The organism is Helicobacter cetorum, assembly GCF_900198405.1.
Taxonomy (GTDB): Bacteria; Campylobacterota; Campylobacteria; order Campylobacterales; family Helicobacteraceae; genus Helicobacter; species Helicobacter cetorum_C.
In genome coordinates this window covers 1-115,343 of record NZ_FZMR01000019.1, presented here as the reverse complement: position 1 = coordinate 115,343, position 115,343 = coordinate 1, and the positions used below count along the sequence as shown (strand labels likewise).

Here is a 115,343-nt window from a genome sequence, read left to right as displayed (position 1 = left end):
TTGATTAATTTTTGAAAATGGCGACCCTTGAAAGATTTGAACTTCCGTTTCCACCGTGAAAGGGTGGTATCCTTGGCCACTAGATGAAAGGGTCATTAAAATACAAAAACAATGCGATAACTAAAAAAGAGAAAATAATAAGATAATTTTGAGAGAAATATTTGAGTGGCGGAGCGGACGGGACTCGAACCCGCGACCCCCTGCGTGACAGGCAGATATTCTAACCAGCTGAACTACCGCTCCATGCTTTAAATAAACTTCAATCTCATCACACTACTATGGCTTCACTTTTGAAGTTAAAATGGTGGTCGCTATAAGACTCGAACTTATGACATCTACCTTGTAAGGGTAGCGCTCTACCAACTGAGCTAAGCGACCATCTTTTAGATGAGATAGCACTAATTAAAAAAATAAAGATTTAAAAAAGAGTGGTGACTCCTAGGGGATTTGAACCCCTGTAACCACCGTGAAAGGGTGGTATCCTAACCACTAGATGAAGGAGCCACTATGCTCAATTTAAAAATGGTGACCCGTGTTGGATTCGAACCAACGGCCCATTCCTTAAAAGGGAATTGCTCTACCGGCTGAGCTAACGGGTCTTAAAAATAAAACAATAAAACGCCCTTTGAATGAAAAGACTTTGAAATAATACAATTTTTTTGAGTGCTTGTCAAGAACTTTTGAAATAATTAAAAATTTTTAGAAAAATAAGCCCAAAAAGAATGTGAAATTTTGGCTTAACTTCCTAAAAATTTTATCATTTTTACCAAATATTTTCTTAATATGCAACTAATTTTGATATAAGTTTTCACCAATTACAGAAAAAATCTGTCATTAAAGTTTTATCATAAAGGGTAAAAAATGGTTTTTGAAAAGGTTACTGAGCTTATAGGAAACACTCCGCTCATAAAAATTAGCCATGATGTTGGCACGATTTTAGGCAAGTGCGAGTTTTTAAACCCCTCACATTCTATTAAAGATAGAGCCTCTATAGCGATGATTAAAAATGCTTTAGAAACTAACAAAATCAATCAAAACACTTTGATTATTGAGCCTACAAGTGGGAATACCGGCATTGCATTGAGCATGATTTGTGCGAGTTTGCGCTTGCAAGCTATCTTTACTATGCCAAGTTCTATGAGTATAGAAAGACAAAAATTACTCAAAGCTTATGGGGCTAAGATTGTTTTAACAGAGCCTAGTTTAGGCATGCAAGGGGCGGTGCAAAAGGCATTAGAATTAGCCAAAGATAATCCTAATTCTTTTATTCCTAGTCAGTTTGAAAATGTGGCTAACCCTAATATGCACTATAAAACAACCGCTCTTGAAATTTGGAATAGCACGCAAGGTAAAATTGATGCCTTTATTGCAGGCTTTGGCACAGGGGGGACGATTTCTGGGGTAGGGAAATTTTTAAAAGAAAAAAACCCGCAAATTAAAATCATTGCTATTGAGCCAAAAGATTCGCCCTTAGTGAGTCAAAAAAGAGCCGGTAGCCATAAAATCCAAGGTATAGGGGCGAATTTTGTGCCTAAAAATTTAGATTTGAGCGTTATTGATGAAATCATAACCATTTCTAATGAAGACGCCATTAATTCAACCTTGCATTTAGCTAGAAATGATGGCTTGTTAGTAGGTATTTCAAGTGGGGCGAATGTGTTTGTAGCTAAACAACTCATTAAATCTCATCAAGTTGTTGTAACCATGCTCAATGATACGGGTGAACGCTATTTAAGCACCGGTATTTTTGATTGATATATTGATAAGGTGAAACTTTGATTTGGTCTTTGATAAAAGAAGATATTAAACAGCCCGCTCTTAAAGACCCAGCATTTAATAGCCAATGGGAGCTATTATTTTGCTATCCGGGTTTAGTGGCTTTGATTTTACACAGAATCGCGCATGCCTTGTGGGTTAAAAACTTTAAGCTTATGGCTAGAATGATTAGTGGAATGAATTTATTTATCACTAAAGTAGATATTCATCCGGGTGCTTCAATAGGTCGTAGGCTATTTATAGACCATGCTATAGGCATTGTCATAGGCGAAACCACCATTATTGGCGATGATTGCTTGATTTATCAAGGGGTAACTTTAGGAGGGCTAAGTTTAGCTAAAAAGAAGCGCCACCCTACTTTAAAAAATCATGTCATTATAGGAGCTGGTGCAAAAGTCTTAGGCAATATTACTATTGGCGAGGGGGCTAAGATTGGAGCAAATGCTGTCGTGCTAAAAGACATAGAGCCAAATTCTGTAGCTGTAGGGATAGTGAAGTAATTTAAAATGAAACAATGATTGAAAAATTCGTTTTCCAAAACTGCGAAAAATGCTCCTTGTAGCCATCATAGTTAAAAGCGGTATTCTTTACTAAGGGGATTTCAAACCCCCATTGCAAAGATAAATACCCAATAAAATCTACAACAAACCCACATCTAAAAGGAGCTTGAAAAAAGCTCTTTTTACTCTTAGTGATAATCGCCATTTTAGTAACATCACTCACTATCAATAATTCATCTTTAAGGGCAAAGCCAGCATAAGACCTTAAGTGATAAGTCTTTTTCTTTATAAGAGTGGCAAAAAAATCTAGCCCTCCGCCATAGCTTTGAGCGAGTATAAGCTGAGGGTGTGCGACTGAAAGAGAGTGTGAATAAGTGTAGGTGCTAAATAGCCTATATCCAAACTTAGAATGCTTTTTAAAATAATGCTCTAAACCAGAAGTGGCTCTAAAGCCTATACTATTAGTAGAGAAATTTTCTTGCATGGGTGTATTAACAGAATAACGCATACGCCCATAAGTGTATCCAAAGGTAAAATAAAAGCTCATGTTCTTTTTTAGGATTTTTTCTAAAACTTGCTGGTCTTTTTTAGCTAAATCGCTTTGATTTTTGTTTGACTTAGAGTGGTTTTGCAAAGGTTTTGATTTTTGTAAATTTTGTTTGTTTTGCTTAGAAGGCTCTTTTTGTGCTTTAGGATTATTCTTAAAACTATTGATGAATTTAGACCAAGTAATTTCACCGCTTATAGCATGCAAAGAGCTAAAAAGAAACAAAAAAACAAATAAACTCTTCATAATCTCTCTTTTTAGCTTTAATTTTGACCTACATTATAGAATAAGGGCGTTTATATTTCTTATGCTAATTTGTTGGTAATAACAATCATTAAAGAGAGACAAAGAATTTTAAAAAAATAGATAAAAAATAAAGGATTTAACATCAAAGATGAGTTTTAAGCAATTTGAAAAGATTTTAAGGCGTTAAATACTAGAATAATGGATTTTGTTTTGATGTTTTAAAAAAAGGAATATGATATGTGTTATAGTAATCAAGTTGTTTTACAACAAAAAAAGATAGGTAACGAATTGATAAAATATTTTAGTCTCGCTCGTATTTTACTTGGCATTTTAGCTTTTAGCACCTTGCAAGCTATAGATAGCGCTAAAGAATCTCTTGATGAAAAAAATCAAGAAAAAGCTCTCATAGATGAAAAGACTAAAAACAATCATCAAACTACGCCAAAGCACCAAATTGCCACGCCAGAAAAAAGCGCGTTTTTTATTGGGATAGGGTATTCGGGTATGGCTAGTGGTTGGAAGGGGCTTTTCCAACAAAATTGGTTATTTTCTAATTTGAGCGATAGTAGCTCTCAAGCCATTTTAAATGGTTTTAATGTAGAAGTTGGCTATCAGTATATCAGTAAAAAATACCCCAATATTGGCTTGAGAGCAGGCTTTTTGTATTCGTATAAGGCACAAAATTTGATTAAAAATTTTTCTATCCAAGATTTTAACAATAAGGGTCAGCCATGGGGTCAATCCATAGGGGTAAGTGGTCTTGGCATCTCTATGAATATTTATAGCTTGTTTGTAGACTTTTTGAATGATTTTTATCAAAGCAAGAAGTTTTTTGTCGGTTGGTTTTTGGGAGCAGGGTTTGGAGGAGAGAGTGTGAGTTTTAATAACCAATCTGTAAAGATGATGAATGTAACCCAATTTCAAGGTTTTGGCACTTTAGGTTTGAGAGGGGGCAATAAGCACCATACTTTAGAAGTTAGTGGATCTGTGCATGGGGATATGGGAAATTGTGCGGTCAATTACAATTCCCCTTTAAGTGCTTGCTCTAATTCCACCCCTACAAATACAACTAATATGTATGGCTTATGGACCTTATATGTAACTTGGAATGTGAATTATGTTTATCGCTTTTAATGCGTTTTAAAAAGCTATAGGGGTTTCTTATAGCTTTTTGTATTTTTAAAATCTTTTGATTATTCATTAGAAAATAGCTTTTTATAGCTCTCTTTCAGGCAAGACTTTAGACCATTCTTTGATAAAGCGCAAAAACAAGGAAGTATCAGGGGAGTTGGTTTGATGAATGAGCCTCCCCCCCTCTGTAGCCTCCCAAATAACTTTATGGTGTCGTATCACTAGATGCCATGATTGCTTGGCCTCTTGCTTGATGAGTGAGTGCACTTTTTTAGCGAAGTCTTGGTTATAAAAGAGTATAGCGCTCTCTGTATTGATGTCTGCAGAGCGAGGGTCAATATTAAAACTCCCCAAAAGCGTGAGATTATCATCAAAAACAATGGTTTTGCTGTGTAAAGAATGCTTAGTGCTAAAACGCCCTTTAATTTGGCGGTTGAAAAAATCATTGCGGATTTCATAGACATCAGCCCCCATTTTGACTAATTTATTACGATACTTCTCCCACGCTCCATACACTACAATCGCATCAGTTGAAGAGAGTGAGTTAGTCAGTATCTCTATATCCATGCCCTTAGAAATTTGGTTTTTAAAAGTTTGCATGATTTTTTTACCGGGAATGAAATAAGATGAGGCGATAGAAACGGAGTCTTTGGCATTTTCTAAAGCCTTTTCAAAAGCAATTTGGATAGGCGAGTGGGGCGAAATATTGGGTTTTTTGAGTTTTTGTGGTAGGGTTGGAAGGTCAATTTTTTTAGGCAAATCGGCTAGAAAAGCCACTTCGCCATAGTAAATGGTGTATTGGTATTTTTGAAAGCGTTCTATAAAATCCTCTATCTTTTTTTCAAACTCTTGCTTATCTTTGGTGCTTATGGGAATTTTTTTATGGAGTTTGGCAATTTCTTTGGCATTGTTTTTAAGCTTTTTATGAGTGCTTAGTAGTGAGCTAGGGACAGAGCGGTAAAAATTCCAATAATTATCAAAACTCTCTCTAGCTTTTAGGGCAATGCCTCCTAAAAATAACGCATCTAAATCCAAGAAATTAGTCTCTAAATCGTTATCAAAATAATTATCTCCAATATTACGCCCCCCTATAATTACAGCCACATTATCTACAATAAACAGCTTGTTATGCATGCGTTTTTTAATGCGTTCATAATCCACAAGCATTTCAAAATAGCGTAAGGCATTGTTGCGGATATAGTAGGGGTTAAAGATTTTTACTTCAATATTTTTATGGAAATTTAGAAGCATAATATCTGAAAAATCAGAATCTAAGCCATTATCATCTATTAAAATACGCACCTTTACCCCACGATTAGCTGCTTTTAAAAGCTCTTTAGCAATCACTTGAGAGGAAAGGTCGTTTCTATAGATATAAGTCTGTATATCAATGCTTTTTTGGCTCATTCTAATGAGACCCACTCTATGTAACAAGGCATCAAAGCCATCTTCTAAAAGCATGGTAGCGCTATAAGTAGGGTTGATAGTAAGCCATTGCTTGTATAGATTACCAATAGTGGTTGTATAGGGGTTATAGGAAAGATAAGAATGGTTTGTGGGGGCTTGAGAGAGAGTTTTATGGGTAGAAATTACCCCAAAACATCCACTAAAAAGAAAAATAACAAGGAAAATTAAAAAATTCCTAACTCTCAAAGACACCCACTAAAACACTCAAGCTTGTTATAGATTAACGATTTTTACCCACTTTCACCATTCTATTACGCAAGGTAGCGATAGTGCTTTGTAAGGGTAATTCTTTAGGGCAAGTGTCATGACAAGCAATCAGGCTCATGCAACCAAAAACCCCATCATCATCGCCGACTAATTCATAAAAATCATCATCACTTCTTTCATCATGGCTATCAATTAAAAAGCGCATAGCCCTATTCATACCAGCTGCTCCAATGAAATTAGGACGCATGAGTTTTGTTCCACATGATGCGATACAGCACCCACATTCAATACACCTATCTAATTCAAAGACTTCTTGGGCTTCATCAGGCTCAATTCTTTTTTCAGGTTTAGTAATATCCACTTCTTCTTTAGAATGCGCCCAACTCTCCACTCTTTTAGTCATATCGCCAAACCAATCGCCGGTATTTACGCTTAAATCCTTAATGAGCGTGAAACTAGGCATAGGCATAAGAGTAATCACCCCACTTTCAAAGCTAGAAGTAAGGGTTTTGCAAGCTAGGCGTGGTCTGCCATTAACCATCATCGCGCATGAGCCACAAATCCCGGCACGGCACACAAAATCAAAGCTTAAATCCGGGTCTTGATGCTCTCTAATGAGATTTAAAGCAATAAAGAGCGTCATAGACGGAATCTCTTTTAATTGATATTCCTTAAAGTGTGGCTTGCTTATTGCACTTTGAGGGTCAAATTTTAATACTCTAATGGTAATGGTGCGTTCGTTCTCACTCATGGTGTTCTCCTTGTGTGTTGTTCGCATTTTTATGCTTATCTAATAAATCATGGACATTGTAAGAATACATATGCTCTCCCCTAGACTTCACTTCTTCATCTTCTAAACGCACATTTCTAGCCTTGTATTTTTCTTGCAATTCAAAAGGCATGAGCGCATCTTGAACTTCCACTCTGTCTTTTCCAAGCCTTTCTAATTCCAAAATGGTTTTTAAAATCTCAGCATCGCGTTCTTCTTTTTGAGGATGAGGAATGAAATTACCCTTTTTGCCATAACCCCTAAAATCTGGGCTAATCTCCATTTTCATAATGTCTAGTGGCTCATATTCAATCGTTGGCATGTCTTGTTCTGGGTTTGGCCAGCTTGCTAAAGTTCTGCTAAGCCATTTAGCATCATCTCTTTTAGGATAATCAATCCTTGTATGAGCGCCTCTGCTTTCAGTGCGTTGCAACGCTCCTTGAGTGATACAAAGGGCAAGTTTTAGCATTTTTTTAGTGCGATAAGCGTCTTCTAATTCAGGGTTATTGTGTAAAACCTTGTTTTTTACGCAAATGTTTTTGGAGCGTGCATAAAGCTCTTGCAATTCTTTAAGGGCTTCTTCTAGCTTAGAACCCTCTCTAAAAACACCAACTTTCTCGTCCATAATCTCTTTCATGCGTTCTCTAATCTCATACACATCTTCCTTACCCTCATTATGCAATAAGAAATGCATGTAATCTTGGCTTTTTTGGATAAATTCTTCTACTATGGTGGTGTTAATATCAATTTCAGCTCCCACGCAATGTTCAGCAAAGTAATCTCCAATAATCATACCAGCCACAACAGCCTCACTCACTGAATTACCCCCTAAGCGATTAAACCCATGCAAATCCCAACAAGCTGCCTCGCCCGCACAGAACAAGCCCTTTAAATGAGTTTCGCCTTTAGCGTTTGTCCTAACGCCTCCCATAGAATAGTGTTGCATAGGTTTAATAGGAATCCAACCTTTTTGTTTAGCAAAGCCTTGTCCGTATTCTGGCTCATTAGTGGGCACACCTTGCATGTTTTCTTTGGTTTGCTCGCTATCATCTGCAGGGTCAATACCAGCAAAAGTCATGGCAATATCACGCACATCTCTTAAGTTTTTTTCTACATGAGGGCGTCCCAAAATCGCAATATCTAACCAAACATGCTCTCCATAAGGACTAGGCACGCCATAACCTTTTTGGATATGCTCTAAAATGCGCCTTGAGACCACATCTCTACTAGCAAGCTCTTTTTTCTCTGGCTCATAAGCGGGCATAAAGCGTCTGCCAAACTTATCTCTCAAAACGCCTCCATCGCCTCTACAACCCTCTGTCATTAAAATCCCACTTGGCACTAATGCGGTAGGGTGGAATTGCACCGCCTCCATGTTTCCTAGCATAGCCACACCGGTTTCTAGGGCAGTCGCTGCTCCAGCTCCATCACAAATTACCGCATTAGTGGTATGCTTATACACACGCCCATAACCACCGGTTGCTAAAAGAGTGCCTTTAGAAACATAGGCTGAAATTTCGCCCGTAATCAAATCTCTTACAACAGCTCCATAACATCTTCCATATTGATGGATTAAGGCAAGCATATCTTTTCTATCTTGAATATCTACCTTATGGTGCAAAGCCTCATTAGCCACTGCATATAACATGGTATGCCCTGTAGCATCAGCAGTAAAGCATGTGCGCCATTTTTTTGTGCCACCAAAATCTCTACTTTGAATATAACCATGCCTATCGTCTCTTTCAGTAATTGTCACATGCTCACCATTCACAACTGCAGGTCTATCGCCCTTTTTAATCCTAGTCCAAGGCACGCCCCAAGAGGCTAATTCCCTAATGGCTTTAGGAGCGGTGGTTACAAACATTCTAGCTACTTGTTGGTCGCACCCCCAATCGCTCCCTTTTACCGTGTCTAAAAAGTGCAAATCCTCATTATCGCCTTCGCTTTTTTTAGCATTCGCTAAACTCGCTTGCATGCCCCCTTGAGCGGCTGCAGAGTGTGAACGCCTAACCGGCACTAGGCTTAAAACAATCGTATTTAAGCCCTTTTGTTTACATGCGATACTAGCCCTTAATCCTGCTAGTCCGCCTCCAATAATTAATGCATCACAATAATGTATCTTCATTTTCTACCCTTATTCTTTGTGGAATTTCTCATCAGCCTCTTGGGCTTGTTGCATGGTTTGGATACCATTATGCTGGTTTTCTAAACCTTTTTTGATGTAGGCTCCATAGGTGCAAAGCCCTAAAACAATAAAGAACACGCTCATAGCCCATTTAATCCCTCTTAAGCCTTGAATGCTTACATTTTTAAACCACCCCCATTTAATCGCTAGGCGATACAATCCAATAGAGCCATGTAACTCCACAGCAAAGAGTAAGAAAATATACAAAAGCCAAAAATTCTGTGTTACAAAACGATAGCTTGAGCCATGCGGTCCAATCGTAGAAGGCTCAGTAAGCATGACAAACAAATGCACGCTTGCTAAGAAAAACATAAAAAACCCTGTAGCCACTTGAGTAAACCACAAGCTTGTATCGCCATGTTTCATTAAATGCTTATGTGTTTTAAACACTTTGTATTGCCTATAATTGATAGGAAACTTACGCACCGCTAAAAAAGCATGCACAACAAGAATAAGAATAATCCCTGCTGCAACCACGCTTACAATCGCTGGTTCTCCCGCTTTTAAAAACAAGCTTCCTTCAAAAAACTTCGCTACCTTATACATAGCCTCATCGCTAATCAAAATGCTAGAAACCAAGAACATATGCACTATCATAAAGAGTGCTAAAATCAATCCCGTTGCACTTTGTAAGAAATCTAATTTGGCATAGATGCCACTTTTTTTACGCTCTTGCGTAACATTATAGTAACCCTCAATAACTTCCTCTGGCTGCATACGATATTCTCCTAAGAACTCAATTTTTTAAAACCCTTTGCAAGCGTTTAAAATAAACACGCTATTTTCATGTTACTACATTCTTGGTAACTTTTCTCACAACAAAACTTTAATAGTAAGAAAAAATTGAATAAATTAAAGTTAATTGTCTAAAAATTACAATTTTTAAAGCGCATTCGCTATAATGATTGATAGTTTTTAGAAAAATACTATTTCAAGGATTTTAGAGTGATGAAAATTGCAATGGCTAATTTCAAATCTGCTATGCCTATTTTTAAAAGCCATGCGTATTTAGAAGAGCTAGAAAAAAATTTAAAACCACAGCATTTTGATAGGGTGTTTGTCTTCCCTGATTTTTTAGGGTTGTTGCCTAATAAATTTTTACATTTCACTCTGGGAGCACAAAACGCTTACCCTAAAGATTTAGGAGCCTTTAGTGGCGAAATCACTTCAAAGCATTTAGAAGAGTTAAAAATCAGCACGCTCTTAATAGGGCATAGTGAAAGACGCACCCTTTTAAATGAAAGCCCTAACTTTTTAAAAGAAAAATTTGATTTTTTTAAGGATAAAAATTTTAAGATTGTCTATTGTATTGGCGAAGATTTAAAAACGAGAGAAAAGGGCTTAGGGGCGGTTAAAGAATTTTTAAGCGAGCAATTAGAGATAATTGACATTAATTATCAAAATTTAATTGTGGCTTATGAACCTATATGGGCGATTGGCACAGGAAGAAGTGCGAGTTTAGAAGATATTTATCTCACGCATAATTTTTTGAAGCAAAATTTAAATCCAAAAACCCCTTTGTTATACGGCGGAAGTGTGAATATAAGTAACGCACAAGAAATTTTAGGCATTGATAGTGTAGATGGCTTGTTGATTGGAAGTGCGTCTTTAGAATTGGAAAATTTTAAAACAATTATTTCATTTTTATAAAGGAAAAACTATGGGATTTTTAAAGGGTAAAAAAGGGCTTATTGTGGGGGTTGCAAACAATAAATCTATCGCTTATGGGATTGCTAAATCTTGCTATATGCAGGGGGCAGAACTTGCTTTCACCTATTTAAATGAGAGTTTAGAAAAGCGTGTGAGACCTATCGCACAAGAATTTAATAGTAAGTGTGTGTATGAATTAGATGTAAGTAAAGAAGAGCATTTTAAGTTATTACACGATAATATCAAGCAAGATTTAGGCTCATTAGATTTTATTGTTCATAGCGTAGCCTTTGCTCCAAAAGAAGCCTTAGAAGGGGGATTATTAGAAACTTCTAAAAGTGCGTTTAACACGGCTATGGAAATTTCAGTCTATTCTTTAATAGAGCTAACACACACCTTAAAACCTTTATTAAATAATGGGGCATCAATTTTAACTTTGAGCTATCTAGGTAGCACTAAATACATGGCACATTATAATGTTATGGGACTAGCTAAAGCAGCATTAGAAAGTGCGGTGCGTTATTTGGCTGTTGATTTAGGTAAAGAAAATATACGAGTGAATGCCCTATCTGCTGGACCTATTAGAACGCTTGCATCTAGTGGGATAGCTGATTTTAGAATGATTTTAAAATGGAATGAAATCAACGCTCCTTTAAGAAAAAATGTGAGTTTAGAAGAAGTTGGCAATGCAGGAATGTATTTGCTCTCTAACTTATCTAGTGGGGTAAGTGGTGAAGTGCATTTTGTAGATGCCGGATATAATATTATGGGCATGGGAGCTGTAGAAGAAAAAGACAATAAAGCTATATTGTCATGGGATTTACATAAAGAATAATAAGGACATTTTGATGAAACTAAGCGAATTATTAAGCACCTATTCTATTGAAACAGAATTTTCAAACGATTTTGAAGTCAATGCCCTAGCTGAGTTAGACAAGGCTACGCCTAATGATATTAGCTACATTGACCAAGCACGCTATCTCAAGCTTTTAAAGGATTCAAAAGCTGGGGCAGTGTTTATCCGCAAAAAAGAGTCTTCTAAAGTCCCCAAACACATACAAGCTTTAATTGTAGATAACCCCCATTTAGCCTTTGCTAAAGTCTCGCATGCTTTTAAAATCCCTTTTTTCAAAAACCCAGAAAAGATGAGTGGGCCTAAGCATTTTGAAAAAGTTACTATCATGCCACAAGTTACTATCGGAGAGAATGTAGAAATTGGCGAAAATTCTTTGATTTATCCTAATGTGGTGATTGCTGATGGGGTAAAAATAGGCAAAAATTGTATTTTGTATCCGCATGTAACTTTGTATCAAAACACGATTTTAGAAGATAATGTCATCATTCATGCAGGCAGTGTGATTGGGGGCGATGGCTTTGGTTACGCTCACACAGCCCTTGGAGAGCATATAAAGATTGAGCATGTAGGCATTGTAAGAATTGCAAAAAATGTAGAAATTGGAGCAAACACCGCCATTGATAGAGCGGTTTTTGGAGAGACCTTAATTAAAGAAGGCGTTAAAATTGATAACTTGGTGCAAATCGGACATAATTGTGTCTTAGGCGAACACAGCATTGTGGTCTCTCAAGTAGGTTTGAGTGGCTCTACAACCACAGGGCGTAATGTAGTCTTTGGCGGGCAAGTAGGCATTGGGGGGCATTTGCATGTAGGTGAATTTACGCAAATTGGGGGTAAAAGTGCGGTAGGTAAAGACTTGCCCCCTAATACGAATTTTGCTGGAGCCATTCCTGCTATGGAAATTCATGAGTGGCATCATTTCTTAGCCCATTTACGCACAAATTTTAGAAAACAGCAAAAATCAAGTTTGTTACAAAAAGCTAAAGGGTTTTTTAAGTCTTAAAGAATGAAATAAGCTATAATAAGGCTATTTCTAATGACAAACTTACTATTTTAAATAAGGATAATAGAATGAAAGATAGTTTTCTTTTCACTTCAGAATCAGTTACTGAAGGACACCCTGATAAAATGGCTGACCAAATCAGTGATGCCGTTTTAGATTATATTATCGCACGAGACAAACAAGCAAAAGTCGCATGTGAAACTCTAGTTTCTAATGGGTTTTGTGTCATAACAGGCGAATTAAAAACTTCTGTTTATGCCCCTATGCAAGAGATTGCTAGAGAAGTAGTTAAAAAGATTGGTTATACAGACGCTCTTTATGGCTTTGATTATAGAAGTGCGGCGGTTTTAAATGGCATTGGCGAGCAAAGCCCTGATATTAATCAAGGCGTGGATAGAGAAGATGGCGAGATTGGAGCAGGAGACCAAGGGCTTATGTTTGGTTATGCATGCAAAGAAACTCCTACGCTTATGCCCTTACCCATTCATTTAGCCCATCAACTCACTTTTGCCCTAGCTCAAAAGAGAAAAGATAATAGCTTACCTTTTTTAAGGCCTGATGGCAAGTCTCAAGTGAGCGTGCGTTATGAAAATAACAAGCCTGTAAATATTGATACGATTGTCATTTCTACTCAGCATTCCCCAGAAGTTTCACAAAAGCACTTGAAAGAAGCGGTGATTGAAGAGATTGTTTATAAGGTTTTGCCCAAAGAATATTTGCATGATAATATTAAGTTTTTTGTAAACCCTACAGGAAAATTTGTTATCGGTGGGCCACAAGGTGATGCGGGTTTAACGGGCAGAAAAATCATTGTAGATACTTATGGGGGGAGTTGTGCGCATGGTGGTGGAGCATTCAGCGGGAAAGACCCTAGCAAAGTGGATAGAAGTGCGGCTTATGCGGCTAGATATGTGGCTAAAAACCTAGTGGCTAGTGGGGTTTGTGATAAAGCGACCGTGCAGCTTGCCTATGCGATTGGTGTTGTGGAGCCGGTATCTATTTATGTGAATACGCATAATACGAGCAAGTATTCAAGTGTAGAGTTAGAAAAATGCGTGAAATCTATTTTCAAACTCACACCAAAAGGCATTATTGGAAGCTTGGATTTACTAAGACCTATTTATTCACTCACTTCAGCCTACGGACATTTTGGGCGTGAATTAGATGAGTTTACTTGGGAAAAGACTGATAAAGCTGAAGAGATTAAAGCGTTTTTTAAGCATTAAAAAGTGCTTTAAGGGTAATATTTTAGAAAAATTTTTGTATAATCAAAAATTCACACAAGGAGTTATCTTTGCAAAGAACATTGTCTATTATTAAGCCTGATGCGGTAAAAAAAAGGGTTGTAGGAAAAATTATTGAGCGTTTTGAGAGCAATGGCTTGGAAGTGGTTGCGATGAAACGCTTGCATTTAAGCGAGCAGGACGCTAAGGCTTTTTATGTGGTGCATAAAGACAGACCTTTTTACATGGAACTAGTAGGATTTATGACAAGCGGTCCTGTAGTGGTTATGGTCTTAGAAGGCGAAAATGCAGTAGCTAAAAACAGAGAGCTTATGGGAGCGACCGACCCTAAAATGGCCCAAAAAGGCACTATAAGAGCCGATTTTGCTGAAAGTATCGATGCTAATGCGGTGCATGGAAGCGATAGTTTAGAAAACGCAAAGAATGAAATCGCTTTCTTTTTTGCCTCTAGAGAGCTTTAAGATTTAAGGGTATTTTTAAGAGGGCAAGCCTTATGCAACTTGAAATGCGTAAAATCCTTTCTAATGCACCTAAAAAGTTTTCTTTAGAGCATGAGGGAGTGGTTTTAGAAGGCGAGGTTGTGCGAGTAGGTGCAAAATTATTTTGCTTAAAAGCTCAACTTAAAGGCGAGCTTATGCTTACTTGCAATATGAGTGGCAAAGAGTTTAAAAAGAATATTAATGAACCTTTAGTTTTGCATATCTCAGACGGGTTGTGGGATATGCAAAGCCAAAGTTTAGTTTTTGATAATTTAGATATTATTGAATCTTTCAATGGTTTTATTGATTTGAGCGAGATTTTACGCTCTGAAGTGGAGTCCATTAAATTAGACTACCACTATATAGATTGAATATTTAAGGAGATTTTATGGCAGTACCTGATAGAAGAGTGAGTAAAACAAGAGCGGCAAAGAGACGCACGCACTATACCGTTAAGTTGGCTAAACCTATAAAAGCAAAAGATGGCACTTGGAAACTTCCTCATCATGTAAATAAATTTACTAAAGAATATTAATCAATTCCTTTTTATAAAAGGGTTTTGATAAGGAAAATTTTGAGAGGTTCTAATAAGCCTTTTAAGGATGCACAATGAAAATCGTAATAGACTTAATGGGGGCTGACCATGGAGTTCTGCCTGTTATTGAGGGGGTTTCAAGAGCCCTAGAAAATAAGAACTTTGAAGTGGTCTTGGTAGGGGATAAGAATAAGGCGACTCCTTTCATCTCTAAAAAATTAGCGAGCAAAGTTGATATGATTCATACAGAGGATTATATCAAAATGGAAGAGGCAGCCACTGAGGCGATTAAACGCAAGGAGTCCTCTATCTACTTAGCTATGGATATTTTGAAAAATGGGGCTGATGCCTTGATTTCAGCAGGGCATAGTGGGGCGACTATGGGTTTAGCCACTTTACGCTTAGGGCGTATCAAGGGGGTTGAGAGACCTGCAATCTGCACTTTAATGCCAAGTGTTGGCAAGCGTCCTAGCGTGCTATTAGATGCAGGGGCTAACACTGATTGCAAGCCTGAATATTTGATAGATTTTGCTCTTATGGGGTATGAGTATGTCAAAAGTGTTTTGAAATATGATAATCCTAAAGTGGGACTTTTAAGCAATGGCGAAGAAGATATTAAGGGTAATATGCTTGTTAAAGAGACCCATAAAGTGCTTAAAGCCTATGACTTTTTTTATGGCAATGTGGAGGGGAGTGATATTTTCAAAGGGCTTGTAGATGTCGTTGTGTGTGATGGCTTTATGGGTAATGTGGTATTAAAGACTACTGAAGGAGTCGCTAGTGCGATTGGCTCTATTTTTAAAGAAGAGATTAAGAACTCCTTTAAAGCTAAAGTAGGGGCAGGATTGTTAAAAAATGCTTTTGTTACTCTCAAGCAAAAAACAGATTATGCTGAGTATGGTGGTGCACCACTTCTAGGGGTTAATAAAAGCGTAATTATTAGCCATGGTAAGAGCAATGCTAGGGCGATTGAATGTGCTATTTATCAAGCTATTAAGGCGTTGGAGGGGAATGTTTGTGCGAGGATTGCTGAGGCGTTTGAACGCTTAAAATCAAGCAATTCTATCGCACAATGTGATGCCCAATGACTAAAAACCCATTTTTAAGGGGATTGAATGAAATTTTATGCCTCTCTTAAATCAATTGCTATGCATGCCCCAGAAAGAAAGGTGGGGAATGCGGAGTTTCAAAGCTTTTTAGATACTAGTGATGAATGGATACAAAAACGCACCGGTATTAAGGAGCGTCGTTTCGCAAAAGATGAAGAAAAAAGTAGTGATTTAGGCGTTATAGCAGCCAAGCAAGCTATAGAGCGAGCGAATTTAACCCCACAAGACATTGATTTAGTTATTGTAGCGACCTTAAGCCCCGATTTTTTGGCTATGCCATCAACCGCTTGTGTGTTGAGTGCTAAGTTGGGTATTGAAAATAAGCCCGCCTTTGATATTGTAGCGGCTTGCACGGGCTTTGTTTATTTGCTGTCTATGGCTAAGGCTTATGTTGAAAGCGGAATGCATGAAAATGTGCTGATTGTTGGGGCTGAGAAAGCTAGTAGCGTTTTAGATTTTGAAGATAGAGGAACTTGTATTTTATTTGGCGATGGAGCGGGGGCGTGTGTAATAGGTAGAACAGAGCATGTAAAAGAGAGTATTTTAGATGTGCAGATTTCAGCCAATGGGAATTTTTCTGATTATCTCTATACGCCTAGAACTTTAAAATCCACGCCTTTTAATCCTAAGCAAGAGCCTTTAGAGCCTTTTTTACACATGAAAGGGAATGAAGTATTTAAGTTAGCAGTTAAAACACTTTTAAAAGATGTGGAAATGATTTTAGAAAAAAATGCTTTAAGGTCTGAAGATGTGCGTTTGTTTATACCGCACCAAGCGAATTTGAGAATTATACAAGCTGTAAGAGAGCATTTGGATTTTAAAGATGAGCAAGTAGTCTTAACGGTGCATAAATATGGCAACACTTCAGCTGCCAGTATTCCTATGGCTATGTGCGAAGCCTATGAAGAAGGGCGTTTGAAAAAGGGCGATTTAATGCTTTTAGATGCCTTTGGTGGGGGCTTGACTTGGGGTTCAGCGTTAGTGTATTTTGGGGGAGAATAGAAGTTTGAAAGGTTTTGGTAAGATAAATCATTTTTAAAGTTATAATAACTAATCCTAAAAATAAAGGAATACTTACATGAAAAAAATCATTTTTTTAGCTTGTGTAATGGTAGGAAGTTTAATGGCACAGAGCGATTATTGTAGCGACCACTGCATGGGGACGCCAGATCAGCGCACCGCACCTATGGGGTTTTGGTTTAGTTTTGTGCATTCGGTGAATCATTATATTGAAGATCCGCAAGCTAGAGCTAAGAAACTTAAGAAATGCCAAATGGCCTTTAACTCTACGCTAAGGATTAATTACATTTCTAAGTCTTTTAGGAGAGATTGTGAAAACGCTGAAATGGCTGAAAAGCAAGCCAAGAGCGAGCAAGCAAGTGGGCAAACTGATGAGACCAATGCTAATAAAACAAGTGCTAATGCGAAAGAAAGTAAGGAATAATTGAGCCAAAGTGTGCTTAAAATCTAGTGTTTTTATTAGAGTGTGAGTAGGGATTGATGAGAGAATACTCTTTTATCCCTTATTTAAGCTAATCCAATAGTCTGTCTTATTTTAATTTTTTAATCTCAAATAGTGTTGTCTAAGGGTATAAAAGAATATTTTAATACTATTTATATTAGTCTTTTAATGGAAAAAGTTTTTGATTTATATTTTTTAGATAAAAAACTTGGTTTAAGAATTTTTGTTACCATTTGCGAATGTTTTTATTTTAAAACAAGGGGTATTTTATTATGTATGTTTTATCTGTTTTTAATAATAAGGGAGGGGTTGGTAAGACCACTTTAACTTTTCATTTAGCTCATGCATTGAGTGAAATGGGACACAAAACTTTGCTTATAGATTTGGATCCACAATGTAATTTAACAATCAGTAGCCTTTCGGAGGAAAAAATCCAAGGAATTTGGGATGAGGAAGAGGATTTTATTAGGAGTTTTGAAATAGCTGATAAGGAAAAAGAGCGTTTTAAAGAGATTGCCCGCAAAAATAGAAGTATCCATTTTTTACTACGACCCCTTGATAATGGTAAGAGTATTTTTGAATATGATGTGATACCTAAGCCTTGCTCTCTTGGTAAGAATTTAGATTTATTGCCGGGGCGTTTATCTGTTAATAAGTATGAAGATACTATTGCAGAACAACTGCCTTTTGCATTCAAGCCTGGAGGGAATTATTTGTCTATAAAAATAATCATGGAAGTTAGAAATATTTGCGAGGAGTATAGTAAAAAATATGGATACCACTATATTATTGTTGATACTTCACCTAGCTTAGGGATTTTAAATAAAGTGATTATTTCAACCGTTGATGGATTTTTTATTCCGGCTCAGCCAGATATGTTTAGTCTTTATGGTATTAAAAATATAGGCAGATCTCTTGAATTATGGCAACAAGAATTTGAAAAGCTTAGAAGTGAAAATCAGTTACGACTTGAAAAGTTTCCTAAATATTTCGTGCAATTTTTAGGCTATACAATTTATAATGCCAAAAAATATGATAATAAAAGCAAGCCTAATAAGCCAAAATTAGCTCAAGCTCACTCTTATTATGTAGATAAAATCCCTAAGTTTATTAAGCAATACATTAAGGATGCTAATAAAAAATTTAATAAAGAGGTAATTGAAAAATCAATAGGTGATATGGGTGACAATACAATTATGTATTCACATAACACCTTTCCTAGTCTATCACAAAAATATCAAGTTCCTATGTGGAAAATCCCTTCTTGTTCTCACTTGGAAGCTGAAGATGTCAATACTGTTCGTGGGGGTAATAAAGCAAAATATGAAGAACTTCAAGGCAAATACCATGCTTTTGCCAAAGAACTTATAGGGAGAGTTCAGGAACTATCAAGAAGTGATGGATTTGGTTTTGTGAACAATCCTTGCAATTTAAATGAGTAGGGTTTGATTGTTTGGTTAAAATTTCTAAACTAAGTAATTTTAACTAGGTATTGTTAGATATTGTTAGAAAATCAATTAAATTTTTAATTTTTGGTGAATCAAAGTTAAAAAGATTTTTGATGGTTTCTAAATTGTTTGTGTTGCCTAATATTTTGTGGATAGTGTCTGTTTCATTAATGTCTGCCATATGACAAGGGGTGATTGCTTTTTCTAGACAAATAGAAAGTGTGATATAAGGACATAGCCAACATTTATTGAACTTTTTTTGTTCCTTTTTCATAGGGTTATTTTGTTGTATTTTGTATTGTGTGATTTGAGTAAAAAAATCTCTATAATGTTGATAGAAATTTTTGTCTTGCATTATTTCTAGGAGCAAATGCTCTAATTCATAATACTTTTTGTTATGTTTATTGTCATCATTTTCTGGCAACAAATAAATATTAATTTTTTCAAATTCTTTATCTGTGAGGCGGTGTTTTTGTTCTCCTAATCTTTGAAGTTGTTTTTTAATTTCTTTAATTTTATCCTCTCTATTTTTGCCATCTGAATCAAAAATAATGTAAATATTGTAGTTTCTTATATATTCCTTAATGCTTTCTGATTCTTCATATAGATTGTCTTTACTATTACAATTTATAATATTTTCTTCTTGAATATCTAAATTTTTAATCTTATTTAAAAGCATTAAAAATATCTTATCGCTCTCACCTTCAACATAAATAATTTTTTTCATCAATCTCTGGTCTCCATGCCTCTAAAAAGTGCCTTATTTAACATAGAATGGCTGTATCTAATAAAATTATAATGATTATCTTCTTTATAAAGATTAAATAATGCTATATCTTTAAAATCCATAAGCAAGGGTTGCATAGCATTTGTTAGAAATTCTTTGTTATGTGTGGTTGCAAAGATTTGAATGTGAGAGTTTTTGGCTAATTTAAAAAGAGCTTTTAAAAATTCTTGCATTTTGCTATAATGTAAACCGTTTTCTATTTCATCTATAAAAAGATATTTAGTTTTTTTGCTAACAAGAATGCTTGCAATCACAAAAAACTTAACAAAACCCCATCCAAATAAATTTAAAAACCTTTTAGAACTTTTAGTCTCTTTTTTCTCATCTTTAATTTTAATAGCAACACCCTCTATGGTTTCATCACTAGAGATGACTTCAGCATCTATGATATCAGAATTAAATAGCTGTAAAATTTCAATCAATTCTTTTTCTTGATTATTTTTACGAATAGATTGTAAGATATTAGTGGGCTTAATATTTATTAATTCTATGGGGACAAAAATAGCATGTTCTTTATAAAATTTTTGCAAATTGTTTAAACTAGGACAAATTATTTGTAAATTTTTTACATCGTTCTTATAAGATAAAACCATAGGTTCACAAGTTTTATCGCATATAAAATGCAATTCTTCTTTATTGTTATTTTTGATTTCATTATCTAAACTGATTTCTTTGTTGTAATTTTTTGAAAACTTATATTCAATTGTTAAAGGGATTATTTTGTCATCAAATTCTGTAATAATGCTAATAGGTTCTAAAAAATTTTGATGATAGAACATTGACTTGAGATTATTTATAGTTGATTTCATTTGTCTAAAGTGATTAGTATGGATAGCATGCTCTATAGGAAGACTGCTTTCATTAGTGCTTGGATAACAAATACCTGTATTGATGTAAAGTGCTTCTAAGATATTGGTCTTACCCACATCATTTTTTCCGGTAAAGAAATTAATAAGTGCAAAATCTTTAATGTCAAAATCTTTAAAATTTTTATAATTTTTAATTCGCACACTTTTTATCATCATATTGCCTTTATTTTTTAACTTCTTTCCTTAATGACAATGATACTACTAGATGGCTTAATTTTTATAGAATACCTAATAGATTGCAATTTGATAGGTGTGTGGGTTTGCCCCAAATTTTGCCATCGAACAATGTATTATAAATTAGAAAAACATAGCTATCAAAAAAAGGATAGAACTAAAATAATTTATCAAGCACCTTACGACCCAATATGTAACAATAGAAAAATCTTATTAAAAACATTATAAATATAATATCACAAAATATCTTTTATCGCTTTAAAAACATAGTTAGGCATTAAAATACCTTTTTGTAAAGCTATTTTTTGGTTTTAAAAATGGATAGTAAATAGTTTATCTATGAATTACATTTAAAATCATTTTATAGATATTAAAGCTTTTTGAGATTGGAATAAAAAACTTTATAAAATTGTGTTAAAAGGAATCTTATAGTATTGTACTAATCTGTTGCTCCCCAGAAATGAGTTATTAACGCTCTCTTATTCATCTAGTCTTTTAAAAAACATTAAATAAAGTATTTTATGCTTGGCTTTAATGCCCCCTTTCTAGTTGTGTCTATGGAGATGGGTTGCAAGAAGATGCGATTAATAAATTTTTCAAAAAAGTTAAAGAAAAATTAGGAAAATCCCATGCTTAAAAGCAAGTTGATAGACAAAAAGAGAAATATGCCAATAAGAGTGCGTTCTACTTAGGGGTAGGCTATGAATTTGTTTTTGTAAGTAATGACTTGGTTGGCATTAATTCTATAGGAAGTACATCTCAAAAAAACTTCTAATTCCAATGGACTTGGTGTGGTTATGGGCTATAAATACATTTTGAAAAAAACATCAATGGTTTGGTTTTAGGGGTGGTGCATTTTATGATATTTCAGTTCCTTTTGTCGGTTTTTCTAGTATTGACAACGAAATTGATAATGCGGAGAGTAACTTGAATAGTGCTATCAATAGTATTAATAATAGTATGAATAATAGTATGAATAATAGTATGAATAATAGTATGAATAATAGTATGAATAATAGTATGAATAATAGTATGAATAATGCAGTCTCTGGTTGCACCACTAGCCAAGATACTATTAATTGCAATTATAGAGACTATAGCAGTAGTAGTAATGGTAGTATGGATTATGCTATTGGAACCCCACAAATTCACACTTATGGAGCCAATCTTGATGTGCTTTTGAATGTGGCTAATCATCAAAGAATCTTTTTTGGTTTTAGAGTTGGGATAGGGCTTGCTGGTGCGAGCTATAGCATTAGTAATAGCGGTGATTACAAAAGATATTTGAAAATATTCAATAATAGGGTGGAATAACAATGTGTGCAACATGCAATCAGTTGAAGATGGCACGGCCATGTGGTATGGAAAATCTTGGAACAAAAAACAAGCCTATTTATAACAATTCTAAAGATAAGGTTAATAACACCACTTTTCAATTTTTAGTCAATCTAGGCATGCGTTTAGGGGGCAAACACAATCATTTTGAATGGGGGGGTTAAAATTCCTACCATTTAATAACACTTATTTTGATATAGACTCTCAAGCTAACACACAAATTCAACAAGCGACGCAAGAATTAGGGGGTTTTGGTTTTAACTACGCTTTACCCTAAGTCTAGTATTGAGACGCTTTCTTGCATTCTATTTTGACTATGTTTTCAGCTTTTAAGGGGTTAACCCCCTTAATTTTAATGCAATCTTTTAGAAATCTCAGTAGCTACATCATAGCCATGGTTTAATGCGGTCGCAACGCTCGCACCATTTTTAAACAAAATATCGCCCACGATGAATAAATTAGAAATGTTAGTGCTTTCTAAATTGTCTTTAACCATAGGGATATTGGTGCTAGAATCTAGCTCCAAATCACAGCGTTTGAAAAATTCTAATGGCGTAGAACCCCCAATAGCATAAAGGAGGCGTTCAAAATTTTCGCTTGTTTTATCGGTGAAATTCACCTTAATTTGCGTGCCATCCTCTTCTAAACTTTCAATATCCACACCAAGCTTGCTTTTAAGAGTGCCATTATCAAAAACTTCTTTTAAATTCTTGGCGTTATCTTCGTTGATTCTAGCAAACTCTGTTCGGCGGTAGTTTAAGGTAGTGGGTGCCATTTTACACAATGAAATCGCATATTCTACCGCTGAGTTACCCCCACCTATTACCAAGGTTTTTTCGCCCTCTTTACAATCATTAATGGTAAAAACCACTTGCTTGGAGAGATTAACCGGAATTTTATAGCTAGTAGGGCGGTTTGGCTGACCCATTTTGCCAATGGCAATGACAACAAATTTGGCATAATACACCTCATTAGACGAAGTGGTTACTTTAAACAAATCGCCCTCTTTTTTCACGCTCTCAATATCAGTCTTATAGCTAGGGTTGATATTATGCTCTTTTAATAACTGCGTGAAATTATCCAAAGTTTCTTCTTTAAAGCTGTCTTTAAAAGGGATATGCCCTCTAAGCTCTACGACTTGTTTTTTATAGTCTTTATCCACTCTTTTACCCGCTTTATAGAACTTTTGCATCATGCCAGAATGGCTTTCTGTCTTTTCGCATAAAAGCACTTTTTTAATGCCCGCTACTTCGCATTCTACAGCACTTGCAATACCGCCTGGACCTGCACCTACAATTAACACATCTAAGACTTCTTTTTCCATTCAATATCCTTAATCATTAAAATTTAAGGCTTTTTACAAGGAGTTTTTGGTGAGTGTTTTTGGCGTTCTTGCTCCAAAATAGCCTCATTTAAATCGCTTGAGCTATCATATAGCACGCTTTCAAGCATGCGTTTTTCATCGTCAAACTGCCCACTTTTAACGCCCCATAAAAATGCCACTAATCCTACTAGCCCCATTAGCACAGAGACAACCAACATCAAGCTTAAAATTCCTGTATTCATCGTTATCATCTCTACTTCAAGTAATGGCACTAGTCTTTAGCATCTTCAGCATGCAATAAAAACCTAAGTATTATACTCAAGTTACTTCTAAAAAAAGGCAAATGACTTTTCTTTTTGGATAACATGGTGATAAAAATGAAACTTAATTAAAGGAATTTAATATGCAAGAGGCTTTACAGCATTTTCAAGAGGGGTTTGCTCATTGGGGCTATCTCATTTTATTTTTATATTCATTAGGAAGTGGGTATGTGGGGATTGTTATAGCCTCTATTTTAAGCGCTACAACTAATAGTTTGGATATTAAAACCACTATTTTAGTAGCCTTTTTGGGCAACGCAGTGGGTAGTGGGGCGTTTGTAGTGTTTGCCCGCTATCAAAAAAAAGAGTTTTTAAAATATTTTCAAAAACATCAACGCAAGCTTGCTTTAGCGAGTTTATGGGTAAAACGCTATGCGATAGCCATGATTTTTGCTAATAAGTATCTATATGGTATTAAAACCATTGTGCCTTTAGCGATTGGCTTTAGTAAGTATTCATTAAAGAAATTCATATGGCTCAACACCTTGTCTAGCTTAGTGTGGGCGTTATTAGTAGGGGGGGTTTCGTATGTGGCTAGTGATTGGGTCAAAACGCTTTATGACAAGTTTTCAGCACACTCTTCATTTTTTATTGGAGGGCTTGTTGTGGTGTTGGTTTTAATTTGTTTTTTATTGAAGCGTTATTCACGCAAAATTGGTTTTTAAGCAAGAATTTACTTCTATGTGCTAAACTACGCCCTTAGTATTCGTTAAAAAAGCGAATGCAGTATCTTTGAAATATTAAAGGATGGCACACCATGGAAAAAATTGGTATCTTTTATGGAACAGATAGCGGAAACGCTGAAACTATTGCTGAGAAAATCAGTGCAAAAATCGGCAATGCTGAAGTGATTGATGTTGCTAAGGCAAGTAAAGAGCAATTTGATGGTTTCAAAAATGTGATTTTAGTCGCTCCTACAGCAGGTGCTGGTGATTTGCAAACTGATTGGGAAGATTTCTTAGGCACTTTAGATTCAAGTGATTTTTCTAGCAAAGTTATTGGGCTTGTAGGCTTGGGCGATCAAGATACTTATAGCGAGACTTTTGCAGAAGGTATTTTTCATATTTATGAAAAAGCTAAGGCTGGTAAAGTGGTAGGTCATACTTCTACTGATGGTTATAATTTTGAGGCGTCTAAGTCTGTAGAGGGTGGCAAATTTATCGGTTTAGTAATTGATGAAGATAACCAAGATGATTTAACTGATGGGCGCATTGAAAAATGGGTAGAAGAAATCAAAGGTTCTTTCGCTTAATCTTTTTAAACTCTAAGCTTTAAGCTTAGGGTGCTATCTCTTAGACTTCCTTTTTAAATTGATGTTAGAAATAGATAATCAAACCCCCTTAGAATTTGACTTTTCGTTATTAGAAAAAATCGCAGGATTTTTAGCCCCCACTCAAATGATTGAGCTTGTGTTAGTGAGTGCTGAAAATATGCGAGAAATCAACAGAGACTTACGCTCATGCGATTATGCGACTGATGTGTTGAGCTTTCCTTTAGAGGCTATTATGCACACGCCTTTAGGGAGTGTAGTTATCAACATGGATTTAGCCAAAGAAAACGCTCAAAAACTAGGGCATGCTTTAGAAGATGAAGTCGCGCTTTTATTTATCCATGGGGTGTTGCACTTGCTAGGCTATGACCATGAAGTAGATAATGGCGAGCAACGGCAAAAAGAGAGCGAGCTAATCAAAGCGTTTGATTTGCCCTTGAGTTTGATTGAGCGAGTGCAAAATTAATTTTTTATTCTTTTGAATTTATCGCTTAAAAGAAGTTTTTAACCGCTTTAATTGAGAGTTTCTTTTAACTTTTAGGGGCGTTTAGTTCTTGTTTAGATTTGTATTCATTTGATTTTTAAATTGTTCATTTTTTAATTCTGTTTTGTACTTTACTGAATGGATAAAAGTCTTTATGTTTCGTAGTTCAAATATAGGGCAAATTTATTTTCAAAAGAAACTCCCATGCCTAAAAACTACACAATAAACGCTCTTCTTAAGAATTATACCTTGAAATTTTTTCTTGGTTTAAAGCAGTGTTTTTTATGAAACGCTGATTTCTAAGAGTGTTCCCTAAGTTTAAAAGGCTTAGAAGGTTGCTTTAAAAATGGGCTTATCCTTTGATTTTTAGAGCGTTTAGTTCGCTTATGATTGGGGGGGAGCAAGCTTTAATGTAAGTGTTTAAATGCTTCTTAAAGGCTCTAAAAATATTTTACAAAGACTTTTTGTGCTCAAAAATCAAACAAAAAACGATGGTGCGTATTTTTAAGAACGCATTTTTTTTACGCTCTCATGACAAGCCTCTATGAATGCACCCCTTACAGCACGATTTTCTAATACACTCAAACCCTCAATCGTTGTGCCTTTGGGGGTGCAGATTTGTTCTGTGATGATTTCAGGGCGTTCATGCTCTAAAAGTTTAGCAAAGCCTTTAAAAGTAGCGCTTACTAAAGACAGAGAATCTTTAGCATTCAAGCCTTCTCTCACTCCAGCATCTTTTAGAGCGCTTGCTACAAGGCTTAAAAAAGCGAGTGAGCTACCATTGGTTGCTACACTCGCATTGACTTGTTCTTCATTGGGCACATTGATAGCGATACCAAAACTTTGAATGATTTCTAAAGCATTTTGGCTGATTGTTTTATGTTCTTCAGATAGCGGACTAAAGCATTCGCAAAAAGCCGTAGAAGAAAGGGCAAACTTACTAGCGATATTAGGCATGCATTTAAGATAATGCTTAGCATAAAAGGTGTTTTGCAAGCTCTTAAAGCTCACGCCAGCAAGTGCACTGATAATGCTTTTAGCCTTTCCCTCGTAATTAAAGTCATTTAAGTTGTAGGGTTTATAGAGTAAAAAAACGAATTTATCTTGGATATCGATGGTATTAGTATGGGGTTCTGGGTGAGTAATGGTGGCATTGATATTTTTTTCTTCTAAAAAAGGAGCGATTTTTGTGGCGTTGCGTCCGGTAATCTCTAAGTGAAAATTTTGGCTCAAATTGGCATATGACCCCTCTAAAATTGCACGCATCATATTGCCATAGCCGATGAATAGTAAGGTTTCTTTTTTCATGTTGGATTTCCTTAATAGTTTATTGGTTCTATTTTTAAAGATTAGTCTTTATAAGACATTTTCAAAAAAAAAAAAAAAACAAAACCCTATAATCTCAATGATGAATTATACCAGTTTTATTAAATTGAGATTTGATTTTGGATAATACGAAAGAGATATTAAGAATTTTTGTGATAGTTAGTTTTTTTGATATTCTTCTTTGGTGCAGAAAATTAGCATGATAGTTAAAAAATTGCCTAAGGAGAGAATGGAGTGGTGGATATAATTAGAATCCATCTCAAAGTGGATTCCAATACATTGTGTAACCTCTAAGCTTTCTTAAAAAGCCATAAGAATAAAGTCTATTTGGCTAATTTTTCATGCTTTTTGCAACCTTCTTTAGAGCCTAAATCGCATGCTTTTTTGAAAAAAGCGATAGCTTGTTCATCATCTTTTGTAACACCCTTTCCTTTTTGATACATGTTTGCTAAAGTATTACAAGCATCTTTGCTACCTAAATCGCATGATTTTTTATAGAGTGCTACAGCTTGTGAATAGTCTTTAGAAACGCCTTGACCATTGGTGTATAGAACTGCTAAATTGAAACAACCAGAGCCAATTCCTAACTCACATGACTTGGTATAAAATTCAACGGTTTTAGCGAGATCTTGAGATACGAGCTGACCATTTTGATACATGTTTCCTAGAGTGTTGCAAGCACTCCCACTTTTTAAAGTGCAAGCTTTTTTATAAAGCTCTACCGCTCTTTTATCATCTTGTGGCACGCCTTGTCCGTTTTGATGCATGATAGCCAAGCTATTACAACCATTCCCACTTTCTAATTCGCATGATTTTTTATAAAGCTCAACAGCTTTTTTGTCGTTCTTAGCTACGCCTCTTCCATTGGCATACATCACACCTAAGTTATTACAGCCATTTCCATTTTTTAAATCGCAAGCATTTTTATAAAATACTACTGCTTGAGCATAGTCCTTAGCCACGCCTTGAGCGTTTTGATACATAATGCCTAAATTATTACAACCATTTCCAATGCCTAAATCACAAGCTTTTTTGTAAAGGGTTATGGCTTGTTTGTCGTCTTTAGCTACGCCCTGTGAGTTTTGATACATAGACCCTAAATTGTTGCAAGCATCTCCAATCTTTAAATCACAAGCTTTTTTATAGAGTTCGGTAGCTTGTTTATCATCTTTGGCAACACCTTGAGCGTTGGCATACATCACGCCTAAGTTATAGCAACTGCCACCAACACCTAAATCACAAGCTTTTTTATAGAGTTCAACGGCTTGCTCGTAATCTTTAGTTACACCCTGTGCGTTTTGATACATTACGCCCAAGTTATTGCATGCACTTCCATTTCCTGAATCGCATTGTTGTTTGAGCTCATCAGGGCTTTGAGCATCTGTAGTGTCTGCTACAGCAGAGCTAACACATAAGCTACCTACTACCAATGCCTTTAGTAAGGTTCTATAAGAGATAAAGTTTTTAAACATAAAAATTCCTTGATGTTAGAATCGAATATAAAAGTGAATGTAGATTATACTATAGCTTAACTTTGAGTGTGCATAAAATCAAACCTTGTTTGTATTATTAAACAAGGTGCATAGCACTTTTTGAAAAGTTTGGTAACTTTAGGGCTTAAAACTCATCATCAGCATTTAACATGGTCTCATAGCCTGCATCTTTAATTGCATTTTCAATAGCTTTGGCACTTGTCAAGCTAGAAAATTCTACAAGAACCGTCTTTTTAGAGGTGTTAATATTGATGTGGTTAATGCCATTTAACTCTCCAATATAGTTCTCTAACTTCTCTATACAACTTCTATTAGCAATTGTGGGAACAAAAAAACTTACTCTCATATACTTCCTTCTAACTAGCTTTTAATCAATAGTCTGTTTTTTTACGAGAGACTAGCCACTTCTTGTCCAGCATCTAAAAGAGCCTCTTTTATCGCCTCTGCAGTCGCTGGGGCATTAAAAGTTACATGCACGATTTTTGTAGGAATATCCACATCAATATGTTCAATCCCATCTAATTCTCCAACAAACTTTTCAATCTTATCCACACAATGCTGGCATGTAATGCTTGGCACACTAATAGTAACTTTTGAACTCATCTTAATTCTCCTTAATTTTAAAATTCCTTAGCCTTTGGGCATTTAAGACTACACTCACTGAGCTTAAACTCATCGCTAAGCTTGCAAGCATAGGATTAAGCATAATGCCTAGCTTGTAAGCTACTCCACATGCTAAGGGGATAAACACACTATTATAGCAAAAAGCCCAAAACAAATTTTCTTTAATATTCTTAATTGTTGCTTGACTTAATCTAATCGCACTATAAACAGACTTAATATCGTTGTTAAAGCTTACAATATCAGCTGCTTGCACGCTCACATCACTTCCTTTAGCCATCACGACTGCCACATCACTGAGTGCGAGACTTGGGGCATCATTCATGCCATCGCCTACCATCATCACTATTTCGCCTTGTGCTTTAAGCTCTTTGATTTTGTTAAGTTTATCTTCTGGTTTAGCGTTTCCTTTATAGCTATCTAGTCCTAGCTCTAAAGCACATTTTTTGACATTTTCTTCATTGTCTCCGCTCAAAAGCATGGTTTTAATGCCTAAATTTTTAATGCTTTTTAGATGTTCTTTAACCCCCATTTTTGGCAAGTCTTCTAAAATGAATGCGCCCAAAAATTCATCTTCATTATCATTGATTGCTTTACCTACAAAAACTAAAATGCCGGTATCTTTAATGTCTAGCGTGTTTTTAGGGTTAAAAAATTCGCTATTACCGACCTTTATAATCTCTGTAGCGCCTTTATAATCTATCCTAGCGCTAATGCCAAAGCCTGTAGTAACTTTAACTTCGCTAATCTCTTTTAAAGGGGCGTTATGCTCTTTGGCGTATTCTACTATGCCTTTAGCAATGACATGCTCGCTACTATTTTCAATGCTAGATGCTAGGCTCAATAAATCTTTCAAATCTGTATTGGGTGCTAAAATGACTTCTTTTACCATAGGCTTACCAATAGTGAGCGTGCCGGTTTTATCAAATACAATAGTATTGACTAGCCTTGCTTTTTCTAAACTTGGAGCGTCTTTAAAAAATAAGCCTAAAGAGCTTGCCTTTTGATTAGCCACCAAAATACTCATAGGTGTGGCTAACCCTAAAGCGCATGGGCAAGAAATCACAAGAACAGCAATAAAGACTTCTAAAGCTGTTTTAAAATCCCCCATAATCAATAGCCATGTTAAAAAAGCTAGGCTTGCAATCGCTATGACACTTGGCACAAAGACCGCAGAGACCTTATCAGCTAGGCGAGAAATTTGTGCTTTTGAATTTTGAGCGTTACTGATTAAATCCATAATTTTTGATAGCGTGCTGTCTTTATTGGATTGTGTGGCTTTGATTAAAAAGCTTGTGTTGCTATTAAGTGTGCCAGAAAAGACCTTATCGCCCACTCTTTTATAGAGTGGTAAAGGTTCGCCAGTGAGCATGCTCTCATCTAATTCCCCCTCGCCCTCAATGATTTCGCCATCTACGGGGATATGAGACCCGGGCAAGATTTTTAAAATATCGCCTACAACAATACTATCCACTAAGACTTCAACTTGTTTATTGTTTTGCATTTTAATGGCAGTCTTTGGGGCATTCTTCATTAAGGCTTGCATGGCATCTAGGGCTTTATCTTTGGAGACATTTTCAATGCGTTTACCAATCATTACAAACATTAAAATCACGCAAACGCTTTCAAAATAATAGCCCTCTATAGGCATTTTAAGATAGCTCACACGCCATAGCAAATACAAGCTATAAATGAATGCTGAACTCGTGCCTATAGCTACCAAACTATCCATGTTGGGTTGTTTGTGATAGAGGGTGCTAAAACCCTTAAAATAGAAGTTACGCCCAAAATGCATGACAATGAGAGTGCCAACAAGTTGTAAGATGCCATCTAGCATTTGGTTATCTAAAATCGCTTGAGGGACAAGGCTAGGAATAAGCATAGCCCCCATAGAAAAATACAAAACAAAAAGCGTAAAAACAATCGCTCCTATGAGCTTGACATTGGGGCTTAAAAATTCTTTTTGCGTGTTTTCTTCTAAATGGGTTTTGGGTGTGTAGCCTAGCTTATTTACAATGTTGAAAATATCTTCTAGGGTAGCTTTTTGTTCATCATAGCTAACGACTGCACTCTTTGTCATTAAATTCACGCTTATATCTTGGATAAAATCTTTGCGTTTCAAAGAGCGTTCAATCCCACTAGAACAAGCGGTGCAAGTCATGCCTTCTATGTAAAAAGTTTCTTTTTTCATTGTATAGTCCTATGAATTGTGTTTAAAGATAATCTTTACCATTAGATATATCCAGCGTAAAACACCATACAGCAAGTAAAAGAGCATAAACGCGCTTAATACTTCCAAAGGGCGAACAAAAACAAGTAGCAAAAAAATGAGTAGTAAAATAAAGAGTTTTAAATTCCATTTGATTTTTTTAAAATTAGGATAGCGGATATTGCTCACCATAAGCACTCCTAATAAGACAATATAGCCTAAGAAAAACTTTATCCATAATTCTTCTAAAAAGTGGTATTTATTATCTAGTAACACTCCAAGCACCACTAATACCGCTGCTGCTGGAATAGGAATGCCTATGAAAGAGTAGGGGTCGCTAGTGCTAGTGCTGATGTTAAATCGTGCCAATCTAATAGCTCCAAAAATCACAAATAACGCACTCACTGCCATACCAATACGCCCAAAATTATGCCCCATATAAAAATAGGCAATCATACTAGGGGCTACTCCAAATGCCACTACATCAGCGAGTGAGTCAAATTCCACGCCAAATTTGCTAGTGGTGTTGGTTAGTCGTGCTACACGCCCATCAAGTCCGTCTAAAATGAGACTTGCTACAACAAGCCAACATGCCATAACAAATTGTTGATCAGAGGCATAGAACATGCTCATCACGCCTAAAAAAATACTACTAGCCGTAAAAAGGTTAGGAAACAAATAAAGGGGCTTAATAGGCATAAAAAAGCCCTTTTTTAATTTCAAATAGGCGTAATGAAAGCATGCAAAATCGCTTTTGTCCTAGCATTTTATCCTGCATGCTCTTCTAGTGGAACTAAGCGACTTTCTAAATTATTAGCCACTTCATAATCGCCAATAATTTCTCGCACTCTCTCACCGGTAATGACTTCTTTATCAAAGAGTTCTTTGACCATGATTTCAATCGCTTCTTTATAATCGCTCAAAGTTTGCTTGACATGGTTATAGCGTTCATCTAAGAGATTTTTAATAAAATTATCCATTTCTTCAGCGGTCTTTTCGCTAAACTCTCTAGATGAGCCAAAGCCACCACCTAAAAAGGCATTGCGTTGTTTTTCTAAGACCATAAGCCCACTGACACTACTCATGCCATAATAACTTACCATGCCCTTGATAATATCTGTCGCTCTCTCTAAGTCATTGCTCGCACCGGTAGAAATCTCTTCTAAAAAGACATCTTCAGCCGCTCTTCCGCCTAAAAGCACATCAATTTCAGCGATTAACTCATGCTTTTGCATTAAGTATTTGTTTTCTTCGGGTGTGTTGAGAGTGTAGCCTAAAGCTGCCATGCCCCTTGGAATGATAGAGACTTTATTTACTCTCGCACTGCCTTTAGTCATTTCAGAAATCACGGCATGTCCGCTTTCATGGTAAGCTACGATTTTCTTTTCTTTAGGGCTAATTCTTCGGCTTTTCTTTTCTAATCCAGCAATACCTCTTTCAACAGCCTCTTTCAAGTGGATTTGCTTAACCTCTTTTTGGTTATTTCTACCGGCTAAGAGTGCTGCCTCATTGATGATATTAGCTAAATCTGCTCCAGCAAGTCCTGCAGTAAGCTTAGCAACTTCTTGCAAGTCTACATCGTTGGCAAGTTTTACGCCCTTAATATGCACTTTTAAAATTTCTACCCTACCATTAAAATCAGGTTTATCCACTAGAACTTGTCTATCAAAGCGTCCCGGACGCATTAAGGCAGGATCTAAAATTTCGGGGCGGTTGGTTGCGGCTAGGACAATTACGGGGGCATTTTCACTCCCAAAGCCATCCATTTCTGCTAAAAGCTGGTTTAAAGTCTGCTCTCTTTCATCATTCCCACTCACTACGCCCCCAGCAGCTCTGCTCTTGCCTATGGCATCAATTTCATCAATAAAAATAATGCTAGGAGCTTCTTTTTTAGCGATTTCAAATAAATCTCTAACTCTACTAGCCCCTAAGCCTACAAACATTTCTATAAAACTACTGCCCCCCATAGAGAAAAACGGCACGCTCGCCTCACCGGCTACTGCTTTAGCTAAGAGGGTTTTTCCGGTTCCCGGAGGCCCTACTAATAGCACGCCCTTAGGAATTTTAGCCCCCAAACTCGCATAACGCTCGGGGTATTTTAAAAAATCTACGATTTCTACCACTTCTTCTTTGGCTTCTTCATTGCCTGCCATATCATTAAAACGCACTTTGGGTTTTTCAGCGTTAATGAGCTTTTTAGCACCACCCATGCCAAAAATACCTCCGCCCATATTTTTTTGCATGCGATTTGCCATAAACATCCATAGGCCTAAAATAACTAATACCGGCATAAGCCACCCTAGCATGTCAGTGAAAAAATTAGACTCGCTAAAACCGGAATAATTGATTTTCTTTTCATCTAAGAGAGGCACTAAGGTTAAGTCCGGCACTCGTTTAGCGACATAAATGATATGCGTGTTACCTTCTTTGTGGCTTGCCTTAATGAGAGTTTGACCAATGCTTACATTTTCTACTTCTTTGTTTTCAATAAGTTGCTTGATTTCATGGTAGCTCACATTTTTAGTGCTAGAGGATAAAAAATGTTCGCCAAAACCACTTTCAGTGCTATTGAAAGAACGCAAAAATAATACTAATAAGATACCACAAAGGACAATCAACACAATAGGGTTTTGCAAAAATGGTTTTTTAGGTTCGTTAGTTGGTTTCATTAAGGTCCTTAATTGTTTTGTTTTTTAAGCAGTTTTAGAGCTACCCATTCATTACGCTTTTGCTGTTCTAAAATCTCAAAATCTCGATAAACTCGCAATACGGAGTCTAAATGGGTTTCTAAAATCCCTGATATAATAAGAATATTATCACAAAGGCGTAAAAATTCGCTATGCAAGCTTTTAATTACATCAGCAACAATGTTAGCAACGACTATATCAAAAGTTTCATCAATATGTTGGGTAGAACCTTGAAAGATTTTATCTTGTTTATTTAGCGCTAATTGGTTTAAAGAGATGTTTTGCAAAGTCGCTTGAATAGCAAGCTCATCTGTATCGCAAGACATGAGAGACTTTATGCCTTGCTTTTTCATCGCTATGCTTAAAATCCCACTCCCACAGCCCACATCTAAGGCTTTTTTATCCTTTAAATCAAGTTTAGCGAGCAATTCTAAGCACATAGAAGTGCTTTCGTGATGACCTGAACCAAAAGCAAGCCCCGGATTGATTAAAATATCGTAATCTGTTGGAATATCACTTGGCTTTGCATGCCAACTAGGGCGGATATGAAACTTCCCACATTGCACCGGCAAAACACTCTGCTCATAAGTTTCTAGCCAATCTTTATTAGGAAGTTTTTGAGTGAGATAATGAAAGTTAAAATCTTTTTTCAAGTGTTGCTTAAGTGTTAAGCAAAAGTGCTTTAGTTTAGGTAGTAGCGAAAGATTAGGGTCTTGTTCAAGTCGCACGACTATAAAGGTTTCTTTCAATAAATCATTCACACAAAACATAAAATCGGTTGGAATATTTTGAGTAGAAAAATGTTCCCAATTTTGAGTTTTTAGAGCGTTAATGGTTTTTATTTCATTAAAAGCCTCTAAGGTTTTTAAATCAGTCTCTTCAAGGGCTAAATCAGCGGTTTGTGCGAGAAAGTCCATAAAGACTTCACGCTCTTCATAGAAAACAAAAAAAGTTTCAAAATACATCATAATCTAACAACATGATTTAAATCTTTAGTCATTTGTTCCTAAAACAACTTCTAGTTTTTCTTTTAAAACTTGTGGAGTAAAAGGCTTAACGATATAATTATTCACACCCGCTTTTAAGGCAGTGATAACTTCAGCCTTACCGCCCTCTGTAGTAATCATAATAATAGGAATTTCTTTAAATCTATCATCAGCACGCACTTTTTTAACTAAATCTAATCCATTCATTTCGGGCATATTCCAATCAGTAATTAGCACTTTAGTATCGGCATTGGCATCGAGTTTTTCCCAAGCCTCTACACCATGTTCAGCCTCTAAAATATCTTCATAGCCTAAGCGTGAAAGAGTGTTTTTGATGATTCTTCTCATGGTTGAACTGTCGTCTACTACTAGTAGTTTCAAAGCGTTTCTCCTCTTTATTGGCGTTTTAATTAGGTTTTCAATCAAACCTATTCAAAGCGTATTGACGCTTAATTTTGATAATTTTGGTTTATGATAATAGCATGTTTTAATTAAAAGTTATCTTGCTTGATTTGAGTATTTTTAAAGTTAAAGGCTCTTTATAAATGACTTAGCTTACCTTTAGGTTTTAGTTATAATAAGATTTATTAAAAAAATATAAGGCATGCCTAGCTATGATTTAAAGGGTTATTGAGTATGATTTGGCACAATATTGGCAAGCAAGAATTAAAAAAACAAGCATGCTTTTTAAATATTTTAATGGGCGTTATAGGCGTTCTTTTGTGTCAAATTTTAGGAGCAAAGAATTTAAGTTACATGTCTTCTTCTTATCAAGTGGGTATGGTGTTTATGCGTCCTCTTAATGAGAATAAATTGTTGCAGGGTGCATCGATTCTTTGGGGTTATGAGCTTAATCCTAAAAACGATTGGGCGTATTCTAGGTATTATGTGTTTGTAGATTATGGTAATGTGTTGTTTTCAAATAACTCCACTTTGCAAGCTAATATGTTCACTTATGGGGTAGGGGGGGATTTTATGGTAGCGTATAATAAAAATCCTATTAACCGCTGGGCTTTTTTCTTTGGGTTGCAATTAGCGGCTAACACTTGGATAATCAATCATAAAGTGCAGGATTTGATTGTTAACACTTGGAATTCGGTTAAAAGCTTTAATTTTCATAACACCTATTTTAGAGCGATTGGGCAGTTTGGGGTGCAGTTTCGCACGATTGTTTTATACCATGATGTAGATGTGGAATTGGGCATGAAAATATTTCTAACCCCAGAAACTCGCAGTCCTTTTGAGCGGAGTTTTTTATTTTTTGTCTCGCATTCTTGGCATTTTTAGCAGTTTTAAGGAGAGTTGAATTGGAAATTTTACAAGCACAGATTAAGGGGGTAGACTATGAAGAGGGGGTGCGTGTAATAATGCCCTCAAATCTGTATGGTTGCACGCTAAAAAAGGGCGTGTTTGTAGGGCCATTTTGTGAGATTCAATCTCAAGTGGTAGTGGGGGAGTTTACACGCATTCAAAGCCATAGTTTTGTTTGCTCTCTAGTGAATATTGGAGTGCATTGTTTTATAGGGCATGGCGTGATGTTTATTAATGATTTGTTTGAAAATGGGTATCCTAATAGCGATAAATCAAAATGGAAAAGCACTTTTATAGGTAATCATGTCAGCATTGGCTCTAACGCTACTATTTTGCCGGTTAGAATCTGTGATGGTGTGGTTATTGGGGCAGGGAGTGTGGTAACTAAAGATATTGAAATTAAAGGCGTTTATGCAGGAAATCCAGCACGCCTTATTAGAGAGCTTTAAAAATCATTGTGAAAAAAGTAGCGCTTTTAGGGTATGGCTATTGGGGTAAGAACTTAGCAAGAAGTGTTATCAAAACTGAGTTTTTTGAATTGGTAGGAATTTTAGATAACGCTCTTTTAGCAAGAGAACAAGCTAAAAAAGATTATCCTTGTGTGAAGATATATCATTCTTTAGAAGAATTGTTATTGGATAAAGAAATAGAAGTAATTCTTATTGCCACTCCAGCCAACACGCATGCAAGTCTTGTAAAGCAATGTTTGAAAGCTAGTAAGCATGTGTTTGTGGAAAAACCTTTAAGTTTTAATTATATCCACGCTCTTAAACTCTATGAGCTTGCTAAAGAATATCGCTTGATATTATTTTGTGATTATACATTCACTTATTCTAATGCGGTGCGTTGGCTTAAAAAACACATGCACGAACTAGGAGAGATAAAAAGTATCACAAGCGAGCGGTTGAATTTTGGGATTTTTAGGCAAGATTGTGATGTCTTATGGGATTTGGCTTTGCATGATATAAGTATTTTAAATTATCTTTTAGGGGATTTACTATTAGAAAAAGTGAGCGTTGCTAAAATGTGCCAAACTAACGCTCAAGCGTTTGTAATAGGGAGCTATAAACAAGTTTTTATCAATATTTGTGTGTCTTGGTTGCATGAAAAAAAGGTGCGTAAAATGGTGCTAATTGGCGAGCAAAAAAGCGTTATTTATGAGGATACAAGCCAAACGCCTATTTTGGTGTATGACACTTGTAAGCCTAGTTTGAAAGCCCCTAAATTTTATGTTCCTAAACTTGAAAAAACCCTGTCCTTAGATAATGCTTTAAAAGCTTTTTATCAAAATATTAAGCAAGGTGGGATTGAAACTTGGCAAAAAGAAAATGTTCTTCAAACGATAGCAATACTAGAAAAGGCAGAAATTCTAGCTAAAGGATAATGGCGGAGAGAGAGGGATTCGAACCCTCGAAGGCTTGCACCTTACACGCGTTCCAGGCGTGCTCCTTCAACCACTCGGACATCTCCCCATTTGTTAAACAAGGGGGTTATTATAACTAAGATTTGTTTAAAAAGGGCTTATTCTAAAAAAAGTAAATCTTTAGAAATGACACCATCAATTTGGGTGTTAGCGCAAATCTGCCATAACTCTGTATTGTCTAAATCCATAGAAAATAAAATTTTGCTATCCAGTAAGTAATTAGTAGCGTATTGTTGAGCGATAATAGCTTGTTCAATATTACTAAAGATACAATATTGCACTTTAAAGGCGGTGAATAAAAAAAATGTATCAATCTCTAGGGGTTCTTTGTGCGATAAAAAGATTACGCTAAAATTCACGCTATTTTCAAAGCAATATTTGGCTAGGCTTAAATTTGTTTTATGGGCTTTAAAATACACTATATCATTATTAGTAGTAGAACAAATATCATCAATGTTTTTTATGGAAATAAAATTAGCGCTAGGAATTAAGGGGTGTCCCAAGATGAGCATGTTTATCCTTTAAAAGTAGTTTTTTAAGAATTACATCTAAGTTATAGACTTTGACTTAATTGATATATTTTTATAGGGGATAAAAATATATTATCCCTTGTCATTCAAGCAAGCCTCGCTACAATAAGCCGTTGCCCCACTATAAATAGCGTCTTTGCTAGAGACATAGGTTTGGCATTTAGAACAACTAATCATGTGTTCTTCTAGCTCTTTAGTGGTTTGCTCTTTGTAAGAATGGTTGTTTTTAAGGGGTTTTTGTTTAAAAAACAAACGCCATATAACCCACACAATAAGAAGCAATGGGACTAAAATTCTTAACATAAACTTTCCTTTGATTTGTAAAAATAAATGCGTTTTTCATAAACAAAGCATTCAGTGTCTTTGCAAGCAATTTCATCTTTTAATTGCTCGCCTTTATAGAATAAGAAATACCCCTTATTTTCAAGTAAATGCTGGCTTTTTTCTATCAAAAAAGAAGAGCTTGCGACAGCCCTAGATGTGATTAAATCTACTTTTAGGGGATTTTTATAATCTTCCAAACGCTTTTTAATAATTTCAATATTTTCTAAGGGTAAAACGCTTTTAAGATAGTTTAAAAAAGCTACTCTTTTAACTCTAGGTTCTAAAAGAATGAATTGTGTGTTAGGTTTTTCTAGGGCTAAAGGAATGGCAGGTAAGCCTGCCCCACTTCCTATATCCAAGCAAGTTTTAAAATCTTTAATAAACTCTAAAGGCTTTAGGGCGTCTAAAATTTGGGGTTCTAACTCGCTTAAATTTCTTGCCCCACTTAAGTTATGCGTCTTATTCCATTCTAAAAGAATATTAGCGTAGGCTTGTAATAAAGGGTTCATAAAATCAGCATTCCATCGCCATAAGAATAGAAACGATATTTATTTTCTATAGCTATAGAATAGATTTCTTTAGCTTTTTCTAAGCCTATCAAGGCACTTACGAGCATTAAAAGGCTGGATTTTGGTAAATGAAAATTAGTGAGTAAGTAATTGACATGCTTAATAGGATTAGCTAAATGTAAGAAAATATCGCATTCAAAAGTTTCTTGTTTAGGGTCTTCTAAGCGTTTGAAATATTCCACGCTTCTTAAAGCGGTCGTGCCGATACATAAAATCTCTTTTTCTTCTTGTAGAATTTTTTGACTATTTTTAGAGATTTGTAAAATTTCTGTATGGATTTTATGCTCCCTAATATCTTTGGTTTCTATACTAGAAAAAGTTCCAGCCCCCACATGCAAGGTTAAAAAAGTGTGCTTGAAGTTTTTTTGTAAAGTTTCTAAGCAGTTTTTAGAAAAATGTAATGACGCCGTAGGGGCAGCAATCGCTCCAGAATGTTTAGCAAACACGCTTTGGTATTCATTCAAATCCAAATTTTCATCAGCCCTTTTAATATAGGGGGGTAAGGGCATATGCCCATGTTGTTCTAAAAGCCTTAAGATACTAACTTCTTCTAAAGGGTTATTGTTTTCATAAAAAGCGATTAAGCGTTGTCCGTTATTGAGTAATTCTAAGACTTCAGCGTGGTTATTTAAATCAAAAAAGATTCTAGTGCCTGCTTTTACTTTACCCTTAATTTGAGTTAGAGCGATATTGTCTTTAATAAAGCGGTGGAAAAACACTTCGGTGGTTTTTAAATGAGAAAATGTGTGCTTAGCTCCAAAAAGCCTAGCTTTAATCACTTTAGTATCATTTAATACAATAAGAGCGTTTTTGGGGAAAAAGTCTAAAACATGTTCAAAAGTAGTGTGCGTAATTTTTTGCGAATGCCTTTCATATACAAGCAATTTAGCCTTTTCTTTAGGTAGAATAGGATAGTTTGCAATCAACTCCTTAGGCAAGTTATAATCATAGCTTTCTAAATCAAATTCTCTCAATTATCACTCGCTTTTTCTTCATTTTCTTCAGCTTCACTCTCTTCATCTTTTGGAGCAGGATTGACAAATTTTGCAATTAAAATAGAAAGCCCATAAAGTCCTACTAAAGGCAACGCCATAAAAATTTGACTCACCACATCAGGGGGAGTGATAATAGCCGCTACAATGAAAATCACTACAATAGCGTATTTAAAATATGCCTTTAAACTTGCATCAGTAATCAAGCCTACCTTAGCTAAGAAATACGCCAAAACAGGTAATTCAAACGCTATGCCAAAACCTAAAATCAAGCGGGTAAAAAAGCTCACATAACTAGATGCAGAAATGTTAGCAGCAAATACATCGCTTCCAAAAGTAGCCAAGTATTCAATAATAAAAGGAAACACTACATAGTAGGAAAAACTAGCTCCGATTAAAAACATAGCACTCCCAAAAAACACGAAAGGCAGAATCACTTTTTTTTCATTTTTATAAAGCCCCGGAGCGATAAAGAGCCATAATTGCCAAAAAATAATGGGCATAGAAATGACAAGTGCAGCCGAAAAGCTTATTTTAATCGCTACCATAACCCCTTCAATGGGGGAGAGCTGAATGAGTGTGCCTTTATAAGAATCCTTGATAAATTCAAAAATATTTTTCCAAAAATGAAAACACCCTAAAAACGCCACTAAAAGCGTTCCTACAGAAATCATTAAACGCTTTCTTAAATCCTGTAAATGCGGTTTTAAATCTTCAAACATGCTCTTTTTCTTTGTCGGATTTTTCTGTATTGTTGTTAGCAATTAACTCTGTTTCTTTAAAAGGCTCATCGCTTGAAACTTCTTCATTTAAGTTACTAAGAAGCTTGTCTTTTTCTAAGCTATATTCATAATCTTGCATTAAATCTTGAACGCTTTTAATCTCATTTTCCACACTCATTCTAGCGTCTTCTAATTCCTCAATCCTAATACCTTTAGAAACGCCTTCAAGATTATTTTCAAAGAGTTTTTGATATTCTAAGGTCTCTTTTTTTAGTTCTTCAATATTGATTTCTTTATCCAAAGTGTCCTTAGCGTCATTGAGCGTTTTTTTCACAGCACGAAAAAACTTCGCAATATCTATAATAGCCTGGGGGAATTTTTCTGGCCCTAAAAAAATAATCGCTACAATCACCACAACAAGGATTTCAAAAATGCCCATGCCAAACATAGTAATTTATTTTCACACCCTTATACTAGAAATTTTATTGTTATTGTAGTGTAATTTTCTTTCTAAACAAGATTAAAAAGTAAAAGTTTGAAATTAAAGGGGTTTAAGATTGAAGTTTTTTATGATAGAATGCAACTAATGTCCTTTAAGCTCATGGAGGGTAAGCATATCTGGTGTATGCCGTGGGCTTCAAACCCATAGAGTGCCTAGATGTCTAGGTGCTGAGAAGTTCGATTCTTCTACCCTCTCGCCATTTTTTAAAACTAATAAAATCAGCCTTATAAAATCAGTAACTTTTCATCATTGAGTTGTAGCAATTCTGTGCTATTTTCTACCTTTTCTATAAAATCGTTAATGGCGTAATAAGGTATATTGATTTTATCGTTCTTAAATTTAGCAAATCTTGCATATTCCTTAGCGTCGTTGTGGATATTTGGAGCTACAAAGACACTAAACTTTTCTTTATGATTAGCACTATTTTTAATCAATTCTTTTAAATGTCTTTCAATGGGTATCATTTCTAAGGTGCTTTGACTTCTATCTCTAATCAAACTCACTTCTATATAACTCTCAGCTTTTGTATCTATAGCGATAATATCAGCCTTGTTTTTACTTGCTGTAAATATGGGTAGTCCTTCATCATCGCTCTTATAGTTTGGTATCACGCTTAAATTTTTAAAACTTTGTGTTAAGAAAATGGCTGTTAAAAATTCCAAGCGTAAAGGTTTGTCAATGAGTCTTAAGAAACTATCTTTTGACTCTTTTTGCTTGTTGCAAGTAATAAGCAATTCTTGTTTTACGAAATCTTTAGAATAAGTTGTAGCTAGTTCGTTTAATTTGTTTGATTTAATATTTTCATCAACGCTAATTTTAGTGGTGCCAAGCAGAAATTTATCCACACTTGCCATGTAATTAAAAAAGCAAACTTGTTAGCTTGGCTATCATCTAAATAATTATTTTTAAAAGCGTTATTTGTTTGTAAAATATAATTTATTTTCTCTATTTCATTCGTGTTAATGTCAATAAACCTGCCATTGCCACGCAACGAGATAAGTCCAGTAATACGCATTTTCCTAATGTATTCATCAACGGCTTCGTTAGTGATTTGACTCATTTTGAATCGTATTTTATTATCGCTTTCTAAAAGCTCTAAGCATTTTTCATAGATAAATTCATCTGAATAACTAAAATTTGTTTTATTGATAGCAACAATTTCTTGCCTTAAAGCAGTAATATAGTCATAAAGCTCATTAGCATTATTGTTTCGCCAACAAAGTAAAATAGGAATTTCTTTGATACATAGGGGGGTTAAATTTGTATTTTTGAGTTTAACTAAGAGTGAGAGCAATAACTTGAAAGGGTTATTATGGTTTAAGTTCTTTTTATAAGGGTTTCCTACTTCATATTTAGATAGAGCGTTTAAAAATATAGCCCCAACTACGCTTTCATCAACGCTTTCTTTAAAGGCGTTGTTTTTTCTATCGTAATAAGCACTAATAAGCCTTTTAGCACTATCACTGATTAAAATCTTTTCATTCTTAATATAGTAACAAAACCCAAACTCACACATGAGTTTGAACCAAGTATCAAAACGGCTTTCCCACCCATATTCAAAACCTTTTTCTTTGTGTTTTTGTGGGGATATTTTTATGATGTGTTCTAGTTCTTCATTGCTCAAAACATATTCATTAGAGTCAAATTTTTCTCTCAATGTTTCATTATAATGAATAGAAGTAGGTCTATAAAGCCTATGAGCTAAAACAGATTTGACAATTTGTATAATCGTTGAAGAGCTAAGGATTTCATTTTCAAACTTTTCTAAGATAGCTAAAAATTGCCCTATCCTTTTAGGGTTTCGCATGGTAGTTGAAAAGCTTAAAATTTTTCGTGTTATTTTTCTAGTCATATTTGATTACCTATAATTAGTTACAAAGATTTCTTTACTATCTTCTTTAATGGTATTGTCATTAAAACTGATATAATTACTTTTGATATTAAAAATATAATATTTTTTAGCCCACTCTTTTAAAATAGAATTAGTCTCTCCTTTATGACAAACTAAGTTAGTGAGACCAAATTTAACTCCCTTTTTATCTAAGCTATCTATTATGCCATATAAGGCTATCTCATTATCGCTATCCCATAGTTTGTTGTATTCGCTATTTGAGATTAAATAAGGGGGGTCAAAATACACATAATCATCTTTTAAATAAGTGATAGATTTAAGAAAATCAATATAATCGGTGTTGCTAAACATAATGGTGTTTTGTTGTATAAAATTTATGTAGTTTTTTAGGGCGTTATAAACATTTTCATTAAAATCCACATTACCCACAGGCAAGTTAAAAAGCCCCTTAGAATTAAATCTAATCATATGGTTAAACCCATAAATTAAAAGCAAGTATAAATAAAGCATGTTATTTTGATTAGAGTTAAAATCAGCCCTTAGTTTTTCATAAGCTGTTTTATTGAACTTAGCATAATAGGTTTTTATATATTGTTTTTTTAAGGCATTAGGGGCTGTAATGCCTTTAAGAGAAAACGATAAGCCATAATGAGTGATAATCCTAGATAATGCATCAAAAAGTTCACAAGTATTGAACCGGCTTAAAGTTTTATGTAAATTGATAATATGAATATCTATGTCATTAGCTAAATATCTTTTAGCCTTAGTGTTTAAAAACACGCTACCCCCACCTACAAAGGGTTCAATGAATTGATTAATATTATTTGGAAATAATTTATTGAGTTGTGGCATGAGCTTGTATTTATCCCCTACATAGAAAAAGGGCGAACGAATAGGCTTATTCAAGGTTTCACTTCCACGATAAATAAAAATTCTTTATGTTCTTTAAAATCAGTTTTTCCTGAATTAAAAAAACTATGGGCTTTTTCTTTGACACTTAATTTTCCTTTTTGACTTAAAATATCTATTATATCTTCAAAGCTTATTTTATTTTGCGAAGAGCTAGATTTAGAATTGTAGGTATTGTTATAAGTTAAAGCGATTATCTTACAATCTAGCTTTTCAATCAAATCACTCAATTCTTTTTTGGCATTAGAGCGACAATACTCGCTCATATTCTCGCATTTTGGTTTTAAGGCTGTTCCATAAAGTTTGGGTTTTTTCCATTGCACTAAATTTTCATAGAGATGATAAAACCGACTATATTGTCTTGAATTATAGGGGGGGTCAATAAAGACTAAATCTGTTTTTAAAGTTTTAGCTAATATATTAGCGTTCTGTCTTTTTATTATAATATTCTTGTTATGTTTAATAGGGCTAATAAGCTCAAAAATGAATTTATCTTGCAAAATCTCTTTTTTTCTATACGCTTCATAATGCCCCACCGTGTTAGCGATTTTATCCATAGAATAAATGAGACTTATCAATAAAATATTCTTATTCAATGTGTCTAAATCCAAGTTTTCTATATGCTCTCTAATGCTGCCGATTTTTATACAATCGTTGTAGCTGAAAAATTTATCGCTAAAATGCTGGCTAAAATAATTTTCTTCTAACTTTAAAGCCTTGTTATAATATTCTTTTAATTCTTGTAAGCTTTTAAAATCAGCGTCTTGCCCTTTAAAAAAAGCATGATAAATTATTTCATTAGAAAATAAAATATCATTTAGAATAATACTTTTGATGTTAGAAATAGTGGCAAATTGACTAGCTACTACCCCACTTCCAGCAAAAATATCGCACACACTTTTGATATTATCTAATTTTAAATTTTTAAATACCCATTCTATGAGCTTTGCTTTTGAACCGATGTATCTTCTATTTTGTAGATTAAAAGTTTTCATAAGGGTTTGTGCTAATAAGTTAAAACAGACTTGGGGTAGAGTTGGTTATAGGGATTTTTAAAAGCGTGTAAGTTTTGGGTGTAGCAATTCTTCCTTTAGCGGTGCGCTCCAGATAACCATTAGCGAGTAAAAAAGGCTCTATCACATCTTCAATCGTGCTTTCATCTTCTCTCATAGATGCAGCAATTGTGCTTAAGCCTACCGGTCTTCCTTGAGCATTAGCTAACAAGGATAAATACATCAAATCTGCTTCATCAAAGCCTAATTCATTCACACCTAATTCATTTAAAGCATGCAAAGTGATGTTTAAATCCATTAAATTTGAATTTTTTACTAGAGCAAAATCACGCACCCTTTTTAAAAGCCTTAAAGCAATTCTAGGTGTACCTCTACTTCTTTTAGCAATTTCATTAGCGCTTTCTTCTTCTATGCTTTGATTAAGTTTTAATGCCGCCTTTTTAATAATCAAAGCTAGTTCGCTAGGGTCATAAAATTGCATTCTAAAACTCATGCCAAATCTATCTCTTAAAGGATTAGAGAGCATTCCAGCTCTAGTAGTAGCACCTATTAAAGTGAAAGGGGGTAAATCAATTTTAATGGTTTGAGCAGCTGGGCCTGAGCCTATGATAATATCTAATCTAAAGTCTTCCATAGCTGGGTATAAAATCTCTTCAATAGCAGGGCTAAGCCTATGGATTTCATCAATAAAAAGAATGTCCTTAGCTTGTAAGTTAGTGAGAATGGCGGCTAAATCACCGCTTTTTTCTATCATAGGAGCGGCGGTAATTTTGATATTAGTCTCCATTTCTTTAGCAATGATATGACTAATAGAAGTTTTACCCAAACCCGGTGGGCCAAAAAAGAGCATGTGGTCTAAACTTTCTTGGCGTTTTTTAGCCGCACAAATTGAAATTTGCAAGTTGCTCTTAATTTTTTCTTGACCGATATAATCTTCCCAAAGATTAGGGCGCAAACTCACTTCTTGAGAAGTTTCAAAATCTAGGGTTTCTAAATTGACTAGGCGTTCTTTCATTTAATTATAACTTTCTAACTCATTAGGAAAAACGCCATTTTTTACATCATCAGCGTATTGTTTGATAGCTTTTTGAACCAACTCTTTTCCATTAAGATACTCGCGCACAAATTTGGGTTTAAAACTATCAAAAAAACCTAGCATATCGCTCCACACTAAAATCTGCCCATCACAATCTTTGCCACTTCCTATGCCAATAGTGGGGATTTTAACTTTTTGAGTGATTTCTTTTGCAATAGGAGTTGTAATGCCTTCTAAAACAAGCAATCCTACTCCAGCTTCTTCTAGGCTTAAAGCGTCTTCTAAAAGCTTTTTCTTTTGTTCTTCGTTTTTACCTTTAATTTTATAGCCCCCATCAAGACGCACAAATTGGGGCATTAAGCCGATGTGTCCTACCACAATAATGCCTTCGTTTGTGAGCGTTTTAATCAAGCTTGCTTTTTCTTTGCCCCCTTCTAATTTAATCGCATCAGCTTGAGTTTCTTTATAAACTTTAATAGCATTTTTTAGGGCTGTTTTTTCATCCTTATAGCTTCCAAAGGGCATATCTGTGATGATAAAAGGAGCTTTAGCACCTACACACACCGCTTTGGTGTGATAGAGCATCATATCCATATTCGCACTTAAAGTGTCATTTTTACCTAAAAAACTCATATTTAAGCTATCGCCAACTAAAATCACATCTACTAGAGAATCAAACATTTTGGCAAATAACGCATCATAAGCTGTAATGGCGGTAATTTTTTCCTTGTTTTTTTTGGCTTGAAGAGTGTTTAGAGTGATTTTTTTTGTTTGGGCAGTTTGCATACTCATTTTTTAAAAATCCTATTTTTGGTATCAAATATGGTTGCATTGTAGCATGACTTTGATACGACTAGAAATATTTACTTTTTTAAAGGGCTTTCTTTGGGAGTTCAAATATTTTTTTAGTATAATTAAAGGTAAATTTTTAGATTAAAACAAGAGGGATAGTTTAAATTTTGGGTTTAGATAGACAAAGAATTTTAGTGCTTTTTGTAGGGCTGTACATGCAGTTGAACGCACTTGATTATGATACCCTAGACCCAAAATACTACAAATATATCAAATATTATAAAGCCTATGAAGACAAAGAAGTTGAAGAATTAATTAGGGATTTAAAGCGAGCGAATGCTAAAAGTGGGCTAATCTTAGGGGTGAATACTGGGTTTTTTTATAACCATAAAGTCATGCTTAAAACAAATAGCTCCAACATTACAGGCAATATTTTGAATTATTTATTCGCTTATGGCTTAAGATTTGGCTATCAAACTTTTAAGCCCTCATTTTTTGCGCGTTTGGTTAAGCCAAATATCATCGGTAGGCGTGTGTATATTCAATATTATGGAGGAGCACCTAAGAAAGCACCTTTTGGAAGTGTAGGATTTCAATCAGTTATGATTAATGGGGATTTTTTATTGGATATTCCTCTACCTTTTGTGGGAAAATATTTATACATGGGGGGCTATTTAGGGCTTGGGCTTGGAGTGATTGCACAAGGAGCGAATTATAATGCAGAATGGGGTATGGCTTTTAATACGGGATTGGCTTTCACGGTTTTAGAAAAAAATCGCATTGAATTTGAATTTAAAGTGATGAATAACTTTCCTTTTTTGCATGCTAACCCCTCAAGTCAAACTTGGTGGGGAGCGTTAGCTAGTATTGGGTATCAGTATGTATTTTAAGCTATTGAGATTGGTTTTAATGTGGTGTAGTCTATGCTTTATAACACAGGCATTAGAAAATCAAAACACGCCTTTAATAGAAGAGATAAAACCCACGCACGAGACAGACACTCAAGCTGATGAAAACCAGCATGAACAATCAAACCTTCTTAAGGAAATCCAGCAAAAAAAACGCCGCTTATACATGCTAAGGGGTGAGCTTTACAAGCAAGAACAAGCTCTTTTAGGTCAAAATATGGCACAAAGAAAGAGTGGGTTTTTTGTAGGGGTATTGCTAGGTGAGATCGGCATTAAAGCACACCCTTATTACAGCACTCAAAAGTTAGGTAGGATTCAAGCTTATCCCTTATTATATGGGTTAAGGGGGGGGTATCAAAAATATTTTTCTAATGGGATTAGTGGGTTGCGTTTTTATGGGGAGTATTTAGGAGGGGGCATGCAAGGGTTTAAAAATAATTCTTTAGCCTCCTATCAAATCGCAAGCTTGAATTTAGATTTGATGATGGATAAGTCTATTGACAAGCAAAAGAAGTTCGCTTTAGGGATATTTGGGGGGATTGGAGTGGGTTGGAATGGAATTTATCAAAAAATGAAAGATGTCAAAGATTATTCGCAACCTAATGGGTTTAATTTGGTGTTAAACTTAGGGGTAACTATGACACTCAATCTCAAACACCGCTTTGAACTAGCTTTAAAAATGCCCTCATTAAAAGAGCCTAATTCAAAATTTTTATATTATTTTAAAAGCACGAATGTTTATTACATTAGTTATAATTATTTGCTATGAGGCTGATAATGGGTTTAATCAAACAGAAGTTAATGCTATGTGTGATATTGGCAGTAGGGCTTAAAGCCACAAGCTTGCAAGTTTTAAAAGATGAAAATAAGCAACTAGATGAAAAAATTCAAAGTTTAGAACAACAAATTTTAAATAAAGGTGCTTTTAAAAAAACTTTAAATAACGATGGTTTTGAAGAAGAATATATGCAACGCTCCCATGCAAAAGTCTCTTTGAAAAAAAGAAAAAAATTACTCAAACTATATTCTTTAGCAGAGAAGAAAAGCGGGGTGTTTTTAGGAGGTGGGTATGCTTATGGAGAGTTTAATCTGTCTTATCAAGGAGAAATGCTAGATAAATATGGAGCTAATGCCTCTAGCGTTTTCAAGGAGAATATACTCTTAAAAGCACCTGTTTCTATGATTAGCGCTAAATTTGGCTATCAAAAATACTTTGTGTCTTATTTTGGGACACGATTTTATGGGGATTTATTGCTTGGAGGAGGAACATTAAAAGAAACAAGCCTTAAGCAACAAATTGGCTCGTTTTTTTATGCTTTAGGAGCTGTAAATACAGATTTATTATTTGATATGCCCTTAGATTTTAAGGAGAAACAACATTTTTTGGGGGTTTATGCGGGGTTTGGCATAGGACTTATGCTTTATCAAGATAAGCCTAATCAGAATGCAAGAAACTTGATTATAAGAAATTTTACAAGTTCTAATATGCTATGGAAATCTCTTATTGAAGTGGATTATACTTTTAATGTGGGCGTGAGTTTAACTCTTTTTAGAAAGCACCGCTTAGAGATTGGCACTAAATTACCGATTAGCTATTTGAGAATGGGGGTAGAAGAGGGGGCGAGTTATCAGGGGACTATGGAAATAGATGGGAATAAGCAAGAAGAAAAACGCTTATTAATTTCGGCTAATAATAAGTTTAGGCGCTCAAGTTTTTTATTGGTAAATTATGCGTATATTTTTTAGGCTTTAGGGTTGGTTATGGCGTTTAGATTTTTGGCATTAAGCATATTTGTCTTAGTAGGCTATTTAACTTACAATATGATTATTACTAAGAAAGGGGCTTTAACCTTTAGTCTAGAGAATGCAGAGCAAAATACCAATGCTAATGGAGTGCTTTTTTGGGATTTAAAACATCCTATTAAAGTGCGTATTACAGCAAAAAAAGGCATTAAGCGTTACCAACTCAAAGCCACTACAAAAGACAATCTAGTGATTTATGAAAAAGAGGTGCTTGTATTAGACAAGCCAAAGACTTTAGAAATTCTTTTGCCAAAACCTGAAATACAAGGACTAGAGGGGAGACATATCACTTATGAGTTTAAGGCATTTGATTGGAGTTATGCGCATTTTTTTGATGGTAATTGGACTAAGTTTCAATGTGATGTTCGTATAGATACTAAAAAGCCTTCCATTAAAGTTCTAGCCCATTCGCCAAGTATTACTTATGGGGGGAGTGCGTTAGTAGTTTTTGAGGCTATTGATGAAAATCTTTTTAGGGCGTTTGTGCGCATTAGAGATAGGGAGTTTAAAGCTTTTAGACTTGAGGAATATCAAGGGCATAATGTGTTTGTAGCTTTAATTCCATGGTCGTATGGGATTAAAGATTTTAAAGCTCTTGTTGTAGCTCAAGATAAGGCTTACAACACTTCAAGCCAACCTCTTTTATTTAAGCGTAAAGCTCATCGCATAAAAGAGGTGGATTACAATATTCAAACTTTAGAAGAGAATCTATCTCATATGGATTTATCGCCAAAATTCAAACAAAATTTAAAGAATGATTTTGAAACCACTTTGTTAAAAGCACTCAATCAAACACGCCAAGAAGATTTAAATATTTTTAAGCAAGAGGCTATGCAACAAGGGTTGTTTTACGAAGATTTTTCAGTATTTAAAGCGCTCGCACCTGTTGGAGAAAACACTAGGATAATGGGGCATTTTTTAGAAAATCGCCGTTTTTTAAAAGATAATCAAGTGTTGGCTCAAGCTTTACATTTTGGGGTGGATTTGAGAGTAAAAAGAAATAATCCTTTGAATTTTAAAAATCCAGTTAAAAAAGTTTTGCGAAAGAATTTAGGGTTTTATGGGGATAGTGCGTTGTATTGCTATGGGTTAGGACTTTGTGTGTTTTTTTCACATTTAAAGTCTCAAACAAAAAGCCCACAAGAATTTGTGGGTAATAGTGGTTTTAGTTTTGGGAATTATTTGCATATGGGGGTGTTTTTGCAAGGGGTATTAGTGCGGCCTAATGAATGGCTCAATCAAAATTGGATTAATGATAATATTATAGCCCCACTTAGTCTTGCTAAATCTCGTCTTTTAGAAAATAAGGAATAAACAATGTTAAAGACAAATCAAAAAAATGCGCATGTATTTGAAATTGAGAAACAAGACCCAAAAGAAGTTGTAGAATTTTTAGAACAAAACAAAGAATTATTGTATTCTTTTCTCCTTGTTTTTAAGTATGAGTTAGAACCATTTGTAAAAGAAGTGTTAAAAAAATATGATCTGTTATTTTTAGAGACTGAGCGTTCTTTAAGGGGTCGTAGTGTGCAAATGGCTCGTCAAAAAGATGAGCAAATTCTTGTAGAAAATAAAAGCCCTTTGTCTCAATCATCTCATAAAACAATCGTTTATAAACGAAACATTAGAAGTGGTGAAGAGATTAACAGCTCTGGGAATTTAGTTTTTTTAGGTAATGTAAACAATGGAGCTAGAATTGTCTCAGAGGGTTGTATTTTTATTTATGGGGTTTGTGATGGAGTAATTATATGTTTTGGGGAATGTTTAGTGCTTGGAGAAGTTAACACTTCACAAATAGCTTTTCAAGGTAAAATTTTATTGGAAAAAGAAATTGAACGCTTGCAAGGAAATAAAAAATTAAAAGTGATTACAAAAAATGACGATTTACTAGACATAAAGGAATTAACATGAGACAAACAACTATCGCAAACTCTGTAGAATTATTAGGAATTGGCTTACATAAGGGAGTTCCTGTAAAATTGGTTTTAGAACCGCTTGCTGAAGATCAAGGTATTGTGTTTTATCGCAAGGATTTAGATGTAAAGATTCCCTTGAAACCCGAAAATATTATTGATACTAAAATGGCAACCGTGCTTGGTAAAGATGGTGCAAAGATTTCTACGATCGAACATTTGCTTTCAGCTATTCATGCTTATGGAATTGATAATATTAAGATTTCTGTGGATAATGAAGAAATTCCTATTATGGATGGGAGTGCCTTGACTTATTGCATGCTTTTAGATGAAGCAGGGATTAAAGAGTTAGAAACTCCTAAAAAGGTAATGAAAATCAAGCGAATGGTTGAGGTTAAAGAGGGTGATAAATTTGCTAGAGTAGAGCCAGATAATCAATTTTCCTTGGATTTTACGATTAAATTTGAGCATCCGGTTATTGCTGAACAAAAGTATAACTTTATCTTCAGCAAACAAGCTTATAAGGATGAAATTGCAAAAGCACGCACTTTTGGATTTTTACAAGAAGTAAATTATTTGCGTTCTATTGGTTTGGCTAAAGGTGGGAGTTTGAACAATTGTATTGTGTTAGATGAAAACAGCATTTTGAATAAAGAGGGCTTGAGATGCGAAAAGGAGTTTGTACGGCATAAAATTTTGGACGCCATGGGTGATTTAATGGCATTGGGTATGCCTGTGGTAGGCAAATACACTTCTTTTTCAGGTAGCCATAAACTCAATTCTATGTTAGTCAAAGCTATTTTGGCAGACGCTAGAAATTATGAAGTATTGCTTATGCAAGAGCCAGCTAAAGAGGTAGTTTTGCAAAAAGCTTTTGCTTAATTTTATTGAGAGGTTTTATTTTTGAAAGTAGATTTAGCACTTGTTTCTTTAGGCGAGGTGGTATTGCTTGGGGTGTATCAGCAAAATTGTTTGCACACTTCTTATACTTCAGCATTAAAGACAAGTGAGGGTTTACTAGAAGTTTTTTCGCAATTATTCAAAGATTTTAAAGACACTAAGAAATATTCTTCTTTGCCTACCATTGAGGGGGTTTATTATGCTAAAGGACCGGGAAGTTTTACAAGCCTAAAGCTCACGCATATCTTTTTACACACTCTAGCTTTGATTCAAGGTTTTGAGCTACATTCTACAACAGGCTTTGATTTTAATGATAATGCCCCCATTTTGGCGTATGCAAACAAATATTTTATTTCAAAAGAGATGAAAAACTTAGTAGATTTTAAGGATTTAGAAGTTTTGCCAAAAGATTTTACCCTACCTTTTCAATTAGAGAAGGAAAAATTCGCTCAATTCAACACACCATTTTACATTTTACCCCCCATTTAGTGTATAATACTAGATAAAGTAAGATAGCCATAGCATAGGGGTTTTGAATTTTGGTGGTAAGCGTCCCTGCAACAAGTGCGAATTTAGGCCCCGGATTTGATTGTTTGGGTTTGAGCTTGAATTTACGCAATCGTTTTTTTATTGAGTCTAGTGCTTTTCATGCGGTAAAACTCATCGGTGAGGGCGAGGGCATTGCGAAGTTTTTGACAGATAATATTTTCACTAAGGTGTTTTATAGGACTTTAAAAGCACATGGCGTGGAGAGTTCTTTTAAATTTTTGTTGCATAATAAGATTCCTATTACAAGAGGAATGGGGTCTAGCTCAGCGATGATTGTAGGAGCCATTACAGCAGCGTTTGCGTTACTAGGGCGTGCGTTTGATAAGGAAAATATCTTAAACACGGCTTTAATTTATGAGCCACACCCTGATAATATTACTCCAGCGGTGTTTGGAGGGTATAATGTGGCTTTAGTAGAAAAACGCCAAGTTTCTAGCTTGAAAGTTAAGTTGCCATCGTATTTAAAAGCGGTCATGGTTATTCCTAATAGAGCTACTTCAACTAAGCAATCTCGCCAAGTTTTACCCAAGCGTTATAGCACCCAAGAGAGTGTGTTTAACCTTTCACATGCGAGTTTGATGACTATGGCAATTATGCAAGGCAAGTGGGATTTATTGCGTTTATGTTCCAAGGATAGAATGCATCAGACTAGGCGTATGCAAGCTTATCCCGTGCTATTTGCAGTGCAAAAGCTTGCTTTAGAAAACAATGCTTTAATGAGCACACTCTCAGGAAGTGGCTCATCGTTTTTTAACATGTGTTATGAAGAAGATGCCCCTAGATTAAAGCAGGTTTTAAGCAAGAAATTTTCTAAGTTTAGGGTAGCGATTTTAGACTTTGATAATGATGGAGTCATTATTGAGAAAGACTGAGATTAGAACCCGCATGTGTGTGGCATGTAGGGGGCGCTGGTTTCAAAATGACTTGTTGCGTTTGAAAGCCTTTGAAGAAGGCGTAATGGAATTTGATGGGAAAGGTCGTAGTTTTTATGTGTGTAAAAATTGTTTGAAAGGCGGAGAAAAAAAATTGCTTAGAGCTATTTTAAAGGTAAAGAATGCCCCTAAAAATACTGAAAAAATTATTATTTGGATTAAGGAGAGAAGTATAGCATGAGTGGTATGGTTGATTTAAAAGATTTTGTAGTAGAGCTTGGTAAGACACCAAAAGAGATTAAAAATATCATAGAGCAAGCCAAAGATATTGGTTTAGAGCTTAAGACAAATTCCAAAATTACCCCAGAGCAAGCGGACAAGCTTTATAAATATATTGTTGAAGGTATTAAAGAGCAAGTGCAATCCAATAAACCTATGCCTACTAAGCCCTCACAAAACGAAACGACAGAGACCACAAAAGAAACGCAAGAAAATGGGACGGCTAAAGAAAGTGGAAAACCTAAAAATCTTTTTGTAGAACCAAAGAATGAAAAAGGTCAAAAAAATCAAACACTAATACAAGAGCCAAAGGGCGAAAAGCCTAAAAAGAAAGTTAAGTCTCTTATGCCAAAAAAAAGAGAAATAGAGATTATTAGCACGCACGATAATGAGCCTAGCATAGCAAAAAAAGCACCCACAAAAGAAACCTTCCCAAAAGTCGCTGATGCCAAACGCCAAAAAGCTGAAAAGGAACTCCAAGACATAAAAAAAGCTAGAGAGGCCTTAAACAAGCTTACTCAAAGTCCTAATACTAGGAAAGAAGCGGTAGAAAACACAAAAGAAAAGAGCGATAAAGAACATCAAGAGAGAAAACGCAATGAGACCATTAAGCGTCGCATGGGCATTCGCATTGTGAATCGTAATGATGAAACTCAAGCGACTAATACAGAAAACAAAAAACCTACTCAAAGTGCGGCGGCTATTTTTGAAGATTTCAAAAAGGAATGGCAAGAAAAAGACAAACAAGAGACTAAAAAAGCTAAAAAACCTAGCAAATCTAAAGCTACCCCTACAGCTAAAAACAATAAATCTCATAAAATTGATTTTAGCGATGCGAGAGATTTTAAGGGCAATGATATTTATGATGATGAGAGCGATGAAATCTTATTGTTTGATTTGCATGAACAAGATAATTTAAACAAGGAAGAGGAAGAAAAGGAAGTCCGCCAAAATATCAATGATAGGGTGCGAGTGCAGAGAAAGAACCCTTGGATGAGCGAGGGTGGAATCAAGCGTCATTCTAAGAAAAAGCGGGTGTTTCGTAACGATAACAGCCAAAAGGTAGTTCAAAATACTATTTCTATTCCAGAAGAAGTGCGTGTGTATGAATTTGCCGAAAAGGCAAATCTAAATCTTGCTGATGTGATTAAAACGCTCTTTAATTTAGGGCTTATGGTTACTAAAAACGACTTTTTAGATAAGGATAGTATAGAGATTTTAGCTGAAGAATTTCATTTAGAAATTTCCATTCAAAACACTTTAGAAGAATTTGAAGTAGAAGAAGTGCTAGAGGGGGTTAAAAAAGAGCGTCCGCCTGTAGTTACGATTATGGGGCATGTAGACCATGGTAAGACTTCATTACTAGATAAAATTCGTGATAAAAGAGTGGCACACACCGAAGCTGGGGGGATTACTCAGCATATTGGAGCTTACATGGTAGAGAAGAATAGCAAGTGGGTGTCTTTCATTGACACACCAGGCCATGAAGCCTTTAGTCAAATGCGAAATCGTGGGGCTCAAGTTACGGATATTGCAGTAATTGTGATTGCAGCTGATGATGGCGTGAAACAACAAACTATTGAAGCCCTAGAGCATGCAAAAGCGGCAAATGTGCCTGTGATTTTTGCGATGAATAAAATGGATAAACCAAATATCAACCCCGATAAACTCAAAGCGGAGTGTGCCGAGCTTGGCTATAACCCTGTGGATTGGGGCGGAGAATATGAATTTATTCCTGTTTCAGCAAAAACAGGCGATGGTATTGATAATTTATTAGAAACCATTCTTATTCAAGCAGATATTATGGAATTGCAAGCCATAGAAGAAGCAAGTGCGAGAGCAATTGTTTTAGAAGGAAGTGTAGAAAAGGGGAGAGGAGCCGTAGCTACGGTGATTGTTCAAAATGGGACTTTAAATGTAGGGGATAGTTTTTATGCAGAAACGGCATTTGGTAAAGTAAGAACAATGACTGATGACCAAGGCAAGAGTATTCAAAGTTTAAAGCCTTCTATGGTGGCTCTCATTACAGGCTTGAGTGAAGTGCCCCCCGCAGGTTCTGTATTAATAGGGGTAGAAAACGATTCTATCGCACGCTTGCAAGCTCAAAAGAGAGCGACTTATCTACGCCAAAAAGCTTTGAGTAAAAGCACTAAAGTGTCTTTTGATGAGCTTTCAGAAATGGTGGCTAACAAGGAATTAAAAAATATTCCTGTCATCATTAAAGCTGATACGCAAGGAAGTTTAGAGGCGATTAAAAACAGCTTGTTAGAATTGAGTAATGAAGAAGTAGCCATTCAAGTGATTCATTCAGGGGTGGGGGGCATTACAGAAAATGATTTAAGTCTTGTGGCAAGCAGCGAACATGCCGTAATCTTAGGCTTTAATATCCGCCCAACCGGTAATGTGAAAAACAAGGCTAAAGAATACAATGTTAGCATTAAAACTTACACGGTGATTTATGCCTTGATTGAAGAAATGCGTTCGCTATTGCTAGGCTTGATGAGTCCTATTATTGAAGAAGAGCATACCGGACAAGCTGAAGTGAGAGAGACCTTTAATATTCCTAAAGTAGGCACTATAGCAGGGTGTATGGTAAGTGAAGGAGTGATTACTCGTGGCATTAAGGTGCGTTTAATTAGAGATGGTGTCATCATTCATACAGGTGAAATTGTCTCTTTAAAACGCTTTAAAGACGATGTTAAGGAAGTTTCTAAGGGCTATGAGTGTGGGATTATGCTAGAAAATTATAATGAGATTAAAGTAGGCGATGTGTTTGAAACTTACAGAGAAATCCATAAAAAAAGAACCCTTTAATGAACGCTCATAAAGAACGCTTGGAATCTAATCTTTTGGAATTATTGCAAGAAGCCCTATCAAGCTTGAATGATAGTGAGTTAAACTCTTTGAGTGTTACTAGAGTAGAATGCTCTAGGGGTAAGCACCATGCTCATGTGTTTGTGTTGTCCAAAGATAACAAAATCCTTTCAAAATTAAAAAAGGCTGAAAGCTTGATTAGACAATTCGTTTTACAAACAAGTGGGTGGTTTAAATGCCCAAAACTTAGTTTTGCCCTAGATAATAGCCTAGAAGAGCAACTCCGTTTAGACGCAATATTCAATCAAATCGCTAAAGGGAAGAATGATGACTAAAAAAATAGAAGAACAAATTGAAGGGGTCATTGAAAGCTTAGGCTACCTGCTCTATGATGTGAGTTTAGTAAAAGAAAATGAGCAAAATATTTTGAGAATAAGTCTTAAAAATCCTAAGGGGGCGATTAGCTTAGATATATGCCAACAAGTGAGCGAAACTATTTCACCCTTATTAGATGTGTGTGATTTTATTAAGGATGCTTATCTTTTAGAAGTGAGTTCTATGGGTTTAGAAAGAGTGCTTAAAACCCCCAAACACTTCAAACTCTCTTTAGGCGAAAAAGTAGATGTTCGGCTCATCAATAAAGAGAGTTTTCAAGCTATTATTAAAAATGCTAATGAAACAAGCGTAGATTTTGAGCTAGATGACAACACCATTAAAAGCGTAAATTACAAAGATTTAAAAAAAGTTAAAACGCTGTTTGAGTGGTGAAATTAGATTTGTTTTTTTGGATTTCAAATGGTTTTATTAGGAAAATAGAAGTTTTATCGCAATAATAAGGGGGGATTTTTGAAAGCGGTTTTTAAAATTTTTTCAAAACTGAAATTCAAAATTTTTCAAACCAAGTTTTTTAAAAAGTTTTAAAATTACTAAGTTATTCAATTCCTACACTCTAAAGGCTTTAAGGTTGAAATCAATCTTTTGACTGATGAGCGTGGAAATTTTAATGGTGTTTTAATATATTTATCATAAATTGTATACAATTTTTATATTATCAATTATTACTCCCCTAAGGGAAGTACCCTTAAGAGAGTCTTTTTTAGAAGAAAGTATAGCGTTGGGCTAAAGGTAATTAGCTTGCTGGTTTAGAAGTGCAAAGCCTACCATCTAAGAAGACTTCAAAAGTTTCATGGTCTACGCTGAGCTTTCCTGTTGCGCTATTAAGCTTAAAGTCTTTCTTAGTGATATTACGCACATTTTTAATAGGTAATACCTTTCTTTCTAGGTCAAGCTTTTCTTTAATGCCATTTTCATAGGCAAGCTTATTGACAAAAGTAATGCTTGTATCAAATTTAGCCTTTCCATGATGGCCAAACATCTCTCTGCAATATACTGGTTGAGGGGTTGGCACAGAGGCGTTGCTATCGCCCATTTCAGAAAATACTACCAAGTCACCTTTAATGATGATTTGTGGTTATCAATCCCGCCAGCTGTAATAATCATGCCTTCTCCAGCTAAGGCTTCTGTGCCTAAGCCTACAACTAAATTAGGGCTAACGCCATCTTGCATATCTTTATTCCCAGCTTTTCCAATGCCTACAATTTTGCCATTTTTAATCCCAATATCAGCCTTGTAAATGCCGGTGCAGTCAATAATCAAAGCGTTTGTAATCACTAAATCCAAAGTGTTTTCATCATGGCTATTAGATTGCCCCATGCCTTCTCTAATGGTCTTGCCCACACCAAATTTTAACTCTTCACCATAAATGGTATAGTCATGATCAACTTCTGCCCAAAGCTCAGTATCGCCCAATCTTACTTTATCCCCCTTAGTAGACCCATAAGTATTGACATAATCAAGTTTTTTCATTTTCATAGGAAACTCCTTATTTTAAAAATCCGTGTTTTTTAGCGTTTTCAATCGCGCTAGACTTGTGGCGTTCATTAGCAATATTATTGACAAGCCCATTCATGCCAATGATTTTTTTAGACCCATCAATATCAATTAAAGTAACTTCTTTAGTCTCATCAGCACCAATTCTTAAGGTATTTCCGCTTGGAATATCTAATCGTTTGCCATAGGCTTTTTCTCTGTCAAATTCTAAGGCTCTATTAGCTTCAAAGAAATGGAAATGGCTACCCACATGCAAAGATTTTGTGCCATTGTTTTTAACCTTAAGTTTAATGGTTGTGGCTTGTTTATGGGCATTGATTTCTTAAAAAATAGCACTAAAATTGTAATGAAAAAGAAAAAATAGCAAGACAGGTCTTTCTTAAGCCCATAATATGGGCTTATTTTTGATGGTTTAAAAAATCTCTTAAAAGTCTTTTTTTAGGATTTCTTCTACTCTGAGAATGGTTACAAGTCTATCATCTCGTTTTCCAATACCATAGGTCAAATTATTATTATCGCTTAAAGTCTCTGGAACAGGGTCAATATCAGACTGCCTAATACGAATAGCCTCAGTCAAGCGGTCAATAAAAAACCCAGCGATTTGGTCATTATGACGCACTACCAAATAACGAGTGTCTTTATTTTGTTTTTCAGCAGGTAAGCCAAACTTTAGGCGTAAGCTAATTAAGGGGAAAACATTCCCGCGCAAATTAAACACGCCAAGCACATAATTAGGGGTCTCAGGAACTCGTGTATAGCCGATAGGCTTTACAATCTCTAAAATATTCAGAATGGGAATGGCATACTCTTCATCACCAATAATAAAGCCAATGAATTGTAAAATTTCTTCACTTTCTTCTTGCTTATCAGTGCCAGCATCACCTGCTTTTTGTTTTTCAAACAAGTCTTTTAACTGATTGCTCATTATTCGCCTCCTTCTAGTTTAATACTGCGTTTAACTACGCTAGTTAGATAATCAGCACTGTAGGGCTTAGTGATGTATTCAGTCATACCTGATTCAACTCCACGCATTCTGTCAGTTTTAGTAACCCGACTGGTTACTGCAATTAAAGGAAGGCTTTTAAATTTATTGTATTTACGCACCTCAGAGGCGAAAGTATAGCCATCCATTTTAGGCATCTCAATATCCACTAAAATGGCATCAGGAGTCTTATCGCTATTTTTAAGCATTTCCAATCCTTCTAGTCCATTAGTAGCCTCTAAGAGCGTAATGCCTAATGGTTTTAAGCATTTGCGAATAACAGCCCTATCTGTGCTACTATCATCAATCGCTAAAACGACATAATCGCTAGGCGAATTTTTGATTTTGGCATTTTCTGATTCACTCATCAAAGTAGTGATATTAACTTTCACACTCTTTGCCATTTCCATCATCGCCCCAACATCTACAATGAGCGTGATTTTTCCATCGCCTCTTACTGTAGCCCCAGCAATACCTCTAGTATTTTTGAGATAGTAACCTAAAGACTTGATAACTACTTCTTCTTGACCGATTAAATAATCTACAATCACACCAATTTTTTGGTCGGCTAATCCTATAATGACGACATACACATCAGCACCAGACTCTAAAATCGCATCCACTTTAAAAATATCAGAAAGACGCACTAAAGAAAGCACTTCATCTCTTAGGCGTAGAACACTCTTGCCATCAACGGTGTAAATTTCATCTTGACTGATTCGCACGGTTTCTAAAACTGAAGAAAGTGGGATAGCGTAATATTCCTCTTGAACGCCTACAAGCAAAGCTTGAATAATGGCTAGAGTAAGGGGGATTTTGAGTTTTTGAGTGGTGCCTACGCCTATTTCTGAATCAATTTCAATGATTCCATTAAGTTTTTCAATGTTAGTTTTCACTACATCCATTCCTACGCCTCTACCTGAGACATTAGAAACGGTTTTTGCGGTAGAAAAGCCCGGCTTAAAAATAAGATTAAACGCCTCTCTATCACTCATGCTATCAGCTTCTCTCTCGCTAATAACTCCTTTTTCAACCGCTTTTTGCTTAAGCATTGAGGGGTCTAAACCTTTACCATCATCAGCAATTTTAATCACAATGTGATTACCCTCATTATACGCGCTCAATTCCACACGCCCCATTTCGGGTTTGCCTAGCACTTTTCTATCTTCTAGAGATTCAATGCCATGGTCGCATGAATTACGGATAATATGAATGAGTGGGTCGCCAATTTCTTCTACAATGGACTTATCTAGCTCAGTTTCTTCTCCATCAATAATAAGCTCAATACTTTTGCCTAGCTCTCGGCTTAAATCTCTCACCATACGGGGGAACTTGTTAAACACTTTACCCACCGGTTGCATTCTGGTTTTCATAACAGCTAATTGCAAATCCGTAGTTACCGCTGAAATAGATGAAACAACTTGGTTTAATTCTTCTAAAAACTTTTCTCCATCATAGCGTTCTTCTACATCACTATAGATTCTAATCAAGCGATTCTTTCCTAAAACAAGCTCACCGATTAAATTCATCAAGTGGTCAAGTCTTCGCACATCTACTCTTACAGTTTGTTCTACACCAATAGATGGAGATTTGTTTTCTTCGGTTTTTGGTTTAGCTTTGCCTGCCTCTGCTTTGGGGGCTTGTGGTATGGGTGCTTTTGGAGTAGGGGTTGGAGTTTTTTGGGTATTAGTGGGTTGTGAATTTTCTGCTTGAACGCCTTCTTGCTTTTTTTGAGCTCTACGCTCTTTATCTGCTTCTTGGCGTTTATTAAGTAAGCGTGCAATCTCAGCCTCCACTTCTTCAGCACTCATATTAGCATAATCTAAATCCGGCTCATCAGCTAGTGGGTTGCTAGTGTCGTTAGCTTGGTTTTCTGTAGCAGAAGTTTCTTTAGGGGTTTCTGTGGTGTTTTGGGTTACATTCTCTTCTTTTTGAGGAGCTTGTGTGCTTTCTGTAGCTTGGGGAGTGCCATCTGAATTTTGGCTTGTGATAGCTTGAAGTTGTTTAACCACTTCTTCAATCTCGTTTTCCTTGCCATTATTAGTATCAGAGCCTGTGTCTCTAATGGTTACAAGCAAGGATTTCATTAAATCAATAGAGCGCAACACGACATCCATAATATCAGGCGTGATTTTAATTTCGCCTTTTCTAGCACGATTTAAGACATCTTCCATGTTGTGTGTGAGATGTGTGAGCGTGTTAAGATTTAAAAATGAGCTAGAACCCTTAATGGTGTGAGCGACCCTAAAAATACGATTAAGTAAATCTAAATCTTCAGGATTATGCTCTAGCTCTACCAAATCTTGGTCAAGTTGTTCATTCATTTCAAAGGCTTCAATTAAGAAGTCTTCCATTATTTCTTGTAAATCATCCATTAAAGAACCCCTTTGTCATAAAGTGAAAGTATTTTACAATGTTTGTAAGCAGTTTTAAACATTCTTATCCAAAATTTTAGAAATTTCTTCTACAAATTTTTCTGCATCAAACTTAACTAAATAAGCACTAGCACCCATTTCTTTAGCCTTTTCAGCGCTATAGCTATCACAAATGGAAGAATTAAAAATCACAGGGATATTAGCAAATCGTGGGTCTTCTTGGAGCTTGAATAAGAAATGATAGCCATCCATTTTTGGCATTTCAACATCTGAAATAATAAACTTTAAATGCTTTCTTAATTCATTGCCATATTGTTCGTATAGTTTTTCTAATTTTTCCAAGCCATCTTCGCCATCTACGGCCTCTGTAATATTAAATCCCATTTTGCTTAAATGGGTTTTTAAAGTCTTTCTAGCAGTTTTGCTATCATCTAAAAATAAGACATCGCCTTCAAAACGCTGTGTAGGAACGCTTTCTGGAGGATTTTTAGAGGCCTCATTAAGTCCTAGGTCATCTAAAATGCTTTCTAAATCTAAAATGAGTAAAGTTTGGTCGTTTTCAATGCGTGTAAGACCGGTAATCTTTTCTTTGTTGATATTATTTGATGCACTAAAAGTGGCAGGCTCTACATCTTTCCAACTAATACGCCTAATACGCCTTGCAGAATGGACTAAAAAGCCCATTTTAACATTATTAAATTCAGTGATGATAACGGTCTTTTCATCATCTTTGCTTGTGTCTGGAGTGATGCCTATCCATTTAGATAAATCTACAAGAGGGATAATGGTTGAACGCAAATCAAATACACCAATGATATAATCTAGATCTGTGGGGTATTCAAAAATAGTAGGCATGGGAATGATTTCTTGAACTTTAGCCACATTAATGCCATAAATACCCTCATAGGGAATACCATTTTGTATGCCATAAATGCGAAAATCTACGAGTTCTATTTCACTCAATTTTAAAGCGTTTGATGCTTTATTATCTGTCATAACTTTGAATGCCTTATAGATTAAGATAGTTCTAAAGTTGCTAATGATACCTTAAAAATACTTTGTTGATTATAAAAGGAAGGTAAAGCATGGTAAAAAAGCATGTGTTTGTTGCATAAAATATGCAAAGGCGTTTCTTGATTGATATGAAAATGACCCTCTATAATGCCATCTATATTTTGTAATCCTTTTTTAATAATAAAGTTTTGATAGTGCTTAAGGCGTTGTTTGGCAAAAGAAATTGAATGGCTAGGGATTAAACTTAAAGAGCGAATGGGTTTTTTATAGATGAGTTTTCTCAAAAGGGGGTAGAGCGCATGAAAGCTTAATTTGTCAATAGAGAGTAAAACATATCTAGCCCAAGTGGAAGTGAGTTGTGTGATGTAAAATTCATACGCTTTAGTAATAAACAAATCCCCATGGGCTAATAATAAGCGTTTATTGTTGTATTGAAATAATGCGGGCTGTTGCTTGCGTTTAAAAATAATAATCTTAGAATTGAGAATAAAACGCATAGAAAAATCATGGTTGCCCTCAAAGTAAAAGACTTGTGAAGTTTTGCTTAATGCGTTGATTAAATTAATAACTTCTTGTTCGTCGCTATGTAGGGACAAATAGCCTACAAGTGCATGAAAAATATCGCCCATAAAAAAGACTTGTGGGGGTTTAGTTTGCAAAAGCTCTTTAAGTAAATCAATTAAATGAGAGCTTTTAGGCAAAAAATGTGCATCAGAAATAAAGATAGCCCCCTCTTTGAGTTCATAATTTTGATTCAATCACCCACCACCCATAAATTGCAAGCATTCTAATTTGTCATTTTCTTTTAAAATGGTGCTATCCCATAATTCCTTTTTTAAGCCTATGCAATTTAGAGCAATCATAAGAATTTCTGGGTTAATTTGCAAAAATTCAAGTGCTTGAGAGACATTGCAATCTTTAGGCAATTCTCTAGTTTCGCCATTAATGATAACTTTCATATTCACTCCTTATTTAAATAAATGAGAGCCAATCCTTAAAAGATTAGCCCCACAAGCAATAGCTAATTCAAAATCACTGCTCATGCCCATTGAAAGAATAGTTGCTCCTTTTAAATTGTCAAAAAGTTTTTTAGTAATAATAAAGGATTTTTCAATTTTCTTTTCATCATCACTGTGAGCCCCAATACACATGAGCCCTTTTAATTTAATATGTTTGCAAGATTCTTCAATTTGAGTATAAGTTTCAAGTGCAACTTCTGGCATTACTCCGCTTTTACTTTCTTCATATGCACTATTAACTTGTAAAAGAGCATTTAAAGTAACGCCTAGTTTTTCACAACGCTTTTCTATGTTTAGAGCAAGTTTTAAAGAGTCTAAAGAATGTAAAAGGGCTGGTTTTAAACTCAAAAGGGTGTTGATTTTATTCTCTTGCAAAGAGCCTACCATGTGCCATTCAAGGGGCAAATGCTCTAAATTTTGCATTTTAGTTTTTAAATCTTGAACTTTATTTTCTCCAAAAGCCCTTTGAGAGCAATCATAGTAATTTTGAATGGCTTCTATGGAAGCGTTTTTTGAAATAGCCACTATTTTTACAACATGGTGTCTTGAATAAGCGATGCGAGCTTTTTCTATCGCAGAAATCAAAGTGTCAATTCTTTGCTTACAATCTAACATAACTCTCCCTTATGCGTGCTAAAAGAGTGCGTGAGATGAAAATTTTGATTTAAGTTTTCAAAATCTTTTAAAAGCCCTTTATTTTTCAAACTTTCTATGACTTCTATGGAGCAATCAGTTTCTAATGGCCATTCTCTAAAATGCTTATCCATAATGCCTTTGTTTGTAGCGTCTATAAAAAAACAATGCTTAGAGATGAGAGTATCACGCTGTGCGTCAATATTGTTAGTTATGCGCCATAATAACATGTAGGGGTTATTTAAATCATTGCTACTATGCTCTACAAATACCACAATGCGTAAATACTCTTCAAAGCCTAGCAAGTTTTTACTTAACTCAATGATACTTTTATCTTTCTTTTCTACGCTAACTACACAAATAGGATTATTGGTATGCGTATAATATTGCTTCAAAAGAATGATATTTGGCATTTTATCTTGTAAAAGCCTTAGCAATGAATCATCGTTTAAAAGCGTAGGATAGGGGGTATCACTCTTAGTTGTCGCATCAATACCAAGCTTGCCCCCCATAGCATATTCAGGGCTTGCATGATCTAGTGCGTCGCACACGCCTTGAGAGATTAGCACCTTTTGGGTAGAAAAATTTTTTAATATATACTCAATGATAGCGTTAGTATCTCTTAAATTTGGAGCATCAATATTCACAAAAATCGCATGTTTGACAAAGCTCATTTGCCCCACACCCCAAAAAGCATGCATGATTTGTTTGGCATGGGCGTTGTAGTGTGTGTTTATTTGAGCTAAAATTAAATTATGAAAAGCTCCATTTTCTGGCATGTAATAATCTATGAGACTTGGGGTGTTTGTTTTAAGCAGGGGTAAAAATAAGCGTTCTGTTAAATATCCCATGTATTTGTCTTCTAAGGGGGGCTTACCCACTACGGTGGCTAGGTAAATGGCGTCTTTTTTATAACTAATGGTTTTAACTTCTAAGATGGGGTAAGGCTCAATGGGGGTATAATAACCGGTGTGGTCTCCAAAAGGCCCTTCAAGCTCTAATTTTTCACAATCCACAAACCCTTCTATAACAATATCACAATCTTTTGGCACATTCAAAGCATTACTCAAGCATGGCATAACTTGTGCTTTTTTCTCTCTAATAAATCCATAGAGCATTAACTCATAAATGCCATAGGGTAAGGGGGCTGTAGCACACCATGTATAGAGCAAATCCCCGCCAATGGCGATACTTACAGGCATTTTTACTTTAGCCTTAGCATACTCGTGGAAAAAGAGTTGAGAGTCTTTATGGATTTGCCAATGCAAGCCTAAATGGTTTTTATCATAGACTTGTAAGCGATACATGCCCACATTCTTTTTTTTATTATCTAGGCTTTGAGTATAGACTTGTCCCATAGTGATGAATGCTCCACCATCTTTTTCCCAAGTTTTTAAAATGGGCAAATCAAATAAATTGACTTCTTCATTTTGCTTGATGATGAGATTTCTAGGGCGAGTGGTTTTTTTAGGAAAAATGTGTCTTAAAGTCCATAAGTCTTTTAAAGTTTTCAAACTTTCAGTAAAATTTTTAGGGGCATTAAAATGCAAAAAAGCTTGCATGCGTTGTTGCAAACTCTCTATAGGGGTTTTTAATAAAAGCTCCAAGCGTTTAAACGAGCCAAAAGCATTCATTAAGATAGGCATATCAAACGCTTTTGTTTGGTGTTTGACTTTTTTTATGGGGCGATTAAATAATAGGGCTTTTCCCCCATTAGGTTTTTTAGCCTCTATATAGGCTAGATGAGCGATTTCTAGCTCCACATCAAGGGGGGTATCAATGATTTCTAATTCATCATGCTCTTTTAAAAGCTCTAAAAAATCTCGCATTCTCAAATGACCTTAGACAATCACATAATGAACGCTTAAGCATGCAGGAATATTTTTAAGCTCTTCTAAAACTTCCAAAGAAACTTCTTCATCTACAATAATAAGCGCTAAGGCTTCTTTTTGTGCGTTGCGCCCCAAACGAAAATCAGCGATATTGATACTATGTCTAGCAAACACATTCCCTACACTTCCAATAACTCCTGGAATATCTGTGTTTCTAAATAAAAGCATTTTGCCCTTTGGCTCTATATCAATATCAAAACCATTAATATTAGTGAGCTTTAAAATATCTTCTTCAAACACGGTGCCACTCACACTCATGGAACCATTAGTCGCATTTAAAGTTAAAGAGAGCATATTTTTATAAGGCGTTGCACTCTCTTTGAGTGCAACCTTGATTTCAATACCCCTTTCTTTTGCCACAAAGGGGGCGTTAATATAATTGATTTTATCCCCTAAAATAGGTTTTAACACACCTACGAGCATAAAGGCTACAAGAGCATCTTCGTGCTTGCTAATCTCTCCACAAAGATTAAACTCAATCTTATGGCACACGCCCTTATGGATTTGACTAGAAAAATAGCCTAATTTCTGAGCTAAATTTAAGTAGGCTTTCATGCTAGGTTCAAAAACTTGCATAGGCAAATTGAGAGCATGCGGATGGCTTGAACCCCTTAAAGACTCCATAACCCCTTGTGCGGCTTGTTTAGAAATTTCTTCTTGAGATTCTAAAGTGTTAGCACCAATATGTGGGGTTGCATAGACATTAGGTAGGTCTAAGAGCTTGTTATGAATGCCGGGTTCTTTAGAAAAGACATCAATACCAAGCCAACGCACTTTTTTGGTCTCTAGGGCTTCATAAAGGGCGTCTTCGTTATAAAGCCCACCCCTTGCACAATTGATTAAGATAACCCCTTTTTTCATGCGTTCAATTTCTTTAGCACCTATCATGTTAATGGTTTCTTTATTTTTAGGGGTATGGATAGTGATAATATCGCATTGTAAAATATCTTCAAAATTTTTTGTATAGATTGCCCCCAAGTCAGTGGCTTTTGAAGAAGGGATATAAGGGTCATAGGCTAGAACTTCCATTTCAAAGGCTTTAGCTCTAATGCCAACCCTTGAGCCGATGTTTCCAAAACCAATAACGCCTAATTTTTTACCCTTTAATTCTGTGCCATACCAATCTTCTCGTTTCCATAACCTTTGGTGTTTGATTTGTTCATTAGCACCGGGGAATGTTCGCACTGCACTAATGATATGCGCCATAGTCAATTCTACTGCAGCAATAGTGTTAGCGGTAGGAATATTCATTACCACAATACCTTTTTGAGAACAGCTTTCCAAATCAATATTATCCACGCCCACACCCGCTCTTACAATGGATTTTAAATTGGTTAAAGGGCTTAAAAATTCGCTTGTAATAGGGGTCATACTACGAGTGATAAGTGCATCCATAGGGATAAGCTTTTCTAAAAGCTCTGTTTTAGGGCATGCAGAATAATCATGCAAAATAATATCTTTTTGAGCTTCTAAGATTTGAATACCTTTAGCATGGATTGGGTCACAAATAGCTACTTGATACATAAAAATTCCTTTAAGATTTTATGGAATGGCATGATAGCGTATTTTGTAATAGTCTAGGTCATCTAAAAAGCTTTCACGCTTAGACTCATCTAAATAGATGATGAGATTAGATTGGTTTGGGGTGTTGTCGTAGGCATAATCAATTTTTTCTTGTTTTAAGATTTCTTTTAAGCATAAGAATTGGTATCTTTCTAAGTCTTTAATGATGAGTTTTGAGTATTTGAAATCCTTTTTTTCAAAGGAAACTTCAAAATGATGCTCTATAACGGGGTAATTAGTGAGTGTTTTAGGCGAAGAATCTTGAGAAGATTCATCGTCCTTAGTTTCTTCTAGGACAAGGTCACTTTTTTCTTGTTCTTTAGTCTCTTTAACCTTGTTTTCATTTTTGACTTTTACAGGAGAGCTAGAAGTAGAAGGTATCTCTTGTTTTAAGCTTAGCACTAGGTAAGCTAGAATGCCAAGAGCGACCGCTAGAGAGATAAAAACAAAAACTGTTTTAAATCTCATGTTTTTTAAGTTGATTTTCTAGAGCTTTTCTTTGAGAATATCGCCTAGAGTCATCTTATCATCACTCGCATTGAATGCTTGCAATTCTTCCTTTTCCTTTTTGCGCTCCAAGCGATGCACAGAAGCACGCACTTTGTTATTGACTTTTTCAATAGCAACGACTACGCAAGTGATCTCTTGACCCATTTCAACTTCATCTTTTTTAAGGGGATTTAGGTCTTCATTTTTAATCAACACATCAATGCCATCCGTATGAATGAAGACACCAAAATCCTTAATGCTGACCACTTTACCTTGAATAACGCTATCCACCCTATGTTTTTGAGCGAACTCTTCTGTGGGCGAAGGCATTAAATGCTTTGCACTCAAAGAGACTTTCCTGTCCTTCTTGTTGATTTTAAGAATTTTTACCTTGATAACATCGTCGACTTTATAGTGGTCTTTGCACTTTTTGTCTTTATCCCAAAAAGCATCATGGTTATGGAGCAATCCATCTACGCCACCTAAATTTAAAAACGCTCCAAAATCAGTTAAAGTAGCAACCTTACCTTCCAAAACATCGCCCACCTGATGCTTAGCTTCAAAAACATCAAAAGGTCGGCTGGTAAGCTGTTTTAGAGAAACTCTTAAGCGGCGATTTTTAGAGTCAATTTCAATGATTTTTACATCAATCTCTTGCCCTACGCTGAGATAATTGTTAGGATGGCTGACATTCTTATCCCAAGAGATTTCAGAAACATGTAAAAAGCCTTCAATATCATTACCGATATCCACAAAAACCCCATAGTTTTCAATATTGCTTACCACAACCTTAATAGCGTAACCGGGTTTTAACTTGTCTTGGATTTCTTCCCATGGGTCTTCTATGGTAGCTTTCACAGACAGTGAAAGGCGTCTTTTTTCTTCATCATAAGCAATGGCTTTGACATAGATTTCATCGCCTTCTTTATAATACTTCTCAGGGTTTACCGGTCCCTTATGGCTGATTTCAGAGTAGTGGACTAAACCTTCAATACCTTTAGCTTCTACGAAAACTCCAAAGGGGGTAATCTGTCTTACAATTCCCAAAACAGGCTCTGTAGCTTCTAATAATTCCTTAGAAATTTCAAGCTGACGCTTATCGTTGACCTCAAAGAAACGCTTGCGAGAAATGGCGATAGAGTGGTTTTCTCTATCCACACGAATGATACAAGCTTTAATACGCTTGCCTACATGGTTCCCATCGTTCCTTAAAGAAGAGTGTGAGCGAGAGAGAAAATACTCAATGCCTTGAGACTCTACAATGTAGCCCCCCTTATTTTTCCCTACAATCTTACCTTCAACGATTGTGTTTTCGTAATTTTCACCTAATTCTCCAATTTTAGCCTGAATCTTTTGCTGGGTGATAGCTTTTTTGTAAGAAACACTAGGACGCTCGCCCCTTTCAGATACATGCACGATAATAGGGTCATTTTTCTGATACATTAGTCGACCCTTTGCATCTGTAATCTCACTCAAGGACAAGCGACCTTCTGTTTTGCCTCCAACACTAACCATGGCGTAACCATCATTTTCATTGATTGAAACAATTAGCCCTTCTTTGATAGTGCCTTTTTCTAGGGCTTCTTCTTCCTGTTCTAAGAGTGTTGCGAAATCTACCTCCTCGTCAGTAAAGTTCTGATAATCTGTTGCCTTGCTCATTGATTGCCTTAATTATAAATATAAAATCCTTGGGGTATTCTATCTTTTTTTGGCTTATAAAATCGTTTAAAAACCAAAATTTAGTGTATTTTTTAAGAAAAACACCAAATTTGCTTAAAAAGTGCTAACTTTTTGCTTGACATTTTCTATAATCCAATCAGGCGTAGAGGCTCCAGCCGTAATTCCGCATAAGGTTTTATCCTTAAACCATTCTATTTTTAATTCGCTCTCATCTTCTACCAGGTAGCTGTCCTTACAATGCTGTTTGGCAATGTTTAAGAGTTGTTTGGTATTTGAAGAAGCTTTGCCACCTACGACTATCATAATATCTACTTCTTTACTCAAATCTAAGGCAGCTTTTTGGTTGTGTGAAGTAGCGTTACAAATCGTATTAAAAATACGCACTTCAGGGCATCTTTCAATGAGATAGGAAGCAATTTGTAAGAGTTTTGGGGTTTGTTTGGTAGTTTGAGAGACCAAAGCTACTTTTCGCTGTAACTTTTTTTCTTGTAATTCTTCCAAAGAGTTAATCACTAGAGTTTGATTAGTGGCATAACTAATCACGCCTTTGACTTCAGGATGGTTAATATCTCCAAAAAGCACGATTTGATAGCCTTCTTTACTCATGGATTCTACAATTTGTTGGGGTTTAATCACATACGGACAAGTTGCATCGGTGATTTTTATCCCCTTATTTTTCAAATATTCTAAGTCTTGTTTAGGAATGCCATGGGTTCTTATAATTACGCTCTTGTCTTTGGATATTTTTTTAGGGTCTTCTTCAATTTTGACATTGAAGTTTTTTTCTAAACGATTGATTTCTTTAGCGTTGTGAATGAGCGAGCCAAAAATCAAGCTGTTCTCATTTTTTTCAGCAATTTGTATAGCTCGTTTGACGCCAAAGCAAAAACCATAATCCTTAGCCATTTTAATTTCCATGTTATTTTCCTTGTTTGAGTTTCTTAAGTATTGTGTGAAATTTAGGAAAAGAAATTGAAACACACTTTAAATTATCAATTTCTAAAGGTAGCACTAAGCCTAAAATTGCAAAACTCATCGCAATTCTGTGGTCATTAAAACTCTTGATAATAGGGGGTTTAATCTTAGAAAAATGCCCTTTTAAATTTTCTAAATTTTCTAAGCCCTCTATACAAAACCCATCTTCAAATTCTATACATTCTAACTTTAAAGCCTTAAGATTAGAAATGATTGCCTCAATTCTATCGCTCTCTTTAGCTCGTAAATCTTTAGCATTTCTAACTATGCTCTTACCTTTTGCAAAAAGCATAGCAATTGAAAGGGCTGGGATTTCATCAATAAGACTTGCGATATTTTTATCTATAGTAATAGCGTTTAAAAGGGCATGCTCTACATAAATATCGCCTATGATTTCTAAATCTTTGGATGTTATAGAATATTCAATATGTGCCCCCATTCTCTTTAAAACTTCAAAAGCTTCTATGCGAGTGGGATTGAGTAAAACATTTTTTAAAAGAATGCGGCTATTTGGCACAATAACACAAGCTAGAGCGAAAAAGAATGCGCTTGATGGGTCATTTGCTATGGTAAAATCAAAAGCTTCTAGGGGTTTTTCTAAAGGCGTTATTTTTAAAACACCTTCTTTATTTTGAATATTAGCTCCCAAACTTTTGAGCATGATTTCTGTGTGGTTACGACTAAGTTCATTTTCTTTATAAGTGCTTATACCTTGTGCTTGTAAGGCACTTAGAATTAAAGCGCTCTTTACTTGAGCAGAAGCGATAGGGCTTTCATAATCAAAAGCTTTTAATGTTGAGCCTTGAATGACTAGGGGGGCAAATTGATTATTCTCTCTTGCTAAAATTTTTGCTCCAAAGGAGTTTAAAGGCTCAATGATTCTTTTCATGGGGCGTGAGTTTAATGAATTGTCCCCACTTAAGACAAAAAGCCCTTTTTGAGCGCTCAAAAGCCCCGCATATAAGCGCATGCTTGTGCCAGAATTATTGCAATTTAGAATGTTATTAGGTTCTTTTAAAGTAAGTGGGGGTGTGATTTTAAAAGAATTTTGTGTAATATAATCTATTTTAGCCCCTAAGTTTTGAGCAATTTCTAAAGAGTTTAAACAATCTTTCCCCATTAAAAAATTTCGCACTATGCAAGGTTTTTGAGCTAGTAGGCTAAAAATTACCGCTCTGTGCGAGAGCGATTTATCACTAGCATTAATATCAAGCTCTAAATCTATCAAAAATTATCCTTTAAGGCGGGCATTGAATGTTTTCTCTAAAATTTCAAGAGCTTTTTGAACAACAAAATTAACTTCTTCATCATTTAAGGTTTTTTCTAAAGAGCTAATAACAAGGCGTATGCTTAAAGCGATAGCATTATCGTTTTCTTTAAAAACATCAAGGGCTAGAATTTCACTTAAGTTAGGAATTTTAGCATCTTCTAAAGCTTTTAACAGAGTGCTAAAAGCAATGTCTTTGTCTATTAAAAGGGTCAAATCTCTTGTGCTACTAGGATAAATACTAAAGGGTTTTAGTAGCATACTAGGGTGCTTGAGTTTAGTTGCATCAATTTCAGCATAATAGCTTTCAAATAAATCTAGTTCTTGGATAACTTTAGGATGGACTTTTGCGATTGTGCCTATGACTTCATTATTTTGAATGATTTTAGCGCTTTGGTAGGGGTGATTGATGGGCATTTGAGTTTCTAATTTTTCTAAACTAAAATCCCCTATAATTTTTGAAATACATTCAGCAAAAGAGTAAAAATCCCACGCTCTACCCTTAGCATAAGGATAGCTTTCTTTTGCTCTTAAGCCACTCACTAAAAAGCCTAGCTTTTGAGTTTCTTCTCTTTTAGAGTTATACACGCTTCCTTTTTCATAAAGGGCTATGCTTTTAAACCCTAAATTTTTGTTTCTCAAACTCGCATCTAAAAGACCACAAACAAGGCTCGTTCTAAGAGAGTTTAATTCTGTTGTGATAGGGTTTTGTAATTCTAGTGAGTCTTCTAAAACTTCAAAGCCTAGCTTTTGTTGTTTTTCTTTGGAGTAAAACACATAATGAATGACTTCTTTAAAATTACAAGCAAGAGCCTTGTGTTTAAGGTTCTCAAAAAAGCGGTGTGTGTGATAATGTGGGTTTAAACTTTCTTTATTAACACAATTAAGGGGCTTGGAGACTAAATTATCAATTCCTACAAAGCGTAAGACTTCTTCAGCAATATCTTGAATGCTCTTAATATCATGCCTAAAATTTGGCACTACAATTTCTACATTTTGCTCTTTTATCTCAACTTCAAAGCCTAGATTTTTTAAAATATTTTGAACTTTTTCTCTCTCTATAGCAAGTCCTAAAATCTCTGTAATTTCTTCAAGTTTTATGGTAATTGCATGGTTTTTTAAAGAATGCTTGGTTTGTTTAACTTCTAGAATATCAGCTTTTAAATGAGTGCTTAAAAAATTTAAGCCTTCTAATAAGTTAGGGTTGCTTCCTCTGGTGCTTCTATAGATAAGGGCGTTGTCTTTTTTAAATTTTTTATCTTTTAGGGCATGTAATTTTAAAGATAAGTTTGTAGGCTCTATATAACTTGCTTCTAAGAGTAGATATTCGCTTAAATCTTCTTGGGTATGTTCTATAGCGATAGTGGAGAGCTTTTTATCGTCAATATAAACGCTTTCAAGGTTATTTTCATCGGTTTTTACGCTTAGATTGATAGGGGATAAATTTATGTTATAAGCATTCATTAATACCCCACTAAAATGCGTGCCATATTCTATGAAATTTTTTAAAGCATTCTCACTCAACGCATTGTTATGAGCTAGTGCAAGTTTGATATTTAAAGGGGTGTTTAAAGAATGATTCTTAATCAAATAATAAGCTAAATGCGATTGAATACTATCATCAGTATTGAGCGTGATTAAATCGCTTTTTGGAATAGAGTTTAAAGCCTTGATAGGTTTTAGGGGCGATTGATAAAACGCACTGATTTCTCTAGCAACGCCTAAAACACTCAAGCAATCCCCACGATTTGGAGTGAGTGAGATTTCTAAAACATGCGTGTTAAATAAGGCGTATTCGCACAATTCCTTACCTAAAACTAACTCTCCGATACTTTCATCTAATTCCAATATGCCATCACTAATTTTAGGAAAGCCTAATTCTATGCTAGAACAAATCATGCCATAGCTCTCAACTCCCCTAAGTTTGGTTTTAGCAATAGTGATTGAGCCTATTGTTGCTCCTTCTAAAGCGACTGGCACGAATTGATTTTGAGCGACATTTTTAGCCCCACACACGATTTGTAAAACTTCCTTACCCACATCTACTTGACACACACTCAGCTTCTCAGCATTTGGGTGGGGCATTTTTTCTAGCACTTTACCCACAACCACATTCTTAGGGGCAACATAAGGACTACAACTCTCTACTTCTAAGCCTAAGCAACTCAAATTTTCACAGAGCTTAGATACATCCTTAGGCACATCTACAAAAACATTCAAATCATAAGTGCTTAGTTTCATTAAAAGCTCTCCAATACTCTTAAATCAGTTTCAAAGAAACTGCGTAAATCATTGATTTGACAAGTAAGCATTGCTAATCTCTCAATGCCCATGCCAAAGGCAAATCCGCTCACATTTTTATACCCTATTGCATCAAACACAGCATTATTTACCATGCCACAGCCTAAAACTTCTAGCCAACCGGTATGAGAGCATACCCTACAGCCTTCTTGCTTACAAAATACACAGCTAATATCCACTTCAGCACTAGGTTCAGTAAAAGGGAAAAAGCTCGAACGCCATCTTAATTTCACATTGCCAAAAAAGTAATGCAAAAAATCTTCTATCACGCCCTTTAAGTGCGTGAAATGGATACTTCCTTTTTTATCTACCACAAGCCCTTCAATTTGATGAAACATGGGCGTATGGGTCAAGTCATAATCTCGCCTAAAGGTTTCGCCTAAGCAAATCATCTTAATAGGGGGGGTTTGATTTTGCATGGTGTGGATTTGAACAGGTGAAGTGTGTGTCCTTAAAAGTTTGTTATCCTTAAAATAGAAAGTATCTTGCATATCTCTTGCAGGATGATAAGGGGGTAAGTTTAAGGCACTAAAATTATGAAAATCATCTTCCACTAAAGAGCCGATTTCAAGCTTGTATCCTAAGGGGGTAAAAAACTCAATGATTTTATTTTTGGTGTAGTTTAGGGGGTGAGAAGAGCTTGTTTTTTGAGCGTTAAACAAGCTCACATCAATTTTTTCTTTTTTTAAGCATTCTTCTAACTCAAGCTCCATAATGGTCTTTTTTTTCAACTCAAACGCTTTTTCAAACGCTTGTTTATAATGGTGTATTTCTTTAGCAAAGGCATTTTTTTCTTCGCCATTTAAATTTTTAAGCTGGTTAAACTTATCAGCAAAAACCCCTTTTTTTCCAAGGGCATTCAAACGCACTTCTTCTAATTCTTTGCTATTATTGACCTTTTCTAATCGCTCTATTAAGGTGTGCAATAACTATCCTTTTATTTTATTTTCAAAAGCTAGAGTATAATACAACTTTAATAAAAGAAAACCTTAAAAGAGAGCGAAATTAAGCATGAATGTATTTGAAAAGATAATTAAAGGCGAAATTCCTTGTTCTAAGATTTTAGAAAACGAGCATTTTTTATCCTTTTATGATATTAACCCTAAAGCTAAAGTCCATGCCTTAGTTATTCCTAAAAAAAGCATTCAAGATTTTAATGGCATAACCCCAGAGCTTATGGCACAAATGACAGCATTTATTTTTGAAGTGGTAGAAAAATTAGGCATTAAAGAAAATGGCTATAAGCTTTTAACTAATGTGGGTAAAAATGCTGGACAAGAAGTGATGCATTTGCATTTTCATATTTTAAGCGGAGATAAACGCTAAAGGGCGTTAGCAAGTTTTTATGCAAGCATTTTTCAATAAGAGTTTTGCCCCCTTACTCAATTCTAATGAAGACCTTTTAGAGCAAGTTCGCTCTAGTATTATCTTAAAAAAAGGGGTGCGTTATTTTGACTTTGGGGCATCAGGATTAGCGAGTAGTTTAGTTGAAAAGCGCATAAAATCTTTATTGCCTTACTATGCGAACGCTCACTCTATCGCTTCTAAACATGCTATTTTAATGGGTGTGCTTTTAGAAGAGTGTCAAGAACGCTTAAAGCGTTCTTTAAATTTAAATGAAGATTGTTATGTATTGAGCGCTGGATATGGGGCAAGTTCAGCGATTAAGAAATTTCAAGAGATTTTAGGGGTGTGTATTCCTTCTAAAACGAAGAAAAATTTAGAGCCGTATTTAAAAGATATTCCTTTAAAGCATATTGTTGTAGGCCCTTATGAACACCATTCTAATGAAATTAGCTGGCGTGAAGGTTTGTGTGATGTGGTGCGTATTCCTTTAAATAAACATGGCTTATTAGATTTAGAAAATTTAGAGCAACACTTAAAAAAAACCCCTAATAGCTTGGTTTCTATCAGTGCTGCTTCTAATGTAACAGGACTTCTTACGCCCCTAAAAGAAGTTTCATCGTTGTGTAAGAATTATAGAGCCACTTTAGCTTTAGATTTGGCTAATTTTAGCGCTCATGCTAACCCTAAAGATTGTGAATATAAAGCAGGTTTTTATGCTCCCCATAAGCTTTTAGGGGGTGTTGGAGGGTGCGGTCTTTTAGGTATTGCTAAAGATTTGATTGACGCTCAAATTGCCCCTAGCTTTAGTGCAGGGGGAGTGATTAAATACGCTAATAATAACAGGCATGAATTTATTGATGAATTGCCCCTAAGAGAAGAGTTTGGCACACCAGGATTATTACAATTTTATAAAAGCACTCTAGCGTATCAATTAAGAGATGAATGCGATTTGGACTTTATTAAAAAAAGAGAAAATATTCTTTTAAGAGTGCTTATGCAAGGATTAAAAGATTTGCCAGCTATTAATATCTATGGAAATTTAACAGCGAGTCGTTTAGGCGTTGTGGCTTTTAATATTGGGGGTGTTTCGCCCTATGATTTGGCTAGGGTTTTAAGCTATGAATACGCTATTGAAACTCGTGCGGGTTGTTCTTGTGCAGGGCCTTATGGGCATGATTTATTGAATCTTAACACCCAAAAATCAAGCGATTTTACCACTAAACCCGGATGGCTTAGGGTAAGTTTACACTTTAGCCATTCAGTGAGTGATATTGACTATTTGTTAGAGAGCTTGAAAAAGGCGATTAAAAAATTGCGTTAAGTTAGCGATTTAAGGAGAATTAATTCTTGGATATTCTTAATTTGGATAAAGCAAAACAAAGCATGACAGAAGAAATCAGTGGGACTTCAAAGTCTAGTGAACAAGTCATTCCGGAGGATTTGAGTGCGTTAGCTTGGGTAGAGCTTGCTGAATTTAGCAATCTTTCTGGGCTTTCTAAAGAGCGTGTTTTAGAGTTGGTTAATGAGGGAAAAATTCAGAGCAAGAAAAGTGGCTCTAAACTTTTAGTTGATGCGAGTAGTGGGACAAATGCCCTAATTAAAAAAGTAGAAAACAATTTGGTTTCAATGGATATGAATGGACATTCTTTGGAGCCTATGTTTGTAGAAAAGACCATTAATACTATTTTAAGCTTGCATGATAAAGTAATTTTGGCAAAAGATGAGACCATTGGGGCTTTTAAAAATGAAAACATGTTTTTAAAAGATGCGCTAATTTCTATGCAAGAAGTCTATGAGGAAGACAAAAAAACCATTGATATGATGCGCAACGAGCTTGAAAAAGCTAGAGAAGAAATTGAATTTATGAAGAGAAAATACCGCTTGATGTGGGGAAAAGTTTCTGATATGGGGAGCATAAATAAAAAATAGTTCTAATTTGATTCTAAAAATGAGAAGTTGATTAACAATATTTTTATTTATTATGTGCTAGAATTTAGGGATTTGTATCTAATTCACTTACCACAAGGAGAACCATGTCTATTTCACGCAGAAGTATCCTAAAAGGAACAGCAGGGATAACGGCGTTAGTTGGAGTCAGTCCTTTGGGGGCTGTTAATAGCTTTGAAAAAGTGGAGTCTATTCCACATGCAACGCATTTTGGGCCCTTTATTGCAAAGGTTCAAAATGGAGTGATTAAAGATATTATTCCTCAAAAAACTGATTATAACCCCACTATGATGATAAAAGCTATGACAGATAGGGTGTATTCAGATACGAGAGTTAAATACCCTTGTGTGCGTAGGAGTTTTTTAGAGGGTAAGAGAAACCACAAAGAATTGCGTGGTAAAGAAGAATTTGTGCGTGTGAGCTGGGATGTGGCTTTGGATTTAGCAACTAAAAAGCTTAAAGAAATTCCTAGAGAAAACATCTATAATGCGAGTTATGGTGGCTGGGGGCATGTGGGCAAGTTGCATCGTTGCAATAGCCTAGCAGGGCGCTTTTTTAACACGACTTTAGGGGGGGCAGTTGGGACTGATGGAGAGTATAGTAATGGTGCAGCAGGCAGAGTAAATCCTATTATCGTGGGAGATATGGAAGTTTATTCACAGCAAACTACCCATGAAGAGATGATTAAAAATTGTAAGGTATATGTCATGTGGGGGGCAGATTTATTCAAGTGTAATCGTATTGATTATTTTGTGCCAAACCATGTTAATGATAAATATTATCCTATGTATAAAAAGGCTGGGATTAAATTTATTGTTATTGACCCTATTTATACCGAAACTGCCCAAGCGTTCAACGCAGAGTGGATTAAGATTCGCCCTAACACTGATGTGGCGTTAATGTTAGGCATGATGCATTACTTATATACGAGTGGGAAATACAATAAGGATTTTATCGCTAAATATACCGATGGTTTTGATAAATTCTTGCCTTATTTATTAGGAAAAACTGATAATACTCCAAAAACTAAAGAGTGGGCAGCAAAAATCACTGAAGTGAGTGCAGAAAAAATCAAAGAATTAGCGGATTTATTTGTTTCTACTCGCACTTTTTTAGCGGGTAATTGGGCGATGCAAAGAGCCCAGCATGGCGAGCAACCTGATTGGGCGTTAATCGTTTTAGCTAGTATGATTGGTCAAGTGGGCTTGCCTGGTGGGGGCTTTGGTTTTTCAATGCATTATAGCGGAAATGGGCAAGCAAGCTCAGGGGCAAGACCCATTCCGGGAATTTCACAAGGGCGTAATCGTGTGAGAGCGACTATTCCAGCATCTAGGGTTTCTGAAGCGATTTTAAATCCGGGTAAAGAAATTGATTTCAAGGGTAAAAAAATCAAGCTCCCCAAGGTAAAAATGGTTTATAATTGTGGGGCGAGTTTATTAGGGCATGAGCCCGATGCGAATGAACTTATTCGTGCGTTAAGGAGCGTGGATTGTGTGATTGTGCATGAGCCTTGGTGGACGCCTACAGCGAAGTTTGCTGATATTGTCTTTCCTTCTACTAGCACGATGGAAAGAGATGATATTACCTTTGGGGGGAGCTATTCTAAGAATGTGATTTATGCCATGCGTAAGGTCGTAGAGCCTGTTTATGAATCTAAAGATGACTATGAGATTTTCAGACAACTTGCCTTACGCATTGGGGGTAATGAAGCAGAGCAGCGCTTTACGGGTGGTAGGAGCTATATGGAATGGATTAAACGCTTTTATGATAGAAGTGATGGCCCTACTTTAAAATCGTTTGATAAATTTTGGAGCGATGGTTTTGTGGAGTTTGAAATCCCTGAAGATGCGAGAAAATTTGTGCGTCATGCCGAATTTAGACAAGACCCAGTGAATAATAAGTTAGCTACAGAAAGTGGAAAAATCCAAATCTTTTCTCAAAAATGTGCGGATTTTAAACTAGCTGATTTTAAAGGGCATCCGACTTGGTTTGAGCCAGCAGAGTGGCTAGGCTCTAAAATGGCTGAGACTTACCCATTCCATTTGGTTTCTCCACACCCAAAATATCGTGTTCATTCACAGCTGGATAACACTTGGATTAGAAATGCGTATAAAATTCAAGGCAGAGAGCCTGTAGTGATTAATGAGTTAGACGCTAAAAAATTAGGCATTAAGCATGGTGAGATTGTAGAAGTGTTTAACGCTAGGGGTAGGTTATTAGCCGGAGCGTTTGTAACTAAGAATATCCGTCAAGGCGTTTTATGTATTCAAGAGGGGGCGTGGTATGACCCAGAAGATACTAGAGCTAAAAACCCACGATGTAATGCAGGGCATGTGAATGTGCTAACCTCTTCGCGTCCTACAAGTGGCATGGCACAAGCGGTTTCAGCCAATACGGTTTTAGTAGGGATTAGAAGACTTAAAAAGAGTGAATTGGTAAAACCCTATCATTCTATTTCAGTGCCAAGCATTATTGGTGCATAAATATAAAGCAAAAGGAGTAAAAGATGAAGAAGTTGTTAATGTTGGCGTTATTTTTAAGTGCGTTGAGTGCAGAGAGATTGTATGTTATAGGTGATGATATAGATGTCTATGATAAGTCTGGTAAGGAAAAAATTGGAACTATTGCTAGAGGGACACCGGTAGATAGAATGAGTGATGTGGGGGATAAAAGCGTAGTTAAAGTCAAAGGTTATTTGAAGAAAGATGACACTAGAGTGTTGTATGCGACTAAGAATTTTGCTATGGCATTTATTTCTTTAACTAAGGCAGGTGGCGTGCAATCAGACACTATGGAAGTAGCTGTTCCTAAGAAAAAGCTTACAAGCGACCAAGCTAAAGCATGATCAGATTCTGAGTTTTTATATTATGATACTTGTTCAATGTATCATGCAGCCCATGCACCAAAAGAGCATAACATGGTAGAATGGGATGGGATTTTTGCCACTATGAGAACTTTTGCTATGCCAACCAATGAAGAGGCAAGAAAGATTATTCAATATTTGCACTCTCATGCTATTGATGGCTATGCGACTGATGATGAATAGGATTGAAATGATTAAAAATTTTTTTAAAAAATACTTAAGTTTATGTTTAGGGTCTCTTTTGGTAGGGGGGACATTATTTGGGGCAGAGTCTCAAGGTTTTGTTATAAAGAGTGATGAGAGTTTGAGCGGTCGGTTTTTAGAAGTGTTAGCTATGGATTTTCAAGATGAAATGCATGCTAGACTTAAGTTTGTAGTAGCAAAAGAGAAAGATAAAAACGATAAAAAAGAGCTTTGTCAATTTGATGCAGTCTTGTTATCTGAAGCCACAATGAAAAAAGTTCCTAAAAATGCCCTTTCTTTACAAGAAATTTTGTTTGAGTCTGCTAAGGACAAGACCAATTATGTATTTTCTATGATTGAGCCTAAGTATTGTGCTAGGGCAAAAAGAAAAGATATATCTAAATTAAAGGATTGGTTTAAAAATAAAGCATTAGGTTTGATTGAGGGCTATAAAGTCAATTATCAAACGCCTTATATAATCCATAAACATAAGTAAAAATTAGAGCGTTAATGAAAGAACAAGAATGATTTTAGTATTAGATTTTGGAAGTCAATACACACAGCTTATTGCTAGAAGATTAAGAGAGAGTGGTATCTATGCTGAAATAGTCCCCTTTTTTGAAAGTGTGGAAAATATTCAAAAAAAAGCCCCTAAAGGATTGATTTTAAGTGGGGGGCCAGCAAGTGTATACACTAAAGATGCTTACAAACCCAGTGAAAAAATCTTTGATTTGGGCTTACCGATTTTAGGGATTTGCTATGGTATGCAGTATTTGGTGGATTTTTTTGGGGGGGTAGTAGCTTGTGCGAATGAGCAAGAATTTGGTAAAGCCACTTTAGAAATTATTCAAAATTCTGTAATTTTTGAAGGCGTGAAAACAGAAAGTCTTGTGTGGATGAGCCATATGGATAAAGTCATAGAGCTACCTAAAGATTTTACTACTATTGCAAAAAGTCCTAATTCACCCCATTGTGCGATTGAATTAAAAAAGATTTTTGGCTTGCAATTCCACCCAGAAGTCATTCAAAGCGAAGAAGGGGGTAAAATTTTAGAAAATTTTGCTCTTTTGGTTTGTGGTTGCAAAAAAACTTGGGGAATGCAAAAATTTGCTAAAGAAGAGATTATTAGACTAAAAGAGCAAGTCTCTAACGCTAAGGTTTTGTGTGCAGTAAGTGGTGGCGTAGATTCTACGGTAGTTGCTACGCTACTACACAGAGCGATTAAGGATAATTTAATCGCTGTATTTGTTGATCATGGCTTATTGCGTAAAAATGAAAAAGAAATGGTTCAAAGCATGTTTAGGGATTTGCAAATTCCTTTAAACACCATAGATGCCAAAGAAATCTTTTTATCTAAGTTAAAGGGTGTGAGTGAGCCTGAGTTAAAACGAAAAATAATTGGTGAGACCTTTATTGAAGTGTTTGAAAAAGAAGCTAAAAAGCACCACTTAAAAGGCAAAATTGAGTTTTTAGCCCAAGGCACATTGTATCCTGATGTGATTGAATCAGTAAGCGTCAAAGGACCTTCAAAAGTAATCAAATCACACCATAATGTAGGCGGACTACCTGAGTGGATGGACTTTAAGCTCATAGAGCCTTTAAGAGAGTTGTTTAAAGATGAAGTGCGTTTGCTTGGTAAAGAACTAGGCATTACCAAAGATTTTTTAATGCGCCATCCTTTTCCAGGACCTGGACTTGCTATAAGGATTTTAGGCGAGATTAGTGAAAGTAAAATCAAATGTCTTCAAGAAGCGGATGCCATTTTTATTGATGAGCTTAAAAACGCTAATTTATACGATAAAGTGTGGCAAGCCTTTTGTGTGTTATTGAATGTCAATTCTGTGGGCGTTATGGGAGATAATCGCACTTATGAAAATGTCGTGTGTTTAAGAGCCGTAAATGCTAGTGATGGAATGACAGCAAGCTTTTCGCATTTAGAGCATTCTTTTTTAGAAAAAGTTTCTAATCGTATTACTAATGAAGTGAGTGGCATTAATAGGGTGGTGTATGATATTACTTCTAAGCCACCAGGAACCATTGAATGGGAGTAAGATTAAAGTTTTTCTATGAAAAAAATGGATTTTTAGATAATATAGCTTTTAAAATTAACAATAGGAAAGAATCTATGAAAAAGAGCAATTTGGCTTTAGTATTAGGGGTATTTTTGACAAGTGGCATGTTGCATGCTGATTTAGCCCAAGATAAGGCACATAAAGATTATCATCATGCTATGAATACGGGGGAGTCTACGGGTTTGAATTTCCACTATCCTATTAAAGGGGAGCAAAAACCTGCAAATGGGCATGTAGTGGTATTGATAGACCCAAAGTTGGAATTTAGTAAAATTATTCCTCAAGCCTATCAAAAAGAGTTTGAAAAGTCATTGGCACTTCAAATCAGCAGTCTTTTTGAGAGAAAGGGCTATAGCGTTTCACATGTCAAGAGTGAAAGCGAAATCAATGATGAGATGAAGAAAAAAGCACGCCTTGCTTTACGCATTGATGGGAATGTAGCTGTTTTAGAGGATATTATAGAAGAGGGTAAGGGTTCTACTGAAGAGAGCATGATTGATATGTCTTCAGGGTATTTGAATTTGAATCTATTTGAACCAAAAAGTGGGGATATTATCCATAGTTTTGGGATAGATGTTTCTAAAATCAAAGCAGTGATTGAACGCGTTATGCTTACACGCACTAACTCCGGAGGGTATATGCCTAAGACTTTTACACACAGAGTTAAAGAAAACGACCATGATAGAGCGATTAGAAAGATTATGAATCAAGCGTATCAAAAGACAATGGCTCATGTCTCTAAGGAATTTAGCTTGAAAAATGTAGCTGGTTACCAACAAGTTGCAAGCGAGATGCAAAAACGCAAATAAAAATTTTAGGTGGGGGGGGGAGGTTGAACCCCTTATTTTTAGAATCTTTTTTATCTCTATAGCTTTAAGTTTTTTATTAAAAAACAGATTTTTTTAGTAAGATTGTCGTAGCAAAAGCATTTTTTTGCTTGTTTTCTTATCTAATATTTTAAAATGCTTTAATAAAAACGATAGTACATATTCAATTGTATTAGGATTGAATCTATCTAGCAATATAAAAATATTTGTGTTACTTTATGTGGTTAGAATGGTTTTAAAAAGTCTTCGGTGTGGCTTTTAATAATGAAGGCAGATTTATTGCACGCCATTTCTTTATGAATCGTAATGTTTTATCTATATGTTGTGTTAAAAATAAAAGCTTTGATAAAGTTACTAAAAAACTTTCGTAGTTTAAGCTAAAAATTAAAAATTTCAGCTATAATAACCATTTACATTAGATTTCGGGGCGTAGCGCAGTCTGGTTAGCGCACTTGGTTTGGGACCAAGGGGTCGAAGGTTCGAATCCTTTCGCCCCGACCATTCTTTGTAAAGTAAATGGTTCTGTTTAATTTTCTTTGGTAAAATATTTTCACTTCTTTTTTTGATGGTGGGAGTAGCTCAGTCGGTTAGAGCATCAGATTGTGGTCCTGAGGGTCGTGGGTTCGATTCCCATCTTCCACCCCATCTTTTAATGAAAATATTACCAAATCTGTATTGCGATGTTCTTTTAAATTGTAAGCGTTCGTAGCTCAATTGGATAGAGCACCAGACTTCGGATCTGGGGGTTAGGGGTTCGACTCCCTTCGGGCGTACCACCTAACGCTATTGTCATTTCATGCGCTTGTAGCTCAGCTGGATAGAGCAACAGCCTTCTAAGCCGTAGGTCGCAGGTTCGAGTCCTGCCAAGCGCACCACCTTAATAGCATTCTTTGAGAGGATACATGGATTTTTTAGAGTGGGCTTTACTCATTTTTTTAATCTTGGTGTTTTTGATAGGGATTGGATACTATATTTTCATGGTTTTTTCTTCTAAAGACAAGTAGCTTTATTCCACAAAACTTTTTGTTTAAAATTTAAGTTTTTCAAGTAATAGTTAAAATTTAAAGAAAGTATTGTTTTTACATTTTTGTTATTTTTTGCAATCTTTCTAGGGTGTGCATTTTCTTAGTTTTGTATCTATTCTTGCAAAGAATTGATTTAAAAATCTCAAAAATAATCCCATAAAATCAAAATATATTGTTTTTTTGGTAAGTTTTATTGACATTTTTTAGGAAACTCTACCTTTTAGAGTGCAAGGTGTAAGCGTTGACTAGGTTTAATTGTAACAGAAATGACCTTTTAGGGGCGTTAAACGCAAAGATTTTCATGATTGGTGTCTGTTAGATTCTTTGGTTAGAAAGCACATTGTTTTTGGGCAGTTGGTATTTTTAGAAGTGAGATACGATAATCAAGCAAAGATTCGCATAGCAATTAGAAATATAAAAATAATGTTTTAAAACAACACATAAAAACCAAACATAAAAAGCACTATATTAAAAAATCAAAGTTTTTAAAAAATAAAAAATAGAGCTTTTAAAAAACCTTAGATAATACCAAGCTTTTTTAATGGCGTTGTAATTCTATGCTGTTATTGCAAGGGTTTAAATTGATTTTTTTTGGGGCGCTATGGTGTCAAACTATCGTTTTAAAAGCTTTAAAGGGGAGTGGGAGGTAAAAAACTTGGGGATATAGCTACTTTTTTAAAGGACAAAGGATTATCAAAAAGCCAAGTAAGTTTTAATGCGAAATATGAATGTATTCTCTATGGTGAACTTTTTACGCACTATGATAGAGTGATTACAAACATTAAAAGTTTTACCAATATTTATGATAATCTCATACTTTTTTTAAATAATGATGTTTTTAATGTCTAGTTCTGGCGAAACACCTAAGATTTTAGCTACCGCTAGTTGCATTCTTAAAGAAAGCGTTATTTATGGGGCGATATTTTAATTATAAGACCTAATAGTAATCTTTTGAATGGGTGCTTTTTAGCTTATTGTATTATCAATAGTAAATAATCAAATTTTATCCAAAGTAGCAGATAGCATGATGTATCATTTCTATGCTAAAGATGTAAAAGATTTTATTTTTAAACTCTCTCCACTAAAAGAATAACAAAAATGGGTATTTTTCTTAAAACCTTAAATAATGTCATAGGCAAACACACTCAAAAACTAATAAAACTTAAGCAACTCAAAAAGCATTTTTCAGAAAAGATGTTATAAAAATGCTTAAAAGCGTTAAACAAACTAAAAACATAAAGACTAAAAAAGTTTTTTAAATAGCGTTTGTTTAAAAATTTTATTTTTTAATCAATCTTGTTTTTTTAAGGGTTGTTTAGTCGTTAAACAATAAAAACGATTAAAAGCGTTTTAAGCTAGATGTAAAAGAGCTTTAAAGCAAGGTTTCAAAGCGATAACTTCGTGTTTTTTATTGTCTTTTAAAAAACCATAGGGGGATAAGGAGGAGGGTATTGTCAGTGAGCGTTTTTAAAAGTGCTAAACGCACTTTTTAGTAAAACAGCGAACAAGGCAAGAGCCTTTACTAACCACTCTATCCCCATTAAGAAATAAAAGCATTTAAAAAATGGAATTTAAATCAAAACAAACGAAATACAAAGCTATACAAAGCCTTGAATATCACAAATTAGTTTAGAAGGAATGTTTGTAAGCCAAAATAATTAAATTTTAGACTCCAATAGATGCTTGGTATAGTCGTGCTTAGGGTTTTCAAACACTTCTTTAACAGAGCCAAATTCAGCGACTTTCCCCTCACACACTACTAGCACCTTATCACAGAACGCTTGCACAATATCTAAATCATGGCTGATAAACAGATAGCTCAAAGCCTGCTTTTCTTGCAAGTCTAAAAGCAAATTTAAAACCGCTTTTTGAATGCTTTTATCCAAGGCTGAAGTAGGTTCATCTAAAACAATAATGGATGGTTTTAGAGCAATCGCTCTAGCAATAGCGACCCTTTGGCGCTCCCCTCCACTGAGTTCATACGCATACGCATGCAATAATTTTGGCTCTAATTGCACTTCTTCTAAACAGCGTTTGGCTTGCTTTTGCCAATCCTCTTTGGAGAGAGAGGGCGATCCAAAAGAAAGCGCTTCTAAAAGAATGTCTTGAATGCTTAAGCGAGGGTTGAGCGAGGCATAAGGGTCTTGAAAGACAATTTGTAAAATTTTGCGATAAGGTTTGAAAGCTTTTGAGTTGAGAGGCTGGATATTTTCGCCTAAAATTTTCTCTTCCCCACTACTTAAAGCAAGTTTTAAAAGCCCAAGAGCCAAAGAGCTTTTTCCACTCCCACTTCTTCCAATCACGCCAATACTTTCCTTAGCTTTAAGAGCGAAATTCACTTTTGAAATGAGCGTTTTTTGTAAAGAGGGCATAAAAAAGCGTTTTTGCAAATAATGCACGCTAAAATCTTTTGTTTCTAAACGAGTTTCATCTAAAGGTTTTAGCGTTTTTTTAGGTAATACTGAGGCTTCTAGCAAGATTTTGGTATAGGGGTGTTTGGGTTCGTTAAAAAGCTTGCTTGTATCCCCCTCTTCACACACCACACCTTTTTTAAGCACATAAACCCTTTCTACGAGGCGTTTAATCGCATTCAAATCATGGCTGATGAATAAAAGAGCGAGATTTTTTTCAACGCTCAGTTGGTAGAGCAAGTCTAAAATCTGTCCTTGCACTTGCGCATCTAAAGCGGTGGTTGGCTCATCACAAATAAGCAGTTTTGGTGCGTTGATAATCCCCATAGCGATAGACACTCTTTGGCGTTGGCCGCCGCTGAGTTCATAAGGGTAGCGATTAAGCAAGCTCTCATCTAAACGCACTTGATTCATCACTTCTAAAACCTTTTCTTTAATAAGGGCTTTGCTCGCAAGCTTATGGTGTAAGAAAAACGCCTCGCTGATTTGTTTATGGATTTTATGTAAAGGATTGAGACTTGATAAAGGGTCTTGAGCGATGTAAGCAATTGTATTGCCCCTTAAAGCTTGCATGCTTTGAATGGAATATTCTAAAAGATTTTCATTTTCAAAGAGGATTTTGCCCTTGTGGGGCTTAAACTTAGGGTTTAATCGCATAATAAGATTAGCTAAAGAGCTTTTTCCGCTCCCACTTTCGCCTACTAAGCCCACTCTTTCGCCCTTTTTTAAAGACACGCTAATATTTTCAAGTGAGAAATGTGAGCTTAAGGCACAACTTAAATTTTCAATTTTAAGCATAAAGACCCTTTGATAAGCTTATTTAAGCATGTTAGAATTGAATGCATCACGCACCCCTTCGCCTATAAAAACAAGCACTGAGAGCAACACCCCAATAGCCAAAAACGCCACTACAGCCAAATGAGGCGAAGTGAGATTGTTTTTACCTTGATTGACTAATTCACCTAGTGAAGCGCTTCCTACCGGCATGCCAAAGCCTAAAAAATCTAAAGACACTAAAGTAGCAATACTAGCTGCCATTAAAAAAGGGATATAAGTAATCGTGGCTACAAGAGCATTGGGTAAGACATGATAAAAAATAATGCGTGAATCATTTGCTCTTAAGGCTTTTGCAGCCTTGATATAATCCATGTTTCTAGCCCTTAAAAATTCTGTTCTTACCACTTGGGCTAACCCCATCCAGCTAAAAAGCAACACTAAGGCTAAAATCAGCCAAAAGCTAGAGATAAACGCGCTAGAAATAACAATCAATAAAAACAGCACAGGAATACCATTCCAAATTTCGCTTAAGCGTTGGCCAATCAAATCCACTAGCCCCCCATAATAGCCTTGAATCGCCCCTAAACTCACGCCAATAACCACGCTAAAAAAGGTCAATAATAATCCAAATAAAATAGAAATACGATAGCCATATATAAGGCGTGCAAGCACATCTCTAGCTTGATCATCAGTGCCTAAGAGATGTTTTAAGCTTGGGGGGGTAGGGGCTGGAGAGTCTAAGTCCATAACGATAGTATCATAGCTATAAGGCACTAAAGCACGCACTACAAAAGCATCTTTTAAAAGCGTGTTTTTAACATAAGGGTCATTATAATCTGTAGGGGTAAAAAAGTCGCCTCCAAATTCCACTTCCGCATAATTTTTAAACAGAGGAAAATACGCTTTAGAATGATAGTAGATAAATAAAGGGCGTTCATTAACCCAAAATTTCGCTCCTAAAGATAGTATTAATAAACCCACTAAGACCCATAGAGATATGAACGCTCGCTTATTGGCTTTAAAGCTTTGAATGCGCATGCTTACAAGAGGACTCACACAATTTTCCTTACAACTAACAATCAAATCGCTTTGATTTTAAAATAAAATAGAGTTAATAAGATTAAATTATAATGAATTATGGATAATGTTAAAAAAGTGTCTTAGAAAATTAAGAACACTTTTTTAAATTCATAAATAAAAAAGGAAAAAAACAAAAATAGAAAATGGTGGAGTGTAGGGGGATCGAACCCCTGACCTCAACGCTGCCAGCGTTGCGCTCTCCCAGCTGAGCTAACACCCCTTATAAAAAGCACCAAAAACGCTTGTTAATAAAACGCTTTTAATAAGGGCAAATAAAAGACTGATATTATAGCATTTTTAATCTTAAGTTGTCAATTTTGTAATCAAATCAAAAAATGAATAAAATTAAATAGAGTGTATAGAAAGTTCGTATTCATAGAGATAGTAGCAAGTTTTATAAGAAATAAAATAGAATAAAAATGCAGTAACTTTATGAGAATAATCGGTTATTATAAAAATGAATAAAGTATATTTTTAGTGTTATTCAGTTAATTTTAATATTAAAATTTGTATAATTCGCGGGTTTGTATTTTTGTGAAAAAGAAATTTGAAAAACAAGTCTTTTTAGTCGGTTTTTTAAGGGCATAAAGAGTGCCTAGTGCGTTATTACGCTTAATCTGTGCTTAAAACGCATTCAATAAAGTCTTGTCATTTTTTACAAATCATCAAAAAATTCTTGCTAAGGCATTAAAAACATTATTTAAGGAAGGTAGATGACTTTTAAAAAATATTGGGGTATTTCTTTGACATTATTGCCTTTAATGTCATTTAATGGAGAATTGTCAGCTAAGAATAAGGACTACACCCTAGGTAAAGTTAAAGCTATGGGGCAAAAGAGTAAAGAGAATTTATCCGGCTTTGTGAATACAAGCTATAACGGACTTACAGCCCCTCAAAGTTGGCAAGATGAAGAAGTAAAGAAATTTAGCGGTAGCCGAACCGTAATTTCTAATAAACAGCTTATGCAAACGGCTAATCAAAGCATAGAAGAGGCTTTGCAAAATGTGCCGGGCATGCAAATAAGAAATACAAGCGGTATTAGCGTATTGCCCGTTATTCAAGTGAGAGGTTTTGGAGCGGGTGGCTCAGGGCATTCTAATGCGGCTCAAATTCTAGTTAATGGTATTCCTATCTATATAGGACCTTATGCGCAAATTGGCTTGCCGGTTTTTCCTGTAACTTTCCAATCTGTAGATAGAATAGATGTGATTAAAGGTGGCTCAAGCGTGCAGTATGGGCCAAACACCTTTGGAGGCGTTATCAATATCATCACTAAGCCTATTACAGATAAGTGGGTTAATGAAGCGGCTGAAAGAATCACTTTTTGGAATAAAGCACAAAATAAAGATTGGGTGGATAAGAACGCTCATTCTATCAATGACAGCTTAAAAGAAAATTTACTTTATAACACTTACATTAAAACCGGAGGTAAAATCGGCAAGCATTTTGGCATTATGGCACAAGCTAACTGGGTGAGAGGGCAAGGATTTAGGGTTAATCAGCCCACTTCTATTTCCAACTACATGTTAGATGGCGAATATGACATTAATGAAAATAATGACATTAAAGCCTACTACCAATACTACGATTTTGACATGGCAACTCCGGGGAGCTTAGATTGGGCGAGCTATAAACAAAATCGTTTCGCTAATAACCGCCCTTACAATAAAAAATCTGGTAAAGCCAAGCGTTTTGGCGTTGTCTATACCAATAGGTTTGGCGATGTGGATAAAATTGGAGGGATATTCACTTTCACCTACTATACCCAAGAGATGACAAGGAATTTCCAAATTACTTCCAACTACAATAGCTCTAACACGCATTTATGTTTAGATGGTGTGGCATGCCCTTTTGGGGGGAACATGTATCCTTACACTTCTAACACCTATAATGGTTTCACGCTCAATCAAAACCCTAGAAGAGTCGTGTTTAATGCGTTTGAGCCAAAGCTTAATCTAGTGGTAAATACCGGTAAAGTCAAGCAAACCTTTATTATGGGTATGCGTTATTTCACTACCGATATGTATGCGAAAAATTTTAGAAACACTTTACATTGTAACGATGAAAACGCCTCTTGGTGTAATAATGGCGGTATAAACCCTGAAGTTTATGAGGGCAGTGCACCGGGTATGACAGGGTGGTATGATAAAAAAAGCCATTATCGCCAATGGAATAACGACTATGTAGCCGCCTACATTAGCGATAAAATTGAAATGCTTGATGGCAAGCTTTCTGTAACACCGGGCGTGCGATACACTTTTATGCAATATCACTATACCGGCGATAAATCTTGGGGCTATGAGCCACCCAAAGAAGATATGAAAAAGATGAGTGGCATGAATGTGTGGAACCCATCAGTCAATATTGATTATACCGCTTATGAAGATAATAAGCACACCATGTTTACTTATTTCACTTATCAGCGCTCTTTCTTACCACCACAACTTAATGTTATCTCAGTAGGTAATGTAACCAACGAGTATTTTACTCAGCATTTTGACCAAGTAGAAGTAGGCGCGAGATACAGCTATAAAAATAAATTCAGCTTTAACGCAGATTATTATCGCATTTGGGCAAGAGACTATGCTACCGGGCAATACGCTATTTATACAAGTGGGCCCAATAAGGGTAATATCCGTCCGGTTAATGGCTATTCTCAAGGTGTAGAGCTAGAGGCGTATTACCGCCCTATAAGAGGCTTGCAATTCCATGCGGCTTTTAACTACATTGATACCAGAGTAACAAGCCATTTTGCTTTAACAGATTTAGCCGGCGATAGCTTAAAAGGCACAAGTTATAATAAAATGTTCCCTTTTGTAAGCCCCTATCAGTTCATTTTTGATGCGCGCTACACCTATAAACGCACGACTTTCGGTCTTTCTAGCTATTTTTATAGCCGTGCTTATAGTAATATTGGTAACACCGTGGGGCGTAACACCTATTGGGATTTAGGCGGTAATAATATCAATGGTGGTGGTGCAGGTTGTGGGGCATGGTGTATGACGGTAAGTAGGGGCGAATTGCCATGGTATTGGGTATGGAATATTGAAGTTTCTCAAGTCTTTTGGGAAAATGGTAGGCATAAAGTCTATGGCTCTTTGCAAATCAATAATTTATTCAATATGCAATATTACTTCATTGGTATTGGCTCAAGTCCTAGTGGGTTTCAATCTGCACCGGGTCGCTCTGTTACAGCGTATTTGAGTTATCAATTTTGAGCTAGAAATTTTTGGTAAGGCAATTAAAATTTGCTAAACTAAAATGAGAACCAAAACTAAAAGGCAAATTTTATGCAATATAATCCTAATGCCCTTAATAACTTGCAAATTTTAAATGCTAAAGAAAAGAAAGAACTTAATAGCCTTATTTGTCCTTTTGATGAATTTAAAAATGCTAAGGGCTTGTTTGAAAAACTAGGCTTTGATTTTATTTATTCAAGCGCTCAAATTGAGGGCAATACTTACAATAAACTAGACACGCTTTCTTTATTAGAAGAGGGGCTAACAGCTGGAGGTAAAAAATATAGCGATGCCAAAATGATACTCAATTTAAAAAAAGCCTTTGATTTTATCTTAAACAATGATTTAAAATTGAATTTAGAAACTTGCTTAGAATTACACTCCATTTTAAGTGAAGAATTAGTTCTTAAATTTAATCAAGGCACTATGCGAAAACATAATCTAAGTGGCATTAGCGGCACTTCTTATTTGCCTTTAAGCACAGGGGATAGATTGCATGCTGAAATGAAGTTTGTTTTTACTCAAATAGATAAAATAGAAAACCCTTTTGAGCAAGCTATTTTTTTGCATAATAATTTATGTTATTTACAATATTTTGAAGATTGCAACAAACGCACCGCAAGATGTATGCAATTTATCGCTTTAAAAAATCACAATATCATGCCTTTAGTCATTTTAGAGGATAATAAAGAATGCTATAAACAATATAGAGGGGCTATGATAGAATATTATGAGAGCAATAACTACACTCCTTACATAGAATTTTTTAAAGGAAATTATGCAAAAATGCATAATTTTTTACAAGAAGTAAGGGAGTTATTGTCCAAAATCCCTTAATAAAGCATTGCGGCTTATCAAACCATTTAAGATTATAGAGAGACTTTATTTTTTATTGTTGAAATAACCATTTTAATTTAAAAAGAAACTATCGATTGACTTTGTCAAGCTCTTTATTATGTGAGTATAAAAACACCTTTGGCATTCTTATATTATTATCAATATTATCAATGCAACGAGTAAAAGCTATATAAAAATATCTTTAAAAAAAAGAAAAATTAAAAGGGCTTTAAGTTATAATCACATTTTAGGGAAGTTGCACCGCTTAAAGAAGGTCTCAACTTCTCTAGGCGGTTGCCCCTAAATTCATTTAAGGAGCAATCACATGAAATACATTGTGATTATAGCACTTTTGTGCATGGTTTTAGTAACTTTTTGTTGTTAAAACCTTGAGAGAGCTTTTTAAGCTCTCTCTTTATTGCAATGTTTTCATCATGCTTTCTTGTTAATCTCATAAAACTTAGGCTCATTTTTTTATTAAAACTTTACTTTTGGTAACATTGGGGGGGGGGGCTTTTAGAAGTAAAACTTCTCTAAAACTACATTACTTTTAAATTTGCATTACTTTAAGGTTAAAACCAATTATTTTTTATGATATAATAGAAAGACTAACAAGAGTGTTTTAAATTCAGTATTTTGGCTTTTTTATACTTGAGTTCTCGAGTAGTCTCTATTTAGGATTGCTTTGGCAAGTAGGCTTAGAGTTCTCTTAAGGAGCTTTAGGCTAAATCTTTCAGATAATTAAAACAAAGGAGTTTTTTTTGAAAAATTTTTCAAAAAAATGGCATTTGAGAGCGATTTGCGTCCCTTTTATAGCAAGCTTGTGTATGAGTGAGCTGAGTGCTGAAGAAGATGGCTTCTTTTTTCAGATAGACTATCAAGCAAGCTTAGCGAATCAAAAGATTAAAAATCCGGGCTATGCGAAGGCTCAGGAACTGCGTTCTTTTATTAGGCAGAGCTCACAAAGAATCAATAGTTCTGCAGTCCCCTTAGCATACTATCTTGATATCTTAGGAGATAAGACCAGAGAACTTATGAGTTCCTTATGTTCCGCTGAAAATGGTGCTTGCTCTCTGACTGTAGATGGCAAACCTTACCCTCTAGCTGGGAGCTACAATCCTTCGGTGTTAGATGATTCTCTAGCTATTTTACAAACCCTCCTAACTAAATCCCAGCAGCCAGGATTTGCTAAAAACCCAGAAGGTTTAGTGCTAGGTCTAAATGAGCCTATCCCTCTTTTAGGGGTAAATCAAGCCACAGGAAAATACTGGACTCTAGCTGAAAAGGGTTTTAGCACTCCTATAAGTGTTACAGAGGCGATGTTTGCTGCGGCTCAAGCGATTGATTTAGCTCTCACCGATGTAGCAGGCATCCAAAATGTGCCTTATAACGCTAATAAATCGATTAATAACCAAAGTGGCAGTTCACCAGAAGGGGGCTGTGGTAGTGGCACAACTTGTGATACGAGTAGCACCAGCAATCTTAACCCAGCTCCCGGCACGACTATGCAAAATGGTGCTCAACAGCTCTATAACTTCCTTTTGCAAGCGATGGATTTTGGCTCTGGGAGTATGCAAAATGCTCTTGATCCCAAGGCTTCTACGAACCCTTTTTATTGGAATTACCCTCAATCTCAGCAGCGTAATTGCGGGTCTAAGGGAAAATCGCAATGTCCTACTTATACTTATGGAGATGCTACGGGCGTGAGTGTAGGCGATGTGGCAACGGGTATGCAAGACTTCTCAAGCCAGTCTGCCCTTTTAGGAGCGAACTCTACGCTCAAACAATTGCAAGCGTTAGTACAGGCGGGTGAAACACTCAAAAATGAGACTTCCAAGCTAGGCACCTATATTTTCAAAACTGTTTGTAATATTGGAGACAATATTTGTAACTTGCCCGCTAGTATTGGCCATAATTCAGTGAGCAATAAAGTGATGATAGCGGCAAATCCAGAATTAGGAGTGCCAAAAGCTATTACCGAACAAGACATCGTAAAAAGCAATCTCAAAGGGCTTATGGCGAGTAAAAATCTTGTGCAAGGTGGTCTTGATGCTCTAACTCAAGGAGTGAGTGAGCTTTATAAGGTATCCTATTTACCCAATCTCCAAACGCTCAAATTCTCTCAATCAGGTGATATGAATGGTTTTGGCACTAAAATGGGTTATAAACAATTCTTTGGTCGTAAGCGTAATATTGGTGCCCGCTATTATGCGTTTTTAGACTATGGCTATGCTAATTTTGGCAATGGAAATCAGCAAGTAGGAGCAAATCTCGTTACTTATGGAGCTGGCTCAGATTTTCTCTACAATGTGTTTGAACGCTCTAGAAAGAGGGAAAAGACTACGCTAGGATTTTTTATTGGAGGACAGCTTGCAGGACAGAGTTGGTTTACTAATATTGTAAACCAAATTAATGGAGAAAAGCCAAAAACCAATAGTTCATCATTCCAATTTCTTTTTGATTTAGGGATTAGAACGAATTTCTCTAGACGGGATGCTAGAGGGCATACTTTGCATCAAGGCATAGAAATTGGCGTTAAAATCCCTACGATTTATCATCGCTATGTGCATACAGCGGGAGTTACGGCGAGCTATATTCGTAGCTTTAGTTTCTATATTGGCTATACGGTAGGATTTTAAAACATGATTAATATGGATGGTAAGAAAGGTAATAGAATGAGCAAAAAACAATTATTTAAATCTAAAAACATGCTTAAAAATTTGGCCTTTAAAACCACTCTAGCCTTGAGCATCCCTTTATGCACTATGCTGGCTGAAGATGATGGTTTTTATATGGGGATAGGTTATCAAATCGGTGGCACGCAACAACAAATCAATAATAAGGGTAGAACCTTAAGAAACAATATTATCCAAGATTTTAGGAATATTGGCTCTGGTATGGCTGGAAATAATGGTATTCTAGCCTTTACCTCTAACACTTTGTTTAGCACTCTCTCAAGCATGGTTGAAAGTGGCTACTCTAGTTACTGGGTACCAGTAGGAAACATTGGCACTATTTCTCAAGCTGCTCAAAAACGCTTTGATAACGATAAAAATCTTTATAATACTCAAGGCTTGCAACTACTTTTAAATGGCTTGCTCTCTAGGGCTGGATCTATTAATTTTAAACTAGCTCATAGCTATAAGCCTGCAGTAAGTATTCTAAAAAACCTTCAAACGCAGTTTGGTCAAGCGGTTGTTGGAGGAGTAAATATTCTAAACACTCTTAATAGTATCAATGTAGGAGTAACTCCAGAGAGCCTTGAGAGTTTATTGGGGGAGATGAGAGAATTTGTAGGTGCTCTAGGCTCAGAGATACCTAACTCTTTACAAGAGTCTTTAGGGAGCATCTACTATTCATCTATCAGCACCTTTGCTAACTCAAGCTTAGGGAAAAACTTTTTTGAAACCGCTTTTAAGGGCACGGGATATACTAGCACAGATTTTATCAATGCGATTAATTCTGTGATTTCAAATTCCCAAGAATCTATTAAGCAAGATGAAAAAGATGTTGCTAATTTTTGCTCTAAACAAGCTAATTGTAAGCTTACCACTGAAAAAAATCCTCTAGTTACTAACATCATCAATCAGCAAACCATAGAGGCGCTAAGTAAACTAGGTAAAATGATGCAGTATTTGAATTTTTCTAACAATAATGCTTTATTAGAGGATTTGAAAAAAGGAGCTCAATCCAATCCCTTAGCGGTGCAAAATTTTGTAAATAGTCTTAGCGGTTTAGGGCAAATCACTCAGCAGAGCTTAGACTCCTCCATCCTAAACCCCCTAATGATAGCTTTGCATGATCTCTATCTATACTTAGGGGTAGGGGGGATTAATGGGAACACAACCACTCAGACGGATTCAAAGGGCTATTATACTGCCGTATCTTCTGGATCTGGTGCGAGTAGTCAAAATATTTTAGAGCATGCACTGGATTCTACAGGCTATTACAATCCCAGCACTTATGATTTAAACTCAACAATCCCTTCTTTTAATATTCAATCGCTAGTCGCTGGTGTAGATGTGTTGCTCAATAACAGTGAGATTAAGAAAGTGCTAGAAGGTATCAATGTGCCAATTCCCGGGAAAGATGGTGGTGCTTCTAGCACGGAGACATTGTTACAAAGAGTTCAAAATGTAGTTAATACAATTGATACACTTTATAGTGGTGCTTTGAGCACTTTTGAAAGCAAGTTGAAAAATGCTACTTTTAGTCCCTATGAAAAGATTGTAGGAACTAATATTGTTAATGGGGGATTATGGGGGCAAGGTAACCAAGGCATGTATATTACGCAGGGTCAGCAGCTCAAAAACTCCTTAGATAGTAACGAGCAGACTATTCAAGGTCTGCAAGATTTATTTGGCACAAGCCAAGTTACATTGAATGGCAATAATGCTGTTTCAATGCTCAGCGGGAGCAAGATTGACTTGAAAGGTGGTAATAATCAGTCTATAAGTCTTCAAGGTTTAATTGCGGATTTAAGAGATGTTTTGAACCCTACGAGTATAAGAAGTGATATTCAAAAACAACAAGGAACAATTGATAATCTTAAAGGAACAATTGATAATCTTAAAGGAACAATTGATAATCCTTCAACTCAAGAAAAACTTAAACAACAAGCACAGCAACAACTTGAACAAGCACAGCAACAACTTGAACAAGCACAGCAACAATTGCAATACGATAATACTGAATTGCCAAAAGCTATAAAGATAGGTCTAAGAAAAAATACAGAACTCCAGAGCCTTTTTGGTAATAATGGTAGTGGCTTAACAAGTATTTTGCAAAATCTCTATGACACTATCAGTAATAATAACACCAATTTGGGTAGTGGTGTTGAAGTGGTGGAAAATAGTGGGGGATCCGGCAAAAATGTATTAGTTACTAGCATGTCACAATTAGCGGAAGTGATTATTCAAAATTTCGGGTATCAAGTAAAAAGTGGTAATGTAATACAAGGTAGCAATGGAAATACATTTTCATGGACTACTATAAATCAAGAATGTCAAGAAACAAATGGGTGTAACCTTAGTAGTGGGATACAAGCTCAACAGCTGAAATTAGCCCTTAATTCCGTTTCAGCGATTATCTCTTCTTTGCCTGCATCTGGCGTGGGCGATCTCTCTGAGATGAAAAACTTGATTTCTCAAATCCAACAGGTGGGTGCTAATATTACCGATAAAAACACTTTAGATTCTTTAGAGAGTGCTAGTAACGGTCTGCTCAATGGTATTCAAGGACAGTCTGATGTTGTGCGTGATTTGTTGAATGTGATATTTTCTAAAACCTCTAGCGTGCAGTCTTTTGCTCAAAATCTCAAAGAACTTTTAGGTGGGAATTTGCCTAAAGATGAGCAAGCTATCAAAGAATATTTGAGCCAATACTCTCAGCAACTAGACCAGCTAGGCTCGCTTGTCAAGCGCTATGATGAGCCTTACTTACCCCAATTTATTTCGGGTAAAAGCTCTCAGCATGGCGTGAGCAATGGTTTAGGTGTGCAGATTGGCTATAAGCAATTCTTTGGGCGCACAAGAAATGTAGGCTTACGCTATTATGGGTTTTTTGACTATGGCTATACCCAATTAGGAAATTTCAATAATATTGTTAGAGCAAATATCTTTACCTATGGGGTTGGCACTGATGTGCTATGGAATGTCTTTAGAAGAACCTTCTTAGATAAAGCCTTAAACATGGGGTTTTATGGTGGTATTCAACTAGCGGGTAATACATGGGATAGCTCTTTGTATCATCAAATCAAAACAACTTTTGATAATCCTAAGCATTTAAACCCCACAAATTTCCAATTTTTCTTTAACTTAGGTTTGAGAGCGAACTTCGCACGAGCGACACACTATCGTTTCTTGCAGTTCAAAAACCATGCGCAAATCATTCAGCATGGCGTGGAATTTGGCATGAAAATCCCTGTTATTAATCAAGCGTATTTGAGAAGTGCGGGTGCTGATGTAACCTATAGGCGTTTGTATATTTTCTATGTGAATTACAATATTGGGTTTTAAAAAAACTTAGCATATCTCTAAGTCTCTTTTTAGAGAGACTTTTTTTCTTAATAACCACATCAAATAACTTTTTAAATATTCTTTATAGCTTTTACTTGTTGTATTGATAATAAGCATAAAAATACCAAAGGCATTTTTAAAAAAAGATATAACAAAAGAGCTTGCTTTTTTAAAAGCAAGAAATAAAAAGTATTTAAAAAAAATCAAAACTGAAAATCATAAAACGAAGTATAAAAAATAAAATTTCTTAAAAATTAAAAAAGAAAGCCTGATGAAAACATTGCAATTAAAGGGGAGTTATGATAAACTCCCCCATGTTTTAATAACAAAAAGTTACTAAAACCATGCACAAAAGTGCTATAATCACAATGTAATTCATGATTACTCCTTTAAATCTTAAGTTTAGAGAGAGTAACCGCCTAGAGAAGTCGTTACCTTCTTTAGGCGGCATAACTTCCCTAGAATTTGATTATAACTCAAAATACTTTCGGCTTATCTTTAAATTTAAATATTTTTTATTTTTAATTATCAGTTTAATTGCGATGAAGTTATTAAAAAGGGTTTTAAAAAATAATGAAAACATTGCAATAAAGAGAGAGCCTTAAAAAAAGCTCTCTCAAGGTTTTAATAACAAAAAGTTACTAAAACCATGCATAATAATGCTATAATTGCAATGATTTTCATAGTTGCTCCTTAAATGAATTTAGGGGGCAACCGCCTAGAGAAGTTCTGACCTTCTTTAAGCGGTGCAACTTCCCTAGAACTTAATTATAAAATAAAAAAGCTTAATTTTTTTAAGGCATTCCATTTTATGTCATAAACGCTTTTATTTTTTAAGCAGAATATAGAAGTAGTTTTTCTTTTATTGTGTTTTTTTTGGTATTCTAAACATTTAACTTTTTAAAAATACAAAAAGAGCTTTTATAAATTTCAAGTCTATTTTTTAATTTAAACATCAAGGATAATATTTTATGGCAGATGTCGTTGTGGGAATTCAGTGGGGAGATGAAGGTAAGGGAAAAATTGTAGATAGAATCGCTAAAGATTATGATTTTGTAGTGCGTTATCAAGGCGGGCATAATGCAGGACATACCATCGTGCATAAGGGAATTAAATATTCCTTGCATTTAATGCCATCAGGAGTTTTATATCCTAATTGTAAAAATATCATTTCTAGTGGGGTGGTGGTTAGCATAAAAGATTTGTGCGAAGAAATGAGTCATTTTGAAAACTTAGAAAATCGTTTGTTTATTAGTGATAGAGCCCATATGATTTTACCCTATCACATAGAAAAAGACGCCTTTAAAGAAAAGTCTCAAAATATCGGCACGACTAAAAAAGGCATAGGCCCTTGCTATGAAGATAAAATGGCACGAAGTGGCTTGAGAATGGGGGATTTGCTAGATGATGAAGTTTTAGAAGAGAAATTAAACGCTCATTTTAAAGCCATTGAGCCTTTTAAAGAAATTTATCGTTTAGATGAAAATTACGAACAAGAATTAAGAGAATATTTTAAAATCTATGCCCCAAAAATCCGCCCCTTTATCAAAGACACGACAAGCATGCTTATAGAAGCGAGAAAAAAGGGTGAAAAAATCCTTTTAGAAGGGGCTCAAGGCACGCTTTTAGACATTGATTTAGGGACTTACCCTTTTGTAACAAGCTCTAACACTACAAGTGCAAGCGCTTGTGTAAGCACAGGGTTAAACCCTAAGGCTATTGATGAAGTCATAGGCATTACTAAAGCGTATTCTACTCGTGTGGGTAATGGGCCTTTTCCTAGCGAAGATGTTACTTCTATGGGCGAGATTTTAAGGACTAAGGGGGCGGAGTTTGGCACAACGACCAAACGCCCCAGACGCTGTGGTTGGCTAGATTTAGTGGCTTTAAAATACGCATGTGCTTTGAATGGTTGCACGCAATTAGCCCTGATGAAATTAGATGTGTTAGACAACATTGATGAAATTAAGGTGTGTGTGGCTTATGAAAAAAAAGGCGAGAGATTAGAAACTTTTCCTAGTGATTTAAGGGAATGTAAGCCTATTTATAAGACTTTTAAGGGCTGGAAAAAAAGCGAAAAAGTAAGGGATTTTAAAGATTTAGAGTCAAACACTCAAGCTTATGTGCGTTTTATTGAAGAAGAAGTGGGGGTAAAGATTAGTCTCATTTCTACAAGCCCTGAGAGAGAAGATACGATTTTTCTATGAAAAAATTTGCTTCTGTATTAGTGAAATTAAAAACGCTTGAATTAGAAAAGATAGAGCAAAAGCTTTTAGAAAAACGCCAAGTTTTTTTACAAGTTGAAAAAAAGTTTCTAACATGCCAACAAGATTTGAGTGCTTTTAATAGCCCTAGCTTTGGTAGCGTGGGGCTATTTTTACAAACAGAGCATTTAAAAAGCGCTTTAAGAGTAGAAATAATTGCGATAAAAATGGATCTTGATAACATGACAAAAGAAATTAATGCTCTAGAAAAAGACTACATCATAGCTAACCAAGAGTTAGAAAAAGCCAAGTTTCTTTTGGAAAACGAAGTGAAAAAGGCTCAAAAAATCTTAGAAAAAAAAGAGCAAACCTTGCTAGATGAAAACGCTTTAATATTGCATTTTACCAAAAAGAGTGCGTATGTATAAAATAATATTGTTTGGAATTATTTTTATAATCAAATTAATGGCTGATGAAAAAGATGCCCAAGAATTGTTGCGCTGTAGCGTGATTTTTGAATCCAAAAAAGCTGAGATTAAAGAAGAGTTGGAGCAATTAAACCAAAAAGAGCGTTCTTTCAAGGTTTTACAAGCCGAAAGCGAACGCCTTTTACAAGAAAAAAATGATTTGTTGGATAAAAAAGAAAAAGATATAGACAAAAAAACAAAAGCCCTAGCGACTAAAGAAGAGGCTTTTAGGGTCTTGCAAGAAACAGAAAAAAAGCGTTTGGAGAGTTTGGTAGAAGAAGATGAACAAATTTTAAAACAAATCCGCCAAGCTAAGGCGAGTAAGATTGGCGAGACTTATTCTAAGATGAAAGATTCTAAATCTGCTTTGATTTTAGAAAATTTACCCACTCAAAACGCCCTAGAAATTTTAATGGCATTAAAGCCCCAAGAATTAGGAAAGATTCTAGCTAAAATGGATCCCAAAAAGGCGGCTGATTTGACTAAATTATGGCAAAAATCCCCACGAGATATTGATACAAAAAAGCCAAATGCTAATGCCCCAAAAGTCCCTACAGAGCCTCAAGCTCCTATTGCACCCACTACGCCCACACCTCCACAAGCTAATGCTAAAGAAAACCCTACAAAATAAAGGATAAGCATGTTAGTCATAGCCATTTTAATGTTAGCGTTTTTAATCTTTATCCATGAGCTAGGGCATTTTACTATCGCTAGAATTTGTGGGGTGAAGGTAGAAGTTTTTAGCATCGGTTTTGGTAAAAAACTTTGTTTTTTTAAGCTTTTTAACACACAATTTGCTTTGTCTTTGATTCCGCTTGGGGGCTATGTAAAATTAAAAGGTATGGATAAAGAAGAGAGCGATGAAAATAAACATAGTGATAGTTACGCACAAAAAAGCTCTTTTCAAAAATTATGGATACTTTTTGGGGGGGCGTTTTTTAACTTCCTTTTTGCGATTTTAGTGTATTTTTTTCTAGCACTTAGTGGGGAAAAAGCCTTACTGCCTATCATTGGCGATTTAGAAAACAACGCTTTAGAAGCAGGGCTATTAAAGGGGGATAAAATCCTTTCAATCAATGGTGTGCCTATAGTGCATTGGAATGATATTGGGCTAGAAGTGCGAAAGTCTCAAGGTGAGTTAATCCTAGAAATAGAGCGCAACAACCACATTTTAGAAAAGCGAATAACTCCTAAAAATGTCGTGATTCCTAATGAATCTAACGAAATGATGAAATATAAAGTGATTGGCATTAAACCCAATATTCAAAAGGTAGGTATTGTCTCTTATTCGTTTTTTCAAGCGTTCAAACTTGCTTTAAATAGATTTAAAGAAGGCGTTGATTTGATTATAGACTCTTTAAGGCGTTTGATTATAGGAAGCGCATCGCCTAAAGAATTAAGTGGGGTAATAGGTATTGTGGGGGCATTAAGCCATGCGAATAGTTTTAGCACGCTATTATTATTTGGGGCGTTTTTGTCTATCAATTTAGGGATTTTAAATTTATTGCCTATTCCAGCACTAGATGGAGCACAGATGCTAGGGGTCATTTTTAAAAGTTTGTTTAAAACGACCTTACCCACACCTATTCTCAACATGCTATGGTTAGTAGGGGTAGGGTTTTTAGTGTTTGTGATGTTTTTGGGGCTGTTTAATGATATTACACGGCTTTTATAAAAGAGAGTGTTTATTAAAATGAGTGTGTTAGGCGTGAGCGAATTAAACGCTCAAATCCAAGCCCTTTTAGAAACGACTTTTTTACAAGTGCGAGTTCAAGGTGAAATCAGTAATCTAACTATTCATAAGGCGAGTGGGCATGTGTATTTTTCTTTGAAAGACAGCCACTCTGTGATTAAATGCGTTTTGTTTAAGGGCAATGCTAGTAGGCTCAAATTCGCTTTAAAAGATGGGCAAGAAGTCATTGTTTTTGGAGCTGTTAGTGTATACACTCCAAGGGGGGAGTATCAAATCAAATGCTTAGAATTAGAGCCTAAAGAGTTAGGTTCATTAGCCCTAGCTTTAGAGCAACTTAAAGAGAAATTACGCCTTAAGGGCTATTTTGATAAAGCCCATAAACTACCTAAACCAAACTTTCCTAAGCGTGTGGCGTTAATCACTTCAAAAAGCTCCGCCGCTTTGGCTGATATGAAAAAAATTGCTTTCAAACGATGGCCTATGTGTGAATTAGTCTGTATAGACACTTTAATGCAAGGGGAATTATGCGTAAAAAGCGTGGTGGAAAACATCGCTTATGCGGATAGTTTTTATAACACACCAAAGGCTTTTGATGCGATTGTTGTCGCTAGGGGTGGGGGGAGCATGGAAGATTTGTATTCTTTCAATGATGAAAAAATTGCTGATGCGTTATTTTTAGCTAAAACTTTCACTATTTCTGCTATAGGGCATGAAAGCGATTTTTTATTGAGTGATTTGGTGGCCGATTTAAGGGCTTCTACGCCTTCAAATGCGATGGAAATTCTACTTCCTAGTAGTGATGAATGGCTTCAACGCCTTGATGAATACCACTTAAAATTGCAACGCTATTTTAGAGTGTTATTTAGTCAAAAAAAGGCGGTTTTAGAGCATTTAGAGACTTCTTTAAAACGATTGAGTTTTGAAAATAAGCACCACTTGCATTCTTTAAAACTTAAGAATCTAAAAATTGCTTTAGAAAGTAAGGCTTTGGAAATGTTACGCCTTAAAAAAATGCTTTTAGAAAATGCAACTACCCAAATGCTAACAAATCCTTTTTTACAAGCTAAAACAGAGCGTTTGAAAGCGTTAGAAAACGCTCTTAAACTCGCTTATGCGAATTTGAAATTACCTAAATTTGGAGCGTTTGTTAGTAAAGATAACAAGGCTATAGAATTAGAGAAGTTAAAACCTAGTGATAGAATTGAATTGAGTAATGAAAGAATCAAAGTGGGGGCGGAAATTTTGAGTGTTGATAGAGTGTAGGTTAGAATCAAAAACTTTGATATACTTGCTTTTAAAAGTCATTACCAAGTTTCTATGATTTTAAGTATCATTTTTTTGTTTTTAAATTATTGAATGTTTTTAGTTTTATCTGGGTTGTTTCATTATTTTGCTTTCCATTCGTTGATAAAATGATTGCAACTTTTAGAGTTGGTCTTATAATCTGATGGAAGAGTGGTATTGTGTTTTTGGGCTAAGTCTTGTGCGAATTTAATTTGTTTTTCTGTGGCAGGTTTTATCGCATTAAAATTAGCATTGTAGTTTGCACTAGGAGCAGATTGCTTGGTGAATGTTTGTTGTTTTTCTGATTTGTTTTGGTCTGTTTTTATCTCTAAAAGCTTATAAGCTTCTTTCATACACCCCAAATTTTTATACACATCAATATCGCCTATAATGTAAAATTCATTTTTAGCTCTAGTAGCCGCTACATTTAAAATATTAGGCTTACCAACTGCCCAATTAGCCGCTCCCTTATTTTGTGCTGTATTATCCGCTCCTAAAACTAAATACACAATTTTGGCTTCTTTTCCTTGAAAAGTATGCACCGTGCCAACATTCTTTTTATACCTAAAACCATAATCCTTTAATTTTTGAGATAACTGGAAAGCCACATTATTAAAAGGTGAAATGACATAAATTTCATCTTTTAAGGTTGGGTCTTTTTCTAGTCTTTTTGCAATTTCTTGCTTTAAAAACTCTGCTTGTTCTTCTACGAATTTGTCTCTTGCCTTTCCTTTAATATCATAAAAAATCGCTAGTCCTTTAGTATTATCTCTACCCTGCACCATTAAATTATCATAAGAAATTTTATTAGCAATATCAAACATAGGGCTATCACAACGATTATGCACCCATAAAGGAATGCCTATATAACTACCATTTTTTTTGTAATAACCATAGAGACTTATATGGTCTATAAGGCTTTGAATAGAAGTTTCATCACTTAAAAAATGTTCGTTCACTTGATGTTTTTTAGCGATGATATTAAACATAGCACTCTCTAAAGTTACTACTGGTTCAATTTGAGCAGGGTCTCCCACAGCTAACACCCTTTTAGCTCTAAATAAGGCCCCAATAGCGCTTTGAGGCGTAGCTTGTCCTGCTTCATCAATAAATAGATTGCCTATGAAATTAGTTTCATTTTCTAAAGCACTAAACATGCGAGAAAAACTCGCAAAAGTGGTGCTAATCACTGGAATTGCACAATTTATCCAATTAAAAGCGTTTTTTAATAACTCTTTTTTGTTCTCTATGTTTTCAAGTTTGTTAGGATTGCTCCAAATATTAAACGCATTTTCTAAATGTTCTACATTATCGCACAAAAACTGCTTTTTTACCCCTAAGGCGAGTAAAAAGAGTTGTGATTGTAAATTCCTAAATTTATCATTAAACCAAGGGTTAGACTTTTGCAATTTTTCATAAGAAAGAGAAAAATCTAAAATATTATCCCCTTGTATTTGTTGTTTAAGGGCGTTTAAAGATTGCTCTTTATTAGTTAGCCAAGTTTCAAACCATTGCTTGTTGTCTTGTATGGATTTATCTATGCCATTTTCTAAGGCTTTTATATCCTTTGTGATTTTTTCTTTTATTTTGGCATCGTTTGTATTTTGCAATTTGTTTTTTAAAATTTCTAGTCTTTTTGGCTCATTATCTCTATAAAGCTCTAATTCAGTAATTCTAGCGTTCAAATTAGTTTGTTTTTGAGTCTTTTCTTTTAAAAACTTATTACGCTCTTTTACATATTGCTCCATTAATGGCCTTGATTGTTCACTGGTTGCTTGTGTTTTTATTTGCAATTTTTCAACATAATCATAAAGGACTAAAAACGCCTTATAAATATCAAAATTATCTTTTTCTTCTTGCATGTCTAAATCAGCACAATCAAACATGTCTAAATAGGCTAAATCTATAGGAAAATACGCTTTTAAAGTGGCTTTAAGCATAGCTTTACAAGCATGTTTTATCTCTTGATTAGTTTTTAATTCTTTTAAAATTTTTACTACACTATCTAATTTATGTAATATTTTTTTAACATTAGCACTCGCCCCACCTTCTAAGGCAAATAACCCCCAATTATCATTATTCTCTTCATCATTTGCCACCTCTTTAAAGTAATCAATTTTTTCTGCCAAAGCCTTAAATATAACAGCAATTTGTTCGTTTTTAGGTAATTCTTTGACAATATTTTGCACAGCAGAATTATTAGAACTTGCCACCATAATATTTTTATCAGCGATACTTTCAGGCAAAATACCTAAATTTTGCATTTCATTTTTAGATAGTTTAGTTTGATTAATGATTACTTTATCGTCTAATTGTGCTATTTCATAAGCTTGTCTAACGATTAAATCGGCAAAAATATCTTTTAAAAGCGTGGTTTTACCTGTGCCCGGTGGGCCATTGACACTTCTTAAAAACCCGCTTTTTTCACTTAAGGCTAAATTGATGGCAATTTGTTGCATAAATCTTGGGGGATACTCGTTAGTAAAACGCCCTAAGGGATAGTTTTTGGGGGCTAAAATTTCATTTAAAGTTTTAGGGTTAAAATTAGGCGAATCCTTATGACTATCGCAATTTTGTCTTTTTGTAATATCGCATTCGCTTAAATAAGTATTAACATTAGCATTATTCAAGCTTTTAGCCATTTTTAAATCTTTAATAAAAAAAGAATGCAAATTAATGAGTTCTGTTTCACTATTTTTAACAAAACAAAACCTAAAATTATCTTCATTAACACTATATTCTTTACAAAATTGCAAAAAGACTTCATTAAAATCTTTCTTTTCTTCTTCAAATTGTTTTATGAGCTTGTCTTTTAGGTCTTGCTCTATTGTTTCTAAAGCATCTGTTATGTCTTTATTTTTTCTTACATAAGCACTCATCGTATAAAAAAGTTGCTCTTCAATAAAGTTTAAGTTTTTATCAAAAGCTAAAATCAGGCTAAATTTATCACTCTTTACTTTATTTTCATCTTGCTTAGTAATATTGTATTTTTCTTTTAAAATAGTCTCTATCTCTTCAAAAGCAAAAATACCAAAATAACACACTAGAGCTAGTTTTTTATCATTGTTAATCTTTTCTCTTTTTTTAAAATTTTCTAAGGCTTGATGAAAAAGAGATTTAAAATCGTATGATTCTAAGCTGTTATAATTCATGGGGATAGTTAAATGTGAAAGGGCATTTAAGCTTTTATCTTTTTTGTTAATAGCACCTTCGCTTAAATGCTCTATCATAATGTAAGCATCTAAAATATTTTCTTGCTGTCCTGTCATTTAATATCCTTAGTGTTATAAAAGGCATGGTAGTGAATAAAATTAAATAAGTAGTCAATGTCAATAGCGGGTAATAATAAAAGTGGTGCGGAAGAAAGGAATCGAACCTTCATGCCTTGCGGCGCTAGATCCTAAGTCTAGTGCGTCTACCAATTTCGCCACTTCCGCGTAACGCGTAATAAGAGAAAATAAAGAAACTGCATTCTAGCTTTTTAATCCTTTAAAAATACTGAAACGATTAAAATTCTCAAAAAAATTAAGTTTTATGCTTACTTTTAAGGGGTTTTAAATGCTTTTAAGAGTATCCTATAGGACTACATAATTATATGGTTTTTAAGGAAAAATATGGAAGTTTCACGCAAGAAGATTTATAACCCTAATTCTACAGAAAGTGTGAATGAACGAAAGATTTTTGGGGGTAATCCTACAAGCATGTTTGATTTGAATAAAATCAAGTATCAGTGGGCTGATGATTTATGGAAAATGATGCTCGCTAACACCTGGTTTGCTGAAGAAGTGAGCATGAATGATGATAAGAGAGATTATCTCAAATTGAGTGCGGAAGAAAAAATCGGCTATGACAGAGCCTTAGCACAACTCATTTTTATGGATAGCCTACAAACAAATAATCTCATTGATAATGTCAATCCTTTTATTACAAGCCCAGAGATTAATCTATGCTTGGTGCGTCAAGCTTATGAAGAAGCCTTACACAGCCATGCGTATGCGGTTATGGTAGAAAGCATTAGTGCGAATACGGAAGAGATTTATGATATGTGGCGCACCGATATGCAACTAAAGAGTAAGAATGATTACATCGCTGAAGTGTATATGGAACTAGCCAAAAACCCTACAGAAGAAAACATTATCAAAGCTCTTTTTGCTAATCAAATTTTAGAAGGGATTTATTTTTATAGTGGGTTTAGCTATTTTTATACGCTTGCTAGAAGTGGTAAAATGCTAGGCTCAGCTCAAATGATACGCTTTATCCAAAGAGATGAGGTTACGCATTTGATTTTATTTCAAAACATGATAAATGCCTTAAGAGATGAAAGGAAAGATTTATTCACGCCCAAATTGATTGCTGAAGTCATAGAGATGTTTAAAAAAGCTGTAGAGATTGAAGCTTCGTGGGGGGATTACATCACACAAGGCAAGATTTTAGGTCTTACTTCAAGCTTGATTGAGCAATACATTCAGTTTTTGGCCGATGGTCGTTTGAGTAAGGTAGGCATTCCTAAAATTTATGGCGTTCAGCACCCCATTAAATGGGTAGAGAGCTTTTCAAGTTTTAATGAGCAACGCTCTAATTTCTTTGAAGCTAGGGTGAGTAATTATGCTAAAGGAAGCGTGAGTTTTGATGATTTTTAAGGTGTTTGTTTGAAAAGTATAAAAAATCGCTTGATGTGTGAAGAAATCAATAAGCGTTTCAGTTTGCATGCAAAAGTAAGAAAGGCTATGGAAAGCATTGAGAGAGAAATCTTTGTGCCAGCCCCTTTCAAACATTTTGCCTATACCTTGAACGCCTTGTCCATGCAAGCACAACAATATATTTCTTCGCCCTTGACCGTGGCAAAAATGACACAATATTTGGAAGTAGATAATGTGGATAGCGTGCTAGAAATTGGCTGTGGGAGTGGCTATCAAGCGGCAGTGCTATCCAAGATTTTTAGGCGTGTTTTTAGTATTGAAAGGATTGAAAGTTTGTATATAGAAGCACGCTCACGCATTAAAGCTTTAGGTTTAGAAAATATTCATATTAAGCTTGCTGATGGGAACAAGGGCTGGGAGCAATACGCCCCTTATGATAGGATTTTATTTTCCGCTTGTGCTAAAAATATTCCGCAAGCTCTTATTGACCAGCTTGAAGAAGGCGGAATTTTAGTTGCACCCATACAAGAAAATAACGAGCAAGTGATTAAACGCTTTGTGAAAAAAAATAACACCTTGTGCGTTCAAAAAGTGTTAGAAAAATGTTTGTTTGTGCCGGTTTTAGATGGGGTGCAATAAGGGGTTAGAAAAAACATGGTTAAACACTATCTTTTTGTAGCAGTTTCGCAAGTCTTTTTTTCATTCTTTTTAGTGCTGTTTTTTATTTCTTCTATCGTGCTTTTAATCGGTATTGCAAGCGTTACGTTAGTGATTAAAGTGAGCTTTTTAGATTTAGTGCAACTCTTTTTGTATTCTCTACCCGGAACCATATTTTTTATTTTACCCATTACTTTTTTTGCAGCTTGTGCTTTGGGGCTTTCAAGGCTTAGTTATGACCATGAATTGTTAGTCTTTTTTTCCTTAGGGGTTTCGCCTAAAACAATGACTAGAGCGTTTGTGCCACTAAGTATTTTAGTGAGCGTGATTTTGTTAGTGTTTTCGCTTGTTTTAATCCCTACTTCTAAGAGTGCGTATTATGGGTTTTTGCGTCAAAAAAAGGACAAAATTGATATTAATATTAGAGCGGGCGAGTTTGGACAAAAACTAGGCGATTGGCTTGTGTATGTGGATAAGGCTAAGAATAATTCTTATGATAATTTAGTGCTTTTTTCTAATAAAAGTCTCTCTCAAGAAAGTTTTATTTTAGCTCAAAAAGGCAATATCAATAATAAAAACGGCGTGTTTGAATTGAATTTATATCATGGGAATGCGTATTTTACTCAAGGCGATAAAATGCGTAAAATTGATTTTGACGAATTGCATTTACGCAACAAACTAAAATCTTTTAGCTCTAATGATGCGGCTTATTTGCAAGGCACTGATTATTTAGGCTATTGGAAAAGAGCCTTTGGTAAAAATGCTAGTAAAAGTCAAAAACGCCGTTTTTCTCAAGCGATTCTTGTTTCATTTTTCCCCCTAGCGAGCGTGTTTTTAATCCCTTTATTTGGTATAGCAAACCCACGATTTAAGACTAATCTCAGCTATGTGTATGTGCTTTTAGCGATTGGCATTTATTTTTTGATGGTGCATGTGATTTCTACAGATTTGTTTTTGATGACCTTTTTCTTCCCTTTTATTTGGGCGTTCATCTCTTATTTATTGTTTAAAAAATTTATCTTAAAGCGTTATTAGAATGCGTTATTTTAAAGCAACTATCGCTTATGATGGGGCATATTTTTTAGGTTATGCTAAACAGCCTAATAAACTTGGCGTTCAAGATAAAATTGAGAGTGCTTTAAATTCATTAGGGATTAAAAGTGCTGTAGTTTCAGCCGGACGCACCGATAAAGGCGTGCATGCAAACAATCAAGTTCTATCCTTTTCTACCCCTAAGCATTGGAATACCACTAATTTATTTTATTATCTCGCCCCTAAACTTGCTCCACACATTATCTTAAAGAAATTAGAAGAAAAGAATTTTCATGCAAGATTTGACGCTAAAAAGAGAGCGTATCGCTACCTTTTAACTAAAAATTTAAAAACACCCTTTCTCTCTCCCTATATAGCCTGTGAAAATTACGGCCCATTAGATTTGTTAAATACAGCTTTAAAGCAATTTATAGGCAAGCATAACTTTTCTCTATTTAAAAAAGAAGGTGGGGCTAGAACAAATCCAGAACGCACTATTTTTAAAGCTTTTGCTTATGAAACTTGTATTATGGGGCATAAGTGCGTGGCATTTAAAATCATAGGTGATGCGTTTTTACGCTCTAGCGTTAGGCTGATAGTTCAAGCAAGTGTGGCGTATTCATTACAAAAAATCACGCTTATTGAACTTCAAAATCAAATCAATAATATTAAAGCCACCATCCACACGCCTATAATGGCTAATGGCTTGTATTTGCATAGGGTGTATTATTGAAATTTCAAAAGGTGCTCTTCCCATTCTAAAGCACTCTTTATAATGGTGTCTAGGTCGTTATAAAGGGGCTTAAAAGAAGTATTTTTTAAGATTTTAGCATTATTGGCGATTAGGTTTGCTGGGTCGCCTTGTCGTTTGTCTAAAATCTCTACTAAAAAATCGTTGTTTGAGATTTCTTTAACCTTTTGTATCACTTCTTTTACGCTATAGCCTTGATTGTAACCGACATTATAGATTTCACTTTGGTTTTTTTCTAAAAGAGCCTGATAGCTTGCTAAATGAGCATTGGCTAAATCATCTACATGGATATAATCTCTAATGCAAGTGCCATCCTTAGTAGGGTAGTTAGTGCCAAAAATCCCCATTTTTTTCCTTTTACCCACCGCACATTCGCATGCAATTTTGATTAAGTGTGTAGCGTTTAAACTGCGTTGACCTAGCGTGTAAGAAGTAGAATAATCATTTTTTAAGCATGCCCCAGCCACATTGAAATAGCGTAAGATAACACATTTAAAATCCGCTATTTTAGAAGTGTCTAATAAAATCCTTTCGCTCATCATTTTAGACGCTCCATAAGGATTGATAGGATTTAATGGGCTTTCTTCATTCACGCTTGAGTTTGTTTCGCCATAAACGGCGGCTGTAGAAGAAAAAATAAAATGCTTGATTTTATGTTTTAAGCAAAGTTTGGTAAGCTCTAGAGTATTAAGCGTGTTGTTGGTGTAGTATTCTAAAGGCAAACGCATAGATTCTTCCACCAAGAGCTTAGCCCCAAAGTGTAAGATTGCTTGAATTGGCTCAATTAGTTGTTGCTTACTAAAAAAGGTGTCTAAAGTTTGAGTGTCATTCAAACTAGCTTGAATGAATGTAACCCTATTAGGATAGTAATATTCTAGTGCTTTTACATGCTCTAAAAAACCGGTGCTTAGATTATCCAAAATGATGATGTTTTCTTTAGTTTGTTCTAAAAACACTCTTGCAGTATGAGAGCCAATATATCCGCACGCCCCTGTAAATAATAATGCCATAAAACCCCTTTTGAAATTAAAAAATAATAAGTATTGTAACATTTTTATCAAATTTATTATTTAAGAAGTTTTTAAGAAAGTTTAATCTATAATTTCATCTTTAAGTTCAAAGGGCTTATAGCTCAGGTGGTTAGAGCGCACCCCTGATAAGGGTGAGGTCGGAGGTTCAACTCCTCCTAAGCCCACCATTCTTTTACAATTCTTTGTTTGGGGAATTAGCTCAGCTGGGAGAGCGCCTGCTTTGCACGCAGGAGGTCAGCGGTTCGATCCCGCTATTCTCCACCATTTGTTTTTACATTTTATCTTATTTTTACTCCTTAGTATTTCCTTGATTTAGTTTCTGTAAGAACAAGCCCAAGATTGGGGCAAGTCGTTTAACTAGATTTGAGGTTAAATACGATTTGTTGATTTTAAAATCAATTTTTAAAAATAATTGTTTAATTAAAAAATATCTTAATTTTAAAGTAGTTTTATGTTCTAAAAACTCCCCAATTTTTACAAAATTTTCATCATTATAAGTTTTTTAAGACTTAGTTTGCCAAAAAACGCTAAAAAATGATTACAATACGCCTATTAAAAATGTAAGGAGAAATCATGTTTTCATTAAGAGAATTACCTTTTGCTAAAGATAGTATGGGAGATTTTTTAAGCCCTGTAGCGTTTGATTTCCACCATGGAAAGCACCATCAAACCTATGTCAATAACTTGAATAATCTCATCAAAGAGAGCGAGTTTAAGGACAGCAATTTGTTTGAGATTTTAACTAAGTCTAGTGGGGGTGTGTTTAATAATGCCGCTCAAATTTATAACCACGATTTTTATTGGGATTGCTTAGCCCCTAAAGCAAGTGCGTTAAGCGATGAGTTAAAGAGTGCTTTAGAAAAAGATTTTGGTTCATTAGAGAAATTTAAAGAAGAGTTTATTAAGAGTGCGATCACTTTGTTTGGCTCTGGCTGGAATTGGGCGGTGTATAATTTAGACACTCAAAAAATTGAGATTATTCAAACTAGCAACGCTCAAACACCGGTAACCGATAAAAAAGTGCCTCTTTTAGTGGTAGATGTATGGGAGCATGCTTATTATATTGACCATAAAAACGCACGCCCTGTGTATTTGGAAAAATTCTATGAGCATATCAATTGGGACTTTGTCTCTAAGTGCTATGAGTGGGCAAAGAAAGAAGGCTTAGGTTCAGTAGAACACTACATCAATGAATTAGTGCATAAAAAAGCTTAATCTCTTATTCTTTCTTTATGGTTTAAAAGAGTTTCTTTTAAACCGCATTATTTCTTAAAAAATAGGAAATCTTATGAACGATGACTTAATCATAGGCTCTAAAATTTTCAAATCTAGGCTCATTGTCGGCTCTGGAAAATATAAGGATTTCGCTACCACTAAAGAGGCGACTTTAAAAAGTGGGGCTGAGATGATAACTGTGGCTGTTAGGCGAGTGAATATCATCAATAAGAATGAAGAGAATTTGCTAGAAACCTTTAAGGACACTCCAATAAGTTTTTTACCTAATTCTGCGGGGTGCATAGAGGCTAATGAGGCGATCGCTCTATTTAGGTTAGTTAGAGAGGCAACAGGCATTGATTTTATCAAACTAGAAATCATTGGGGATAAAGAAAAAACCTTATACCCTGATGTTTTAGAAACTTTAAAAGCTTGTGAAATCTTGGCTAAAGAGGGGTTTTGTGTTCTAGCTTATACTAATGATGACCCCATTATGGCAAAGCATTTAGAAAATGCGGGAGCAAGTGCGGTGATGCCTTTAGCGGCACCTATTGGAAGTGGCTTAGGGATACAAAATCGCTATAATATTAGTTTTATTAAAGAGGCTATTAAAGTGCCTGTGATTGTAGATGCAGGCGTTGGGTGTGCGAGCGATGCAAGCATTGCAATGGAGTGTGGGGCTGATGGTGTATTAAGCAACTCAGCTATCGCTCTAGCTAAAGACCCTATCTTAATGGCTGAGAGCTTAAAACATGCTGTAATTGCTGGAAGAAAGAGCTTTTTAGCGGGGCGTATGGAGAAAAAAGCGTATGCAAGTGCTTCTTCGCCCATATTAGGAATGGCACAATTATAAAAGGAAATTAATGGTTGTAAATATTTTCAAAAAGATTTTACACAAATTGAAATTGTGGTATTACTTGCCTAGTAATGTGGAGATAATTAAGAATAACTTGAATAAATTAGAGCAAGCACTTAAGCATGATAATATGCAAATTAAGCGCAAACTTTCTATGCAGGATAATGTATGGCGTAATGACAATGTGCTTTTTTATGTGCCAAATTATCCTTTAGATTTAATTCAATCACATATTGTAGATACAGCAACCTATTTTGAAATGGAAGTGCTAGACGAATTAAAAGGTTTTCTTACCC

At 35.3% G+C, this 115,343-nt stretch carries 103 protein-coding genes, 15 tRNA genes and 7 pseudogenes; 67 read left to right on the top strand and 58 right to left on the bottom strand.

Going from position 1 to position 115,343, the window contains the following annotated elements; all coding sequences use genetic code 11:
* Positions 1-18: 18 nt before the first annotated feature.
* The 5 genes from C6H25_RS06010 to C6H25_RS05990 form a co-directional block, all read right to left on the bottom strand.
* Positions 19-94 (bottom strand) — tRNA-Glu (locus C6H25_RS06010).
* Between the two features lie 72 nt (positions 95-166).
* Positions 167-243 (bottom strand) — tRNA-Asp (locus C6H25_RS06005).
* A gap of 59 nt (positions 244-302) precedes the next feature.
* A tRNA-Val gene (locus C6H25_RS06000) sits at positions 303-378 on the bottom strand.
* Between the two features lie 51 nt (positions 379-429).
* A tRNA-Glu gene (locus C6H25_RS05995) sits at positions 430-504 on the bottom strand.
* Between the two features lie 19 nt (positions 505-523).
* Positions 524-599: transfer RNA gene (locus tag C6H25_RS05990), tRNA-Lys, on the bottom strand.
* Between the two features lie 262 nt (positions 600-861).
* Between C6H25_RS05990 and cysK the strand changes: the two genes are divergently transcribed.
* Complete coding sequence (cysK, locus tag C6H25_RS05985; RefSeq protein WP_104748535.1) at positions 862-1,755, top strand: cysteine synthase A; 894 nt, start codon at positions 862-864, stop codon at positions 1,753-1,755.
* 20 nt (positions 1,756-1,775) lie between these two features.
* Positions 1,776-2,267, top strand: a pseudogene (gene cysE, locus C6H25_RS05980) (serine O-acetyltransferase); the annotation flags it as partial.
* 10 nt (positions 2,268-2,277) lie between these two features.
* Here the strand turns inward: cysE and C6H25_RS05975 are convergent.
* The gene (locus tag C6H25_RS05975; protein ID WP_104748533.1) at positions 2,278-3,069 is read right to left on the bottom strand and encodes an outer membrane beta-barrel protein; all 792 of its coding nucleotides are present in this window, start codon (positions 3,067-3,069) and stop codon (positions 2,278-2,280) included.
* Between the two features lie 237 nt (positions 3,070-3,306).
* Between C6H25_RS05975 and C6H25_RS05970 the strand changes: the two genes are divergently transcribed.
* On the top strand, positions 3,307-4,203 hold the full coding sequence (locus C6H25_RS05970; RefSeq protein WP_104748532.1) for an outer membrane beta-barrel protein: 897 nt from the start codon (positions 3,307-3,309) through the stop codon (positions 4,201-4,203).
* A gap of 81 nt (positions 4,204-4,284) precedes the next feature.
* Here the strand turns inward: C6H25_RS05970 and C6H25_RS05965 are convergent, their stop codons facing one another.
* The 4 genes from C6H25_RS05965 to C6H25_RS05950 are packed head-to-tail and all read right to left on the bottom strand — an operon-like array spanning position 4,285 to position 9,545.
* Positions 4,285-5,853, bottom strand: a complete 1,569-nt coding sequence (locus C6H25_RS05965; RefSeq protein WP_104748531.1) for a phospholipase D family protein — start codon at positions 5,851-5,853, stop codon at positions 4,285-4,287.
* A 34-nt stretch (positions 5,854-5,887) separates the two neighbouring features.
* Positions 5,888-6,625, bottom strand: coding sequence for a fumarate reductase iron-sulfur subunit (locus tag C6H25_RS05960; RefSeq protein WP_104748530.1), 738 nt, complete (start codon positions 6,623-6,625; stop codon positions 5,888-5,890).
* Positions 6,618-8,768 carry a fumarate reductase flavoprotein subunit gene (locus tag C6H25_RS05955; protein WP_104748529.1) on the bottom strand — a complete coding sequence of 717 codons (2,151 nt, stop codon included), beginning with the start codon at positions 8,766-8,768 and terminating at the stop codon, positions 6,618-6,620. Before C6H25_RS05955 ends, C6H25_RS05960 begins: the two co-directional genes overlap by 8 nt.
* 9 nt (positions 8,769-8,777) lie before the next feature.
* The gene (locus C6H25_RS05950) at positions 8,778-9,545 is read right to left on the bottom strand and encodes a fumarate reductase cytochrome b subunit (RefSeq protein ID WP_104748528.1); all 768 of its coding nucleotides are present in this window, start codon (positions 9,543-9,545) and stop codon (positions 8,778-8,780) included.
* Positions 9,546-9,773: 228 nt separating this feature from the next.
* Between C6H25_RS05950 and C6H25_RS05945 the strand changes: the two genes are divergently transcribed.
* The 11 genes and pseudogenes from C6H25_RS05945 (at position 9,774) to C6H25_RS05895 (ending at position 18,608) form a co-directional block, all read left to right on the top strand.
* Positions 9,774-10,478, top strand: coding sequence for a triose-phosphate isomerase (locus C6H25_RS05945; protein ID WP_104748527.1), 705 nt, complete (start codon positions 9,774-9,776; stop codon positions 10,476-10,478).
* A gap of 10 nt (positions 10,479-10,488) precedes the next feature.
* Entirely contained in the window at positions 10,489-11,313 is an 825-nt protein-coding gene (gene fabI / locus C6H25_RS05940; RefSeq protein WP_104748526.1) for an enoyl-ACP reductase FabI, read from the top strand.
* 13 nt (positions 11,314-11,326) lie between these two features.
* Entirely contained in the window at positions 11,327-12,337 is a 1,011-nt protein-coding gene (gene lpxD / locus C6H25_RS05935) for a UDP-3-O-(3-hydroxymyristoyl)glucosamine N-acyltransferase (protein ID WP_104748525.1), read from the top strand.
* Positions 12,338-12,405: 68 nt separating this feature from the next.
* Positions 12,406-13,563: a methionine adenosyltransferase gene (gene metK / locus C6H25_RS05930; protein ID WP_104748524.1), complete on the top strand. Its 1,158-nt coding sequence runs from the start codon at positions 12,406-12,408 to the stop codon at positions 13,561-13,563.
* Between the two features lie 68 nt (positions 13,564-13,631).
* Complete coding sequence (gene ndk / locus C6H25_RS05925) at positions 13,632-14,042, top strand: nucleoside-diphosphate kinase (protein ID WP_104748523.1); 411 nt, start codon at positions 13,632-13,634, stop codon at positions 14,040-14,042.
* Between the two features lie 32 nt (positions 14,043-14,074).
* On the top strand, positions 14,075-14,431 hold the full coding sequence (locus tag C6H25_RS05920; protein WP_104748522.1) for a hypothetical protein: 357 nt from the start codon (positions 14,075-14,077) through the stop codon (positions 14,429-14,431).
* Between the two features lie 17 nt (positions 14,432-14,448).
* A complete protein-coding gene (gene rpmF, locus C6H25_RS05915) occupies positions 14,449-14,595 on the top strand; it encodes a 50S ribosomal protein L32 (protein WP_104748521.1) in 147 nt (48 codons plus the stop codon).
* A gap of 74 nt (positions 14,596-14,669) precedes the next feature.
* A complete protein-coding gene (gene plsX / locus C6H25_RS05910) occupies positions 14,670-15,683 on the top strand; it encodes a phosphate acyltransferase PlsX (protein WP_104748520.1) in 1,014 nt (337 codons plus the stop codon).
* Between the two features lie 27 nt (positions 15,684-15,710).
* On the top strand, positions 15,711-16,706 hold the full coding sequence (locus C6H25_RS05905; RefSeq protein ID WP_104748519.1) for a ketoacyl-ACP synthase III: 996 nt from the start codon (positions 15,711-15,713) through the stop codon (positions 16,704-16,706).
* A 76-nt stretch (positions 16,707-16,782) separates the two neighbouring features.
* A pseudogene (locus tag C6H25_RS05900) lies at positions 16,783-17,076 on the top strand (hypothetical protein); the annotation flags it as partial.
* Positions 17,077-17,438: 362 nt separating this feature from the next.
* Positions 17,439-18,608 carry a ParA family protein gene (locus C6H25_RS05895; RefSeq protein ID WP_104748518.1) on the top strand — a complete coding sequence of 390 codons (1,170 nt, stop codon included), beginning with the start codon at positions 17,439-17,441 and terminating at the stop codon, positions 18,606-18,608.
* A 43-nt stretch (positions 18,609-18,651) separates the two neighbouring features.
* On the opposite strand, the gene C6H25_RS05890 is transcribed toward C6H25_RS05895, so the two are convergent.
* Positions 18,652-19,341, bottom strand: coding sequence for a DUF3226 domain-containing protein (locus tag C6H25_RS05890; RefSeq protein WP_324761424.1), 690 nt, complete (start codon positions 19,339-19,341; stop codon positions 18,652-18,654).
* Complete coding sequence (locus tag C6H25_RS05885) at positions 19,341-20,423, bottom strand: AAA family ATPase (RefSeq protein WP_104748516.1); 1,083 nt, start codon at positions 20,421-20,423, stop codon at positions 19,341-19,343. The genes C6H25_RS05890 and C6H25_RS05885 overlap by 1 nt, the downstream gene beginning before the upstream one ends.
* An 855-nt stretch (positions 20,424-21,278) precedes the next feature.
* Here C6H25_RS05885 and C6H25_RS05880 point away from each other — a divergent pair.
* Both C6H25_RS05880 and C6H25_RS08610 read left to right on the top strand, forming a co-directional pair.
* A pseudogene (locus tag C6H25_RS05880) lies at positions 21,279-21,758 on the top strand (outer membrane beta-barrel protein); the annotation flags it as partial.
* A 77-nt stretch (positions 21,759-21,835) separates the two neighbouring features.
* A pseudogene (locus tag C6H25_RS08610) lies at positions 21,836-21,956 on the top strand (outer membrane beta-barrel protein); the annotation flags it as partial.
* Positions 21,957-22,131: 175 nt separating this feature from the next.
* Here the strand turns inward: C6H25_RS08610 and C6H25_RS05875 are convergent.
* The gene (locus C6H25_RS05875; protein ID WP_104748514.1) at positions 22,132-23,103 is read right to left on the bottom strand and encodes an NAD(P)-binding domain-containing protein; all 972 of its coding nucleotides are present in this window, start codon (positions 23,101-23,103) and stop codon (positions 22,132-22,134) included.
* Between the two features lie 23 nt (positions 23,104-23,126).
* A complete protein-coding gene (gene ccoS / locus C6H25_RS05870) occupies positions 23,127-23,345 on the bottom strand; it encodes a cbb3-type cytochrome oxidase assembly protein CcoS (protein ID WP_104748513.1) in 219 nt (72 codons plus the stop codon).
* A gap of 161 nt (positions 23,346-23,506) precedes the next feature.
* Between ccoS and C6H25_RS05865 the strand changes: the two genes are divergently transcribed.
* The 3 genes from C6H25_RS05865 (at position 23,507) to ybeY (ending at position 25,159) form a co-directional block, all read left to right on the top strand.
* Positions 23,507-24,088: a DedA family protein gene (locus C6H25_RS05865; protein ID WP_104748512.1), complete on the top strand. Its 582-nt coding sequence runs from the start codon at positions 23,507-23,509 to the stop codon at positions 24,086-24,088.
* A 92-nt stretch (positions 24,089-24,180) separates the two neighbouring features.
* Positions 24,181-24,675: a flavodoxin gene (locus tag C6H25_RS05860; protein ID WP_104748511.1), complete on the top strand. Its 495-nt coding sequence runs from the start codon at positions 24,181-24,183 to the stop codon at positions 24,673-24,675.
* Positions 24,676-24,736: 61 nt separating this feature from the next.
* Complete coding sequence (gene ybeY, locus C6H25_RS05855) at positions 24,737-25,159, top strand: rRNA maturation RNase YbeY (RefSeq protein ID WP_104748510.1); 423 nt, start codon at positions 24,737-24,739, stop codon at positions 25,157-25,159.
* A 522-nt stretch (positions 25,160-25,681) separates the two neighbouring features.
* Here the strand turns inward: ybeY and proC are convergent.
* From proC to C6H25_RS05810, 9 genes are all read right to left on the bottom strand, one after another.
* Positions 25,682-26,485 (bottom strand): pyrroline-5-carboxylate reductase, encoded by an 804-nt coding sequence (proC, locus tag C6H25_RS05850; protein WP_104748509.1) that lies wholly within the window; start codon positions 26,483-26,485, stop codon positions 25,682-25,684.
* Positions 26,486-26,826: 341 nt separating this feature from the next.
* Positions 26,827-27,975, bottom strand: a complete 1,149-nt coding sequence (locus C6H25_RS05845) for a tetratricopeptide repeat protein (protein WP_104748508.1) — start codon at positions 27,973-27,975, stop codon at positions 26,827-26,829.
* A 145-nt stretch (positions 27,976-28,120) separates the two neighbouring features.
* The gene (locus tag C6H25_RS05840; protein WP_104748507.1) at positions 28,121-28,342 is read right to left on the bottom strand and encodes a cation transporter; all 222 of its coding nucleotides are present in this window, start codon (positions 28,340-28,342) and stop codon (positions 28,121-28,123) included.
* Positions 28,343-28,383: 41 nt separating this feature from the next.
* Positions 28,384-28,599 carry a copper-binding metallochaperone CopP gene (copP, locus tag C6H25_RS05835; RefSeq protein ID WP_104748506.1) on the bottom strand — a complete coding sequence of 72 codons (216 nt, stop codon included), beginning with the start codon at positions 28,597-28,599 and terminating at the stop codon, positions 28,384-28,386.
* Between the two features lies 1 nt (position 28,600).
* Positions 28,601-30,808: a heavy metal translocating P-type ATPase gene (locus tag C6H25_RS05830; RefSeq protein ID WP_104748505.1), complete on the bottom strand. Its 2,208-nt coding sequence runs from the start codon at positions 30,806-30,808 to the stop codon at positions 28,601-28,603.
* Between the two features lie 9 nt (positions 30,809-30,817).
* A complete protein-coding gene (pssA, locus tag C6H25_RS05825) occupies positions 30,818-31,525 on the bottom strand; it encodes a CDP-diacylglycerol--serine O-phosphatidyltransferase (protein WP_104748575.1) in 708 nt (235 codons plus the stop codon).
* Positions 31,526-31,593: 68 nt separating this feature from the next.
* A complete protein-coding gene (gene ftsH / locus C6H25_RS05820; protein ID WP_104748504.1) occupies positions 31,594-33,495 on the bottom strand; it encodes an ATP-dependent zinc metalloprotease FtsH in 1,902 nt (633 codons plus the stop codon).
* 8 nt (positions 33,496-33,503) lie between these two features.
* Positions 33,504-34,478 carry a 50S ribosomal protein L11 methyltransferase gene (prmA, locus tag C6H25_RS05815; RefSeq protein ID WP_418904552.1) on the bottom strand — a complete coding sequence of 325 codons (975 nt, stop codon included), beginning with the start codon at positions 34,476-34,478 and terminating at the stop codon, positions 33,504-33,506.
* A 27-nt stretch (positions 34,479-34,505) separates the two neighbouring features.
* Entirely contained in the window at positions 34,506-34,880 is a 375-nt protein-coding gene (locus C6H25_RS05810; RefSeq protein WP_014659753.1) for a chemotaxis response regulator CheY, read from the bottom strand.
* Between the two features lie 255 nt (positions 34,881-35,135).
* Between C6H25_RS05810 and C6H25_RS05805 the strand changes: the two genes are divergently transcribed.
* The 3 genes from C6H25_RS05805 to C6H25_RS05795 are packed head-to-tail and all read left to right on the top strand — an operon-like array spanning position 35,136 to position 37,194.
* Positions 35,136-35,786, top strand: coding sequence for an outer membrane protein (locus C6H25_RS05805; protein WP_104748502.1), 651 nt, complete (start codon positions 35,136-35,138; stop codon positions 35,784-35,786).
* A 20-nt stretch (positions 35,787-35,806) separates the two neighbouring features.
* Entirely contained in the window at positions 35,807-36,259 is a 453-nt protein-coding gene (locus C6H25_RS05800) for an acyltransferase (protein ID WP_104748501.1), read from the top strand.
* Between the two features lie 8 nt (positions 36,260-36,267).
* Positions 36,268-37,194: a Gfo/Idh/MocA family protein gene (locus C6H25_RS05795; protein WP_158653889.1), complete on the top strand. Its 927-nt coding sequence runs from the start codon at positions 36,268-36,270 to the stop codon at positions 37,192-37,194.
* Here C6H25_RS05795 and C6H25_RS05790 read toward each other — a convergent pair.
* The 7 genes from C6H25_RS05790 to tatB form a co-directional block, all read right to left on the bottom strand.
* A tRNA-Ser gene (locus C6H25_RS05790) sits at positions 37,195-37,282 on the bottom strand.
* Positions 37,283-37,331: 49 nt separating this feature from the next.
* A complete protein-coding gene (locus C6H25_RS05785) occupies positions 37,332-37,745 on the bottom strand; it encodes a hypothetical protein (RefSeq protein WP_104748499.1) in 414 nt (137 codons plus the stop codon).
* Positions 37,746-37,835: 90 nt separating this feature from the next.
* The gene (locus tag C6H25_RS05780; protein ID WP_104748498.1) at positions 37,836-38,066 is read right to left on the bottom strand and encodes a PP0621 family protein; all 231 of its coding nucleotides are present in this window, start codon (positions 38,064-38,066) and stop codon (positions 37,836-37,838) included.
* Positions 38,060-38,596 (bottom strand): 16S rRNA (guanine(527)-N(7))-methyltransferase RsmG, encoded by a 537-nt coding sequence (rsmG, locus tag C6H25_RS05775; protein WP_104748497.1) that lies wholly within the window; start codon positions 38,594-38,596, stop codon positions 38,060-38,062. The genes C6H25_RS05780 and rsmG overlap by 7 nt, the downstream gene beginning before the upstream one ends.
* A complete protein-coding gene (gene queA, locus C6H25_RS05770; protein ID WP_104748496.1) occupies positions 38,593-39,630 on the bottom strand; it encodes a tRNA preQ1(34) S-adenosylmethionine ribosyltransferase-isomerase QueA in 1,038 nt (345 codons plus the stop codon). Before queA ends, rsmG begins: the two co-directional genes overlap by 4 nt.
* Positions 39,627-40,370, bottom strand: coding sequence for a twin-arginine translocase subunit TatC (tatC, locus tag C6H25_RS05765; protein WP_104748495.1), 744 nt, complete (start codon positions 40,368-40,370; stop codon positions 39,627-39,629). Before tatC ends, queA begins: the two co-directional genes overlap by 4 nt.
* Entirely contained in the window at positions 40,363-40,818 is a 456-nt protein-coding gene (gene tatB / locus C6H25_RS05760; protein WP_104748494.1) for a Sec-independent protein translocase protein TatB, read from the bottom strand. Before tatB ends, tatC begins: the two co-directional genes overlap by 8 nt.
* A gap of 155 nt (positions 40,819-40,973) precedes the next feature.
* Here tatB and C6H25_RS08605 point away from each other — a divergent pair.
* Positions 40,974-41,071 (top strand) — tRNA-Sec (locus C6H25_RS08605).
* A gap of 25 nt (positions 41,072-41,096) precedes the next feature.
* Here the strand turns inward: C6H25_RS08605 and C6H25_RS05755 are convergent.
* From C6H25_RS05755 to panB, 5 genes and pseudogenes are all read right to left on the bottom strand, one after another.
* Positions 41,097-42,724 (bottom strand): annotated as a pseudogene (locus tag C6H25_RS05755) (AlwI family type II restriction endonuclease).
* A 6-nt stretch (positions 42,725-42,730) separates the two neighbouring features.
* Positions 42,731-43,630: a Dam family site-specific DNA-(adenine-N6)-methyltransferase gene (locus C6H25_RS05750; RefSeq protein ID WP_104748493.1), complete on the bottom strand. Its 900-nt coding sequence runs from the start codon at positions 43,628-43,630 to the stop codon at positions 42,731-42,733.
* The gene (locus C6H25_RS05745) at positions 43,627-44,628 is read right to left on the bottom strand and encodes a DNA adenine methylase (protein WP_104748492.1); all 1,002 of its coding nucleotides are present in this window, start codon (positions 44,626-44,628) and stop codon (positions 43,627-43,629) included. The genes C6H25_RS05750 and C6H25_RS05745 overlap by 4 nt, the downstream gene beginning before the upstream one ends.
* A gap of 19 nt (positions 44,629-44,647) precedes the next feature.
* Positions 44,648-45,661: a Holliday junction branch migration DNA helicase RuvB gene (gene ruvB, locus C6H25_RS05740; RefSeq protein WP_104748491.1), complete on the bottom strand. Its 1,014-nt coding sequence runs from the start codon at positions 45,659-45,661 to the stop codon at positions 44,648-44,650.
* Complete coding sequence (gene panB / locus C6H25_RS05735) at positions 45,662-46,474, bottom strand: 3-methyl-2-oxobutanoate hydroxymethyltransferase (protein WP_104748490.1); 813 nt, start codon at positions 46,472-46,474, stop codon at positions 45,662-45,664.
* Between the two features lie 215 nt (positions 46,475-46,689).
* Here panB and C6H25_RS05730 point away from each other — a divergent pair, with 215 nt between their 5' ends.
* From C6H25_RS05730 to rimP, 13 genes and pseudogenes are all read left to right on the top strand, one after another.
* Positions 46,690-47,364 carry a hypothetical protein gene (locus C6H25_RS05730; RefSeq protein ID WP_104748574.1) on the top strand — a complete coding sequence of 225 codons (675 nt, stop codon included), beginning with the start codon at positions 46,690-46,692 and terminating at the stop codon, positions 47,362-47,364.
* Positions 47,354-48,151 carry an outer membrane beta-barrel protein gene (locus C6H25_RS05725; RefSeq protein ID WP_104748489.1) on the top strand — a complete coding sequence of 266 codons (798 nt, stop codon included), beginning with the start codon at positions 47,354-47,356 and terminating at the stop codon, positions 48,149-48,151. Before C6H25_RS05730 ends, C6H25_RS05725 begins: the two co-directional genes overlap by 11 nt.
* Positions 48,148-49,128 (top strand): outer membrane beta-barrel protein, encoded by a 981-nt coding sequence (locus C6H25_RS05720; RefSeq protein WP_199768947.1) that lies wholly within the window; start codon positions 48,148-48,150, stop codon positions 49,126-49,128. Before C6H25_RS05725 ends, C6H25_RS05720 begins: the two co-directional genes overlap by 4 nt.
* Before the next feature lie 9 nt (positions 49,129-49,137).
* On the top strand, positions 49,138-50,499 hold the full coding sequence (locus C6H25_RS05715) for a M23 family peptidase (protein WP_199768946.1): 1,362 nt from the start codon (positions 49,138-49,140) through the stop codon (positions 50,497-50,499).
* A gap of 3 nt (positions 50,500-50,502) precedes the next feature.
* Positions 50,503-50,710 (top strand): annotated as a pseudogene (gene minC, locus C6H25_RS09085) (septum site-determining protein MinC); the annotation flags it as partial.
* Positions 50,711-50,718: 8 nt separating this feature from the next.
* Positions 50,719-51,096 (top strand): septum site-determining protein MinC, encoded by a 378-nt coding sequence (locus tag C6H25_RS09080; RefSeq protein ID WP_418904551.1) that lies wholly within the window; start codon positions 50,719-50,721, stop codon positions 51,094-51,096.
* Positions 51,093-51,980 carry a UDP-3-O-acyl-N-acetylglucosamine deacetylase gene (gene lpxC, locus C6H25_RS05705; protein WP_104748485.1) on the top strand — a complete coding sequence of 296 codons (888 nt, stop codon included), beginning with the start codon at positions 51,093-51,095 and terminating at the stop codon, positions 51,978-51,980. Before C6H25_RS09080 ends, lpxC begins: the two co-directional genes overlap by 4 nt.
* Positions 51,981-52,001: 21 nt before the next feature.
* The gene (locus tag C6H25_RS05700) at positions 52,002-52,487 is read left to right on the top strand and encodes a hypothetical protein (RefSeq protein ID WP_104748484.1); all 486 of its coding nucleotides are present in this window, start codon (positions 52,002-52,004) and stop codon (positions 52,485-52,487) included.
* A 50-nt stretch (positions 52,488-52,537) separates the two neighbouring features.
* Positions 52,538-53,419, top strand: a complete 882-nt coding sequence (gene thrB / locus C6H25_RS05695; RefSeq protein ID WP_104748483.1) for a homoserine kinase — start codon at positions 52,538-52,540, stop codon at positions 53,417-53,419.
* Complete coding sequence (locus C6H25_RS05690; protein WP_199768945.1) at positions 53,406-53,660, top strand: DUF448 domain-containing protein; 255 nt, start codon at positions 53,406-53,408, stop codon at positions 53,658-53,660. The genes thrB and C6H25_RS05690 overlap by 14 nt, the downstream gene beginning before the upstream one ends.
* Entirely contained in the window at positions 53,657-56,512 is a 2,856-nt protein-coding gene (gene infB / locus C6H25_RS05685; RefSeq protein WP_104748481.1) for a translation initiation factor IF-2, read from the top strand. Before C6H25_RS05690 ends, infB begins: the two co-directional genes overlap by 4 nt.
* Entirely contained in the window at positions 56,512-56,847 is a 336-nt protein-coding gene (gene rbfA / locus C6H25_RS05680) for a 30S ribosome-binding factor RbfA (RefSeq protein WP_104748480.1), read from the top strand. Before infB ends, rbfA begins: the two co-directional genes overlap by 1 nt.
* Positions 56,840-57,280: a ribosome maturation factor RimP gene (gene rimP, locus C6H25_RS05675; RefSeq protein ID WP_104748479.1), complete on the top strand. Its 441-nt coding sequence runs from the start codon at positions 56,840-56,842 to the stop codon at positions 57,278-57,280. Before rbfA ends, rimP begins: the two co-directional genes overlap by 8 nt.
* 361 nt (positions 57,281-57,641) lie before the next feature.
* Here rimP and C6H25_RS09075 read toward each other — a convergent pair whose 3' ends face one another.
* The 17 genes and pseudogenes from C6H25_RS09075 to pheS all read right to left on the bottom strand — a co-directional run bounded on the left by C6H25_RS09075 (position 57,642) and on the right by pheS (position 75,518).
* Positions 57,642-57,959 carry a hypothetical protein gene (locus C6H25_RS09075; RefSeq protein ID WP_418904550.1) on the bottom strand — a complete coding sequence of 106 codons (318 nt, stop codon included), beginning with the start codon at positions 57,957-57,959 and terminating at the stop codon, positions 57,642-57,644.
* Positions 57,960-57,979: 20 nt separating this feature from the next.
* Positions 57,980-58,384 (bottom strand): annotated as a pseudogene (gene ureC / locus C6H25_RS09070) (urease subunit alpha); the annotation flags it as partial.
* Positions 58,385-58,394: 10 nt separating this feature from the next.
* On the bottom strand, positions 58,395-58,721 hold the full coding sequence (gene ureB, locus C6H25_RS05665; RefSeq protein WP_267891814.1) for an urease subunit beta: 327 nt from the start codon (positions 58,719-58,721) through the stop codon (positions 58,395-58,397).
* Between the two features lie 105 nt (positions 58,722-58,826).
* Positions 58,827-59,327 (bottom strand): chemotaxis protein CheW, encoded by a 501-nt coding sequence (locus C6H25_RS05660; RefSeq protein ID WP_104748478.1) that lies wholly within the window; start codon positions 59,325-59,327, stop codon positions 58,827-58,829.
* Positions 59,327-61,759, bottom strand: coding sequence for a hybrid sensor histidine kinase/response regulator (locus tag C6H25_RS05655; protein ID WP_104748477.1), 2,433 nt, complete (start codon positions 61,757-61,759; stop codon positions 59,327-59,329). Before C6H25_RS05655 ends, C6H25_RS05660 begins: the two co-directional genes overlap by 1 nt.
* 54 nt (positions 61,760-61,813) lie before the next feature.
* Positions 61,814-62,755 (bottom strand): chemotaxis protein CheV, encoded by a 942-nt coding sequence (locus tag C6H25_RS05650; RefSeq protein WP_104748476.1) that lies wholly within the window; start codon positions 62,753-62,755, stop codon positions 61,814-61,816.
* Positions 62,756-62,775: 20 nt separating this feature from the next.
* On the bottom strand, positions 62,776-63,531 hold the full coding sequence (locus C6H25_RS05645; RefSeq protein WP_104748475.1) for a UDP-2,3-diacylglucosamine diphosphatase: 756 nt from the start codon (positions 63,529-63,531) through the stop codon (positions 62,776-62,778).
* Positions 63,532-63,732, bottom strand: a complete 201-nt coding sequence (gene thiS / locus C6H25_RS05640) for a sulfur carrier protein ThiS (RefSeq protein ID WP_104748474.1) — start codon at positions 63,730-63,732, stop codon at positions 63,532-63,534. It abuts the gene before it with no gap.
* A gap of 9 nt (positions 63,733-63,741) precedes the next feature.
* Positions 63,742-64,407 carry a YggS family pyridoxal phosphate-dependent enzyme gene (locus C6H25_RS05635; protein WP_104748473.1) on the bottom strand — a complete coding sequence of 222 codons (666 nt, stop codon included), beginning with the start codon at positions 64,405-64,407 and terminating at the stop codon, positions 63,742-63,744.
* The gene (locus C6H25_RS05630) at positions 64,401-66,254 is read right to left on the bottom strand and encodes a menaquinone biosynthesis decarboxylase (RefSeq protein ID WP_104748472.1); all 1,854 of its coding nucleotides are present in this window, start codon (positions 66,252-66,254) and stop codon (positions 64,401-64,403) included. Before C6H25_RS05630 ends, C6H25_RS05635 begins: the two co-directional genes overlap by 7 nt.
* 12 nt (positions 66,255-66,266) lie before the next feature.
* The gene (serA, locus tag C6H25_RS05625) at positions 66,267-67,841 is read right to left on the bottom strand and encodes a phosphoglycerate dehydrogenase (protein ID WP_104748471.1); all 1,575 of its coding nucleotides are present in this window, start codon (positions 67,839-67,841) and stop codon (positions 66,267-66,269) included.
* A gap of 18 nt (positions 67,842-67,859) precedes the next feature.
* Positions 67,860-68,348: a hypothetical protein gene (locus C6H25_RS05620; protein WP_104748470.1), complete on the bottom strand. Its 489-nt coding sequence runs from the start codon at positions 68,346-68,348 to the stop codon at positions 67,860-67,862.
* A gap of 18 nt (positions 68,349-68,366) precedes the next feature.
* A complete protein-coding gene (locus tag C6H25_RS05615) occupies positions 68,367-70,028 on the bottom strand; it encodes a 30S ribosomal protein S1 (protein WP_104748469.1) in 1,662 nt (553 codons plus the stop codon).
* Between the two features lie 114 nt (positions 70,029-70,142).
* Positions 70,143-70,967 (bottom strand): 4-hydroxy-3-methylbut-2-enyl diphosphate reductase, encoded by an 825-nt coding sequence (locus C6H25_RS05610; RefSeq protein WP_014659065.1) that lies wholly within the window; start codon positions 70,965-70,967, stop codon positions 70,143-70,145.
* Position 70,968: 1 nt separating this feature from the next.
* Complete coding sequence (gene aroA / locus C6H25_RS05605) at positions 70,969-72,252, bottom strand: 3-phosphoshikimate 1-carboxyvinyltransferase (RefSeq protein ID WP_104748468.1); 1,284 nt, start codon at positions 72,250-72,252, stop codon at positions 70,969-70,971.
* 3 nt (positions 72,253-72,255) lie between these two features.
* On the bottom strand, positions 72,256-74,532 hold the full coding sequence (gene pheT, locus C6H25_RS05600; protein ID WP_104748467.1) for a phenylalanine--tRNA ligase subunit beta: 2,277 nt from the start codon (positions 74,530-74,532) through the stop codon (positions 72,256-72,258).
* On the bottom strand, positions 74,532-75,518 hold the full coding sequence (gene pheS / locus C6H25_RS05595) for a phenylalanine--tRNA ligase subunit alpha (RefSeq protein ID WP_104748466.1): 987 nt from the start codon (positions 75,516-75,518) through the stop codon (positions 74,532-74,534). The genes pheT and pheS overlap by 1 nt, the downstream gene beginning before the upstream one ends.
* Positions 75,519-75,603: 85 nt before the next feature.
* Here pheS and C6H25_RS05590 point away from each other — a divergent pair, with 85 nt between their 5' ends.
* From C6H25_RS05590 to C6H25_RS05535, 13 genes are all read left to right on the top strand, one after another.
* Entirely contained in the window at positions 75,604-75,918 is a 315-nt protein-coding gene (locus C6H25_RS05590; protein WP_104748465.1) for a histidine triad nucleotide-binding protein, read from the top strand.
* A gap of 19 nt (positions 75,919-75,937) precedes the next feature.
* Positions 75,938-77,260, top strand: coding sequence for an aminotransferase class V-fold PLP-dependent enzyme (locus tag C6H25_RS05585; protein WP_104748464.1), 1,323 nt, complete (start codon positions 75,938-75,940; stop codon positions 77,258-77,260).
* Positions 77,261-77,286: 26 nt separating this feature from the next.
* On the top strand, positions 77,287-77,868 hold the full coding sequence (locus C6H25_RS05580; protein WP_104748463.1) for a DUF3972 domain-containing protein: 582 nt from the start codon (positions 77,287-77,289) through the stop codon (positions 77,866-77,868).
* 104 nt (positions 77,869-77,972) lie between these two features.
* Positions 77,973-80,369 (top strand): molybdopterin guanine dinucleotide-containing S/N-oxide reductase, encoded by a 2,397-nt coding sequence (locus C6H25_RS05575; protein ID WP_104748462.1) that lies wholly within the window; start codon positions 77,973-77,975, stop codon positions 80,367-80,369.
* 23 nt (positions 80,370-80,392) lie between these two features.
* Positions 80,393-80,731 (top strand): hypothetical protein, encoded by a 339-nt coding sequence (locus C6H25_RS08865; protein ID WP_233707342.1) that lies wholly within the window; start codon positions 80,393-80,395, stop codon positions 80,729-80,731.
* A gap of 36 nt (positions 80,732-80,767) precedes the next feature.
* Positions 80,768-80,932, top strand: a complete 165-nt coding sequence (locus C6H25_RS08860) for a hypothetical protein (RefSeq protein WP_233707341.1) — start codon at positions 80,768-80,770, stop codon at positions 80,930-80,932.
* Positions 80,898-81,428, top strand: a complete 531-nt coding sequence (locus tag C6H25_RS05565) for a hypothetical protein (RefSeq protein WP_158653888.1) — start codon at positions 80,898-80,900, stop codon at positions 81,426-81,428. Before C6H25_RS08860 ends, C6H25_RS05565 begins: the two co-directional genes overlap by 35 nt.
* Positions 81,429-81,456: 28 nt before the next feature.
* Complete coding sequence (gene guaA / locus C6H25_RS05560; RefSeq protein WP_104748460.1) at positions 81,457-82,983, top strand: glutamine-hydrolyzing GMP synthase; 1,527 nt, start codon at positions 81,457-81,459, stop codon at positions 82,981-82,983.
* Positions 82,984-83,057: 74 nt separating this feature from the next.
* Positions 83,058-83,813: an HpaA family protein gene (locus C6H25_RS05555; protein ID WP_104748573.1), complete on the top strand. Its 756-nt coding sequence runs from the start codon at positions 83,058-83,060 to the stop codon at positions 83,811-83,813.
* A gap of 441 nt (positions 83,814-84,254) precedes the next feature.
* Positions 84,255-84,332: transfer RNA gene (locus C6H25_RS05550), tRNA-Pro, on the top strand.
* A 67-nt stretch (positions 84,333-84,399) separates the two neighbouring features.
* Positions 84,400-84,476 (top strand) — tRNA-His (locus C6H25_RS05545).
* A 54-nt stretch (positions 84,477-84,530) separates the two neighbouring features.
* Positions 84,531-84,607: transfer RNA gene (locus C6H25_RS05540), tRNA-Arg, on the top strand.
* 22 nt (positions 84,608-84,629) lie between these two features.
* Positions 84,630-84,706 (top strand) — tRNA-Arg (locus C6H25_RS05535).
* A gap of 1,808 nt (positions 84,707-86,514) precedes the next feature.
* On the opposite strand, the gene C6H25_RS05525 is transcribed toward C6H25_RS05535, so the two are convergent.
* The 3 genes from C6H25_RS05525 to C6H25_RS05515 all read right to left on the bottom strand — a co-directional run bounded on the left by C6H25_RS05525 (position 86,515) and on the right by C6H25_RS05515 (position 89,344).
* Positions 86,515-88,065, bottom strand: coding sequence for a dipeptide ABC transporter ATP-binding protein (locus tag C6H25_RS05525; RefSeq protein ID WP_104748459.1), 1,551 nt, complete (start codon positions 88,063-88,065; stop codon positions 86,515-86,517).
* An 18-nt stretch (positions 88,066-88,083) separates the two neighbouring features.
* Complete coding sequence (locus C6H25_RS05520; RefSeq protein ID WP_199768951.1) at positions 88,084-89,082, bottom strand: ABC transporter permease; 999 nt, start codon at positions 89,080-89,082, stop codon at positions 88,084-88,086.
* A 186-nt stretch (positions 89,083-89,268) separates the two neighbouring features.
* Positions 89,269-89,344: transfer RNA gene (locus C6H25_RS05515), tRNA-Ala, on the bottom strand.
* Positions 89,345-89,837: 493 nt separating this feature from the next.
* Here C6H25_RS05515 and C6H25_RS05510 point away from each other — a divergent pair.
* The 9 genes from C6H25_RS05510 to xseA all read left to right on the top strand — a co-directional run bounded on the left by C6H25_RS05510 (position 89,838) and on the right by xseA (position 104,844).
* On the top strand, positions 89,838-92,342 hold the full coding sequence (locus C6H25_RS05510; RefSeq protein ID WP_418904549.1) for a TonB-dependent receptor family protein: 2,505 nt from the start codon (positions 89,838-89,840) through the stop codon (positions 92,340-92,342).
* Positions 92,343-92,414: 72 nt separating this feature from the next.
* The gene (locus C6H25_RS05505) at positions 92,415-93,200 is read left to right on the top strand and encodes a Fic family protein (RefSeq protein WP_104748457.1); all 786 of its coding nucleotides are present in this window, start codon (positions 92,415-92,417) and stop codon (positions 93,198-93,200) included.
* A 761-nt stretch (positions 93,201-93,961) separates the two neighbouring features.
* A complete protein-coding gene (locus C6H25_RS05500) occupies positions 93,962-95,839 on the top strand; it encodes an outer membrane protein (RefSeq protein ID WP_233707340.1) in 1,878 nt (625 codons plus the stop codon).
* Positions 95,840-95,875: 36 nt separating this feature from the next.
* Positions 95,876-99,217, top strand: coding sequence for an outer membrane protein (locus C6H25_RS05495; protein ID WP_158653887.1), 3,342 nt, complete (start codon positions 95,876-95,878; stop codon positions 99,215-99,217).
* 971 nt (positions 99,218-100,188) lie between these two features.
* Complete coding sequence (gene purA, locus C6H25_RS05480) at positions 100,189-101,424, top strand: adenylosuccinate synthase (protein ID WP_104748453.1); 1,236 nt, start codon at positions 100,189-100,191, stop codon at positions 101,422-101,424.
* Complete coding sequence (locus C6H25_RS05475; protein ID WP_104748452.1) at positions 101,421-101,849, top strand: flagellar export protein FliJ; 429 nt, start codon at positions 101,421-101,423, stop codon at positions 101,847-101,849. Before purA ends, C6H25_RS05475 begins: the two co-directional genes overlap by 4 nt.
* A complete protein-coding gene (locus tag C6H25_RS05470) occupies positions 101,842-102,519 on the top strand; it encodes a MotE family protein (RefSeq protein WP_104748451.1) in 678 nt (225 codons plus the stop codon). Before C6H25_RS05475 ends, C6H25_RS05470 begins: the two co-directional genes overlap by 8 nt.
* Positions 102,520-102,528: 9 nt before the next feature.
* Positions 102,529-103,563 (top strand): RIP metalloprotease RseP, encoded by a 1,035-nt coding sequence (gene rseP, locus C6H25_RS05465; RefSeq protein ID WP_104748450.1) that lies wholly within the window; start codon positions 102,529-102,531, stop codon positions 103,561-103,563.
* Positions 103,564-103,581: 18 nt separating this feature from the next.
* Positions 103,582-104,844 (top strand): exodeoxyribonuclease VII large subunit, encoded by a 1,263-nt coding sequence (xseA, locus tag C6H25_RS05460; protein WP_104748449.1) that lies wholly within the window; start codon positions 103,582-103,584, stop codon positions 104,842-104,844.
* 122 nt (positions 104,845-104,966) lie between these two features.
* Here xseA and C6H25_RS05455 read toward each other — a convergent pair whose 3' ends face one another.
* Positions 104,967-108,134: a DEAD/DEAH box helicase gene (locus tag C6H25_RS05455; protein WP_104748448.1), complete on the bottom strand. Its 3,168-nt coding sequence runs from the start codon at positions 108,132-108,134 to the stop codon at positions 104,967-104,969.
* A gap of 83 nt (positions 108,135-108,217) precedes the next feature.
* Positions 108,218-108,302 (bottom strand) — tRNA-Leu (locus C6H25_RS05450).
* Positions 108,303-108,479: 177 nt separating this feature from the next.
* Here C6H25_RS05450 and C6H25_RS05445 point away from each other — a divergent pair.
* Genes C6H25_RS05445 through truA form a run of 4 tightly spaced genes read left to right on the top strand, consistent with a single transcriptional unit; the run spans position 108,480 to position 111,927 of the window.
* Positions 108,480-109,505 (top strand): ribonucleotide-diphosphate reductase subunit beta, encoded by a 1,026-nt coding sequence (locus tag C6H25_RS05445; RefSeq protein ID WP_104748447.1) that lies wholly within the window; start codon positions 108,480-108,482, stop codon positions 109,503-109,505.
* A gap of 9 nt (positions 109,506-109,514) precedes the next feature.
* Positions 109,515-110,144: a protein-L-isoaspartate O-methyltransferase gene (gene pcm, locus C6H25_RS05440; protein WP_104748446.1), complete on the top strand. Its 630-nt coding sequence runs from the start codon at positions 109,515-109,517 to the stop codon at positions 110,142-110,144.
* Positions 110,145-110,159: 15 nt separating this feature from the next.
* A complete protein-coding gene (locus C6H25_RS05435) occupies positions 110,160-111,197 on the top strand; it encodes an LptF/LptG family permease (RefSeq protein WP_104748445.1) in 1,038 nt (345 codons plus the stop codon).
* 1 nt (position 111,198) lies between these two features.
* On the top strand, positions 111,199-111,927 hold the full coding sequence (gene truA, locus C6H25_RS05430) for a tRNA pseudouridine(38-40) synthase TruA (protein ID WP_104748444.1): 729 nt from the start codon (positions 111,199-111,201) through the stop codon (positions 111,925-111,927).
* Here truA and galE read toward each other — a convergent pair.
* Entirely contained in the window at positions 111,921-112,955 is a 1,035-nt protein-coding gene (gene galE, locus C6H25_RS05425) for a UDP-glucose 4-epimerase GalE (protein WP_104748443.1), read from the bottom strand. The genes truA and galE overlap by 7 nt on opposite strands.
* Positions 112,956-113,066: 111 nt before the next feature.
* Between galE and C6H25_RS05420 the strand changes: the two genes are divergently transcribed.
* The 5 genes from C6H25_RS05420 to C6H25_RS05400 form a co-directional block, all read left to right on the top strand.
* Positions 113,067-113,143 (top strand) — tRNA-Ile (locus tag C6H25_RS05420).
* Between the two features lie 21 nt (positions 113,144-113,164).
* Positions 113,165-113,240: transfer RNA gene (locus C6H25_RS05415), tRNA-Ala, on the top strand.
* Between the two features lie 309 nt (positions 113,241-113,549).
* Positions 113,550-114,191, top strand: coding sequence for a superoxide dismutase [Fe] (gene sodB, locus C6H25_RS05410; protein ID WP_104748442.1), 642 nt, complete (start codon positions 113,550-113,552; stop codon positions 114,189-114,191).
* 73 nt (positions 114,192-114,264) lie between these two features.
* A complete protein-coding gene (locus C6H25_RS05405) occupies positions 114,265-115,044 on the top strand; it encodes a thiazole synthase (RefSeq protein ID WP_104748441.1) in 780 nt (259 codons plus the stop codon).
* Positions 115,045-115,054: 10 nt separating this feature from the next.
* On the top strand, positions 115,055-115,343 hold a 289-nt coding region (locus tag C6H25_RS05400; RefSeq protein ID WP_104748440.1), incomplete at its 3' end, for a hypothetical protein.

What these genes read in the sequence shown, in the direction of transcription:
- C6H25_RS05575 (WP_104748462.1), top strand. Translation starts at nt 77,973, where the DNA reads ATGTCTATTTCACGCAGAAGTATCCTAAAAGGAACAGCAGGGATAACG.
- rseP (WP_104748450.1), top strand. Translation starts at nt 102,529, where the DNA reads ATGTTAGTCATAGCCATTTTAATGTTAGCGTTTTTAATCTTTATCCAT.
- prmA (WP_418904552.1), bottom strand. Translation starts at nt 34,478, where the DNA reads ATGTATTTTGAAACTTTTTTTGTTTTCTATGAAGAGCGTGAAGTCTTT.
- ybeY (WP_104748510.1), top strand. Translation starts at nt 24,737, where the DNA reads ATGTTAGAAATAGATAATCAAACCCCCTTAGAATTTGACTTTTCGTTA.
- C6H25_RS05950 (WP_104748528.1), bottom strand. Translation starts at nt 9,545, where the DNA reads ATGCAGCCAGAGGAAGTTATTGAGGGTTACTATAATGTTACGCAAGAG.
- C6H25_RS05590 (WP_104748465.1), top strand. Translation starts at nt 75,604, where the DNA reads ATGAATGTATTTGAAAAGATAATTAAAGGCGAAATTCCTTGTTCTAAG.
- ruvB (WP_104748491.1), bottom strand. Translation starts at nt 45,661, where the DNA reads ATGAAAGAACGCCTAGTCAATTTAGAAACCCTAGATTTTGAAACTTCT.
- C6H25_RS05920 (WP_104748522.1), top strand. Translation starts at nt 14,075, where the DNA reads ATGCAACTTGAAATGCGTAAAATCCTTTCTAATGCACCTAAAAAGTTT.
- proC (WP_104748509.1), bottom strand. Translation starts at nt 26,485, where the DNA reads ATGAAAAAAGAAACCTTACTATTCATCGGCTATGGCAATATGATGCGT.
- rsmG (WP_104748497.1), bottom strand. Translation starts at nt 38,596, where the DNA reads ATGAACCCTTTATTACAAGCCTACGCTAATATTCTTTTAGAATGGAAT.
- rimP (WP_104748479.1), top strand. Translation starts at nt 56,840, where the DNA reads ATGACTAAAAAAATAGAAGAACAAATTGAAGGGGTCATTGAAAGCTTA.
- sodB (WP_104748442.1), top strand. Translation starts at nt 113,550, where the DNA reads ATGTTTTCATTAAGAGAATTACCTTTTGCTAAAGATAGTATGGGAGAT.
- ftsH (WP_104748504.1), bottom strand. Translation starts at nt 33,495, where the DNA reads ATGAAACCAACTAACGAACCTAAAAAACCATTTTTGCAAAACCCTATT.
- C6H25_RS05445 (WP_104748447.1), top strand. Translation starts at nt 108,480, where the DNA reads ATGGAAGTTTCACGCAAGAAGATTTATAACCCTAATTCTACAGAAAGT.
- C6H25_RS05655 (WP_104748477.1), bottom strand. Translation starts at nt 61,759, where the DNA reads ATGGATGATTTACAAGAAATAATGGAAGACTTCTTAATTGAAGCCTTT.
- C6H25_RS05455 (WP_104748448.1), bottom strand. Translation starts at nt 108,134, where the DNA reads ATGACAGGACAGCAAGAAAATATTTTAGATGCTTACATTATGATAGAG.
- C6H25_RS05890 (WP_324761424.1), bottom strand. Translation starts at nt 19,341, where the DNA reads ATGAAAAAAATTATTTATGTTGAAGGTGAGAGCGATAAGATATTTTTA.
- C6H25_RS05510 (WP_418904549.1), top strand. Translation starts at nt 89,838, where the DNA reads ATGACTTTTAAAAAATATTGGGGTATTTCTTTGACATTATTGCCTTTA.
- C6H25_RS05955 (WP_104748529.1), bottom strand. Translation starts at nt 8,768, where the DNA reads ATGAAGATACATTATTGTGATGCATTAATTATTGGAGGCGGACTAGCA.
- C6H25_RS05895 (WP_104748518.1), top strand. Translation starts at nt 17,439, where the DNA reads ATGTATGTTTTATCTGTTTTTAATAATAAGGGAGGGGTTGGTAAGACC.
- rbfA (WP_104748480.1), top strand. Translation starts at nt 56,512, where the DNA reads ATGAACGCTCATAAAGAACGCTTGGAATCTAATCTTTTGGAATTATTG.
- C6H25_RS05435 (WP_104748445.1), top strand. Translation starts at nt 110,160, where the DNA reads ATGGTTAAACACTATCTTTTTGTAGCAGTTTCGCAAGTCTTTTTTTCA.
- purA (WP_104748453.1), top strand. Translation starts at nt 100,189, where the DNA reads ATGGCAGATGTCGTTGTGGGAATTCAGTGGGGAGATGAAGGTAAGGGA.
- tatB (WP_104748494.1), bottom strand. Translation starts at nt 40,818, where the DNA reads ATGTTTGGCATGGGCATTTTTGAAATCCTTGTTGTGGTGATTGTAGCG.
- C6H25_RS05505 (WP_104748457.1), top strand. Translation starts at nt 92,415, where the DNA reads ATGCAATATAATCCTAATGCCCTTAATAACTTGCAAATTTTAAATGCT.
- C6H25_RS05730 (WP_104748574.1), top strand. Translation starts at nt 46,690, where the DNA reads ATGCAGTTGAACGCACTTGATTATGATACCCTAGACCCAAAATACTAC.
- pheT (WP_104748467.1), bottom strand. Translation starts at nt 74,532, where the DNA reads ATGAAACTAAGCACTTATGATTTGAATGTTTTTGTAGATGTGCCTAAG.
- C6H25_RS08860 (WP_233707341.1), top strand. Translation starts at nt 80,768, where the DNA reads ATGTATCATGCAGCCCATGCACCAAAAGAGCATAACATGGTAGAATGG.
- xseA (WP_104748449.1), top strand. Translation starts at nt 103,582, where the DNA reads ATGAGTGTGTTAGGCGTGAGCGAATTAAACGCTCAAATCCAAGCCCTT.
- copP (WP_104748506.1), bottom strand. Translation starts at nt 28,599, where the DNA reads ATGAGTTCAAAAGTTACTATTAGTGTGCCAAGCATTACATGCCAGCAT.
- C6H25_RS05620 (WP_104748470.1), bottom strand. Translation starts at nt 68,348, where the DNA reads ATGAGATTTAAAACAGTTTTTGTTTTTATCTCTCTAGCGGTCGCTCTT.
- C6H25_RS05780 (WP_104748498.1), bottom strand. Translation starts at nt 38,066, where the DNA reads ATGTTAAGAATTTTAGTCCCATTGCTTCTTATTGTGTGGGTTATATGG.
- C6H25_RS09080 (WP_418904551.1), top strand. Translation starts at nt 50,719, where the DNA reads ATGGCTCGTCAAAAAGATGAGCAAATTCTTGTAGAAAATAAAAGCCCT.
- serA (WP_104748471.1), bottom strand. Translation starts at nt 67,841, where the DNA reads ATGTATCAAGTAGCTATTTGTGACCCAATCCATGCTAAAGGTATTCAA.
- C6H25_RS05785 (WP_104748499.1), bottom strand. Translation starts at nt 37,745, where the DNA reads ATGCTCATCTTGGGACACCCCTTAATTCCTAGCGCTAATTTTATTTCC.
- infB (WP_104748481.1), top strand. Translation starts at nt 53,657, where the DNA reads ATGAGTGGTATGGTTGATTTAAAAGATTTTGTAGTAGAGCTTGGTAAG.
- C6H25_RS05960 (WP_104748530.1), bottom strand. Translation starts at nt 6,625, where the DNA reads ATGAGTGAGAACGAACGCACCATTACCATTAGAGTATTAAAATTTGAC.
- C6H25_RS05475 (WP_104748452.1), top strand. Translation starts at nt 101,421, where the DNA reads ATGAAAAAATTTGCTTCTGTATTAGTGAAATTAAAAACGCTTGAATTA.
- plsX (WP_104748520.1), top strand. Translation starts at nt 14,670, where the DNA reads ATGAAAATCGTAATAGACTTAATGGGGGCTGACCATGGAGTTCTGCCT.
- C6H25_RS05885 (WP_104748516.1), bottom strand. Translation starts at nt 20,423, where the DNA reads ATGATAAAAAGTGTGCGAATTAAAAATTATAAAAATTTTAAAGATTTT.
- C6H25_RS05470 (WP_104748451.1), top strand. Translation starts at nt 101,842, where the DNA reads ATGTATAAAATAATATTGTTTGGAATTATTTTTATAATCAAATTAATG.
- cysK (WP_104748535.1), top strand. Translation starts at nt 862, where the DNA reads ATGGTTTTTGAAAAGGTTACTGAGCTTATAGGAAACACTCCGCTCATA.
- C6H25_RS05725 (WP_104748489.1), top strand. Translation starts at nt 47,354, where the DNA reads ATGTATTTTAAGCTATTGAGATTGGTTTTAATGTGGTGTAGTCTATGC.
- C6H25_RS05520 (WP_199768951.1), bottom strand. Translation starts at nt 89,082, where the DNA reads ATGCGCATTCAAAGCTTTAAAGCCAATAAGCGAGCGTTCATATCTCTA.
- C6H25_RS05745 (WP_104748492.1), bottom strand. Translation starts at nt 44,628, where the DNA reads ATGAAAACTTTTAATCTACAAAATAGAAGATACATCGGTTCAAAAGCA.
- C6H25_RS05495 (WP_158653887.1), top strand. Translation starts at nt 95,876, where the DNA reads ATGAGCAAAAAACAATTATTTAAATCTAAAAACATGCTTAAAAATTTG.
- pssA (WP_104748575.1), bottom strand. Translation starts at nt 31,525, where the DNA reads ATGCCTATTAAGCCCCTTTATTTGTTTCCTAACCTTTTTACGGCTAGT.
- truA (WP_104748444.1), top strand. Translation starts at nt 111,199, where the DNA reads ATGCGTTATTTTAAAGCAACTATCGCTTATGATGGGGCATATTTTTTA.
- C6H25_RS05635 (WP_104748473.1), bottom strand. Translation starts at nt 64,407, where the DNA reads ATGTTAGATTGTAAGCAAAGAATTGACACTTTGATTTCTGCGATAGAA.
- C6H25_RS05860 (WP_104748511.1), top strand. Translation starts at nt 24,181, where the DNA reads ATGGAAAAAATTGGTATCTTTTATGGAACAGATAGCGGAAACGCTGAA.
- metK (WP_104748524.1), top strand. Translation starts at nt 12,406, where the DNA reads ATGAAAGATAGTTTTCTTTTCACTTCAGAATCAGTTACTGAAGGACAC.
- C6H25_RS05905 (WP_104748519.1), top strand. Translation starts at nt 15,711, where the DNA reads ATGAAATTTTATGCCTCTCTTAAATCAATTGCTATGCATGCCCCAGAA.
- C6H25_RS05650 (WP_104748476.1), bottom strand. Translation starts at nt 62,755, where the DNA reads ATGACAGATAATAAAGCATCAAACGCTTTAAAATTGAGTGAAATAGAA.
- ccoS (WP_104748513.1), bottom strand. Translation starts at nt 23,345, where the DNA reads ATGAATACAGGAATTTTAAGCTTGATGTTGGTTGTCTCTGTGCTAATG.
- C6H25_RS05840 (WP_104748507.1), bottom strand. Translation starts at nt 28,342, where the DNA reads ATGAGAGTAAGTTTTTTTGTTCCCACAATTGCTAATAGAAGTTGTATA.
- lpxC (WP_104748485.1), top strand. Translation starts at nt 51,093, where the DNA reads ATGAGACAAACAACTATCGCAAACTCTGTAGAATTATTAGGAATTGGC.
- C6H25_RS05555 (WP_104748573.1), top strand. Translation starts at nt 83,058, where the DNA reads ATGAAAAAGAGCAATTTGGCTTTAGTATTAGGGGTATTTTTGACAAGT.
- C6H25_RS05630 (WP_104748472.1), bottom strand. Translation starts at nt 66,254, where the DNA reads ATGCGAGATTTTTTAGAGCTTTTAAAAGAGCATGATGAATTAGAAATC.
- C6H25_RS05875 (WP_104748514.1), bottom strand. Translation starts at nt 23,103, where the DNA reads ATGGAAAAAGAAGTCTTAGATGTGTTAATTGTAGGTGCAGGTCCAGGC.
- lpxD (WP_104748525.1), top strand. Translation starts at nt 11,327, where the DNA reads ATGAAACTAAGCGAATTATTAAGCACCTATTCTATTGAAACAGAATTT.
- guaA (WP_104748460.1), top strand. Translation starts at nt 81,457, where the DNA reads ATGATTTTAGTATTAGATTTTGGAAGTCAATACACACAGCTTATTGCT.
- C6H25_RS05805 (WP_104748502.1), top strand. Translation starts at nt 35,136, where the DNA reads ATGATTTGGCACAATATTGGCAAGCAAGAATTAAAAAAACAAGCATGC.
- C6H25_RS05845 (WP_104748508.1), bottom strand. Translation starts at nt 27,975, where the DNA reads ATGTTTAAAAACTTTATCTCTTATAGAACCTTACTAAAGGCATTGGTA.
- fabI (WP_104748526.1), top strand. Translation starts at nt 10,489, where the DNA reads ATGGGATTTTTAAAGGGTAAAAAAGGGCTTATTGTGGGGGTTGCAAAC.
- C6H25_RS05720 (WP_199768947.1), top strand. Translation starts at nt 48,148, where the DNA reads ATGAGGCTGATAATGGGTTTAATCAAACAGAAGTTAATGCTATGTGTG.
- panB (WP_104748490.1), bottom strand. Translation starts at nt 46,474, where the DNA reads ATGAGTATGCAAACTGCCCAAACAAAAAAAATCACTCTAAACACTCTT.
- C6H25_RS05525 (WP_104748459.1), bottom strand. Translation starts at nt 88,065, where the DNA reads ATGCTTAAAATTGAAAATTTAAGTTGTGCCTTAAGCTCACATTTCTCA.
- C6H25_RS05565 (WP_158653888.1), top strand. Translation starts at nt 80,898, where the DNA reads ATGCTATTGATGGCTATGCGACTGATGATGAATAGGATTGAAATGATT.
- C6H25_RS05830 (WP_104748505.1), bottom strand. Translation starts at nt 30,808, where the DNA reads ATGAAAAAAGAAACTTTTTACATAGAAGGCATGACTTGCACCGCTTGT.
- rpmF (WP_104748521.1), top strand. Translation starts at nt 14,449, where the DNA reads ATGGCAGTACCTGATAGAAGAGTGAGTAAAACAAGAGCGGCAAAGAGA.
- C6H25_RS05585 (WP_104748464.1), top strand. Translation starts at nt 75,938, where the DNA reads ATGCAAGCATTTTTCAATAAGAGTTTTGCCCCCTTACTCAATTCTAAT.
- tatC (WP_104748495.1), bottom strand. Translation starts at nt 40,370, where the DNA reads ATGTTTGAAGATTTAAAACCGCATTTACAGGATTTAAGAAAGCGTTTA.
- C6H25_RS05975 (WP_104748533.1), bottom strand. Translation starts at nt 3,069, where the DNA reads ATGAAGAGTTTATTTGTTTTTTTGTTTCTTTTTAGCTCTTTGCATGCT.
- galE (WP_104748443.1), bottom strand. Translation starts at nt 112,955, where the DNA reads ATGGCATTATTATTTACAGGGGCGTGCGGATATATTGGCTCTCATACT.
- C6H25_RS05615 (WP_104748469.1), bottom strand. Translation starts at nt 70,028, where the DNA reads ATGAGCAAGGCAACAGATTATCAGAACTTTACTGACGAGGAGGTAGAT.
- C6H25_RS05610 (WP_014659065.1), bottom strand. Translation starts at nt 70,967, where the DNA reads ATGGAAATTAAAATGGCTAAGGATTATGGTTTTTGCTTTGGCGTCAAA.
- thiS (WP_104748474.1), bottom strand. Translation starts at nt 63,732, where the DNA reads ATGAAAGTTATCATTAATGGCGAAACTAGAGAATTGCCTAAAGATTGC.
- C6H25_RS08865 (WP_233707342.1), top strand. Translation starts at nt 80,393, where the DNA reads ATGAAGAAGTTGTTAATGTTGGCGTTATTTTTAAGTGCGTTGAGTGCA.
- C6H25_RS05405 (WP_104748441.1), top strand. Translation starts at nt 114,265, where the DNA reads ATGAACGATGACTTAATCATAGGCTCTAAAATTTTCAAATCTAGGCTC.
- C6H25_RS05660 (WP_104748478.1), bottom strand. Translation starts at nt 59,327, where the DNA reads ATGAGCAATCAGTTAAAAGACTTGTTTGAAAAACAAAAAGCAGGTGAT.
- C6H25_RS05865 (WP_104748512.1), top strand. Translation starts at nt 23,507, where the DNA reads ATGCAAGAGGCTTTACAGCATTTTCAAGAGGGGTTTGCTCATTGGGGC.
- C6H25_RS05970 (WP_104748532.1), top strand. Translation starts at nt 3,307, where the DNA reads ATGTGTTATAGTAATCAAGTTGTTTTACAACAAAAAAAGATAGGTAAC.